Raw genomic sequence first — 115,343 nt, 5'->3', positions numbered from 1 at the left:
GGATAGCCGCGTCCACCGCTCCCTCTGCCGCCGCGCAGCCCCCGGCACAGCAGCTCGCTGCCGGACTCGCCGGGTTCTCCGGCTTCGGCGGGCGCGGCGTCGGTGACCTGGTCGCGGGTCTCGGCGCGCTGCTCAGTACGTCCGTGCCGGGCGCGCTGGTGCTCGCCGCCGCGCAGCCGGTGGACGTCCTGCCCGCGGCACAGGGCGTGGCCCTGCTCACCTCCGCCGTCATGGTCGGGTTCGGCCGACGCAGGCGCCCCGAGTACCGGGCGGCACACAAGCGGGTGCGCGACCTGAAACGGCGCTCCCGCGAGCTGGCCGACCCGGCGAGCGCCCATCAGCGTCTGGAGAAGGAGATCCGCGTCCTCGACGACGCCGTCGCCAAGGACAACACGGCCTCCGACCAGCGCATCCAGGCCCTGCAGCTCGAACTGCGCGACGCCCAGGCCCGTATCACCATGGAACTCAACCGGCGTACGGACCAGGCCCAGCAGCAGTTGGCGGGGCTGGCGGCGCAGGAGCAGCGCCGGGTCGCCAAGGCGCTGGAGCCCGCGATCAGGGCGCACATCCAGGACAAGCTGCGCAGGACGTCGATCCAGGAGGCGCGGTCGCTCAGCAACATGGGCAACAAGATGGTGCAGGCGCTCCAGGACGCGGGTATCCGCACCGCGGCGGACTTCATCGGCGTGGACTTCTCGCACAACCCGTCCGTCGTGTACCTGGTGCGTCCAGGCGGCCAGCGGGTACGCGTGCCCGGCATCGGTGAGGCCCGGGCCACTGTCCTCAGCGACTGGCGCCAGGGCCTGGAACGCCGGGCGAGGGCAGCCGCGCCCACCACGGTGCCGCCGGCGGCCAAGGCCCAGATCAAGGCGGACATCGCCATTCTCCGACGGACCCACAAGGCGGAGATCAAGCAGGCGGAGGCCGAGGCCATGCAGAAGAAGGCCGCCCTCCAGCAACGGATCACCGACGAACGCGCCCGCCTCACCACACAACGCCAGCAGCGAGCGATGGACACGCAGCGCAAGCGCGCGGAACTCCTCCACCGGCAGAAGCAGCTGGCGGGCGCCGAAGTGGAACGGGTGCGGGTGGAGGCGGAGTTGGGGGTCGCGCGGAGGGAGGCGCGGGGGACGCTGGGGGCGGGCAAGTACCTACGGTTCCTGCTGACGGGACGGTAGGAGGGCATTCCAGCTCGTCCGGGGTCTCCGTCCGGGGGTCCCCCTCCAGGGGAGGGGAGCTCGCGGACAGGGCCTGATCCGAGGAAGGGTCGGCAACGACCCCTTGCCTGACGGTGCGTCAGCCGCAACGATGGCCATCGCGACCTGAAGTGACGGACCGTCAGATGCGAGAAGCCAGGGAAAGGGATGCCCCCATGGCCTACGGCATGCAACTCCCCATCCAGTCCCAGTCCACCCTCTACACCGAACCCTGGGAAACCTCGGCCACCCCCGCCGACCTCGTCGACATCGCCCGCACGGCCGACCGCGCCGGCTTCGGCTACCTCGCGAGCTGCGACCACGTCGCCATCCCGCGCCGCCTCGCCCCCGCGATGAGCACCGTCTGGTACGACCCCGTGGCCACCCTCGCCCACCTCGCAGCCGTCACCGAACACGTCCGACTCCTCAGCCATGTGGCCGTCGTGGGCCTGCGCCACCCCCTCCTCACCGCCAAGCAGTACGCCACCCTCGACCACCTCTCCGGCGGGCGCCTGATCCTCGGGGTCGGCGCGGGCCACGTACAGGAGGAGTTCGAGGCACTGGGGGCCGACTTCGAGCGGCGGGGTGCCGTGCTCGACGAGACGATCGACGCGTTGCGCGCCGCGCTCGGCCCGGACGAGTTCCCGGAGCACCACGGCAAGCTGTACGACTTCGAGGGGCTCGGCCAGCGACCACGGCCCGCCCAGGAACGCGTGCCGCTCTGGGTCGGCGGGTCGTCCCCCGCCGCCGTACGCCGGGCCGCGCTCAAGAGCGACGGCTGGCTGCCGCAGGGTGACCCCCGTGACCGCCTCCCGGACCAGATCGCCCGTATCCGGCGACTGCGCGAAGAGGCCGCCGTGCAGGGGCCGTTCACCGTCGGGGCCATCACCGAGCCGCTGTACGTCGGTGAGCCCGGGTGGGACGTCGGGCGGCGGACGATCAGCGGGTCCCCGGAGGCGCTCGCCGAGTCGCTGCGGGCGTACGGCGCGATGGGGGTGGACCAGATCCAGGTGCGGTTCCGGAGCCGGAGTCTCACCGAACTCACCGACCAAATAGGCGCGTTCGGGGCGGAAGTGGGCCCGTTGCTGGGTGACCTGTCTGACAGCTTGCCTGGATCTCTTTGAACCTTTGAACATGTCCATGCTGGGGCGCGTACGTAGGGACGTACGGACGTCATCGTTCCGGCGGAAGGACATGCGCGGTGCACGCTTCCCGGCTCGTCGACCACCCCTCACCCAGGCTGTCCGTCGCCCTCGCCTGTGCCGAAGGTGAGTGGCCGCACCAGGACTGGCCGGACCCCGACGACCCGCACGTGGGGCGGGCGTTGCGCGTGACCCCGCCCTACCGTGAGCTGGGGGAGCAGGGCGCGGTGGACGTCGTCGTCCTGCGGTGCGACGAGCCGGCGGCCGATTTTCCGGTGCTGTTGAAGGCCATGGGTGCCGTGAGCGTTCCGGTGATCGTCATCAGTCCCCGGCGGGACACCGAGACCGTGGTCGAGGTGTTCCGGGGCGGGGCCGGCTATCTCGTCGAGGGCGACTACTGCACCTGCATGCTGGCCTCGGCGGTCATGGCGGCCACGGTCGGGCACACCTACCTCTCGCCGGTCGCGTGCGCCGCCCTCCGGGATGGGGCCCAGCGGGTCTCCGGGGAGGGGGCGAAGAGCGCGTCCGTCGCCGGGGCGGCGATGGAGCGGCTGCGGAGTCTGCTCTCGCCGCGAGAGCGGCAGATCATGGAGCTGCTGTCGACTGGCCTCGGCGCCCAGGAGATCGGGCTGCGGTTAAGGCTGAGCGAGAAGACCGTCCGCAACAACCTCAGCAACATCTACGCCAAGCTGGACGCCCGGGGGAGCACGGACGCGGTCCTGAGGTGGCTGGGGGCGACCCCGGCTGTTCGCACATGAGAAACATGTCCAGCATATGCAGCATGAGAACAACCGGTGCCGCCGTGTTCAGTCGTTTTCTGTTCGCTGAATTCCGCCCCGGATCCCGCTACGACGCGGGAATCTCCGCTACCGGGATTTCCACGTCCGTGACGCTGGCGCCGCCCTCGCCGAATCCGGGCTCCGCCCTACTGCTGTTCTCGGAGTTCTGGAGTCCGTTGGCCTGAGGAGTTTCGCACTCGACGTTGCGCAGCCAGAGGCGGCCGTCGGGCGTACCGTTCTTCAGGAGCTGCGGATAGAAGACGTGCACGCTCGTGGCGCCCTCGCTGGGCGAGAAGAACACCTTCTGACCGTCCTGCTCGTCCTTGTACGTGGCCCTGAGGAATCCGCTCACGTCGGTTCGCTTCTCCGACCACATGAAGAATCCGATGTGGTTGGCTTTCACGGTGTCGGTCCGGGAGAAGTCGAATCCGGTTCCCGTGTCGTCACGCTTGAGGTCGATCTCCGTGGTGTTGAACTTGGCGCCGATCTCGAAGAAAGAGTTTCCCAGCTTCGAGTCGGCGGAAGCGGTGAACCCGTCCTCCAGCGTGATGGACCTCGTCACCGACGCGGACACGCTGAAGCTCTTCGTCAGGGCGCTTGTGGAACCGCAGTTGTCGGTGATGGTGGAAACGCGCTTGTTCGGCCCGAGGTTGTCCCTCTTGAACTGGACGTCGACGAATTCACAGTTTTCCAGCTTGGGGGAGTTCTCCGCGCAGTCCTTGGTCACTTCGGAGGGCGTGGCGGCACCCGCCTGGTTCATCAGCGGAACGGCCACCGCGACGGCCACCACCGGGGCCATGGCCATGACGATGCGCTTCTTCTTGCTCCGGTGACTGCCCTTGCGGCTGGTGCGGGTCATCGTGCGTCTCCTTGCGGGAAGGGGGGGGAGCTGAGGGCATTCGGCCAGGTGGGGAGAGTGTGTGGGGGAGGGGACGGTGGGGGGAAGCATGGGACATGGGAGGGCGTCGTCAGCAGTCGGTCAGTACGGGCTTGGCGACCCCGTCCGCTATGCCTGCGGCTCCGGCGGCGCCCGGCAGGATGGCAGGTCCCTCGACGAGTTCCGACGCGACGAAGTTCTTCTCCGGTGAGGGGTTCACGGCGAAGCTTCCGGGGTTGGCGTCGATCCGTACCTGCCATTCGCCGGTCATGCGCTGCATTTTCGGCGTGAACTCCATGTGCAGGACCTTGCCGACCGGAACCTCGCGGTTCTCCGTGTCGCCGGCGGTCACCGACTTGACGGTCATGTCGGTCGTACCCTTGTGCTTGAGCCAGGAGCCGCTGAGAAAGCCGAAGAGCCCGCCGCCGGCGCCCTGTTGGGTCGCGGTGTACTTGCCCGATCCCTGGGCCACGGTCGCTTTCCAGGTGATCGAGACCTTCGCCGGTTCGGTGGCGTTCGGTTCGCAGTTCGGGAAGTCGATCGAGGCCTTCTCCGTGGGGCCGTCGAACAACTCGAAATTCGTCTCGACGTAGTTGCAGTTGTCGGACTCGAAGCTCGGGCCGGCGATGGGGTGTCCGCCGAAGTCGAAAATGTCCTGCTGTTTACCGTTGAGTACCTTGGCCCGCTCGCACAACGTGATGATCTGCTCGGGTGTCTTCTCCTCGGCCGCGTTCGCCGACGGAAGAAGCGCGATGATCGCGCCGCCGGTCGCGAGGGCCGATCCGATCGCCACGAACCGGACCTTCTTGTTCTTCAGACGCCTTTTGGCCATGTCGCTCCGTCCCTGCGGTTCCTTGGTGTTCGCTTTACCTGTTCATGGAGGATTATTGGCGTCATCTGTGGGTTCGCGACAGGGTCAAATATCCCTACTCGCCGGTCACTTAGTGTGTGCTCTCGCACACACAGCACACTCGTCTGCCGAGTCTGACGCATCGTCAGATGCGGCGGTACGATGCTGACCTCCACCGATGTGAACGCTGCGAAGGGGTTCCGCATGGGCAAGCTCGACGGACGGGTCGTCATCGTCACCGGCGCGGCACGCGGTCAGGGGGAGCAGGAGGCCCGGCTCTTCGTGGCGGAGGGTGCGCGGGTCGTCGTGGCAGATGTGCTCGACGACCAAGGGGAGGCCCTGGCAAAGGAGTTGGGTGCCCAGTACGTCCATCTCGACGTGCGCGAGGAAGCGGGCTGGCAGGCCGCCGTCGCCGCCACCGAGAAGGCGTACGGCCGGATAGACGGGCTGGTCAACAACGCCGGCATCCTCCGCTTCAACACCCTTCTCGACACACCCCTCGACGAGTTCATGCAGGTCGTGCAGGTCAACCAGGTCGGCTGCTTCCTCGGGATCAGGACGGTCGCGCCGCGCATCGCCGCCGCCGGGGGCGGGACGATCGTCAACACCGCCTCGTACACCGGGCTTACCGGGATGGCGGCGGTCGGGGCGTACGCGGCGAGCAAGCACGCCATCGTCGGGCTCACCCGGGTCGCCGCGCTGGAACTGGCGCGCCGGAAGATCCGGGTCAACGCCATGTGCCCGGGCGCGATCGACACCGCGATGTCCAACCCGGCCGTACTCGACCCGGACGCCGATGCCGAGGGTGCCTCGCAGGGGCTGGACAAGCTGTACCGCAAGCTCGTGCCGCTGGGACGGATCGGGCGGCCGGACGAGGTGGCGCGGCTCGCGCTGTTCCTCACCTCGGAGGACTCCTCGTACATCACCGGGCAGCCGTTCGTGATCGACGGGGGCTGGCTCGCGGGCGTCTCCGTCGTCTGACCGACTCGACTTCCGTACCTGACTGACCGTCAGCTATTGACGGTCCCAGGGGCCGGTGGAACAGTCGACTCATCAAATCTGACGCTGCGTCAGAAACGTCAGGATCGTCAGGAACGGTTACTGGGGACGGTGAACCTCCTTGGAATTCGGGCTCTTTGTACAGGGATACGTGGGCAAGCGGGCCGAGACCGATCCGCTCGCGGAGCACAAGGCGCTGATGGAGGAGACCGAGTACGTCATTCAGGCGGACAAGTCGAACTTCAAGTACGCCTGGGTGTCCGAGCACCACTTCCTGGAGGAGTACTCGCACATCTCGGCCAGTGACGTCTACCTCGGCTACCTCGCCCACGCCACCGAGCGCATCCACCTCGGCTCCGGCATCTTCAACCCGCTCGCCCCGGTCAACCACCCGGTGAAGGTGGCCGAGAAGGTCGCCATGCTCGACCATCTCACCGGCAACCGCTTCGAGTTCGGCTCCGGCCGGGGCGCCGGCTCGCACGAGATCCTCGGGTTCATGCCCGGCATCACCGACATGAACCACACGAAGGAGCTGTGGGAGGAGACGATCGCCGAGTTCCCGAAGATGTGGATGCAGGACGAGTACGTCGGCTTCCAGGGCAAGCACTGGTCGCTGCCGCCGCGCAAGATCCTGCCCAAGCCGTACGGCCCCTCGCATCCCGCGATGTGGTACGCCGCCGGCTCGCCGCCCTCGTACGCCATGGCCGCCCGCAAGGGGCTCGGAGTTCTCGGCTTCAGCGTGCAGAAGGTCTCCGACATGGAGTGGGTGCTGGAGCAGTACAAGACGGCGATCGTGGACGCCGAGCCGGTCGGGGACTACGTCAACGACAACGTGATGGTGACGTCGACGGCGATCTGCGCGCCGACGCACGCGGAGGCGGTGCGGATCGCTGCGGGCGGCGGGCTGCACTATCTGCAGTCGCTGCTCTTCCGGTACCACGACACGTTCCCTCGTCCCGAGGGGTTCCCGGTGTGGCCGGAGACGCTGCCCGAGTTCAACGAGGAGATCATCGAACTGCTCATCGCCGAGGAGCTGTTGATCTGCGGGGACCCGGACGAGGTGCTGACGCAGTGCAAGCGGTGGGAGCAGGCGGGCGCGGACCAGCTGAGCTTCGGGATGCCGATCGGGATCTCCAGGGAGGACACGCTGCAGACGATCCGACTGGTCGGTGAGCATGTGATTCCGAAGATCGACACGGATCCTGTGCATCGCACCTCGCGGTTCCGGGGGGCGGCCTGAGGTTCGTTGGCGGGTGCGGGGCCGTCGTGGTTGTTCGCGCAGTTCCCCGCGCCCCTTAGGTAGGAGTGAGGTGCCGTCTTGCTTGATCATCTGGTCAGAGGGGTTACCGTCGTCGACGGGACCGGTCGCCCTGCCTACGTCGCCGATGTGGGGATACGGGACGGTCGCATCGCGGCCATCGGGACCCGGATCACCGAGGAAGCCCGGACGACCGAGGACGCCTCCGGGCTGGTCCTCGCGCCCGGGTTCGTCGATCCGCACACGCACTACGACGCCCAGCTCTTCTGGGACCCGTATGCCACGCCGTCGCTCAATCACGGGGTCACGACGGTCGCCGCCGGCAACTGCGGCTTCACGCTTGCCCCGTTGAACCCGGACCGGCCCGGTGACGCCGACTACACGCGCCGGATGATGTCCAAGGTCGAGGGCATGTCCCTGGTCGCGCTGGAGGAGGGGGCGCCCTGGAGCTGGAGTGGCTTCGGGGAGTACCTGGACGCGCTGGAGGGGCGGATCGCGGTCAACGCCGGTTTCATGGTGGGACATTGCGCGCTGCGCCGCTACGTCATGGGCCCGGACGCGGTGGGCGGACAGCCGACGGAACAGCAACTCGACGACATGTTGCGGCTGTTGCACGAGGCCATGGATGCCGGAGCCTGGGGATTCTCCACCACGCAGTCGTCCTCGCACTCCGACGGGGACGGCCGACCGGTGGCGTCCCGGCACGCGCTGCCCGCCGAACTCCTCGCCCTCTCCCAGGCGGTCGGCGAGCACGAGGGCACCCAGATCGAGGCGATCGTCGCGGGCTGCCTCGACCAGTTCAGCGACGCCGAGATCGATCTGTTCGTCGAGATGAGCGCGGTCGCCGGACGCCCGCTGAACTGGAACGTGCTCACGATCGACGCGTCCGTGCCGGCCCGCGTACCCCGCCAACTCGAGGCAAGTGAGCGTGCCCGTAAGGCGGGTGGCCGGGTCGTGGCCCTCACCATGCCCATCCTCACGCCGATGAACATGTCCCTCGGCACCTTCTGCGCCCTGAACCTGATCCCCGGCTGGGGACCGGTGCTAGGCCTGCCGATCGCCGAGCGGATCGCCCGGCTCGGCGACCCGGCCGTACGGGCCGAGCTGGTCCGCCAGGGGCGGAGCGAGGAGGCCGGCGTCTTCAGGCGGCTGACGGACTTCGGGCGGTATGTCATCGGGGACACGTACAGCGCGGCGAACGAGGGCCTGACCGGGAGGGTGGTGGAGGACATCGCCGCCGAACGCGGCCTCGACGCCTTCAGCTGCCTCGTCGAGATCTGCGTGGCCGACGAACTGCGTACGGTCCTGTGGCCCATGCCCACCGACAACGACCCGGCGTCCTGGGCGCTGCGCGCCGAGACCTGGCGCCACGAGGACGTACTGCTCGGCGGCTCCGACGCCGGCGCGCACCTGGACCGGATGTGCGGGGCCCCGTACACGACCCGGTTCCTCGGCGACTGTCTGCGCGGCCGGAAACTGGTGCCGCTTGAGCGGGCGGTGCAGATGCTGACCGACGACCCGGCGCGACTGTTCGGCCTCCGGGAGAGGGGGCGTGTCCAGGAGGGCTTCCACGCCGACCTGGTCCTCTTCGACCCGGAGCGGATCGCCGCCGACAAGGCCACCCTGGTGCACGACCTGCCGGGTGACAGCCCGCGTCTCGACTCGAAGGCGATCGGCGTGACGGCCGTGTGGGTCAACGGTGTTGAGACGATCCGGGACGACACGGTGACGGGCGCGGTCCCGGGCAGGGTCCTCCGCTCCGGCCGGGACACGGCGACGGTGAGCACCAAGTGAGCGACGGGCAGCGGCTGTTCATCGGCGGTTCGTGGGTGGAACCGGCCGACGGGCACTACGAGGTGATCGACCCGGCGACGGAGGAGGTCGTCGGGCATGCGCCGGAGGCCTCGGGGGAGCAGGCATACGCCGCCGCCGTGGCGGCCCGCGAGGCCTTCGGACCGTGGTCGCGCACCTCACCGGAGGAACGGGCCGCCGTCCTGGCCCGCGCCGCGGACATCATCCAGAGCCGTCTGGTGTCGTACGCCGCCCTCGCCCAGGCGGAGACCGGCGCCACGACGGGCACGGCGCGCGGGATGCAGGTGGGCGTCGGCGCGGCCCGTTTCCGCCGGTACGCCAAGGTGGAGCCGGCCGAGTGGGCGATCGCGCCGCAGGTCAACGAGGGGGGCCCGTTCGGGAAGGCCGCGGTGATGGGCGCGCTGGCCATACGCCAGCCGGTGGGCGTGGTCGCCTGCATCACCTCGTACAACAACCCGTGGGCCAACCCGGCCGGCAAGATCGCGCCCGCCCTGGCGATGGGCAACACGGTGGTCGTGAAGCCCGCTCCGCAGGACCCGCTGTCGGTGTACCGGATGGCGGAGGCGCTGGAGGAGGCGGGCGCGCCGCCGGGGACCGTCAACGTGGTCAGCGGACTGGGCGTCGGGGTCGGTGAGGCGGTCGTGGGCTCCCCGGACGTCGACATGGTCAGCTTCACCGGCTCGACGGCGGTCGGGCAGCGCATCGCCGAGGTGTGCGGCCGGAGTATGAAACGCCAGTTGATGGAACTGGGCGGAAAGGGCGCGGCCCTCGTCTTCGACGACGCGGACATCCGCTCGGCGGTCTCGGGCATCGGCACGACGTTCTCGTTCTACAGCGGCCAGATCTGCACGGCACCGACCCGGGTGCTGGCCCAGCGGGGCGTGTACGGGCAACTCGTGGAGCAATTCGCCGCGTACGCCGGTCACTTGAAGGTGGGTGACCCGCGAGCGGAGGGCACGGTGGTCGGCCCGGTGATCTCGGCGGCACACCGCGACCGGGTCGAGGCGTACGTCGAACTGGGCCGGAAAGAGGGTGCGGTGGTCGTGGCGGGAGGCGAACGGCCGCCGTACGACCGGGGGTTCTATGTCGCCCCGACCCTGCTGGCCGACTGTACGAACGACATGCGGGTGGCCCGGGAGGAGATCTTCGGGCCGGTGGTGACCGTCATCCCCTTCGACGACGAGGAGGAGGGCGTCGCGCTGGCCAACGACAGCGACTACGGCCTCATCGACTACGTCTGGTCGGGGGATGTGGCCCGCGCCTTCCGGGTCGCGCGCCGACTGCGGGCGGGCGGGGTCGGCGTGAACACCGTCGGGCGGAACATGGAGGCACCGTTCGGCGGGTTCAAGCGGAGCGGGGTGGGGCGCGATGTGGGGTCGTACGCGCTGCACGCGTACGGGGAGGTGCAGGCGGTCGTCTGGGCGGGGTGAGCGCGGTGAGCGCGTACGGCTGCGGGTGGCAGTGCCGGAGCAAAGCGAGGTGTGGACGGCCGGGGTGGGCCCCCGCGACGACGCGGGGGCCTCGCTCCGCCGCGGGTGCAGGGGCCCAGCCTGAGAAACGCACCGTCAGGAGTCGAAGCACTCCCGACCCGTGGCGCCGGCCGGTGTGAAGCACAGCCGTAGGCCGGTCCGGTTCGAGCCGCCGATCATCGGCGTGAAGCGGTAGGCGCCTGTATCCGCGGTGCTTCTGATGACGACTCGACGCGGACGAGTGCCGGGGGCCGAGACCTCGATCATGTCCCCGACCTCCGAATGCCAGATCCGGCCCCACGAGGCGGCGCACACCTTGCTGTACCGGATCTCCACCTCCGTACCGGTGCTGGTGTGGTGCGGCGGACCGAGCGAGTCCACCCGGCCGGGCAGTCCGCAGGCCATCGGTTTGGGATCCTTCCCGTCACACGCCTTCCCCTGGCATCCGGGGACGGGATCCAGCGTGGGGGAAGCCAGGCCCGTCGGACTTCCGGTGGCGCCGGCGCTCCGCAGAGACAGCGCCGTCAGAATCGCCACCGCGACCACACCGGTACCGGCAAGGAACAGCCCCTGGCGCCGAGCCCGCCGGGGGACGCCCGTGGCGCCCACAGCATCTGCGGGGACCAGGGCCGGACCGGGCGGGGACGTGGGCGAGGGCTGGGCAGGGCGGAGGGTGTGCCGGGCGCGCCCGCTCCACTCGGTGTCCGCCAGTTCCCACAGCGCGAGCAGCCGCCCGGCCGGCTCCCCCGCCATCGTGCACAGCACCTCGACGGCCTGCCGGGGCACCGGCTTCTTCCCGTTGAGATAGCGCTCCCAGGACGACTTGCTGTACGCCGTGCGCTCGGCCAGCGCCGCCAGGCTCAGGCCCGTCCGCGACCTCATCTCGCGGAGCCCCTCGGCCAGTGTCACGCACTCCGGTGCGGGGCCGGTCATCCGCGCAGCGCCCGCCAGGTATGCGGGCCCACGATGCCGTCCGCCGGCAGCCCTGCCTTCTTCTGCATACGTACCACGGCCGCGATGGTCTGCTGTCCGTAGACCCCGTCGACGATGCCCGGATCCATGTGGTGATGGGCCAGCAGGCACTGGGCCTCCACCACCTCCCAGCCCGGTCCGGCAAGGACGGCGGTGCGCGTCGCGTCGTATCCGGCCACCAGCTCTCCGCCTGCCGCGCCGGCCCGACGGACCTTGCAGGAGTACGACTTGCCCGGCTCGAAGGCGTACCTGGCGCTGGTGGTTTTGGCGGTACTGCTGGGCTGGGGGCTATCCAGCGCCGTCTGCACCATGTCGCCCCCGCCGTCGTCATCGCCCCAGGGAGCGGCGATCAGCATTCCGGCGGCCACCCCCACGAGCGCGGCGACCACCACGGCAGCGAGGGCGACGGGCCTGCGCACCCCCGGCGGCTCCCCAGCCCCCGACACCGTGCGCCCAGCCCCCAGCAGCACGGGCTCCTCCGCCAAGTCCCCGGGCCCCTCAGCCGGCGCCGCGGAGCCCTCGGCCGCGCCGGAACGCTCGGCAACCGCCTCGCCCCGCGTTCCCTGCTCGCCGCCATCCTCCGCACCGGCCTGCGAGGACGGCGCGTTCCGCTGCGGCCACGCTTCCTCCGCCACCTCGTGCAGCACCAGCAGCCGGACCGGATCCGCCCCCGCCGCACGCGCCAGCTCCTCCACCGCGTGCTGTGGCGGCAGCGCCTTCCCATTGAGGTAGCGATCCCACGACGAGCGGCTGTATCCGGTCTTGAACGCGAGTGCGTCCAGGCTCAGCCCGCTGCGGTCCTTCAACCTCCGCAACTGCACCACGAGTTGCCGGACTCTCTGGTCCAGAGAGTCCGGCAGTTCCTTCCATCGAGACACGCCCCACCCCAATACCCGTCAGAAACCCCCCAGGGCTCCCGCCCCATGCCCTGTTAGTACACCTCGCGCGGGCTCTGTGGCCAGGCCGAAGCGCGCACCCGTGTGGGCAGCCATGTGCCCACGAGGGGGGCGGGCGTCCCAGCGATGCCGCATCACGCCGGACATCCCAGCAGGTCAATGTGTGGGACGTCCCACGGTGTCCCAACGGGGCGGCCTCACTGGCCCGGATCCGGATTGACCAGCACTCTCTGGGGGGAAGCCGACGGCGCGGTCAACCCCGCATCGTCCTCACAGGAAGGAGGCCGATTCATGAACGTACGAAAGCGCACCACCCTCGCGACGTCAGAACCTGGACAGCCCGCTGTACCGATGGCGGAGCAACTGGCCGAATCGGCCTCCTGAAGCTGGCGCGAATCCATCCACGCCCCGTCATCGAAGAGCGTGTTCTCGCTCCCAGCCGCGCTGTTCAGGCCTGGCGAGCGGCACCACGCATCGGCTCGGCTCGCCGGCGGCGTCCCAGGACGTCCGCTCAGGCCCTGCCTCTGCCCGAGTGAAATCCCCCGAGGCACCCGCGTGCCCACATCCACCCACTTTGTCTCGATCTCGATAAGGAGACCATCATGCGTATCAACATGCGCCGCACCACCCTCGGCGCCGGAGCCATCGCCGCCGCAGTCGTCCTCGCTCTGCCCGGCAACGCCTTCGCCGTCACCAAGCTGTCGCAGTCCGCCGCGGCATCCCAGCTCAGAGAGGCCGGCGTCACGCACTCCTCCAGCGGCAACTGCACCACCCGCTCGAACAGCACCTGCACCTCGTACAGCCAGATCAACCAGGCCACGGTAAACGGACTGAAGACCCTCAAGAGCGCCAGCGACTGCGCGATCAACGTCACCGGCGGCACCGAGGACGGCCACGCCGACGGCACCTACAGCCACTGGAACGGCTACAAGGCGGACATCAACCCGAACTCCTGCATCACCAACTACATCCACTCCAACTTCACGCGGATCTCCGACCGCGGCGACGGTGCGGCCCGCTGGCGCTCCTCGTCCGGCAACGTCTACGCCCGCGAGAGCAACCACTTCGACATCACCTACTGCGGCGGCTCCGATGCCTGCACCAGCTCGGCCAGCAACTAGAGCCACCCCGCTCCGGCTCCACCACCTGACCCGTTGGAACCCCTTCCGCCCTGCCGTCGAGGAGATCTCGTGAAGTCCAGTACGAAGTCGAAACTGTCCGTCGCCGTGACCGCGGCGGCCCTGGTCGCCGGCGGCCTGCTCGGCGCCCCGGCCGCCTCCGCCGCCACCAGCTGCCTCGGCTCCACCTGCAACGGCCTCAACCCGGCCAACACCGTCTGCCAGAACGACGCCCGCACTGTGAAGGACGGCCCATTCCGTGGCGTGGAACTGCGCTACAGCCCGTCCTGCCGGGCCGCGTGGGGTCGTTTCCCCGACGCCCCCAGGGACGCGAAGCTCGAGATCAAGAACAGCCAAGGCAAGAAGTACACGACCAACGCCCCCTCCGGCGGCGGCACCTTCTTCAGCGTGATGATCAACGACAAGGATGTGACGGCCTGGGCGTGCGCTCACTGGGACAACAACACCCAGACCGAGTGCACGGGCGGCTTCTGAGCAGCCGCCGACGCAGTCTGTACCGGCGGGTGCCCGGCATCAGTTCGGACTTCCGCGAGTGCCCGGGGTCCTGCTGATGGTCCGTCGCGCGCTGTCGGTCCTCGCCTCCGTCGCGCTGCCGGCGGGGCCCTCTCGGCCCTCGCCGGTCCGGTGGAGGCTGCTTCCGCCACCGACTCCTCCTCAGCCGGCTGCTTGTACCCCGTACGTCTGCTTCTACATTGGCAGCCCACCTCCACAGGAAGTCTCGCAATCATGCTGAAGTTCCACGGCACCAGGCGGAAGGTCCTCGTCACCGGAGCCGCCCTGGCAGGTGCGCTCGCCCTCGCCGCCGGGCCGGCCTACGCCTCCTCCACCAACGTCTCCGGCCAGGTCGGCGGGAGCTACACGTACTACGGGACCGGGCGGACGATCACGGCCAACGGTTCGAACGTCTACCTCCAGGTCACCAACACGCCCGGCGTGGCCATGAAGGTCATGTGGTACAAGTGCGACAACCGCTCCGTGCACGGCTCGGACGTGGAGGTGGGCGACGGACGGCGGCACCTGATCGGCTCCAACTTCAAGTCCGGCACGGTCTTCTGCCTGGCGGCCGCCGCGGACCTCAGTGAGACGAAGCTCAACTGGAGCGGCACCCTCAACTGGAACGTCACCTCCTGACGGGCTCACGGGCCTGAGACCCCCCGGTAGTCCGTAGTGTCCTCGTTCCGCGGTATCGGTGTCGGCCTTGGGGGGCAGGTCACGGTCGGCTGGTGTTTCCGGTGGCGTTTTGTCGCCGGCCAGTCGCAGGGCGCCGATGGCGAGGTTGCGTCGGGTCGCCATCACGCGCGGCGCGTTGCCGGTTCGCAGACGACCTCAGGTGTTGTCCGTGCCCCAGGCTGCGAGGCCGCGGGAGGCCAGGCCGGTCTCGTGTGCGAAAACGATGGCCTGAGCCCGGCTGTTCAGCGTGAGCTTGCGCATGCAGATGTCTTCAGCCATGTGCCACGAGGGCGGGCTCCCCGACAAGTGGGCAGTCGTCAACTCCGGGTGAGGCGGCACGTGACCGCAGGAGTTACCCCGATTCGCTCAGGAGTCGCAGCAGAACGTCGACTTTCGATCTTGCTGTGACGAAATGAATACCCGAATAGCCAAGCCTCGCTCAGAGAGGCTCAGGCAGGCCCCGATGCCCGGTCCCGGGCGAAAGCAGGTCAGATGAACATCAGGCGTTTCACAGCCATAGCCGTCGTTGCGGCTGTTTGCACCATGGCTGCACCGGCGGTGAGCCAAGCGGCCGCGCCCGACGTCGCAAAGGGTGCCGTAGTAGCGGCGGCCAGCGCGAATACGTTGGGCCACTTCACCGGAGACGGTGTCAATATCCGCTCCGGTCCCGGCACCGGATACTCCTCCTTGGGCCAGGGACAGAGCGGCCAAGGCGTCGAGATCACGTGCTACTACTACGCCAACTTCGGCGACAGCGGGCAGAAGTGGTATTACCTCAAAAATAAAGCGACCGGCGTGATCGGCTTCGTCAGCAGTGCGTACATCAAGGTGACCAGCGGCGGTGTCGGTTACTGCCCCTGAACTTTTCCGGGACCGCAGACAGACCGGAAAGTCGGACATCGCAGAGATACTAAGACCCGCAGTTACCCGGCCTTCTTAACCGTCTTCGCGGTCCCGCAACGGGTATACCGGCATGCGGAGTCGGGGTTATTTCATCCGTTTGTCGGGGGCATGGCCCGGAGATGGCGTCACCAGCTCCGGAGACACTTGCAGACGAATGAAAGGGAACAAATGCGACCGAAAGTTTTGACGCGGACGCTCGTCGGTATCACTGCCGTCGTCGGGATTGCGGGAGCCTGACGAGTGCGGGCGCCAGCTTCGCGGCGTCCGCGCCGACCTCGAAGCCGGCGACGAGTTCCAAGGCCGTCGCCCCGCTCGCGGTGGTCAACCTCGGCCTGAATACCACGGAGGCCAAGAACGTCCAAGGCTGGCTGAAGAAATTCTGGCAGTACAACGACGCAATCGACGGGCAGCTGGGCACCAACAGCTGGAAGGCATTCCAGCGCGCCTTCACGGTTTACTACAACTACACCGGCGACATCGACGGAGTCGTCGGGAGCGGCACGGTGAAGGCGTTGCAACGCATGCTGAGGGCCGGCTCGGGCTACACCGGCGCGATCGACGGAATCGCCGGATCGGGGACCCAGGCCGCGTTCAAGGTGTTCGCAAACTCCCTTTGAGTTGGGTGCCGCATCGTGAGCCGAGTCCTGCACGGTGTTCGGGCAGCTGGTAGCGCTGGGCCAGACAGCCACGCCTTCCCGAAGACACGGGCGGTACCGGACCGGAACCGCTCGACCGACCAGGTCCGTGGTGAACGGCAGACCAGCCCCTGGACCCCGGGCCTTCTCCCACGAGGTGCGAGGGCCCATCGCGGGACAGCCCTCAGCCGCGCGCGGGCACGCTGTTGCTCAGCGGGTGAGCTGCCGGGCGCGGGCGTACTCCCGGCGCAGCAGTCCGCCGGTGACCACGGCACTGGTGAGCGCCGTCGCCGCCGACCGGTCATAGACCGTCGGCCGACTCAGCCGGGCGGGCTCTGTGCGCGGCGGCGGGTCGGACCTCGACGTGCAGCCGGTCGGAACCGGCAGGCAGTTCGGCCGCCGAGCCTCCGTGAGCAGCCGGCGGCCGTCCGGGACGCGACGTCGAGTTGCCGGCTAGCAGCCGAGGTAGAACCGGATGGTCGTCCCGTCGGGGCCGGTGTGGACCCGGACCAGGTCCGCGATGGCGTGCACCAGGAGCAGGCCGCGTCCGCCGCGCTGGTCCCGGGTGGCCGGGCGGCGGCCGGCGAGCGGGTCGGTCAGCTGGCCGCGGTCGCGGACCTCGCACACCAGCTGCGAGTCCTCCGCCCAGATCCGCAGGCTGCCGGAGCCGCCGCCGTGCACCACGCTGTTGGTGGTCAGCTCGGCGACCGCCAGCGCGAGATCGTCCAGGCGTACGCCGGACAGGCCCAGCTGCGCGCCCCACGCGACGGCGAAACGCCTGACGACCGGCAGCTCGGCGGTGCCGAAGTGCTGGGGCTCGGCCGCCGCGGGGGCCGGAACGAGGGGCTGGTTGTAGTGCGCGACGACCTGCCCGGGCGCGTAGGACGGGCTGGGCCGCCGACTGCCGCCGGAGACGATCACCGGGTGGGTGGCGTACGCGTCGGTGAGCACCTCGTCGTCGAGGCGCTCGGCGTCGTACGGGCACAGGATGGTCACGTCACGGCCCTCGAAGGCCGGGTTGATCAGCGCCTCGTGCTGTACGCACGCCGGGTACTCGACGCTGCTGCGGCCGGCCCAGATCGGCTCCCCGATGATCCGCACATGCGTCTGAGGGTGGGCGTCGGCGAAGGCGCGCAGCACCCTGGGGATGATCCGGCCCGGGTTGCGGCCCGCGTCGGTCATGTCGAGGAAGCGCACGGACTCGGCATCCCCGCCCAGGCTGTCCCTGAGCAGGGTCAGGTTCGGGCCGGGCACGGCGACCGCCACCGGATGCCCGGCTCTCAGTCCCTGACGGATGAAGGGCACCGTGCCGTCCAGGTACTCCTCCTCGCCCCGGTAGAAGAGGGCGGGATGCACGAACGGCTCGGTGGTCGACTCGTCGGTCGGCTCGCCGGTCGACCCAGCCGTCTTCGTGGCCGTCATCGTGCCACCACCTCGATCGCGGACAAATCAGGCCAGAACATGTCAAGCAACCGTGGCAGGCTGGCAGGCGGCCGTTCGACCACGATACGCCGCTCCGCCGGAAGGCCCTGGGCGGCCACCGCCAGGGCCGAGGCACCGGCGACATCGACGAACGTGACGCCGGACATCTCCAGATGGCACACGATCTCCTTACCCAGGGTCATACGAAGGGGCAGTCGCTCCAGCGCCCGCTCCCAGTCCGGGCACGTGACCGAGGTGATCTCCCCGACCGCCCGCCACCCGGCCCGGTCCCGCAGCGGTCGCAGCCGCAACGCGCTTCCCGACGGAACCGGCTCCGAAGCCGCTACCGACGCCGAGACATTCGCCCGTCGCAGACTGTCCACGCCCCACCTCCGTGTGCCGGTCGCACCCCAGTTCTGTTCGCCGTGCGGTCGGCGGAGGGAAGACGCTGATGCGCACCTCCAGCACGCCCGGCACGATGTTGCCACTTCCCCCTGCCCCGCAACCTCGGAATCATGCGCGGCACTTTGCACAGCCCCTCACGCACTGCCGCCTACGTACCGTGCCTTGGAGGCCGCGCGGACAGGCGTAGTAAGGCATCCCGGTAGCAAGGCAGGCGCAGGACCTGACGATCATGGAGTTGCGACGCTCTGTGATCACCTGGGAGACCTGTGCCTGTACTGCCATGGTCCGCGGGATCGACGGGGCCGGCCTCATCGAGGAGATCGACGGCGTCGGCGTCGCGGTCACCGCCAGGACGATGCCCCTGGCCGACGTCGGGACCACGTGGACCGAGCCCGAGGTACCGGGCGTACGCACCGTATTGACGCCCTGAACCCCCCATGGTCAGCCGGGCAGTTGGAGCGTGAAGACCGTCTCCGTTCCGGGGCAGCTGGTGACGTTGAGGCTGCCGCCGTGGGCCTCGGTGAACCGGCGGGCGATGGAGAGGCCGAGGCCGCTGCCGCCGGTGTGCCGGTTGCGGGACTTCTCGGCGCGCCAGAACCGGTCGAAGACATGCGGCAGGTCCTCCGGGCCGATGCCGGAACCGGTGTCGCTGACCTGGATCAGGACGATGTTCCCGGTCCGGCGGGACCGCACGGTGACACTGCCGCCGGGGGGAGTGTGGCGTACGGCGTTGGACACCAGGTTGCCGACGGCCTGGCGCAGCCGCATGGGGTCCGCGTACAGCTCGGTGTCACCGTCGGTGCGGACGTCCAGGGTGATGCGCGCACTCTGGGCCTGGCCTCCGTGGGCGGTGGCGACGTGGTGCAGGAGGTCGCCCGCGTCCAGGAGCTCACGGTGCAGCTGGAGCGTGCCGGCCTCGGCCGCCGCCAGGTCCCGGAGGTCGTCGATGATGTGCTGGAGCAGCAGGGTCTCCTCCAGCAGCACCGAGGTCACGTCGTCGTCCGGGGTGAGCACACCGTCCTGGGTGGCTTCCAGCCAGCTGCGGATGGTGCTGAGCGGTGTCCGCAGTTCGTGGGCGATGTCGCTGACCATGGCCTTGCGCTGCGCTTCGGTGCGTTCCCGGTGCTCGGAGAGGTCGTTGAAGGCGGCGGTGAGGCGGCCGATCTCGTCGCCGGTGGTCACCGGGACGCGGAGTTGCGGGCGGCCCGGGTTCCGTACGGCGCTGGTGAGCGCGCGCAGCGGTCTGACCAGGCGGACGCCGATCACCACGGTCACGGTCATGGTGAGCACGAGGACGAGGGCGACGACCCCGATGATGCGGATGGTGTTGGCCTGCGACAGGTCGAAGCCCGGAACCGCCGATCCGGCCGGTTCACTGACGAACAGCTGTGCCGCCGGGGCGACGTAGGCGGCGAGCTGTTCCCGGCGGCTGGAGTTGACACAGTTCTGCGCGGCCGGGGTGTCGGCGTCGCCCGGCTTGGGGGAGAGCGTGAGGTCGAGTACCACGGCGGGCCGGCCCTGATGTGCCAGGCAGTTTCTGATCAGCTTGTTGAGGCTGTCGAGAGCCTTCAGCTCGCCCGGTGTCGCGAGTGCGAGCTGGAGCGTGGATTCGCAGTGGACCAGGGCGTAGGCCTCCTTGGCGTCGTCGCCGGTCTCGATGCTGGGGTGACCGCTGAGCGAGACGGAGACCTTGGCGGGCAAGCCGAGCTTGCGGAGGCAGTCCCTGAGCGTGTTCGCGTTCCTGAGGAGATCCCGGCGCTGTGCGGCGGAAAGCCGGAACGGGCCGAGGACACGGGGGTCGATACGGTCGGTGCCGGCGTCGGGGAACAGCGCGGGGTCGACCTGGAGCGGGTCGATGACCGCGAACGCACGGTCGGGCAGCGGCGATGTGCCGGGCGCGGAGTCCGCGATCGTCCGGCGGCCGTGGTCCTGGGCGGTGAGGGTGATACGCCGGTTGGTCCGGTCGGCGAGCCGGCTGATCGTCCGTGTGACTCCGTCCCAACTCGGGTGGACGGCGGCGTAGTCGGTGAGCACCTTGTAGATGTCCGTGTCGTCGGAGAGGACCTGCCCCTGCTCCTGGCGGATCGCGCTGGTGGTGGTCCGTACCGCGAGCCAGGCGGTGGCGGTGATCGCGCAGAGGGCGACGAGAAGCGAGGAAGCCAGCAGCCTGACCAGCAGACTCCTGCGCAGCGGCACCCTGGTCTCGGGGGTCTCGGGGGTCTCGGGGGTCTCGGGGGTCTCGGGGGTCTCGGCGTGCACCGCGGGCTCAGTGCGCACGGTGGCCCTCGGGGCCGTCAGCCATCTTGTAGCCGACCCCGAAGACGGTCAGCAGGAGGACCGGCTGCTTCGGGTCGGCTTCGAGCTTCTTGCGCAGGTTCAGGATGTGCACGTCGATGGAGCGCTCGGTGATGAAGCGGTCGGACCCGCGGGTCCGGGTCAGCAACTGCCGCCGGGTGAAGACCCGTTCGGGCTCGGCGGCCATGACCGCCAGGACCTCGAACTCCCCGGGGGTGCATTCCACCTGCCGCCCGCCGAGGTGGACGGTGTGCCGGACCGGATCCACCGAGAGGGCGCCGGCCCGCAGGACCGGGTCGGTCGGCCGACGGTCGTCCGGGATGGCGGCGCCGCCGCCGGTACGCCGGCTGCGCCTCAGCAGGGTGCGGATACGGGCCATCAGCTCACGGGGGCTGTAGGGCTTGGTCATGTAGTCGTCGGCGCCGAGGTCGAGGCCGAGCAGCAGGTCCTCCTCGGTGGTGCGGGCGGTCAGCATCAGCACCGGGAGGCCGGACGACTCCCCCCGCAGAATGCGGCAGACGTCCAGGCCGTCGACCACCGGCATCATCACGTCGAGGACGAGCAGATCGGGCGGTCGGCGGCGGGCCTCGTCGATCGCGGCACGTCCGTCGTGCACCACAAGGGCGGTGTGGCCCTCGCGTTCCAGATAGCGCCGGATCACCGTGGCCTGTCTGACGTCGTCCTCGGCCACCAGGACATGTGCGCACATGCTGCCGACCATAGGGCGGGGCGCTGCGATTCAGACAGGTTTTTGATTACAGCCTGACAGGATCCTCATATCGCTCGGCCATGGTGGCCGCCATGCCGAACATCAATGACCGGCCAGGCCTTGGTGCTGTGGCCGCAGACGTGTCCCGGGTCCGTCCGGTAGCCGGTTCGTCCTCAATCGCCGGACGGGCTGCGATCAGCCCGTCCGGCGATTGAGGACACAGCGCGGCCGAAGGCCGCGCAACCCGGCGAACCAATGCGGCAACAGCACCAGGTCCCGATCCGTCGCGTTGGCCGCCGTCGGGGTGGTGGCGATTTCCGCGCTCACCGCGTGCGGTGGCGGATCCTCCGGTGCGGGCAGGGCCGGTGACACCGACGTGGCCTCGATCTCCAGCCCGGCCGCGAGCGCCGGATCAGCCGGGCCGAGCGCCAACCCCGACTCGGGCCGCCCCCAACTGCGCCTGGACGGCAGCGAGGAGGAACACCGGAAGCTCAACAACGCCTGGGTGTCCTGCCTTCAGAACCACGGAGTGAAGACGTACACGAAAGGCTCGGCGGGCGCCGAACGGATCTTCCCGGGCGTGAACGCTTCGGACTTTCCCGCATCGGCGAAGGTCTGCGCCTTGAAGCAACCACTTCAGCCTGTGGAGACGGACCCGAAGAAGAACCCGCATTACGCCGATGACTTCCGCGAATGGATCAGGTGCATGAACTCCAAGGGGCTCAAGGTTGTCGGGCTGCCCGACAACGCGGGCTGGAACTACGCCTCCAACAACCAGCCGGCCAATTCGGATGAAATCGAGAGCAGTTGCCGGCTGGAGGCATTCAGTGCGAAGCAGTGAGCACGTTCGGGCCGACGAGCCGCCCGGCAGCGCGGTGCCGGGGAAAGCGCGGAAACGGGTCGTCATCGCGGTGACCGCACTGCTCACGGCAGGCGTGGTGGGGGTCAGCCTGGCCGGGGTGCGGAGTGGTGGGAAGCCGTCGGGCGCCGCGGCGAGCGGTGCGCCCCGGGTGAGCACCGTCGCGGTGGTCAGGACCGACCTGTCCAGCACCCTTTCGCTGCACGGAACCCTGGGCTACGGCAGGACCGTATCGGTGAAGGGCGGCAAGGACGGCCTGGTCACCCAGCTGCCGGCGGTCGGGGCCAAGGTGTCCAGGGGCAGGTCCCTGTACCGGCTGGACGATCGTCCGGTGCCGGTGTTCTACGGGACCACACCGCTGTTCCGCCCCCTGGACACCAGGGGTCTCATGGGCAGGGACGTCAAGGTGGTCGCGGACAACCTCAAGGCGCTCGGCTACGACATCGGCGCCCAGCCGGCGTCGGGCAGTTGGGTCGCGCAGCGGCCGGAGCCGACCGGCGCCGCGAGCGCCTCGCCGTCCCCGTCGCCCTCGGCATCCCCCTCCCACTCCCCGTCGCCGTCCTACGTCCGGGTCAAGCCCGGCGAGGGGGTGCTCACCGCCTCCCTGATCGCGGCGGTCGGGCGGTGGCAGACCCAGGTCGGTATGCCCTCCACCGGAGTCCTCGGCGCCGGCGACGTGGCGGTGCTGCCGGGCGAGGTACGGGTCGGTGCCGTACAGGCGCAGCCCGGCGACCCGGCCACCGGAACGCTGATGTCGGTCACCGGTACCGCCAAGTCGGTGTCGGTGGCGCTGGACGCGACCGACGTCGACTCGATCCAGCAGGGTGACAAAGCGACCGTGACGCTGCCCGACAACTCCGAGGCCCATGGCACCGTCTCTGCCATCAGCACGGATGCCCAGGCATCCGACCAGGCAGGCGGTGACTCCGGCGGCACACCGCAGCTGGTGGTGACCGTCTCGCTGGACAGCACGGCGGCGCTGCGCCGCCTCAACTCCGCACCCGTACAAGTGCAGTTCACCGGGCAGACCAAGAAGGGCGTACTGGCCGTGCCGGTCGGCGCGCTGCTCGCGCTGAGCGGCGGCGGTTACGCGCTCCAGCTCCCCGGCGGCCGTCTGCTGGCCGTCGAGACGGGGATGTTCGCCAAGGGACTGGTGGAAGTGAGCGGCACCGGCATCACCGCGGGCACCAAGGTGGCAACGGCCTCATGACCGACCGCACACGTCCGGTACTCACCGTCCGCAACGCGAGCATGGCGTATCCCGGTGGGGTCAACGCGCTGGACGATGTCTCGCTGGCCATCGAGACCGGTGAACTACTGGCCATCGTCGGACCTTCCGGGTCCGGCAAGTCCACTCTGCTGAACATCATGGGCACCCTGGACCGGCCGACGAGCGGCACCGTGGAGATCGGTGGCCGGGACGTTTCCTCGCTCTCCGACCGGCGGTTGTCCGCGCTGCGTGGCCGCTGGCTCGGCTTCGTCTTCCAGCAGTTCCATCTCACCGAGGGGCTGACCGCAGCCGAGAACGTCGCCACCGGTCTGCTCTACGCGGGTGTGCCGCGCGGCCGACGCCGTCCGCTGGCGCTGGAGGCGCTGGCCCGGGTCGGCCTGGGCCACCGGGCCGGACACCTCTCGCACCAGCTCTCCGGCGGTGAACGCCAGCGCGTCGCCATCGCCCGGGCTCTGGTCAACAACCCCGCGCTGGTGCTCGCCGACGAGCCCACCGGCGCGCTGGACACCGCCAACGGACGGGCCGTCCTTGAGCTGCTGACCGAGCTGAACGACGAGGGCACCACCATCGCGATCATCACCCACGACCGGGACATCGCCGAGCGGCTGCCCCGTCGGGTGGAGATCCTCGACGGACGCCTCGTCGCCGACACGTATGAGGGGTCATGAACACCACCGGGAACACCACCGTCACCGAGGCGAACAGCAGGCCGGTACGGCTGGCCCCGCTGGATCTTCTGGGGCTGGGTCTGCTCGGCATCCGTACCCGGAAGATGCGGGCCGCGCTGTCGGCCCTCGGCATCTCGATCGGCATCGCCACCATGATCGTCGTCACCGGGATCCCGGCCTCCAGCCAGAAGGCGCTGCTGAACGAGCTCTCGGCGATGGGCACCAACATGCTCCAGGCGCAGCCGGTCCCCAATCCGAACTCACCGGTGCTGCTCCCGCCGGAATCGGTGGACATGGTCCGCCGTATCGGTCCGGTCACCATGGCCAGTGCCGTCGCCAACACCCATGCCACCGTGCACCGTTCGGACCATGTCGACCCCGGCGACTACGCCGGACTCACCATCCTGGCCAGCGAGGTCAACCTGCTCCCGGCCATCAACGCCGAGGTGCGGTCGGGCCGCTTCCTCAACGCCGCCACCGAGAGGTTCCCCACCGCGGTGCTCGGTTCGGTCGCCGCCACCCGGCTCGGCTTCGCGAAGCTGAACGACCGGGGACCCGCCCCGCAGATCTACATCAACGACCGCTGGTTCACGGTCATCGGCATCCTTGCCCGAACCCCGCTCTCCCCCGACATCGACCGCTCGGTACTCGTCGGATGGGACGCCGCCCGCGCCCAGTTGAAGTTCGACGGACACCCCACGGTGATCTACATCAAGGCCAGGGAATCCGCCATGGAGGCGGTCCGGGGCGTGCTGCCCGCCACGGTCTACCCGCAACTGCCCGGCATGGTCCAGATCAGCCGCCCGTCCGACGCGCTGGCCGCGAAGCGCGCCACCCAGACCACCTTCTCCGCCCTCTTCCTGGGACTCGCCGGAGTCGCGCTGCTGGTCGGCGGTATCGGAGTGGCCAACACCATGGTCATCTCCGTCCTCGAACGCCGCCGTGAGATCGGCCTGCGGCGCGCGCTGGGCGCCAACCGGGGCCAGATCCGCGGCCAGTTCCTCACCGAGTCCGTCGCGCTGTCCGCGCTCGGCGGCGTGGCCGGTACGGTCCTCGGCGTCTTGGCCACCGTCGGCTACGCCACCTACCAGCACTGGCCGCCGGTCGTCCCGCTCACTTCGGTGGCGGAAGGGTTCGGCGGCGCCGTACTCGTCGGCATGATCGCCGGTGTCTACCCGTCCATCAGGGCCGCCCGCCTCACCCCCACCGAGGCCCTCGCGTCAGCATGAACGACATGGACGACATGGACGACATGGACGAAGGGCGTTGGGCCGTTGGACGGCCCAACGCCCTTGCTTATGCGCCTACTTCTGGAAGGCTTTCACCTGGCAGGCGGTGTCGATCTCCTCGAAGTTCGGAGGATTCGACTGGCTCGAGTCGAACGAGTAGTCGGAGCTGCCGACCATGGTGACCCTGACGCCGTGGGCGTTCAGACACTTCACCCAGACCCGCAGGTCGTCGGAGTAGTCCGGATTCGTGGCCGGGTCCATCTCCGGCGGCGTAATCGGCTCCTTCGACGCGCAGGCCTTCGCTCCGGCCTTCTCGGCCGGGGTGGTCGGCGCTCCCTTCAGGGGCCCGCCCTTCGCCCTCAGGCAGGCGTTCCAGCTGTCCCACATCCGGTTGGTCTCCTCGGCGGAGCTGTCCAGCCGGATAACGGGGCGGCCGGCGTCGGGGTCCGTTGTCCGCGTCGGTGTCCCAACTGCCTTGCCCGGGCTCGCGATCGAGGCGACATCGCTGTCACCGGCACTGCTTCTGTCACTCCCGCTGCCCGAGCCGCCGCCACCGCACGCGGTGAGGACGACAAAGCCCGTTGCGCCGATGACGGTGAACAGTGCTGCCCGCGCGGAGCGGCCGGAAACCGGCCACCTGAGATGAGAGGGGTTCGTCATGGCGGCCACTGTGGCCGAACGATATGAGGATCCTGTCAGGTTGCTGATAAGGGCCTGTCTGAACTGACAGCCCGGTCATGGCAGCGCAGGCACAGGTCTCTCCGATGATCACAGAGCGTTGCAACTCAATGATCGCCAAGACCTGTGCCTGTCTTGCGGCTGGGTGCCACCATCACGCCTATCCGCGCGCCCTCTTACGCGCAGTGACGGCCGAGCCGAGGCGGGGTCGCAGAACGGGCCCCAGGTCTCCACGCCATGCCTCCACTCCATCTCTCCGCGCCATATCTCCACGCCATATCTCCACGCCGGTTCCGGAATAGGCCGTCCCGGACGGGGAAGGCGCGACAGCACGACAGCCGCGGGCTACGTCAGATGTCGCGCGCGGCGTGGCACGGCGCGGCCCCCGGCGGCACATCCGGACCCCAGACCCGAGGTGAGTACATGTCTGCCGTCCCCACTTCTCCGACGTCGGCATCGGTCGCCGCCGGGCTGCTGACCATCCGCACCGAGATATGGGGCACCACGGTGGTCCTGACACCGAGCGGGGAGATAGTCCACGGCTGCACAACGTTGCTCGGCCCGGTCCTGGACAAGCTCCCCGGCGGGACGGACGGTCTGGTCCTGGACATGGCCGAGGTCACCTTCATGGACACGGCCGGACTCCAGTTCCTGGAGCGCCTGGAGGATTTCAGAGCCGCCGCCGACATCCCGTTATGGTCCGTCAACTGGAGCGGCCAGCCCCGCCGCATCCTGGAGATCACCGGCCTGTCGGCCCCTGCCGCCGGGTCCGGCCCCGCAGGTTCCACCTCCGCGTGGCTGCTCCCGGACACTCATCACCTGGTCGTCCTGCTGGGCTCTGATCAGGGACTCGCCGCGGTGGCCGCGGAACGCGCGGAACAGGTGGACAGACTCCAGGCCGAGGTCCAGCAGTTGCAGCAGGCCATCGAGTCCCGCCCGGTCATCGACCAGGCCCGCGGAATCCTCATGGCCGTCGAAGCGTGCACCGCCGACCAGGCCTGGAACGCCCTGCGCGACGCCTCCCAGCACACGAACACCAAACTCCGCGCCGTCGCCGAAGCACTCGTCGCGGCGAGCACCGGTGGCCCGCCTCCGTCCGAACCTGTGCGGACGGCGCTACGGGATGCGGTGCGGCGCCAGCACGCGCGTGATCAGGCGTCCTGACGGTTGTCGCGCAGTCGCATGGGTCCATGGAGACTCCGTACCGCCGCCGCCCCGTCAGGACAGGGGCGTCTCCCGGACCGTGAGCGGGCCGACGATCGCGTCCAACTCCGCGTCCGTGAGGGGGCCGCCGGTGCCCAGGCCCTCCCAGCTCTCCAGTTCCCGGAGGACCTGGACCTGCACGTGGAAGACGCTGAAGAAGCGGAACATGAGCTGGAAGACGGAAAAGTCGTCCCCCAGCTCCCCGATCACCCACCGCGCGGCCTCGGAGGCCGACCGACCCTCATCGCCGAACCTCCGGAGTCCGGCTTCGATCGCGGCCTTGTCGGTCATCAGCTGAACACCACCTCGACCTCGGTGTATTCGCCGGGCGAACCCACCAGTTTCTCGAATGTCAGTTGCCCCGTAGCCCTTGGGCATCCTTGGCCAGGGCGTTCATGGCGTTGGTGAACAACTCACCACCGGCCGGGGCATCGCGCCCCGGCCGGCCCTCCGAGTGTCAGATGCCGATCTCCCGGCCCGACGAGTCCCACACGTACACGGTGCCGATGACCCCCTGATGCAGGATGATCATCCCCGGCGCATACTCGACCTCGAACGAGATCTTGTCGGCGCCCGCTGCAAGCGGCAGTACGACGTCCAAATGGTCACCGGCGGCGAGCAGGCGCTGCTCGCCCCACGGCTCGAACACGACGATGGTGTCCGACTCCTGGTCGGCGTGGACTCTGAACTTCATTGTGGTCACCAGTTGTTGACGATGTACTGCATGAGTTCGGCCCGTGGGCCGGCATCCGGGTTGGTCGCGGAGAGCTCGCTCACCTTCGCATAGGCCTTGCGGACGTTCTCGATCTGCCGGCGCGTGCAACCGAGTTTCTTCACCTTGGCGACGTGCGCAGCGGTCTGCAGGGCCTCGTTGGCCTCCGCGCCGCGTCCCCACAGTTCGAGGCCCATCTTGGGCATCGTCAGGCCCCGAGCAGTGGCGAGAGCCTTGACCACCCTCATTTCCTGCCCTACGAGCGTCGAGATCTTGACTCCTGCGGTGACCCCCTCCACCGCGCCCTTGGTGGCGCCACCGGCCTCCAGCGCGGCCTGGAAGGCAGCCAGCGACTGGTTCGCCGCGAGCGCGGCCCGCATCGAGGCGACGACCTTCGCGACCGTCCCGCTCGGTCGCGGCGATGTCCCGCTGCGTCTTCGCCTTGTCGCGTTCGGCCTCGGCGGTGGCGCGCCTGGCCTTGGCGTCGGTTGCGGTGGCCTTCGCGGTTTCTGTGAAGCTCTCCCCGAGCCTCAGCCGAGGGTCAGCATGCCCGACCAGTCACCGCTGGGAACCGCTGTAAAGGCCCCGAGGGTTGAACGGCCGCCCGGGTAGAAGCGGACGGTGCCGGTCGGCGTGACCCCCCAGATGTCCGGGATGGTGTCACCGTTGGCGTCGGCCGTGCCGAAGAGCAGTTTGATGTCGGTGGAGGTCCAGCCGGACGTCGCGTAGTCGGAGTTGTCCGTGCCTCCGGCCGATTGCCCCGAGGTGGACAGCGAGTCGAGGCTGACACCGCCGCTCGCGCTGTCCTTGATTCCTGTACGCAGCACGAGGCGTCCACTGACGATCCGGTAGATCATGTCCGTGACCCCGTCCCCGGTGATGTCCTGGAGGCTGACCAGGTCACGGGTCGCCCATGCCGGGCCGGTGTTCAGCGCCCTGACCGCGTCGATGATGGCCCCGTTGTAACCGGTGAGGGCCCACAGGGTCTCCACGGTGTCGCTGTCCTTGACGGTGAGGAAGAAGTCGGGCTTGCCATCCCCCGTGGCGTCACCGGACGACACGATCTGGGTGACGGCCGCCAGGTCGGGCCCGCCTGCCGGGAGTAGGATCTCCTGCCGTTTGTCGATGTTGACCGCGCCGTAACCGTCGCCCGGGTAGACCCACAGTTTGCCCTCGCGTACGGCGACGAGGTCCTGGAGGCCGTCGCCCCCGTAGATGTCGCCGAGGTGCGCGACCAGCGTGTTCTTCCAGTATCCCGGGACCGGACCGACGTACAGCGGCTTGTTGTCGGCCACGTTCCCGTTCGGGTCCTTCTCCGGGTTCTCCCGATAGGCGCCGGACATCGCGGGCCCGAACGTAGCGGTCCCCTTGGTCAGGTCGAAATTGCCCCTGTTGGGATACATCCAGAGGTCGCCGCGGTAGTTCACCACCATCAGGTCCGCGAACTTGTCACCGGTGAAGTCGCCTTCCGTGTCGGCTTTGTCTCTGGGGGTGATGTAGAAGAAGTACTTCCGGGGATCCGACACATGCCCCGCGTCGTCAACGGCCCGTACGTACAGCACATTCGGCCCGGCCAGCGGTGGCTTGGCACCGGACCAGGTGGTCGTCGTCGAGGTGGCGGCGCCGTTCGTGCGAGGGAGGGATCCCGTGTAGTTGGTCGCGTTGAAGGAGAATTCGTACTCGACCACATCCGTCTGCGAGGCCCTGAAGACGAAGGACCCCGCTGTGCCGAACTTGACCGTGCTCCAGATGGCGTCCTCGGCCTCGTTGCGGAGACCGTTGTTCGACCTGTCCGCGTTGGGGAACTGGACCGACGTGACCACGGGTGGCGTCGGCCGTGAACTGTCGAAGACGAAGCGGCAGTACGGCGACTTCGCGGGCGCGAATGAGGAGCTGGCCCCTGCCTTGTCCACGGCCTTCACTCGCCAGGAGTACGTGGTGCCGTTCTTCAGCCCGCTGGTGGAGAACGGGTCGGTGTGTTCCCGGGTCGAACCGGTCTGGCCGTCTATCTTCGCAATGCCTTTGGATCCCAGCAGGTTGCCGCTGCCGTTCGTCGGCCAGAGTTCGAATTGGAGCGAGGCCAGGTTGTTGTCCTTGTCGGTCGCGTTCGCCCAGAAGGTGATCGAGGAGGCACCGACGTTGACGTACGGCGCGACGGTGTCGCACGACAGGTCGGGATCGAGGTCCAGGCTGGTGGGTGCGCCCGGCGGGCGGTTGTAGACCAGCTCGATGTACGGGCCGTTTCCGTCGTTGGCCTGGAACTTCTTCCAGGAGTACGCGGAGTTCTCATCACCCGCGCGCAGACCGAGGGTCAGAGAGTCCGCGCCGTCCGAAAGCGCCTTCTGTGCGGCGCGTTTGACGTCGAACTCCTCGTACTCGTCCGGGCAGGTCGCCGCCCTGTACCCGTGGGCGAAGCTCTTGGTCGCCAGCTTGTTGCCGGCCGTCATGCTGGGCGCGTTCCGCCAGGTCGTCTTGTTGCTGATCGGCCCGGTGACGTACACGTTCACGCTGCGCGGGCTGCATGACCAGGAGTACGTCTCCAGTATGTGCAGTTTCGCGGTCTTGACGGTGGAGCCCTTCAGGTCAGGGTTCCAGTCCATGGTGAAGAAGGACCGGGACGTCCCCCAGGTGTCCGACTCGAAGCCGACCCGCGCCTCGCTCGTCCCCTGGTTGAAGTTCCGCCCGTCGTAGAAGTTCGCGTTGGGGTGACGGCTGTAGGCCGTCGTCCAGTCGTTGTGGTGCTTGAGGATCGACGGGTCGACGAAGACCGGGTACACCGTGTCCGCGTCGGCGAGAAACTCCTGATCAGGCGTCAGTGTCCAGGTCGAGCCGTTCAGGTCGGTCTCGATGAGCGTGCCCTTCGAGTCCGGCTGTGGGCCGGCCAACGACGGCAGATCGAACGTCGCGCTCGCACCCGAATGCGTCGGATCCGGAGAAGCCTCCGCCGGTACGGAGGGACTGGCCCCCGCGCCTTCCGATGCGGACGGGTCCGGGGCCTCGTCGGTGGCGTCCGGGAGTACCTCGGCGGCTGTGTCCCCCGAGTCGACGTAGTCGGAGGTGTCGCTTGGCTCAGGCGAGTCCGACGGGGACTCGGAGTCGTCGGGCTCGCTCGACTCGTCCTCGGACAACGACTCCGAGTCGGTCGGTGAAACGCTGCTGCCGGCCTGGCCGTTGGTGAGCGCCGGGGTGCCCGAGCTGTCCCACATCAAGGGGGTGGGAGAGACCGCCACCTCCTCGCCGGCGTCGTCCTCGGCGCTGATGATGCCGGTGGTCGGGTCCAGGGAGAAGCTGAGGTCGGGGGAGGACAGGCCGTACGACAGCTGTGTCACCCGGGGGTCGGCCGCCGCCGCACGGGTCTTCAGGACGAGCAACTGTGCGAAGCCTCCGTCGTCCGCCGTCAGCACCAGGTCGGCGCCGGGCAGGATCTCCGGGTAGAGCGCTCGCGAACCGTCGATGATGGGTGTCGGAATGTCATACGGCCAGGTCAGGACGATGTCGTGGCCGCTGGTGGTGAGGGTCACCAGTGCGTTGCCGGTCGTCGTGGTGTCCGCCTGCGCCAGCAGGGGGACCCGGAGCGCGCCCGCGCCACGATCGGCCCGGTCGTCCTGTCCGCGGGCATCCGTACCCGCCGAGAAGGTCATCCGTACGTTCGTCGCCCTGGGGGACCAGCCGTCCTCGGTCTGCCCGAGTGAGGTGTCGATCGCTTGCCAAGTCCCGTCCACCTTGGCCCGGATGGGCGTTGAGTGGATCCGCCGCTGCGACAGGCCGTCCGGCCGTGCCCACGTGGTTTCGTACGCCGTGCGCAGCCCGGTGACCTCGACCGGCTTTCCGATTCGCGCTGCCTTCACCGCAGCCTCGGTCTGACTCAACGGCGCGCTGTGCCGGGGCTTTGTCTCCGGCTGTGACCGCTCCCCGCTGCCGCTCAACCCGGCGTACGTCAGGCCGGAGGCCGCGACGGCAGCCACGACGGCCGCCGCGATGATCCGGCGACCGGGTCTGCGGCGCCATGTGCTCGGCCGTGTGCTCGACATGCGCGAGGTTTCCTTCCCCCCTGGGACCCAACGGGACCAGAGCATGGCCCAATGCGCGGCTGTCGTCACGCGCTGTTTTTCAACGACAAGGGGGCTGCGGTCTCTTGAAGTGCCCTAAAGCGCCACTTTGGAAGTAATTGACCTGTACATGATGTGATCATTACCACTAACCCACAGGGAACTCTGGCTTTCCTTACAACTGAGACAAAGAATCTCCACGTTATTTGACGTGGTTTTACCTGCGTGCGGCCTTCCCGGGCGGCCGCTCCATGCCGTCCGGGGGGACCAGCAGTGTCACTCTTTTCGTCCGCGCGCTTCAGAGGCCGTCGGTCCGTCCTGCTCTCCACCGCGGTGCTGACACTGTCGATCGCCATGCTGCCGACGCAGGCCCTGGCCACGCCGCCGGATCCGGCGAGCGCGGAAGTGCCCCGCGACGACGTCCCGTTGGAGGAACTCCCCGACGAACAACTCGTCGTGGGGACGAACGTCGACGCCAAGCTCGGCAAGATCGGGCTGGCCGCTCCGGTCAACCGGGACGAAGCCCCGGCCGGTACCACCACCCCGGCCACCTCCGGCACGCAACCGGTCGACTTCGGGAGCGCCACGTCAACGGCCGCTCTGCGGACCGGCTCCGCTGTGCCCCAGGCCGCCTACAAACCCGCCGGCAACCTGCCGGTGAAGCTGGGCCAGGCCCCGGACGCCGCCGCGCCGACCGGCAGTTGGGCGGTCACTGTCTCCCCCCGTACGGCGTCCGTGTCGGCAGGCGTCGATGGCGCGGTGGTCTCGGTGACCGCGCCCGCCACCGGCTCGGTGCCGATCTCCGTCCAGCTCAGCTACAAGACGTTCGAGAATCTCTACGGGGCCGACTGGGCCTCCCGCCTGCACTTCGTCCAGTTCCCCGAGTGCTACCTCTCGACTCCCGACCTGGAGGAGTGCCAGGCGTACACCGAGCTGGACACGGACAACGACACCAGCGCCAAGACCATCACCGCCACTGTCGACACCGCCGCCGACGGCACCGTCTCCAGCTCCGCGGCCTCCGCTGCCCCCGCCGACTCCTCCGGTGTCATCCAGGCCTCGTACACCCGGGCCCGACCGGCAGCCGCCTCCGGCGACAAGGCGGTCATCGGCGCCGTGGACTCCGGTGGGAGCGCGGGCGGTTCGTTCAAGGCGACCCCGCTGGCCTCCAGCGGCAAATGGGCGGCCGGCACTTCGTCGGGGGCGTTCACCTGGTCCTACCCGATCACGGTCCCGCCCGCGCCCGCCGGTCCCGCCCCGCAGATCGCCTTCGGCTACAACTCGCAGACCGTGGACGGCAAGACCGCCACCTCCTCCCCGCAGGTGTCCTGGATCGGCGAGGGCTGGGACTACGACCCGGGCCACATCGAGCGCCGATACCGCAGCTGCAAGGACGACCGCGACGACGTCGCCGCCGGGGCGGCCAACAACAAGGAGAAGAAGTACAAGACCTCGGACCTGTGCTGGGTCTCGTACAACGCGGTCATGTCGCTCGGCGGCCGGACGGTCGAGCTGGTGCGGGTCAACTCCACCTCCGAGATCTACCGTCCCCAGAACGACGACGGAACCCGCGTCGAGTTGAGGACCGACGGCGACAACAAGGACGACAACGACGAGTACTGGCTCGTCACCACCCCCGACGGCACGAAGTACTACTTCGGCCAGAACAAGGTGGGCGGCTCGCACCCCGACACCGACTCCGTCTTCACCGTCCCGGTCTACGGCAACCACCCCGGTGAGCCCTGCCGCAAGGACGCCTTCGCCGACTCCCGTTGCAACCAGGCCTGGCACTGGGGCCTGGACAAGGTCGTCGACGTCAACGACAACGCGATGATCGTCAACTGGAAGCGGGACACGAACTACTACGCGGCCAACAAGAAGTTCAAGGCCCCGGTGTCGTACGACCGTGGTGGCTACCCGCTCTCCATCGAGTACGGCCTGCGCACCAACGACCTCAACTCGCCTTCCGCGAGGGTCCTCTTCAACGCCCAGGAGCGGTGCCTTCAGACCGACGGTTCCTGCGCCCCAGCGAAGTTCGACGTCACCGACGACCCGGCCTCGTACCGCCGCTGGTGGGACAGCCCCGGCAACCTCAACTGCAAGTCCACGTCGAAGCTCTGCCCAGCCTTCCCCTCCTTCTGGACCCGGATGCGCCTGGCGTCCGTGACCACCGAGGCCGCCCGCCCCGGCATTCCTGGGCTGACCAAGGTCGACACGTACACGCTCCGCCAGTCCTTCCCGCGCGACTGGTACAACACCTCGCCGGCCCTCTGGCTCAACTCCATCACCCGTACCGGCTTCGCCCCCGGCGACACCACCGGCACCGTGATGTCGGCGGACGGCGTCAGCTTCGCCCCCTACGTCGTCGCAGACAAGGGCGAGGCGCTGAGCGGCTATCTCGGCGACAAGCAGCTCCCCAATCTCGTCCCCCGCAGCAAGAACGACGCGCGTCCGGGCTTCACCCGCCCCCGCATCGGCAGTGTCCGCACCGAGCAGGGCGGCTCCATCGCGGTGACGTACACAGGTGGCTGCCGGACTCAGCCGACCGTCTCGCCCGAGGACAACCACGGCACCTGCTATCCGGTCCGGTGGTCCCCGGACGGTGAGGTGGAGACCCCGAAGATCGCGTGGTTCAACAAGTACGTCGTTGCCACGGTGACCGAGACCGACCGGATCTCCGGGGTCTCCGACCACATACTCACCAGCTACACCTACACAAACCCGGCCTGGGGCAAGGACGACGACGAGTTCTCCAAGCCGTCCCTGCGTACTTACGGTGTGTGGCGCGGCTACCAGCAGGTGGCCACGGCCGAGGGCAGCAAGAACGGCGGCGCGGCTGCGGGTGTCACCCAGACTCAGTCCTACTCGGTCGTCCGCTACTTCCGTGGCGCGGGTGGTGCCGTCAAGGACTCCAAGAGCGAAGTGACGCTCCTCGCCGACGACGTACCGCAATACGCGGGCATGGTCGCGGAGACCATCAGTTACACGGGTACCGGCGGCCCCGTCGCCAAGCGGACCCTCAACTACCCCTGGTCCAAGCAGACCGCCTCCCGCAACCGCGACAACGACACCTCGCCTCTGCTCGCCCACCAAGTCGGCATCCGGCGTACCGACGCCATCCAGACGCTCGGCACCGACAGCTGGCAGGCGGTACGCACCGAGACCGAGGTCGACCCCGACCACGGCCTTCCCGTCCAGGTGCAGACAGCCGTGGTCAAGCCCGGGTCCGGCGGCGCCGAGACCTTCAGCGAATACCGCTGCACCAAGACCGAGTACGCCAACAACGTGACGGCCGCCAACATCATCGGCCTGCCCAAGCAGGTCCGTACGACGGCGACCTCCTGTGCGGCCCACGACTCCGCCGACCCCGCGACCCAGCTGATCGGCGCCACCCGGACCAGCTACGACTCCCTCACCTATGGCGCCGTGCCGGTCAAGGGCCGGCCCACCAGCGTGGCGACCAACCCCGCCTCGGGCTCCGGCTACTCCGTCGTCACCACCTCGACCTACGACGACCTGGGCCGAATCCGCATCGTGACGGCCCCCAGCTCCGTCGGTGTGGTCAAGACCGAGACGCAGTACACCCCGGACAGCGGTGGCCCGGTGACCGCCGTCAAGACGATCAACCCGGCAGGCCACACCTCCCTCACCACCTTCGACCCGGGCCGTGGCCTTCCGCTCACCGTCACGGACACCAACAACCGCGTCACCCGCACCGAGTACGACGCGCTCGGCCGCCTGGTGAACGGCTGGTCGGCCTCCCGCTCGTCGGGCAGCCAGACCCCGAACGTCAAGATCACGTACCAGATGGCCAAGGCCACCACCAGCGTGACCAAGCCCAGCACGGTGACCGTCGAGACCCTCAAGGACGACGGCGCCTACGCCAAGCAGGTCACCATCTACGACGGACTCTCGCGCCCGTTCCAGACCCAGGCCGAAGCCCACGGCCGAGGCCGCGTCATCACCGACACCCGCTACGACGACCACGGCCTGGCCTGGGAGCAGACCGGCGGCTACCTGGTCCAGGGCGAGCCGCAGGCCACGCAGTTCAAGCGCAAGTCCGACTCGCTCGTGCCCACCATGAACCGGACCCAGTACGACGGTCTGGAGCGCGCGATCAAGACGACGACGCTCCACAGCGGCAAGGCGGTCTACTCCAGCTCGGCCGCCTACGGCGACGACTGGACGCTCACCCGCCCGGCCGGCGGCGCCACACCCCCCGTCAAAACCTGGACCGACGCCCTCGGCCGCGTCAGCCTCGTCCAGCACTACACCAACAGCGGCCTCAGCAAGTGGCGCGATACCCGGTATTCCTACGACTCCCGTGGCAACCGCCAGCAGGTCAAGGACCCGGCCGGCAGCCTGTGGACGTACAACTACGACTCCCGCGGCCGGCTGACCGACTCCACCGATCCCGATGTCGGCACGTCGTCCTTCGCCTACGACGACCTCGACCGCCGCACCAGCGCCACGGACTCCCGCAACCTCACCACCTTCACGGAGTACGACACGACCGGCCGGGTCAAGGCGGTCCGCGAAGGATCGGCGACCGCGTCCCCGATCATCGAGTACGCGTACGACCCGACGGGCGCGCTCGGTCTGCTCTCGTCCACGACCCGCCACGACCGGTACGGCGACTTCGTGGACCGGATCACCGGCTACGACACCGACTACCGCCCCACGGGTCGTGAGGTGACCATCCCGAACGGCACCGCCACTCCCGGCCTGGCGGGCAAGTACTCGTATGCCTACACATACACCCCCACCGGCAAGCCGCTGACGACCACACTCCCGGCGGTCGGCGGGCTGGCCCAGGAGAAGGTCGTCACCCGCTACGACAGCGACGGCCTGGCCGAGTCCACCTCCGGCCAAAGCTGGTACACGTCCGACGTCACCTACTCCCCGTACGGCGAGGTCCTGCGCACCGTCAGCGGCCCCCAGCCCTACCGGGTGTGGACCACCAACTTCGTCGACGAGCACACCGGCCGCGTCCAGCGCAGCGTCTGGGACCGGGAGACCGACGCCTCCCACCGCATCACCGACGCCTACTTCTCCTACGACCGGGCCGGCAACGTCACCTCCGCCGCCCGCCGACAGATGGACGGCACCGTCGGTACGACCGACAACCAGTGCTTCACCTACGACATGCTCGGCGAACTGGTCCACGCCTGGACCTCCAACCTCGCCACCGACGCGGAGGGTAGCGGAGGCACGGGCTGCAAGTCGGCCTCCGGCACCAACTGGGGCTACCGCACGGACGGTCAGATCTCCACCGGTCCGGTCGCCGAGGCCGCCGACTCCGCGACGGACACCACGGCCCCGGACAGCGACCTGACGGCTTCCCTTTCCAGGACGGCCCCCGCCTCGGGCACGGTCTCCACCGGCTCCACGGCCTACTGGGACGCCTACACGTTCGACGTCACCGGCAACCGCACCTCGCTGACCGAACACGCGCAGGGCGCGACGGCCGCGACGACGACCACCGCTTACACACACGGCACCACCAACACGACCACCCGCCCGCACCTCCTCACCTCTCGCACGGTCACCAAACCCAACACCACCCCCACCATCAGCAGTTACGTCTACGACGCCGCAGGCAACACCACCGCCCGCCCGGGCGCTGTCACCGGCCAGTCCCTTGTCTGGACCGCCCAGGGCAAGCTCGCCACGGCCTCCGACGGCAGCGAGAACCCCGCCGCCATCACCGGCCTGGGCGGCTTCTGCCTCGACGTCCGCAACGCGGCCACGGCCGACGGCACGGTGATCCAGCTCTCGACCTGCAACAGCGCCGACGCCCAGAAATGGACGCTGGCTCTCAACGGCCAGCTCAAGGCCCTCGGCAAATGCGCCACCGCCGTCGGAACCGTCAACAACGGCGCCGTCCAGCTCTCGACCTGCAACAGCTCCGACGCCCAGAAATGGACTCTCGGCGCGAACGGCAGCCTCAAGAACACGGCCTCCGCCCGCTGCCTGGACGTCCCCGGCTTCAACGCGGCATCGGGCACCGCCCTCGAGATCACCGCCTGCAACACCACCACCGCCCAACGCTGGACCCTCACCGACCGCACCGACTACGTCTACGACGCGAGCGGCAACCGCCTCCTGGAGCGCACGAAGTCCGGCGCCACGCTCTTCCTCGGCGAAACCGAGGTGACCGCCAACACCGCCGGCACCATCACCCGCGCGGTCCGCGCCTATTCCCACCCTGGCGCCCCGACGGTCGTCCGCACCACCGCAGGCACGGCTACCGGCCACAAACTCACGATCCTGCTCAACGACCCTCTCGGCACGGCCACCACCGCGGTCGAGGAATCCGCGGGCCAGCCTCTTACCCGCCGGTCCTTTAAGCCCTACGGCGAGTCGCGGGGGACCCCGGCCGCCGCTTGGCCCAACCGTCGTACCTACCTTGGCGTGGGCATCGACGATGCGGCTACTACTGGGCTTACACATATTGGGGCGCGCGAATACGACCAGTCGACGGGGCGCTTTGTCTCAGCCGACCCGATTGTGGATATAGCCGACCCGCTTCAGATGAACGGGTACACGTACGCGAACGGCAGCCCGATCACCAAGAGCGATCCAAGCGGCCTCCGGGTCTACGATCCGGAAGGGGAGGCGGCGCGGCGGGCTGCAGCTGATAAAGCCGCTGCCGATAAGCGGCGGGCTGCATTCATAAAAGAGAAGTACACGAAGGCCCACGATACGGTGATCATCATGTATATGCTCTGGCTGCGCGCTTTGCAGCCCAAGGGTGGTGGATCAGTAACGGTAGATCTTCAGCAGACGCGCGGCTACCGTGATTCCGAAAACTACATTCGAAATGTTCCCGGCAGGAAGAAAGGCGGCTGGGCAGACCTCCTTTATTGGACGGACGATACTGTTTACGTCTGGGATGTCAAACATTTCGGAGGTAAGGCTGAAGTTGGTGGCGATTCGGAGGTGAAGGATTATGTGAAGAGTCTGAAGGAGCAGTTGAAGGGGGATCCGGAAACTAGAAATATGAAGGTGCAGGCAGGTTTCAAAATGGCGCCGCTTAAAGGGCCGAACCTGTTCAAGCTTGGTGAGTGGGTCGACGCCTATCCATCGGTGAGGAGTGGAGGAGTGATCACGTATAAGACAAAGAACTACGACCGAGATAAGGGGAGGTATCCCAATAATCCAGCGCCAGCGCCAGCGCCGGAGAGCGTTCCCTGGTATGAGAAAGCCGCGACCAGTGTGAAGGAGTGGTGGCACGTGAACGTGGAGAATCATGACTGGTCCCAGAGTCCGTGGGGCTCTACGGATTCTCCCTTGATTCCTGGAATGGCCGGACCTCTGCTAGCCTATTGAATCGGTCTGGTCGGAAGGTAGTGAGTGATGAACGTTTCTCTGTTCCCTATTTCTGGGCGAGAGATTGAAGCTGGTTTCGGGCGGGTTATTTCCCGATTCTATCTTCTGGAGTCGGATGATTCCGCTGCGTTGTGTGACCTCGGTGACGATTCAGGTGTTATCGAGAAGCTTTTGCAGCAGGTTAACGCTGGCGACAATGTCATCTCCGCTGTTTCTGGTGGGAGTCTCCTTGGTGATGACGGTGCTGGAACATTTTGCACTTTCCTGTCGGCCGAAGAAGTAGCAGGGGTTAGTCAGTTTCTTTCTTCGCTCCCTGTTCTGGATGTGATGCGACAGGCGCCCGAGGTGCTTTCCGGGATTATCCGCGGCAGGATCCCTGTCGGCTATCTGGAGGACCTGGAGGGAACTTTGATCGATCTGTGGGAAGTCTATGATCTCGCAGCTAGGGAAGCGCTGTGTGTGGCCCAGGTCTACGAAGGGTAATCACGCCAAGGGCTTGCCCAGATCGATTGTAAAATCTACTGAACTTGGATCGATGTCGAGTGGCGAATCCCAGATGCCGGATCCGTGGGAAAGCGTCATCGGTCGAAGGTGAGGGGCTAGCCGTTATGGAACCGGATATAAAATCCTCATCTCCGAAGGCTGGAGATCTTTCGCGGATTACTCGAAGGTGTTGGAATGGTTGGCGCCGTTACTACTGGTAGTCGCTTTCGGGGGATATTGGCGAGAGTTTCACAATTCCAGCGTTGCGTCGCGTCTCGCGGGGAGTGGATGACGGATGAGCGTGATACTTGACCAACCGTGAAGTTGCTCCGAAAAATCATGGCTTCGGAGGATGCTGAACAGGAGGTCAATAGGATGATCGAAATCCTGGAAGATAATGTGCCTCATCCCGGGGTTCTTGGTCTGATTTACCATGCCGGACTAGGTGCGGGAGTTGATGTCGCCGGTCATCCGCACAGGCTCATTCGCCGATCCTGAGCATGCGGATGAGGTTGGTGAAGGCGTCGCGTCCGGCCGAGATGGCGGACGATGGGTCCGGCGTTGCCGAATCGGCGAGCAGAATCGTTTCGCCGTTGACGGATATATAGACACAGGCGTCGCCTTCCTGGCAGCGGGACGACTTCCGCCAGATGTGCTGGGACATGGGGCTCCTCTACAGGTCCTGGGCGATGGCAAGGATGAGGTCCCGGGACTTCTCCGGGGTGAGGGCCGTGGCCTCGACGGTGTCCAGGAGAAGTCGGTACTTCTCCAAGTGGGCCTCGGCGTCCAGGAGGACGGGGCCGTGGAACTGGTCCAGTTGGGCTGTGTCCAGCTGGGGCACCGGGCCGTGCAGGTAGTTGATGGACTGGCCCGATCCCGGGAAGGCACCCACGTCGAAGGGCAGTACGCGGACGGTGATGTGGTCCCGCTCGCTCATGTCCATCAGATGCCGGAGCTGGGTGCGAGCCACGTCACGGCCGCCGACGCGCATGCGCAGTGCTGCTTCGTGGACCACGGTCCGGTACGGGGTCGGGTTCGCTCCGTACAACACGCCCTGCCGTTTGACCCGGTGGGAGACGCGGTGCTCCACCTCGGGTGGGGTGGGCGCCGGAATCACATGGCGGAAGATCTCGCGGGCGTGGTCGGCGGTCTGTAGCAGGCCGGGCATGTGCGAGGTGTAGGCGGTGCGTACGGCCGTGGCGTGGTGCTCCAACTCGGCGAGGTCGAGGAGCCCGGACGGCAGCACTTCGCGGTACGACTCCCACCAGCCGAACGTCTTGTCGGTCGCCACGGCGACCAGGCACTGGACGAACGCCTGGTCGGAGCAGGAGTAGATGCCGGCCAGCGCCCTGACGCGCTCGGGGCTCACCCCGAACCGGGCAGACTCCACGTTGCTGAGCTGCCCCTGACTGGTGCTGAGCGCTCGTGCGGCATCGGTCGCCGTCATGCCCGCGCGCTCGCGCATCTTGCGCAGCTCCACGGCGAGCCGCAGTCGGCGGGCCGTCAGGCGGGGTCTTGCGGGCACGTGAACTCCTCCTGCACACATGTTCCGTCGGCGGGTCACTCACACGAGGGAATCTCGACCGTAAGTATCTCGATCACTGGCAAATGACATTTGTCGAGCCCTATCTTCATTCTCAGGCGCCTCGCCCAGAAGTACCCCGCTCGACGGAGCGGCCACGGTCACTGGGCACCGCAATGCAAGGCAACGTACCGGCACCACCCAACTCCCCTCCGTGATCGGAGACTTCCGATGGCCACCGTATCGCCGTCCGCCCTCTCTTGGAGCTACGCCCTCCAGCTCCCGCACGATCCCCGCGCACCGGGCATCGCCCGCGCCACCCTGCGCACCGTTCTGGCTGCCCACGACCTCGCCCACCTCACCCCCACCGCCGAACTCCTCGCCTCCGAGTTGCTCACCAACGCCCACCTCCACACCAGGGGCCCGTACATGCTCCGCCTCCTCTCCAACGAACCCGACCGGCTCCGCGTCGCCGTGTGGGACACCGATCCCCGGGTCCCGCCCGGTTTCTCGACATCGGAGAAGGGCACCCCCATCGCCGTACCCCCGGACGACGCCGAAGGCGGGCGCGGGCTGCACCTCGTACAGGCGTGTGCCGACTCATGGGGTGTGTCCGTGCTGCGGGAGCCAGGCGCGCCGAAGGGCGGGAAGCTGCTGTGGGCGGAGTGCGGGCGGACGTAGGTTCAGCCGTCCAGATCCACCCGTACCGTCAGCAGATTCGTCCCCAGGGTTCGTACGCCCGTGCTGTTGACCTTCGGCAGGGTCCGCAGTCGGGCGATTGGGTCGTCGTTCGGGAGAAGGTGGGCCGTGCCCTTGTGCCACCGTCCCCCGACCCGTACCCGTACACGCGGGTTCGACTTGATGTTCCGTACGTACTGAGACTTCTCGCCGAACTCCGAGACCAGCCAGAACTCGTTGCCGATGCGGCGTCCGCCGAGCGGGGTGACGCGGGGCAGGCCGGAGGTACGGCCGGTGGTCTCCAGAAGAGTGTGGAACGGGAGGCGGCGCGTGACCGGGTTGCCGATGTGGCGCTGGAAGGTGGTGGCGGCCTTGAATCTGAACTCCGTGAAGCGGGACATGTTGTTCTTGTGTCTCCTGTGTTCGTGCTGCTGCTGTGGTGTGCCCTTGAATGCTCTCCCAGAGGGACAAGGGCTGGGCCTGGGCGAAAGGAGTAGGCGGTGGCGAATATGCGCGTGGTGACCTGGAATCTGTGGTGGCGGTTCGGGCCCTGGGAGGCGCGGCGGCAGGCGATCCTCTCCGTGCTGCGGGATCTGCGGCCGGACGTGGTCGGGCTCCAGGAGGTCTGGGAGTGCGGCGGCGAGAACCTCGCCGCCTGGCTCGCCGACGAACTCGGCCTGCACTGGACCTGGGCCGCCTCCGAGGCCCCCGAGCGCTGGCAGCGGCGTATCGAGGGTGGGGGCGGGGGCGGCGCGAAGGTGAACGTCGGGAACGCGGTGCTGAGTCGCTGGCCCGTCGTCGAGAGCGAGGTGATGCGGCTGCCGGCGCCCGATGAGCTGGACGACGGACGCCTTGCCCTGTACGCCAGGCTCGCCGCCCCCGGCCACCATGTCCCCTTCTTCACCACTCACCTCACCTCCGCGCCCCACGCCTCGGCTGTCCGGTGCCAACAGGTCACCGCCCTCGCGGAGTTCGTGGCGAAACACCGTGACGGCGGCACCGCCTTCCCGCCCGTCATCACCGGCGACTTCAACGCCCGGCCGGACTCCGACGAGATCCGGCTGTTCGGCGGTCACATGACGGCCCCGCCCGTTCCCGGCCAAGTCTTCATGGACGCCTGGGAGTTGGCCGATCCGGCGGCTCCGTCCGCGACTTGGGACGCCGCCAACCCGTATGTCGCGGCAGGGTTCGGCCCGAGCTCGCGTATCGACTACATCCATGTGGGACTGCCGTGGCCGGGAGGTCTCGGGCATGTGCGTGCGGTATGGCGAGCGGGGGACGGGCCGGTCGGGGATGTCTGGGCGTCCGACCATGCCGCCGTCGTGGCCGAGTTGGCGTCCGCATGATCGGACGAAAGTTGACGAAAGCTGATGGGTGCGCCTGAACAGGATTGTCCCGTGGCTGGAGGAGAACGCCCCGGACATCGGTGTGGCCAGGTGATGATCCACCCTGCCCGTCCCGGCCACCCGTCCCAGTCACCCGTTCCAGACCGCCAACGTTTCTGCTGGTCAGCGCCCATTCCAGCGTTCCGGCGTCCCAACATGATCGCTTTTTGTGGCGGGCGGAACAGATCACGGAACAAGCTGTGGCCGTCCAAGCAGTCCGCTGGACGACCCACTTCCGCACCATGGAGATCTTCGATGCGTTCGCGACTTGCCGCCCGCTCCACCCGCCTCGCCCTGGCCGTGGCCGCCGCGGCTGCCCTCGCTGCTACCGCAACCCCGGCCGCCACCGCCGACAGCGGAAGCACCGCCGCGCGGGCCTGTGCCACCAACGACCTGACCTTCGAGATCACCTCGAAGACGCAGGCAGGTGGCTACCTCCTCGTCACCGCCAAGGCCAAGTCCGGCATCACCTGCTACCTGGAGGGCGTCTTCCCCTCCGCGTCCTTCGGCTCCGCCGCCGACACCGAGCTGCGGCCCGTCGAGCACAGCGTCAGCGACGACGTCGTCCTCTCCGGCTCCGCCGCCGCATACGCCGGCATCAACCCCAAGTCCACCAACAACGAGAACGGCAGGCTGTTCGAGAAGCTCCACCTCTCCGTCACAGGCGATGAGGACAACTTCGTCACCCTGGACCTCCCCCTCACCGTCCAGGTCGACCGCCCCCTCGCCACCAACTGGCACGCCGACCCCGCCGACGCCGTCCCCTACAGCTGACCCCCGCGACGGACGCCTCCACGGCGCCCGTCGACAACAGCGTCGCCCGCCTCCTGTCCTGGTGGCGGGCGACAGACGGCTGACCAAGGATTTTCCCGCCGGCGGAAGTCCTCTTGCCGGGGGGAGGCTCCTCTTCGTCTTGAACGGTGTGCGTCTCGGCTGGGCAGCCGCGTATGAGGTCCTGATCGGTATTACTTCACCAGCCAAGGCCGACCCACAATGGATGGCGTGGCGGTTGTCCCTGGCAGGTTGGGTCACAGTCCTCGCCTTCATCGGCGGCACCGTCGGCTACCTCATCACCGTTCAGATCCAAACGCACCAAGCCCGCGACTTCCTCCGCTACGACCAGGCGCTCGCCCGGGGCCGGCCGATCGGCAGCGGTGTGATCGAGGGCGCGGCCAGGCATCTGGTCGCCGACCGCCTCGCGATCACCGGCAGCCGCTGGAGCGTCCCCGGAGCCGAAGCCCGCCTCCAACTCCGCGCGATCATCAGCAACGGCGACTTCACCGCCTACTGGCGCTGTCACGTGCGTCAGGAACACACACGTCTCTATCCCCGCCTCGACCAGGCCGATTACCGCCTGACGGCCTGAACGATCTCACTGCAGGAGAGCTACACCCAAAGCTGATTGAGTCCTACTGGCCTGGCCTGGCCTGGCCCTGCGGAGACTCCTTCAGGGGGCGTGAGTTGACCCGGTATCCGTTTCCTACGCGCTCTCGGGTGTACGGGGTGCCCCGTACCAGCGCCACTTCGTGAGGCGCGGTCGGTCGGGGAGTTCTGCTCGGCCGGTGGCCCACAGGAGGGTGGGCCAGCGTTCGGTGTCGGTCGGGGCGTCGGGGAAGAGGCGGCGCAGTACGCGGTCGCACAGGCCTGGGTCGGGTGTCCATTCGATGCCCAGGCCCTCGGTGACGTCGTGCGTGTGCACCAGGGTCTCCAGGATGCCCATGGCGGCGAAGCCCTCGGGATCGGCGGCGCCGAAGATGTGGTGCGATCTGGCCGTCGGTTCCTTGGTCCGCACGATCGCCGTCAGCAGGGCGCCGCTCGCCTCCAGCACCTGGAGCAGGCCGGCCGGTCCCGCCTCGCGGTCCGCGAAGATGACGTTCGCCGGGCCACCCGGCTTCCTCCGGCTCCATACGAACGGGACGTGCGTGTCCAACGGTGGGTTCTCCGGGCCCAGTTGGGCGGCGTACGAGAACAGGTCGTCGGCCAGGTGCTCGACGGTCTCCCAGCAGTCCCACTCCAGTGAACCCGCGCCCACGCCCCAGTCGGCGTCCTGTGCCCCGCGCAGGGCACTGACCGCCGAGCGCACGGCGTGGTCGACGTCGTCCGCTGTGACGGTAGTGCCCTGCGCGCCTTGCGTGCCCCGTGAGTCCGGTGAGTCCTGTGTTTCAGCCATGGCCGGACCGTATCAACGGCAACATCAACGGCAACCGTTCGTGGTTCGGCACAGCCATCGGCCCAACCGTCGGGCCGTCACGGAGGGCACCCTGCTACCTCCCGAGGAAGATCGGGTTCGTGAACGCGGCCAGCGCCCCAGGCATCGGCGCGAGTACGGCCTCGTGCCGCACCTCCGCCCGGACGTACGCCGCGTACTGAGCCGTCGTACGCCACTCCACGACACCCGCGCCCGCCACCGGCAGGACCCCGCTTGTGAACAGCACGCCCTGGTCCGTGACGAAGCGGACCGTGCAGCGCGGGGCGCCCGACACCTCCAGGCGGATCGTCACCGGGGCGTCTTTCGACACCCTCAACCGGCCCCCGATGTCCGCGTGTTCGCCCTTCGGGCCGGACGCCGTGAAGGTGAGGGAGACCGACTTGGACTCGGCGACGTAGGAGCGGCCTGCCTTCAGGCCCGCCTGGATGGCCTCCCGGGTCAGGTCGTCGGCCAGGACGACCGTCTGCGGGACGCCCACCGGGTCGGGGTCGCGGTGGGCGTCGCTGTTGCCCATGGCCGGAATCCATCCGCGCCCGCCCGAGGCACCCTCCCGCACGGACGCCACCAGCATGCCGTCCCAGTCCGCGAGCGCCACCTCGTCCTCGGGCGAGTAGGCGCCGTTCCACACCTCCACCGCGTCCACGTCGTTGAAGCCGAACTTCCAGTTGCAGCCGACGCAGGTGGCGTGCGGGTGGGCCGGGACGACCAGGCCGCCGGCGCGGCGGATCTGGCGCGCGTACTTGCCGAAGCGGTTGTCACGGGCCCGGTAGCGCCAGTCGACGAACGTCCCCGGATCGGTCCCGAGCGCGACCACGTGACCGTTGCGGGTCGTCACCTCCTCGCCCACCATGATGAGGAGGTCGTCGCCTGCCTCCGAGGCCCAATGGGCGTGTGATGAGTGGGTGTTGTGGTCCGAGCTGTTGATGAAGTCCAGGCCCGCCGCCCGCGCGAGGGCCGCGATCTCGGCCGGGGTGCGGCGGCCGTCCGAGTACCAGGTGTGGAGGTGGCAGTCGCCCCGGTACCAGGCCCGGCCCCGCCCCTTCGCCCGCTCCGGCGGGTAGACCGGGTCGGCGACGTCGCCGGGGTCGCCGTAGGTCAGCGTGATGGTGATCTCGTAGGCGAGGCCCTGCGGGGAGACCGTGTAGGGGCCCAGCGCGATGTGCCAGGTGCCCGCCTTCACCGGGCCGGGGATGTAGCCGGGCGTGGCGTCGTCCGCGCGGACGAAGAACTCCGTGCGGGCCCCGCCCGACCAGCCCCGGAAGCCCTTCCCGCCCAGTTCGGTGCCGCGCTGGTCGAAGACCCCGATGTCGAGCGCGTTGCCCGCGGTGCCGGCCGGTACGGACGGGCGGTCGTAGCTGTACGAGACCCTCAACTCCCGTACACCGTGCGGGATTTCGACGGGCAGATAGACGAAGTCGGGGGAGCCGGTGGGCAGCGTGCCCCGTACCGTCCTCGTCTCTGCGCGGCCGGTATCGCCGGTACTGCCAGCACTGTTGTCGGCGGCCTCGGCCGGGGTGCCGTGGGAGAAGGTCACGCTTCCCAACGTAAGCGCGGCGGCGGCTCCCGTCGCGAACAGGGCGCGTCTGGCCAGGCTGCTTCCGGTGCCGGGTTCCGTGCCGGTTCCGTGGTCGTCTTCGCACATGCTGCCGCTCCCAGGGGGTCGGGGTGTGACGTGGGTGACGCAGTGACCGGTGCTGTGGTGGCGCGTACCACTTTCATAGCCACTCTCGTGCCCGGGAGTGAACTCCCGTACAAGACAGGGGGATCGCCGTGCCAAGACAGCGTGCCCCGAGTGATGTTCGACCAATGCCGACCGGTCGGTATGGACAGACGGGACACCGCCCGGTACAGATATGGGCATGCGCCTAGCCGTCACGATCTTCCTCACCGACGAGACGATCACCCCGACCCGACTCGCCCGTGAGCTGGAACAGCGCGGGTTCGCCGGGCTGTATCTGCCCGAGCACACACACATACCGGTCGAGCGGACCACCCCGTACCCGGCGGGCGGCGACCTGCCGCCCGAGTACGGCCGTACGCTCGACCCCTTCGTCGCGCTCGGCCAGGCCGCCGCCGTCACCGAGCGGCTCGCCCTCGGCACGGGCATCACGCTCGTCGCCCAGCACGACCCGATCGACCTCGCCAAGCAGATCGCGACCCTCGACCACCTCTCCGGCGGACGGTTCACCCTCGGCCTCGGCTACGGCTGGAACGTCGAGGAGGCCGCCGACCACGGTGTGGAATGGCGTACGCGGCGCGAGCTGACCCGGGACCGGGTGGCGCTGATGCGTGCCCTGTGGGCGGACGAACCGACCGCGTACGAGGGCGAGTTCGGGAGTGTTCGGGCGAGTACCGCGTACCCCAAGCCGGTCCAGAAGCCGCGCGGGCCGGTGACCGGCCCGCGCACCCTCATCGGTGGCTCGGCGGGGCCGAAACTGTTCGCCCACATCAGCGAGTACGCCGACGGCTGGCTGCCGATCGGCGGGCGCGGCCTGTCCGAGTCGCTGCCCGTCCTGCGGTCGGTGTGGGCGGACGCGGGCCGCGACCCGGCCGCCCTCCAGGTCGTCCCGTACGCCGTCCAGCCCACCCCGGGCAAGCTCGCCCACTACGCCGAGCTGGGCATCGAGGAGGCCGTGGTGCAGCTGCCGCCGGCCGGGGAGGCCGAGGTGCTGGGCCTGCTGGACGGGTACGCGGAGTACCTGTAGTCCGGCAAACCGCGCGGGTTCCGCGGATCGCCCAGGCTGGACGGGCTGCGCGCGAGAGCTGCGCGGGGGCTCCGCAGGTGATGGCCGCCAGTGCCGCCCTGTAACGTTCGGCTGCCCGAACGGACAGGGCGGTCCCTGCGGGACCTGATCGCATCGATCGTATGCTCGACGGATGACGACTCCCGAGACCTCCGGAACCGGCCCCACCGAGCGCCCCGGCGGCGCCACCGGCCCGACCGAGAACTCCATGCGTCGCGCCCTCAAACGCGCCCGGGACGGTGTCGCCCTCGACGCCGGCGAGGCCGCGGTGCTGCTCCAGGCCCGCGGCGAGGCTCTCGACGACCTCACCGCGTCCGCGGCCCGCGTCCGGGACGCCGGCCTGGAGGCCGCCGGCCGACCCGGCGTCATCACGTACTCGAAGAGCGTCTTCATCCCACTGACCCGGCTCTGTCGGGACAAATGTCACTACTGCACCTTCGTGACCGTCCCGGGCAAGCTCCGCCGGGCCGGGCACGGCATGTTCATGTCCCCGGACGAGGTTCTCGACATCGCCCGGCGCGGTGCCGCCCTGGGCTGCAAGGAAGCGCTGATCACCCTCGGCGACAAGCCCGAGGACCGCTGGCCGGAGGCGCGCGAGTGGCTCGACGCGCACGGCTACGACGACACGATCGCGTACGTCCGCGCCATCTCGATCCGCATCCTGGAGGAGACGGGCCTGCTGCCCCACCTCAACCCGGGCGTGATGTCGTGGACGGACTTCCAGCGTCTGAAGCCCGTCGCTCCCTCCATGGGCATGATGCTGGAGACGACCGCGACCCGCCTGTGGTCCGAGCCGGGCGGCCCGCACTACGGCTCCCCGGACAAGGAACCCGCCGTACGGCTGAGGGTGCTGGAGGACGCGGGCCGGTCGTCCGTCCCCTTCACCTCGGGCCTCCTGATCGGGATCGGCGAGACGTACGAGGAGCGGGCGGAGTCGCTCTTCGCACTCCGTCGCGTCTCCCGTGCCTACCACTCCATCCAGGAGTTGATCATCCAGAACTTCCGCGCCAAGCCGGACACCGCGATGCGCGGAATGCCGGATGCGGAACTGGACGAACTCGTCGCGACTGTGGCGGTGGCGCGCCACATCATGGGCCCGAGCGCCTGCCTCCAGGCCCCGCCCAACCTCGTCGACTCCGAGTACGAGCGGCTGATCGGCGCCGGTATCGACGACTGGGGCGGGGTCTCCCCGCTCACCATCGACCACGTCAACCCGGAACGCCCCTGGCCCCAGATCGACGAACTCGCCGCCAAATCAGCGGCAGTCGGCTTCACGATGCGCGAACGCCTCTGCGTCTACCCGGAGTTCGTGCAACGCGGCGAGCCTTGGCTCGACCCGCGGCTGCTCCCGCACGTACGGGCCCTGGCCGACCCCGAGACGGGCCTCGCGCGCGAGGACGCCGTCGTCGAGGGGCACCCCTGGCAGGAGCCGGAGGAGGCGTTCGTGTCGTCCGGCCGCACTGACCTGCACACCACGATCGACACCGACGGCCGTACGTCCGACCGGCGCGACGACTTCGACGAGGTGTACGGCGACTGGGGCGCCCTGCGGGAGGCGGCGGCTCCCGGAATGGTGCCGGAGCGCATCGACACGGACGTACGGCAGGCGCTGCGCACGGCGGCCGACGACCCGACGAAGCTCACCGACGACGAGGCGCTGGCCCTCTTCCACGCGGACGGCCCGGCACTGGACGCGCTGTGCCAAGTCGCCGACGACGTACGGAAGTCGGCGGTCGGGGACGACGTCACCTACATCGTCACCCGGAACATCAACTTCACCAACGTCTGCTACACCGGCTGCCGTTTCTGCGCCTTCGCGCAGCGCCGCACGGACGCCGACGCCTACACGCTGTCCCTGGACCAGGTGGCCGACCGCGCCCAACAGGCCTGGGACGTGGGGGCGGTCGAGGTCTGCATGCAGGGCGGCATCCACCCCGACCTGCCGGGCACCGCCTACTTCGACATCGCGCGCGCGGTGAAGGAGAAGGTCCCCGGCATGCACGTACACGCCTTCTCACCCATGGAGGTGGTGAACGGCGCGACCCGCACCGGGATGTCGATCCGCGAGTGGCTGACGGCCGCGAAGGAAGCCGGCCTCGACACGATCCCCGGCACGGCGGCGGAGATCCTCGACGACGAGGTCCGCTGGGTCCTGACCAAGGGCAAGCTGCCGACGGCAACGTGGATCGAGGTGGTGACGACGGCCCACGAGCTGGGCATCCGCTCGTCCTCGACGATGATGTACGGCCACGTGGACCAGCCCCGCCACTGGCTCGGCCACTTCCGCACGCTGGCCCGTATCCAGCAACAGACGGGCGGTTTCACGGAGTTCGTCACCCTCCCGTTCATCCACACCAACGCCCCGGTGTACCTGGCGGGCATCGCGCGCCCCGGCCCGACGATGCGCGACAACCGGGCGGTCATCGCCATGGCCCGCCTTCTGCTGCACACCCACATCCCCAACATCCAGACCAGCTGGGTCAAGCTGGGCACGGAGGGCGCGGCGGAGATGCTCCGCTCGGGCGCGAACGACCTGGGCGGCACGCTCATGGAGGAGACGATCTCGCGGATGGCGGGGTCGTCGTACGGCTCGTACAAGTCGGTGAAGGACCTGATCGGGGTGGCGGAGGCGGCGGGGCGCCCGGCCAGGCCCCGGACCACCCTCTACGGCGAGGTTACGGAGGAGCGGCAGCGGGCGGCGGCTCTGTCGGACGGGCATCTGCCGGAGTTGCTGCCTGTGTTGGAGTGACCTGGATCGATGGCGCCCACCCCGCCGCCTCCGCGTGGTCCGTCAGACGACGACCCGACCCCGCAGGATGATTCGGCTCGGGTGGGCCAGCGCGGAGGGGTCCCGCGTCGGGTCGGTGTCGTAGGCGACGAGGTCGGCGGGGGCTCCGTCGGTCAGGCCGGGCAGGCCGAGCCAGGAGCGGGCCGACCATGATGCCGAGCCGAGCGCGGCTTCGGTCGGCAGGCCGGCCCGGACGAGCCACTCGACCTCCGAGGCGACGGTGCCGCACGGGAAGCTGTCCGTGCCGGCCAGGACGGTGACACCGGCCTCGTACGCCGCCCGGACGCTGGGCAGCATGCCCTCCCATCCGGCCAGCCACCAGTCCCGGGCAGCGCTCGGCTCGGCGGCTCGCCGCCGCTCAACACCGGCGCCGAAGACGCTCAACGTCGGTACCAGCGCGGTCCCTTGGGCCGCCATCCGGTCGATGAGGTCGGGGTCGAGATGCATCCCGTGCTCCAGGCTGTCGACCCCGGCCAGCACGGCGTTGCGGCAGCCGTCGGCGGTCTGGCAGTGCGCGGCCACCCGGCCGCCGACGGCGTGCACCGCCTCCACGACGGCCGTGAGGATCTCCAGCGGCAGCGCAGGCTCGCTGTGCTTCCAGTCCCCGATGACCTTGCACCACCCCGAGGACGCCTCGGCCTCCTCGACGGCGGCGTCCACCAGGCCGGCCTCGCTCACGTCCCGTCCGAACCCGGGGAAGAACCGGCCGGGCGTGGCCAGCCAGCGCCCGGCCGAGCGAACTCGCGGCAGCTCCGGGTCGTCGTCCACCCAGGCCGGGATACGGGCGGCGGACCCCGGCGTGCGCACGAGCAGCACGCCGGCGTCCCGGTGATCGGCGAGGTGCCGACGTAGCGTCTCGTCACTGAACGCGTCCTCGACGCCCTCCGCACCCGGATGGGTGTGGGCATCGACGAGGCCGGGCAGCAACCAGCCCCCGTCGACGACCAGTTCCGCATCCCCGTCCGAACTCGCCCCCGGGACCGGCTCGGTCCACAGCCGGCCCCGGTCGATCCAGAAGGTCCGCTGCTCCCGCTCGGGCAGTACGACACCTCGTACCTTGAGCACCATGGTCAACTGCCCTTTCCTGGTTGGTGGGCCACGGGTCAGCAGCCCATCCGGAATGTAGCGTCCCGCTGTTCACCGACCGGTCGAGACCGAGTCGCCTCTGCTGGAGGGGCCGAAGCGAGGGAACGCGGGTGCCTGTCCTCGCCCGCCGACCGCTTGCCTGACGCTGTGATTCGATGTGTCGATGAACGGTCAGGCAAGCGTGGCCCAGGAAGCGCTCTACCGCGCACTCGACGAGACGGTGTCACGGCTGTACGCCGAAGGCCGATTGGCCGATGCCCTGAAAGCGGTGGAGGACGCGGCTCCCCGGATCCCCTCGCGTCGTGCGGACACCGCCCACCTGGCCGCCTGCCTGCTGACGCTCACCGGGCGGCCCGAGGACGCGCTGGCGGAGCTGCGCACAGCACTCGCCGACGGCGGCGCCTGGTGGAGTCCCACGATTCTCGTCGATGACGACGACCTGGCCGCCGTTCGTGACCTTGAGGGGTTCACGGCTCTGCTCCGCGAGTCCACGGCCCGGCACGCGACGGCCACTGGAGTCCCTCTTCCCCCGGTCGTACGACGGCCACAAGGCGCTGCCCCTCGAGGTGTCCTGGTCGTCCTGCACGGCGCCGATCAGGACGCGGCCCTGGCTGCGGAACAGTGGGCGGCGGCAGTTGACGCGGGGCTCGTCCTCGTCGCCGTCGACTCCTCCCAGCGGTCGACCCCGCTCTACCGCAGCTGGCCCGACATCGGCGTCGGCATCCGGGACATCACCGCGGCTCTCGCCGAACTGGACGAGGCCGACGCCTCCCTGCCACTCCTCGCGGCGGGCTTCTCGGCGGGCGCCCGCGTGGCTGTGCTGTGGGCCCTGTCCGACGCGGCAGTACGCCCCTCCGGATTCCTGGCGGTGGGTCCTGCCCTCACACCGGCGCACCTAGACGAGGAACAGCGCGCGAGGGCCGCGCAGGGTGCGGTGCGCGGCCGGATTCTGGTGGGGGACCAGGACGACGACGTCACCCCCGAGGTTTACGACGCTCACGCGGTGCTTGCCGAGGCGGGCGCGGACGTCACGCTGGAGACGATCCCCGGGCTGGGTCACGATTTCCCCTCGGGCTTCGGCCGGAGCCTCCCGGGTCTGCTGGAGCAGTTGTTGGTGGCTTGAGCTCGTCGCGAGGGGCGCCTGTCAGGCGCACCGTCGAATGGCCGGCCACCGGCGAGAAAAACTCAGGTCAACAGGCCGAACTCGACAGCGAAGCCGTCGCTCACGGACTTGCCTACTCCGGATAGAGAACCGCCAAGCGTGGCAGGCGGCGAGTCATTTCGCCTCGGTCGTCGAATTCGAAGTTCCAGGTGGGGTCCAGCTCCGGGTATCGGATGCTGAACGCGTCGTCAGGGAGTTGCCTGCCGGTCGCCGTGATGTGGGCGGTCCAGGCGATACCGAGCACGTCCTCACAATCGAGAACGCTTCCCGCGGCAGCTGACGCTCGCACGACGGGCAGTTCTGCGAGGGCGTCGGGATCAGCGATCATGCGCTCGAAGGTCTCGCGCCCTTGCACGATCAACCAGCCCCGGAAGTAGTCGAAGGCGTCGTCGGAGCATCCGCCGTTGATGACGTAGGCAGCGGCCCACAGAGGGTTCGTGTAGGAGTCGGCCATCAGGTCCCACAACACCTGCTGAGCGGCGATGATCTCCTCGGCCGGTTGAGTGGCCAGCAGCGAGGCTGCCTGGCGGGCGACCGCTTCTCCGTCGTCCGGGTTGGGGGCCTGGCTACGGGCCGACTCGATGAGCTGCCAGAACTGCTGTCTGTTCATGCCGGCAGAGCCTGCCACTTGGTACTGACACCGGGCCGGCACCGGAAGGGCGACCACAGCGTTCGACTCGGCGACGGACGACCGAATGCTGCCGGTGCAAGGGCAGAGCCAGTGCACCGGCAGTCAGACGGAGACCCCGAAATCCCGCTCAGTTCAAGGCAGTTGGGGCGAACCCCGACTCAGAACCCCACCCGGAACGTAGCGTCCTGCTTCTCCGCAGTCGTCGAGATCGGGTCGATCCGCAGCACGTAGTTCGAGTGGCGGATGTACCGCGTCGGGTTGTTGTACGACCGGAACGACGCCCACGAACTGTCCGCCAGGCCCGCCGTGCGGTAGAACGTCGCGTCGCCCGCGAATGTCGACGTGCCGTCGTTGACGTCGAGTTGGAGGGCGTAGTTGTAGTGCCGGAGGTAGCGGGTCGGGTAGTTGACCGACTGGAAGGAGACGCCGGTGCTGTCGGCCAGGCCCGGGACGAGCTTCCACTCCGAGTCGGTGTAGAGGTCGAAGGGATACTCGTCGATGCGTGCCTTGTAGTCGGCGTGGCGGACGTAACGGGCCGGGTAGTTGTACGACTTGAGGCGGTTCCAGGCCGGGGAGCCCCACTTGGTGAGCAGGTTGTTGTACTCGGCTGTCGTGATCGTCGCGATGCCGCAGTGCTTGGAGTTGACCGGCTGGGTGTAGGTCTTCTGGTCGAGAGCGGTCCAGGTGCCGGAGGCCAGGTCGGAGGTCTGCCAGGCGTAGAAGACGCCGTTCGGGGTGTACGTGTCGCCCCAGAGGTACCAGGAGTTCGACGTCAGCGACTTGAAGACCGTCGGGGCTTCCGTGCCGCCGTGCGCCACGCCCGCGCTGTACTCGGTGAAGCTGCCCGGGTTGAGGGACGTCGAGCGTGCCGACACCAGGGTCTGGTTCTTCTTGAAGAACAGGTAGTTGTAGCCGTTGACCCCGACCGCCATGTCCCCGTCGATCACCTCGTACCCGGGGTCGAAGAAGACCTGCGGGCTCGACGCCGTGACGAAGTCGCTGGTGTAGTTCACCATGATCACGTTGTGGCCGGTGGAGTTCACGGAGGAGTAGATCACCGCGTACTGGCCCCGGCTCGCGTCCCAGAACGCCTCGGGTGCCCAGCTGTGCGTGGTCATGTCGTGGAGTTTCAGGCGCCGGTAGCCGGTGAAGGTGCGCAGGTCGGCGGAGTCCCAGACGTGGATGTACTGGCTGTTGTACGACCAGTCCGTGCCCTTGAGGTCGGTGGCGAGGACGACGAACGTGCCGTCCTGCTTGCGCATGAGGAATGGGTCGCGCAGCCCGAGGGCGCCTGCGGTCGGGGTGACCACGGGGTTGTTCTGGTTCAGCGGCGTCCAGTTGAGCGAGTCGGTGCTGACGGCCAGGTGGAGGCCGTAGTCGGTGCCCAGCCCCAGGCTCGTCGACTCGGTGAAGTAGCACATCACGTATGCCGAGTCGGCCGCGTGGGCGGTGCCGGCGCCGAGGGTCATGACGCCGGACATGGCGAGGGGAGTGGTGGCGGCCATGCCGAGGAAGAGACGGCGGGAGGGCTGGGGTCTTGCGCTCATCTTTGTCTCCAAGCGGGTGCTGGCGAGGGGGTGGATGCGGGTCCAGGAATGGAGTGAGCGGCTGCGCGACTCGTGCGTGGGGGAGGAGGGAGGGGAGGGACAGGAGAGGGGGAACGGGGGACGTGGAGAACGCAACCAGGCAGGCGAATTGGCCGAAATTTCGAACTAGGTTCGGAAAGTCGATCAGAAGGTAGATCGCCCCACCCTGCTCGTCAATCACTCTGGCGAGGCTGTGGGGATTCTTTGCGGCGCACCCCTCAGAACATGCCTGGGGCGCAACCCTCTGTACGTGCCGCGAGTCACCTGGGGGTGTCGAAACCGCTTGCCCCTTATGGAGGTTGTGCAATGTCCTCTCACTTCGTCGGACGCAGGACACTCCGTGTGGCCTCGGCCCTGACCCTGGCCGTCACCACCGGACTGACCGCCCTCGTAGCCCTGCCCGCCACCGCCGGCGCCGCGGTACCGGCGGCCAGACTGACGAGCGCGGATCGTGGGCGGGCGTTCGACTACACGGCGGCGCCGGGCCAGACCAACAGGGTCGCCGTCACCGCGACGTTCTCGTCCACGCCCACCGACGGCCCGACCATCACCTACGTCATCGACGACGTGGTCCCGATCGACATCGACGTGAGCGAAGGAGGCTGCACGCACCCCGACAACACGGACCGCACCAAGGTCTCCTGCACGAAGACCGGCATGGACCCCGACCTCGCGTACGCCACGCTGTACATGAAACTCGGCGACGGCAACGACACCGTCGCGTTCGGCAACGCCACCGGTCAGGTCAGATTCACGGCCTCGATCGACCTGGGCGCCGGAAAGGACAGGCTGACCCGAACCGGTGGCGTCGACGGCAACGACAGCGAGGGTGGACCCGGTGACGACATCATCGACGTGGGCGTCCGCGGGCTGACCAACGCCGGGGACGGCAACGACACGATCCACGGCGCCGCCGGGTCCGTCCTGAGCGGCCAGAACGGCGTCGACACGATCGATGTCGCCGGTGACTACGGCTGGGCGGACGGGGGCCCGGGCAACGATGTAGTCCAGGGCGGCGCAGGCCACCAGACACTGATCGGCGGAGACGGCAACGACTCGCTGCGCGGCGGCGCCGGAGACGACTCGTTCTTCGCCGGCAAGGGCGCCGACAGTCTGTACGGCAACAGCGGCAACGACACGCTCTACGGGAACAGCGGCAACGACAAGCTGTACGGCGGCCCGGGCAGGGACACCCTCTCGGGCGGCCCCGGCAGGGACGTGGTCCGCCAGGACTGAGGCCCGAGGCGGACTGCGCGTCGGAGTACGATGATCCGACCCCCGGCGGAGGACCCGGCGGCGGGTTCTGTTGCTGAGGAGATGCGTGACCGTGGCTGCCCGACGGCTTCCCTCATCGGTCTGGGTCACCGGTCTCACCTTGGGCGCGGTCGCCGCGGTCACCGTGCTGGCGGTGAAGGCCGAGCGGGGTCCGCAGCCCCACGCCACCGCCGCCGCCAGGCCCAGCGCGTCCGCCTCGGTGAAACCCTCCGCCAAGCCCAGTCAGGCCGCCGAGGCGGCCGTGCCGGACGGGTCGGGGACCGGGCGGCGGGTCGTCTACTCACTCGGGCAGAAACGGGTGTGGCTGGTCGACGCGAGCGACCAGTCCCGCCGTACGTTCGTGGTGTGGCCGGGCTCGGTGAGCCCGGACCCGGGGAAGTACGCGGTGGGGCAGCGGGACGAGGCCCGTACCGGCTCGGACGGCGTCGCGATCGAGCACGTCATGTTCTTCGCCACCGGTTCCGGGCTCTCGATCGCCTTCTCCAACGCCGTCGACGGCGCCTCACCGCAGCCCGCGTCCGGTGTGCAGACGGGCGGCATCCGTATGTCCAAGGCGGACGGCACCGCCCTGTGGGCCTTCGGGGACACGGGGACCGCGGTGACGGTCGTCAAGTAGCGCCGCAGCCCGCGCTTACTCCGCCGAGGGCCGGTCCTCGGCCGACGACGCGGTACGCGCCGGCAGGTGGATCACCAGCAGCACCACCCCACTCAGCGTGAACACGCGTGTCGCCGCGTCCAGTCCGTTCCAGTCGTCCGACTGCCACATGGCGAACCACTCGCCGCCGATCGCGATGAAACCGGCGCCGAACAGCAGCATCAGCATCAGCAGGCCGTACGTCGAGATGCGCCGTGCCTGTTCGAGGTCGCGGCGCACCCACAGCCAGGTGGCGGCGATGAGGACGAACGCGGCGAGCGTCTCCCACACGATGATCGCCACGTACGCGGTGTCCTGGAGGCCCTTGGACGTGATGGCCCTCCACATCAGGTCTTCGTCCTTGAACGTGGTGTCCATCGCGAGGACATGGCGCACGAACTGCTGGTTCGAGTCGAAGTCGGTGATGTTGCCGAGCGCCACGAGGGCGATGTAGAGCGCGACCGTCGCCGTCAGCAGGGTCGCGGCGAGGGTGAGCGCGGTGTGTGGGGAGCGGGAGGTACGGGTGGGGTGGGGGGTACCTGTTGTGGTCATGGCGTAACTCTATGGAACGGTTCGGGCGCCGTCTCCCCGTCCCTGTCCATGAGTTGGGCCAGACTGGTGGATGACCCAGGACACCTGCCAGGACAACTGCCAGGGCACTTGCCAGGACACGAGGAGACGTACGGATGGCTCAGGCCCCGCGCCCGTCGATGCGGCAGCTGATCCAGCAGCGCAGACGCGCCGGATTTGTCGGCCGGGGCGCCGAACGGGCCGCGTTCCGGGCCAACTTCGACCTGCCGCCGGACGACGAACGCCACCGCTTCCGCTTCCATGTGCACGGCAACGCCGGCGTCGGAAAGACCTTCCTGGTAAGGGAGTTGGAGCAGCAGGCCAAGGAGCGCGGCGCGCTCACCGCGTACGTCGACGAGGGCGTCGGCAGTGTGCCGGAGGCGTTGGCGGTGATGTGTCGTCAGTTCGCGGCCCAGGGACGGCGGTTCAAGGAGCTGGAGCGGCTGCTCGCGGCCCATCGGGAGCGGCGGCACGAGGCCGAGTCCGCCGTCGCGAGCCTCGAACCGCAGCCCGAGGGTCCCTCGGCCGGCAGTCCCTCGGCAGGCAGTCTGACGGCCGCCCGGATCGGGCTCGTCGGCGCCGGACTCATCCCGGTCGTCGGGCCGTTCGCCGGTGCCCTCGACGCCGACCGGATCGCCCAGGGCGCCGACCGGGTACGGGCCGGGATCGCCGCCCGGCTGCGCAACCAGGACGACGTACAGCTCGTCCTCGCGCCCGAGCGCGTCCTCACGCCGGTGCTGCTCGCCGAGCTGGACGACATCTGCGCCGCCGTCCCCTGGATCGTCCTCTTCCTTGACACGTACGAGCGCACCGGCCCGTTCCTCGACGGCTGGCTGCACGACATCATGACCACCGACCGCTACGGCGACCTCTCCTTTCCCGCCAACCTCGTCCTCGTCACCGCAGGTCAGCGCCCCTTCGACACCGGCCGCTGGGGCGGCTTCGCCGACTTCGTCACCGAGGTGCCGCTCGGACCCTTCACGGAGGCGGAGGCGCGTGGACTGCTCGCCGACAAGGGCGTGACGGACGAGCCCGTCGTCGAGGAGGTGCTGCGGCTCACCGGCGGGCTGCCGGTGCTGGTGTCGACCCTCGCCGAGGCCCGCCCCACCGACCCGGACGACATCGGCGACCCGAGCGCCACCGCCGTAGGCCGGTTCCTGAAGTGGGAGACCGACCCCGTACGCCAGGCCGCCGCCCTCGCCTGCGCCCTGCCCCGGCGTCTGGACGCGGACGTCTTCCGGGCCGCCCTCCCGGCTGTCGCTTCCGAGCAGGCGCGGGACGATGCCGAACTCGACCTGCTGTTCGGGTGGTTGAGGTCGCTGCCGTTCGTGAGCGATCGCGGCGACCGCGTCCAGTACCACGACGTCGTACGCGCCCCCATGCTCCGTCTCCAGCGCCACCGCTCCCCGCGCCGCTGGGCCGAGCAGCACACCGGCCTCGCCGACACCTTCGCCGACTGGCGCGCCGAGGCCGAAGTTCCCCTCGCCGCAGACGAGTTGTGGGCGACGGAGGAGTGGCGGGAGCTGCGGCTCGCCGAGTCGTACCACCTGTTGTGCGCTTCCCCTCGTACCGCGCTGCCCGTCGTCCTGCGGGACCTCGTCGACGCCTGCGACCAGGGGGAGGTGGTCGCCCGGCGGTGGGCGCGCGTCCTGGTGGAGGCGGGCGACGACAACGAGGCACCGGCGGTGCGGAGTTGGGGACGCGACCTCCTCGACGCGCTCGCCGACGACGGCCACGGAGGAGAAAGCGGTGAGAGCCGGGAGAGCCGGGAAGGCGGGGTGCTCGGTGCGCTCGCGCTGCTGCTGGGCCGTGCCGGGCTCGACGCGCGCGGGCAGGCCGTCGCACGCATGCTGCGCGGGCGCGAGCTGCGCATGGGCAGGGAGCACGACAAGGCTCTCGGGGAGTACGAGCAGGCCGTCGCCCTCGATCCCGGGCTGGAGCGCGCCTACTACGGCCGGGGCGTCACCCGCGCCGAACAGCGCGACTACGCCGCCGCCATCGCCGCCCTCGACCGCGCCGACGAACTGGCCCCCGACACCGCCCGCGTCCTCTTCGTACGCGGCGACTACCACCGCATCCTCGGCCACCACGAGGAAGCCGTCCGTGACCTGGACCGGGCCGTCGCCCTCGGCCCCGACCTGGCCGGCGCCTGGGCCTCCCGGGGCGTGACCCGGCACGGCACCGGCGACACGGAGAACGCCCTCGCCGACCTCGACCGGGCCCTCGAACTGGACCCCGAGCACGTGTGGGCGCTGGTCCGGAGGGCCCGGGTGCACCGCTCGCGCGGGGAGCGGGCCGGTCAACTCGCCGACCTGGACCGGGCGGTGGCCCTCGGCCCCGAGCTGGCCTGGGTCGCGTGCGAGCGTGGCGACGCGCTGCGGGCCGCCGAGCGAGACGCCGACGCCCTCGACGACTACGACCGCGCCCTCGAACTCGACCCCGCCTACGCGTCGGCGTACGCGAGCCGGGGCGTCTCCCGCAGCCGACTCGGCCGCCACGACGAGGCGTTGGCCGACCTGGACAAGGCGCTGGAGCTGTATCCGGCGTACGCCTGGGCGCTGGTGCAGCGCTCGGTCGTGCACCGGCGGGCCGACGGATACGAGGCGTCGTCCGAAGACGCCCACCGGGCGGTCGAGTTGGAGCCGGAGAGCGCGTGGGCGCTGTGGAACCGGGGTGAGGCGCTCCGCTGCCTGGGCCGGTTCGAGGAGGCACGCGCGGACCTCGACCGGGCGCTGGCGCTGGCACCGGACAGTGTGTGGGCGATCGGCTGCCGGGGCGCCGTACTGCACGAACTGCGGCTGTACGGCGACGCGTTGACGGACCTTGACCTGGCGGTCGCGCTCGACCCGGACGGGGCCTGGCATCTGATGCGCCGGATCATGACCCTGCTGGCGGTGGGCCGCCCCGAGGACGCCCGCACCGACCTCCACCGCTATCTGTTGATCGGCGACGACCGGGCCTGGGCGCACCACACCCTCGCGCAGATCCACCTTCTGGACGGGCGTCCCGAGGACGCGGCGACGGCGCTCGCTCAGGCCGCGCGGCACGGACTCGCCGAGCCCGCCGGACTGGAGGAGCTGGCCCGCGTGCAGCGCAAGGCGGGGGAGTGGAGGGCCGCCCGGGAGACGGCGGACCGGATGCGCGCCCTGCACGAGGCCGGCGGCGCCTTCTGTCTCGCCCTCGCGGTCGCCGGGGAGCGGGGCCAGGAGGCCGCCCGCCCGGTCTGGCGCGAGGCGGACCGGCTGGCCTCCGGCTGGGACCTGGCCGAGGGCGCCGCCGGCTTCCTGCACGCGGTGATCGCGGCGGGCCTCGGCGACTGGGCGGACCTGGACGAACGCCTCGCCGACCTGCTCACGGGGACGAGGGAGTGGGTGGACGTGGCATGGCTGGCCGACCTGCTGAGCGAGCTGGCGGCGGCGCCGGGCGGCCCGGCGGAGGAGCGGGAGCGGATCGCCGTACGGCTGGACCGGGTGCGGGAGGCCCGGGAGGCGATCAGCGGGCGGTACGCGGACTGAGGAAGCGGAACGACAAAGGGGAGGGAGGGCCCGAGGCTCTCGATTGGTGACCAGCCGGGATCACTCATGCCTAGTCATGCCCTCTCATGTCACTTTCCGCATACCAATACGGGCCCTGAACGGACCGTTCCCGGTCGATTACAGTGCTGAGCTGTCAATCGTTCGAACGATGCTGTGAGGGAGGTCCGAGGTGGGTGTGATGACATCCGGTGGCGTGACCGGTGCCGCGTCCGGCGCCATCTGGGGCCGCCCCGAACAGCAGGACTTCCGCAGCAGGGTCCGCGGCACCCTGCTCGGCGCGGCTCTCGGCGACGCACTGGGCGCCCCGCTCGACGGACTCACCCTCGCCTCCATCCAAGAGGCCTACGGTGCGGACGGACTCACCGATCTGGCCTTCGCGTACGGCAGACGCGGCGCGATCACCGACCTCACCCAACTCACCCTCTTCACCCTGGACGGCCTGATCCGCGCCCAGGTGCGCCGCGACACCGGCGCCTGGCACCCGCCGACCGACCTGCACCGCGCCTACCGCCGCTGGCGGGCCACCCAGAGCGACTGGGGGCCCGACGAGCGCCGCAAGGAGGACGGCTGGCTGGCCCACGAGGAGTGGCTGTACGCCCGCCGCGACCCGGCCCTCGCCTGCCTGCTAGGCCTGGGAGACGAGACGATGGGCACCCTGGACGCGCCCAAGAACCCCGGTGAGGCGGGGGTGGAGGCGGCGGCCCGCTCGGGCCCGTTCGGGCTCCTGGTCGGCTGGGAGCCGCAGCTCGTGATGCAGCTGGCGGTGGAGTGCGCCGCGCAGACCCACGGCCACCCGACGGGCTATCTGGCGGCGGGCGCGTACGCCGTGATCGTGCACGGCCTGGCGCGCGGCGAGAGCCTCGACACGGCGGTACAGCGGGCGCTGGCCCTGCTGGCGGCCAGACCTGGCCACCAGCAGGTGGCGGACGCCCTCCAGCGGGCCCTGGGCGCCGTACGCCAGGGCATCCCGTCCCCCGCACGGGTCGCGGAGCTGGCCGGCGTCGGCACGGCGGAGGGCCTCCTGGCGGTGGCTGTCTACTGCGCGCTGGTCGGTGAGGACGTCCGCCACGGTCTGTCCCTGGCGGTCAACCACGGCGGCCCGTCCGCCGCGACGGGCGCACTGACCGGCGGCCTGCTGGGCGCCCTGCACGGCGAGACGGCCCTCCCGCCCGCCTGGCTGGCGGAACTGGAAGGCCGACCGACGATGCTGGTCCTGGCGGACGACTTCGCGATGGAGATGACCCAGGGCCCGGCCCTGCACGGCCCGGCAGGATCCTCCCCCGGCTGGCTCACCAGATACCCACGGGCGTGAAGGTCCGTTTCAGCCCGTCCGGCGTTTGAGGACGAGCGCCTTCAGCGCGAAGGGGGGTCTGGGGGCGCAGCCCCCAGGAACAGGATGGGACGGGTAGGGGCGGCGGGGGCGAAAAAACATCCACAGCCACCCTCACCCACCCGCACCCTCAGTCCTTGCCCGGCGCCACATCCGCAGGCTGCGGAACAGGCACCCGCACAGCCGCGCTCCCGCTCCCGCTGTCGTCCCCGTCCGTGTTCACGGTCTCGATGATCGCCAACCGCTCCGGCGTGTCCTCGGGCCGCAGGAAGCCGATCAGGACGTACAGCACCAGCGAGACAGCCAGCGGGATCGACACCTGGTACTGGAGCGGTACCCCGCCCTCCACGCTCCAGTTGATCGGATAGTTCACCAGCCAGAAGGCGAACAGCCCCATCGACCAGCTGCCCAGCGCCGCCGTCGGCCCCGACCGCCGGAACGGCCGCAGCAGACCCAGCATCATCGGGATCGCCATCGGACCCATCAGACCGGCCACCCACTTGATGACGACGGTGATGATGTCCTTGAAGGCGGGGGAGTTGATCTGCGTGGCCGCCGCCATGGACAGCCCGAGGAACACCACGGTCGTCACCCGCGCGGCGACGAGCCCCGACGAGTCCGTCCACGTCCGTGCCCGCTTCCAGACCACCGGCGCGACGTCCCGGGTGAAGACGGCGGCGATGGCGTTCGCGTCGGACGAGCACATGGCCATGGTGTGGGAGAAGAAGCCGACGATCACGAGCCCCAACAGGCCGTGCGGCAGCAGCTGTTCGGTCATCAGGGCGTAGGAGTCGGAACCGTCCGGCTTCTGCGCCTGGACCAGCAGCGGAGACATCCACATCGGGAAGAACAGCACCAGCGGCCAGACCAGCCACAGCACCGCCGACAGCCGTGCCGACCGCTCGGCGTCCCGGGGGCTGGCCGTGGCCATGTACCGCTGCGCCTGGTTGAGCATGCCGCCGTTGTACTCGAACAGCTTGATGAAGAGGAACGCGAGCAGGAACACCGTGCCGTACGGGCCCACCAGCGGCTTCCCGTGTCCCTGCAACGCGGGCTCGTCCCAGACCCCGAAGAACCCTCCGTGGTCGTCGAGTTTGCCGACGACGGCGATGAACATCGCGATGCCTGCAAGGAGTTGGATGACGAACTGCCCCAACTCCGTGAGCGCGTCGGCCCACAGGCCGCCGATCGTGCAGTACACGGCGGTGATCGCACCGGTGATGAGGATGCCCTGGTTGAGGGACATGCCGGTGAAGACGGACAACAGGGTCGCGATCGCGGCCCACTTGGCGCCCACGTCCACGATCTTCAACAGCATCCCGGACCACGCCAGCGCCTGCTGTGTCTTCAGGTCGTACCGGTTCTTCAGGTACTCCAGCGGTGACGCCACATGGAGCCGCGACCGTAGGCGGTTGATGCGTGGCGCGAACAGCTTGGAGCCGATGGCGATGCCCAGCGCGATCGGGAAGGACCAGGTGATGAACGACGTGACGCCGTACGTGTAGGCGATACCGGCGTAGCCGGTGAACATCACCGCGCTGTAGCCGGACATGTGGTGGGAGATGCCGGACAGCCACCACGGCATCTTCCCGCCCGCGGTGAAGAAGTCGCTGACGTTGTCGACCCGTTTGTGGGACCAGACACCGATCGCGACCATCACACCGAAGTACGCGATGAGCACGGTCCAGTCGAGGCCGTTCATGTGCTCCCTCCCAGGGGCGTCGAGCAAGTCGAGCGGGGGTGTCGAGCGCCCGCTCATCGTCGATTCGATGGCATGGCAACGACAACAGCTCGAACAGTCAAGAGGGAGTAAAGAAGTTCGCCGCACTGACCTTCGTTCATGTCCATGAACTCAGCGCGACCATCAAGAGATTGGCGGAATATCAGCTACCGCATCAGCTCACCCGCGTTCACCAGCAAGGACTGTCCGGTGATGGCCCTCGCCCGCTCCGACGCCAGAAACACCGCAGCGTCCGCGACATCCCCGTCCGTGGCCAGCTCGGGCAACGCCATCCGCTCCGCGAGCCGCCGCCGCACCTCGGCCTCCGGCACCCCCTCCCCCTGCGCCGTGAACCGCACGTACGCCTCCACCGGCGGCCCCCACATCCACCCCGGCAGCACCGTGTTGACCCGGATCCGATGGGGCCCGAGTTCCCGCGCCAGTGAGTACATCGCGCTCGTCAACGCACCCTTGGAGGCGGCGTACGCGGCCTGCCGCACCTGCGAGGGCGCGGCCACGGCGGACTGCGTACCGATGAACACCACACTCCCGCCCCGCTCCTTCAGTGCCGGCAGGCAGGCCCGCGTCATCCGCAGCGTGCCCAGCAGGTTCACGTCGACGACCCCCGCCCAGCTCTCGAAGTCAGCGTCCTCGATCCCCCCGAAGTAGCTGTCCCAGGCGGCGACATGGACGACCCCGTCGATCCGCCCGAACCGCTCGCAGGCCAGCGCGGCCAGCTCCCGGCACTGCCCCTCGTCGGTGATGTCGGTCGCGCGGTACGCCGTACGCGCCCCGTCCGGATCGAGCTCGCCGGCGGTCTTCGCCAGGTGCGCCTCGGTACGCGCCCCTAGTACGGCGTTCCCCCCGTCCCGCACGACAGCCGCCGCGACCTGACGCCCTAGACCGGCGCCGACACCCGAGACCACCACGGTCTTCCCTGTGAGCAGCGACATCGAAGCCCTCCCCGGCTCTGGCGGATTGTCTGACGGAGCGTCAGAGTATGGGCGTCCGAAGGAGGAAGGAAGAGGAGCGAAAGAGAAGGGGAGGCGAAGGGAATGACCGAACGGGAAACGACTGAACGGGAAACGGGCGCACGGGAGGCGGTCGAGGAGACCCGCAGTGAGGTGTACGCCGAACTGGCGGCCCTCGGCCCGTACGGCGTCCGCCCGGGCCACGCACTCATCACCATGGTCGAACCGCACCCGGGTCACGAGTACGCGTACAACCGCTGGTACGAAGATGATCATTTCATCGCTGGCGCGATGGCCATGCCGTGGATGTTCTCCGGCCGCCGCTGGGTCGCGACCCGGGACCTCCAACTCCTGCGCTACCCCGAGAAGTCGGCGGTTGCGCAGCCGGTCACCGCCGGCTGCTATCTCTCCACGTACTGGATCACAGAGGGCCGCTACGCCGACCACATGCGCTGGACCGTGGGCATCAACAAACGCCTCAACCGCGACGCGCGTGTCCACCACGACCGTACCCACGTCTTCACCGCGTTCCAGGACCACGAGACGACGGTCTACCGGGACGGCGCCACCGGCCCCCGTGACTTCCACGCCCTCGACCACCCGTACTCGGGCCTGGTGTTGCAGGTCATCGACGCCGAAAGCCCGGAAGCGCGGGCGGAGTTGCTGGAGTGGCTGCGCACCCGGCATCTGCCCGAGCGGCTCGCCGGGTCGCCCGCCGCGATGGTCACCGTCTTCCACCCGACCCCGCTGCCCGGCGACCGTATGACGTACGTGAAGCAGGTCGAGGGTGTGGACGTACGGCTGACGCTGCTGTGGTTCCTGGAGGCGGACCCACGGGACTGCTGGGAGCCGCACTTCACGGGCCTGGAGGAGGCGGTCAACGAAGTCGGCCTGGGGCGGGTGGAGTTGGTGGCGCCGTTCATTCCGACGGTGCCGGGGACGGACCTGTACGTCGACCGGCTCAGGTGACCGACCGGAGCCGGGCATGGCCGAGCCCCCTCGGCAAGGACGGCGGGCCAGTCGAGAGGGCTCTTCCTGCGGTGCTTATGAAGTTGTGGGACGTGGCGATGAAGTAAGTGAAGCTTCAGACGAGGTCGGATGCTCCCCGGCTGACCTCTGCCACGAACGAGTTCCATGAGTCGGCCGGGAAAGCCAGCGTCGGACCGGCCGGGACCTTGGAGTCCCGGACCGCCATCGCCGCGTGAGTCGGGGACTTGACCTCGACACACGCGCCGTTGCCAGTGGAGTACGAGGACTTCGTCCAGGTGCTCGTGGCGCCTTGCTGAATTGCCATGTTCGCTCCGCTTTGACCAGGGGTGAGTTGCTGTCGCCGACCGGAGGACACCCTGCGGAGCCCGCGGCACGGTTTGCGCCAACGTTGTTCTTCGATGGCCTGATCGACGCTACTCGCCAACATCGCTCTGCGGAGCGGCCGTTCACTCGACCGGGTGGCATATACCAGCGGGCTCTTCCACTGGCGTGATGCAGAGGTGTACTGTTCGGCCCTTGCTTCGCAAGAACGTCAACGTGCGTACTCTTTCGCCAAGTCCGCGATGAATTGCCGGGATTGCTCCACATTCAGAGCCTGTGCCCGCAAGTGTTCGTACATGACGCTGTACTTCTGAACGTCCTGCGCTTTCTCCAGATAGAGGTCGCTGGTGACGCCCTCGATGTAGACCACGCTGGAATCGGCGGCGTCGGGGAACTCCAGGATCGCGTACTGGCCGTTGAGGCCCGGGTGCGCCCCCATCTCGAAGGGGATCACCTGCACCGTGACATGCGGCAGCTGGGACTGCTCGACCAGGGACTCCAGTTGCTCCCGCATCAGCAGCTTGTTGCCCACGACACGGCGCAGCGCCGCCTCGTCGAGCACCGTCCACAGGCGCAGCGGGTTCTCCACGGCGGTGATTCGCTCCTGGCGGCGCAGCCGGACCTGGACGCGGTTGTCGATGTCACCTGAGGGCGTCTCGGGCAACGCGCCGGTGATGAGCGCCTCCGCGTAGGGGCGGGTCTGCAACAGGCCGGGGATGACCTGGGGGTCGTACACGCGCAGCGACGCCGCGTCCGTCTCCAGGCCGATGTACACGCTGTACGGGACGTCCCCGAACGCGTGCCACCAGCCCTGCTGGCGGGAGTCCTTGGCCATCTCCATCAGGGAGTCGACCATCCGCTGGTCCTCGACCTCGTACACCCCGCACAGGTCGCGGACGTCGCGCTGGCTGATGCTGCGACGGCCGTTCTCCAGCCGGCTGATCTTCGACTGGGAGACCAGCAGCCGCTCCGCGACCTCTTCGGCCGTCATGCCCTTCTGTTCGCGGAGCCTGCGCAACTCCTGGCCCAACCGGCGTCGCCTGACGGTGGGATTCACATTGGACGCCATGGGACGTGCACCTCCGGCTGCGTACCTGTACTTGCCACTTTCCGTATCTGCTGTTGAGCAGACTGCCACCAAGGTGCGCGCTACCGCTGGGAAACTGCGGATATGCGGTGCCGAGGCGGGAGATATGCGCCCGGTACACGCCAGTTCGGCGGATTCCGCTTACCGTCCGGGTTCGCTCCCGGCGGGCTCCGTACGCGCATGTGCCGGACGCCGTCTGGCGGAGGACATGTGCCGAAGGGTGAGCGGCGGGCGCCCGGTCCCGGACATGCGACCGCGCGAGGCGGCGAGGGCCGGGCCGGAGTCCTTGCGGACGTCCTTACGGTCCCTCACCGCCCCGCGCGGGCCAGCGGCTCCCGAACCGGTCTTGGGGACTGCGGTGCGGCGCTGTTGAGGTCCTGCGTGGTGCGTGTGCGCGTCGAACGGGGTCGTGCGGGTGCCTCGCGGATACGGGCGTTCGCCGTGGGACTGCGGCTCAGTGAGCCACGGCGCGCGCCATGGATCCGTGGTGCGGCTGCATCGGAACGCCGCGTGCGGGCTCCGATGCGGACCTGGCTCCGGGGGCGGCCTGACGGCCGACCGGTGCCGGGCTGCGACGCGGTTGGACCGCGACGCCGTTCTGCACGTCCATGACAGCGTGAGCCACCAGGCCACCCATGGGGTCGTGCCGGATCAGGTCCCGTAGCCGGGAGCGGGACGAACGTCCCTCGTTACCCGGATACAGGTGCTTGCCGAGACCGACCGCATGGGCCAGCGCGGCGAGCGCTGCCGTCCGCGGGTCCGGCGGGACGCCGGTGCGGATGGCGGTGTCCAGTCGGGCTCTGATCTCCCGGCTGATCTCCGTGTCCGTCGCTTGATAGCGAGTCGTCGGAAGCACCCCGCACATCTGTCCCGCCACGGCATGCACCATGCCGCACCGCTCGAGATGCGAGAGGTAGGTCTGACGCAGCCCCAGGCGGGGCCCGCCAATCCAGTTCACTGCGCGTACGGGTGCTCCGCGTCGGCGAAGCAGTTCCAACGCACAGTCAAGTGTTGGATCTCCAGTCGGCCGTGGTACGACCACGGCGATACGATCCCCATCTGGGGCTATCCGTCCGGCCATCGCCAGCTCCACTAGCTGTGCTCCGGCCAGACCGAGGTCGAGCGACTGCGGCTGTGCGGTGGTACCCGTGGCCGGGTCCAGCGCCAGCAGTAGAAGCTCTTCCGGAATTGATCTGCGGCTCCTGCCCATCCATGCCTCCCCGCGTGGATGAATGACAGGGTGACCCCTCTCACATTCATCTGTCGAGAGGGCGTGACCGCTTCGTTGTGGAACCAGTAGGTATGTCGTTCTCGTCTACCGCTGGAGTCAAGTCTGCGCACAGGACACTGGTAGCCAGTTCGGACAGTGTCGTTCGGGCGGCGCATGACGGTTCACGGGTCACGGTTCGGTAGACGCACGGTGAGCGTGCGGCGCGAGAAGGAGGCATCGGTGGCGGGCGAGTCCCCCGACAGGTCGAAGCAGCGCGAGTCGTCGGAAGAACCGACGTCGGGGAGCGCGGGGCCGGTTCCCGGAGCCAGGGGTGAATCCGGCGCCGGGGTACGCGACCCACGGCTCGCGGTGGCCCGGGAACGGGACCGGGAGCCCACGGGACGCGGTGGCGTAGACACGGCGACGCGGGTGTTCCAGCGCCCGCAGCCTCCGGCGGATGCGGATGCGGATGCGGATGCGGATGCGGATACGGATGCCGCGGACGCGGACGCGGAGGTTGACTCCGACACGAGTGCGTCGGACACGGCCGCGGAGGCTCCCAGCGGGCCCGGGGCTCCCGCTGACGGCACCGACGGGACGGGCAGCACCCGGTTGCGTGCGGCTGTGGCCGCCTGGGTCGCCAGCGCGGACGAGGGCGAGGGTGAGGGCGAGTCCGAGGGCGTCGAGGGCGCCGCCGAGGAACGCAGCTCCGACGCGGCCCAGGGTGCGGACACCCCGGCCGAAGCGACTGAGGGTGCCGAGGAGCCCCCGGCGGACGCCGTCGACGACGCCGGACCCAATGGGCCCGCCGAGGCCGCTGACGGGGCCCCTGGGGGCGCCGGCGGGGCATCTGGCGATTCCGGCGAGGACTCCTCTGATCCGGAGAGCGCCGCGGAGGGCGAACCGGAGCGGGAGCCGAAGTCCGGCACCGAGGCTGAGAGCGCGGCCGAGCCGAAGTCCGGCACCAGCACCAAATCCGGCACCGAGGCCGAGTCGGGCATCGACTCCGGCACCGACGCCGAGTCCGAGGCTCGAGCCCAGTCCGGCACCGCGCCGAAGCCCGGTGCCGAGGCCGTGAGCGCGGCCGGGCCGAAGTCCGCCACGGAGTCCAGGGCCGAGCCGAAGGCCGACGCCGAGTCGGGGTCCGAGTCGGCGTCCGGGTCCGGGGCCAAGTCCGGCACCGCGCCGAAGTCTGACGCTGACTCCGGCGCCGAGGCCGTGAGCGCCGCCGGGGCGGAATCCGGCATCAACGCCGGGTCCGAGGCCGAGGCCAGGCCGGACATCGACTCCCGCACCGATGCTGAGCTCGAAGCCGAGACCGAGAGCACGGCGGGGTCAAAGTCCGGCACCGGCACCGGCACCGACGCTGGCGCCGAGTCCGGAGCTGAGGCCAAGTCAGGCATCCACTCAGGTACCGAGGTTGAGTCCGGCGCAGGGGCCGAGGAGGCGACTGGGTCGAAATCCGGCACCGGCATGGGCACGGGCACCGAGTCCGGGACTGTGACCGGCAGCAAGTCCGGCACCGAGTCCGATGCCAAGGCCGAGTCCGAGGGCACGACCGATTCGCGGCCCGAGTCGGACGCGAAGGCCGAAGACGGCGCTGCCCCCGCCTCCGCCTCCACCTCCGCCCCGGCCCCCGGTGCGGACGTCGATGAGCCGGCTCCCAAGCCCTTCGTCGACCAGCCCACCGCCATCTTCAAGGCCGTACGCCCGCCCGCAGCACCCCCTGTCGACCATCCGACGACGATGCTCAAGCTGGGCGACCTCGCAGCCGCGAAGCCCAAGAACGACAAGAGCGACAAGAGCGACGCGGACATCAAAGCGGGCGCCAAGGCAGACGCCGTCGCGGACGCCAAGACGGACGCCGACGCAGACGCGAAGGCAGACGCCGTCGCGGACGCCGCCGGCGAGTCTGTTTCCGAGCGAACCAGCAAATTCGTAGCCCTGAGGCAGCTGGACGATCCCTCCACCCGCAAGCCGCCGCCCGCCGCCGGATCCCCCAAGGCGCCCGCGGCCCAGCCGTCGGGGACGCCCGTCGTCCAGTCGCCGAAGGCACCCGCCGCCGATGCCACGGCCGTGGTTCCGCAGGTCGGTCCGGAGCTGACGACGCAGCAGCCGTTGCCGCCCATGCCTCCGCTGGATCTGCTGGCCGAGCTGACGAACACGCCGCCGCCCCGGGACACCGCCGTGCGGACGATCGCGCGGCGCGTCAAGATCTGGACGCCGGTAGCAATCCTGTTGGTGATCGTATTTGCGATCGTACAGGCACTGCGTCCGCTGCCGAGCCCCGAGCTGACACTGACCGCCGAGGACTCCTACACCTTCGACGGGAAGGCCGCCGCGCTGCCGTGGCCGTCCGAGGGACAGGGCTGGATGGACGTCAACGGCGTCGGAACCATGGGGAACTTCGGCGAGCAGAAGCCGGTCGCCATCGGGTCGGTCGCCAAGGCCATGACCGCCTACATCGTCCTCAAGGACCACCCGCTGAAGTCCGGCCAGGCGGGCCCGAAGATCACCGTGGACGCGCTGGCGGAGAAGGAGGCCGGCTACTGGAAGGACGGCGAGTCCACCCTCACCACGGTCAAGAACGGTGACGTCCTCACCGAGCAGCAGGCGATCTCGGCCATCATGATCCCGTCGGCGAACAACATCGCGCGGCTGCTGGCGCGTTGGGACTCGGGGACCGAGGCGGCGTTCATCAAGAAGATGAACGCCACGGCCAAGGAACTCGGGATGAAGAACACCACCTACACCGACGCCTCCGGGCTGAAGGAGACCACCGTCTCCACCGCCGAGGACCAGGTGAAGCTGGGCAACGCGCTGGTGAGGATCCCTGCCCTGATGGACATCACCAAGCTGCCGGTCTGGTACGACCCCACGGGCAAGAAGTGGGACAACTACAACCGGCTCGTCCCGTACAACGGCGCGATCGGCATCAAGACCGGCACCACCACCGCGGCCGGCGGCAACCTGCTCTTCGCCGCCACCAAGGAGGTCGGCGGTGAGACGGCCATCGTCGTCGGTGCGATCCTCGGCCAGCACACGGCGCCGATCATCGACACCGTCAACGCGGTCAGCAAGACGGCGATGATCGCCGCCCGGGACGCACTGCTCTCGTCGAAGATCCTGAAGAAGGGCGACGTCGTCGGGTACGTCGACGACGGGCTCGGCGGGCACACGCCGGTCGTGCTGTCGAAGGACGTCACGGCGGTCGGCTGGGCCGGGCGGAAGGTCGAGCTGTCGTTCGCCGCAGCCGCCGATCTGCCGCACTCCGCCAAGGCGGGCACCGCGGTGGGCTCCCTCACCGTGGGCGACGGCAAGGGCGGCGCGGTGAAGGTCCCCGTACAGCTCCAGCGGGACCTGGTCGAGCCCGGCTTCGACAAGAAGCTCACGCGGGTCGGCTGACGGGTACCCGTATCCGGCTGGATGTGCGGAAGCGCCCGCCCCGATCGGGGCGGGCGCTTCCGCACATCCAGCCGTCGTACTGCCGTCTCCGTCTCCGTTACTTGTTCTTCTCCGCTTCCTTCTCGCACTGCAGGGCCGTCTCCTGGGACGGGCCGCCGTACGCGGAGCTGATCCGGATGTCGCCGGGCTCCTCGACGGTCAGCCTGGTGAACTCGCCCTCGTCCGTCAGGCAGCCGTTCTCCGCCCACAGCCAGGGCGAGTACGCGATCCGTACGGTCACCTCGCCCGCCTTCGGCATCCGGACGACGAGGTTGGCGCCGTCCGCGCTGACCACTGTGGCGGGTTTGTCGACCAGCGGGGTCGCGTTCTTGACCCGGTAGATCTTCCAGTTGGCGTCCTCCCAGACGGGCTGGAGATAGCTGGGCCCGCTGGTCACCAGGGCGTGTTCCAGCTTCGCCGGGCCGTCCGGTTCGCCGTTGACGAGGACGACGAAGCCCACCGCCCACTGGGAGAGCCAGGCCTTGTAGGCCGTGGGGGAGAAGCCGCCCTCGGGCTCAGCGGTGCCGCCGTGGCCCTCGTAGAAGAGTCGGCCCCGCTCGACGTCGGCCTGCCGGTTCCAGCCGCGGGCCATGTTGATGTACGGGGCGAGGATGGCGGCCTCGCGGTGGTCGCGGGCCGGTACGACCTCGACGCGTGTCTGCTCGGCGCCCAGCCGCTTCAGCTCGTTCACGACGCCGTCCGTCTTGACGGCCCACTCGGGCACCGTGGTGTTGGTGACGATGTCGGCGATCGTCTTGCCGGACAGCCAGCTCACCGAGATGGCCATCGCGAGCCCGAGGGCCACGATGCGCCGCCGGGGCGTGAACCAGGGCAGGGGGAGGGGAAAGGGGAGGCTCAGCCGGGAAGGGCTCACCTGGGCGGCGTCCCCGTCCTGCACCCCGTCCCGGTCCCCGGTCCGCTGTTCGGCGGTCCCCCACCCGGTCCGGTACATCATGATCGCGAGTAGCGTCGCCGGGGCCGCCAGCTCCGAGAGCCGCTCGACGTTCGTACCGATCGGGGTCGGGATCAGGTAGCAGAGGACCACGCCGGCCGCGTACACCGCGGAGCCCAGACGCAGTGTGCGCCAGGCGCTCGGGGCCGTCAGGACGACGATCACGCAAAGAATGACGGGCGGCCAGATACGGGCGAACGGCATCGGCTGCTCGCCCTCGAACGGGAAGAGCAGCGTCGTGACGCCCACGACGGCCACCGGGGGCACCAGCAGGGCCGCGGCCCGGCCCCAGTCGCGCGACAGCAGGTAGGCGGCGCCGACGACGAGTACGAAGAGACCCGCGACCGGGCTGCCGGTGGTGGCCAGGGTCGCGCACAGGGCGGCGATGCCCAGGTGCCGTGCGCTGCGCCCGCTCACCACGGCCAGTACGGCCGCCATCGCGAAGGCGGTGCCCAGCACGAACGTCGAGCGACCCGAGATCACCTGGCACCACAGCGAGAACCCCACCGCCAGGGCCGGCCACAGCGGCTTTCGCACACCTGTGCGGGCGACGAGTTCCGCGCCGAGGACCGTGGCCGCGACCCCCGAGAGCATGGTGGTCGCGACGACGCCGATGGCGGCCATCAGGTACGGGGACATCAGGCTGTAGTTGGCCGCGTGCAGACCGCCGTACCAGAACAGGTTGTATGCGGAGCCTGGATACATCTTCGCGAACTCGGCCCACGCCACCTGGGCGGCCAGGTCGCCGCCGCCGGTCGCGAACACCGCCCACCACACGAAGTACAGCGGCACCGCGCAGGCGGTCACTGTCAGGGCCACCCGGTGGCGCTCGTGCCACACCTCACGTGCCTGCGTGGGCTTGTCGGCGCGCATGACAGGTCTGCGTGGGGTCAGCTCGGCAAAGGCCACTGCAACTTCCGTTTCGCTTCGGCTCGGGCGCGCACGGACGACTGGCGGGTGTCTGTCCTGTGGAGGTGTCTCCGGGGTAGACGCTAATCGCACCCCGGGCGTTGGTTTACCCGGCCCCATATGACCAGGCGGTGACAGGGGCGTGACGGAAAAGAGCCCCATCAGCTTGAGATGGTTCCCGGAAGGGCGCGACCGGATAATTCCGGCCGGCGCCCTTCCGGACACCTCTCAGACGCACATCAGGCACTCATCCCGGCACTCTTCAAGCACCCCCCCAGGATCCCCTACGGGTTCCCCCAGGGCATTTCACGAACCGGCGGGGAACGACGCGACGGGAAGCGTGACAGGCAACGCGACGGGGAACGCGATGTCGCACACCGCGTCGTCCGGCCCCGCCGTCTCCCAGTCCGCGAAGTACACCTCGCGGCACGGGCCTGCCGGCTCGATGCCCTGCCCGGCCAGCCACCGTTCCACCGCCTCGAAAGCGGCGATGATCTGCGGATGGGCCACCTGCGCCTTGGTGATCCGCGTGTACGCGAGCCGCCGGGCCGGTTCCACTCGTACCGCCGTCTCCCAGGCCCGTCCGTGCGCCTTCGCCCAGGCCCGTGCGGCGGCTTCGTCGGCGACCGGGACGCACGACTCGGCCGGACCGTCGCTCTCCACGGACACCTCGGCGTGGTAGACGACGAACGGCGCCGCCGTCACACCACCGCACTCCCGGGCGCCCGCTTCCAGGCGCCCCAGCGACGCCCCGATCCACGCGGGCAACTCATCCGCGAGAGTGTGCCGCGTCTCCGTCAGCACCACCCGCTCGGGTACGTACACGGTCTCGACCACGAACTTCCCGTACAGCTCTTCCATCTCGGAGCTCCTCCCTGACAGTCGTCCACGGAGGTATCGGGCGAGTGTCCGCTGGCCCGCGATCCGCGCCTCGACGTCCGCCCAGTAGGCGGCGAGCCGCTCGGCGGCGGCCGTCCCGTCCAGCTCGACCAGGGCCACCAGCTCGCCGATGAGGGCGAGTGGCATGTCGAGCTGGCGCAGCAGGGCCACCAGGCGGGCGCGTTCGGCCTGCTCGGCGCGGTAGTAGCGGTAGCCGCTCGTCCCGTCGACGTGCGCCGGGGCGAGCAGCCCGAGCCGGTCGTACAGCCGCAGGGCCTTGGGCGAGAGCCGGGCCCGCGCGGCGAACGCGCCGATGGTGAGCAGGCCGTCGTTCCCGTTGCCGTTCCCGTAGCCGTTCACCCCGACATCCTCCGTCACCGGGCACGGTCGGCCCGGTGACAAGGACGCTCGTCCTTGCCCCTGGGGCAAGGTCAACCGACGGAACTACGCAAACACGGAATCGACGGGGTCAGCCGATGGCCTTCTCCACCGCGCCCACCAGCTCGTCCGTCTCCGGCTCGGTCTGCGGGGAGAAGCGGGCGACGACCTGGCCGTCGCGGCCGATGAGGAACTTCTCGAAGTTCCAGCGGATGTCCCCGGTGTGGCCCTCGCTGTCGGCGAAGCCCACGAGGCGGTCGTACAGGGTGTGCCGGGCGTCCCCGTTGACCTCGACCTTCTCGGTCATCGGGAAGGTCACGCCGTACGTCGCCGAGCAGAACTCGGCGATCTCCTCGGAGCTGCCGGGCTCCTGGCCGAGGAACTGGTTGCAGGGCACCCCGAGGACGGTGAAGCCCTTCTCGGCGTACCGCGCCTGGAGCTTCTCCAGCCCCGCGTACTGCGGGGTCAGCCCGCACTTGGAGGCGACGTTGACGATGAGGACGGCCTTGCCGGCGTACTGGGCGAGGTCCGCGGAACCGCCCGTGAGGGCACCGATCTCCACGTTGAGGGGGGAGCCGACGGGGGAGGAAGTGGCATCTGTGGTCATAACCGGATGCTAACTCCGGTAGGTGTCGGGCCCGGCTCCCGCCCCCGAAGCCGTGACCAAGACCTCACCGGCCGCCGAACGCGAGTACAGCACCGACCGCCCCGCCCGCCGCCGCTCCACCAGCCCCGCGTCCAGCAGCACCCGCAGATGCCGCCCGACCGAGCCGAGCGTCTGCCCGGTCACGGCGGTCAGCTGGGTGGTGCTGTGCGGCGAGTCGAGGAGTACGAGCACTGCGGCCCGGGCCGGTCCGAGGAGCGCCCCGAGAGCGGCGGACGCCCCCCGCCCACCGCGGTGCTCGGCCAGCACACCCGCGCACGGGTAGATGACGGCGTACCGCTCCGGCTCCTCCCAGGACACCCACCCGACCTTCGGCGTCACGGGTACGAAGATCAGCTCGGCTCCGGAGATCTCGCGGGGCGGATACTCGTGCAGGTTGACCTGGAGCCGGTTGTCGCCGAGCCAGCGCGTGCCAGGCCGCAGCGCGTCCAGCACAGCGGCCCAGCCGCCCTGACTGACCTGAGAGCTCCGCGCGACCACATCGGCTTCGAGGACGCGCCGGCGCCCGTCCCAGTACGGCAGCACGGCCTCCTCCCACACGTGGGTGAGGAGGCCGGCGGCGAGGTCCGGGAGGTCGTCCCGGTCGGCGAGGGCGGCGGGGAGAGGGCCGGGGCGGGAGCGGACGAGGTGGCTGCGGGCGAGATCGGGGGCGACCGTACGGACGCGCGAGACGCCCTCCTCGAACGTCTCGCCGTACCGGGGGGTGGGGGCCAGGAAATCGGCGATCCAGGCGCGGCCGAGGCCGACACGGAGGAGGAGGGCGGTGGTGGGATCGTGCGCGAGACGGCGGCGGTACGCGGGCAGGTGGGCGGTCAGCCAGGCGCGCTCGCCGGGGTGCGAGGCAGCCCCGGTGTGCAGCAGCCGGAGGCTCGCGAAGGTCTCGGCGAGGGGCGAGATGACGAACCGGCTGCGGGCGAGGGTGTCGGCGTTCACCTGCCACCAGCCCATGCCCGTACCTCCGTGCCCCTGTTGATGGTCGTGCGAGTGATGTTTCGCGTGTGCGCGAAACAATAACCACGGCCCGGTGTCCCTCGCAGACTCCCCGCATGCGCAGCTACTCCGCCCTCTTCCGCACCCCCGAGTTCACACCGCTCTTCCTCTCCACGGCGCTGAGATCGGCCGCCTCGACGATCGGCGGTCTGGCCCTCGCCACCCTCACCTACCGTGCCACCGGCTCGCCCCTGCTCTCCGCCCTGAGCATGTTCGGCCCCCAGCTCGCCCAGGTGGTGGGCGCGACCACCCTCCTCTCGGCCTCGGACCGCCTGCCCCCGCGCGCGACCCTGACGGGCATCGCACTTGCCTTCGCGCTCGGTACGGCGGTGATGGCGACCCCCGGTCTGCCGATCGGGGCGGTCTTCGCCGTGCTGTTCGTGCTGGGGCTGATCGCGTCGCTGGGGGCGGGGGTCGGCTGGGGCCTGCTCAACGAGATCCTGGTCAAGGAGGGCTATCTGCTGGGGCGTTCGGTCTTCAACATGTCGAACGGGCTGATGCAGATCGCCGGTTTCGCGACGGGCGGGGTCATGGTGGCGACCCTCTCCCCGCGCACCACACTCCTCACCTCGGCGGCCCTCTACCTGGCGGGCGCGCTAATGACCCGCCTGGGCCTGACCCGTCGCCCGCCCCGCCTCTCCGGCCGCCCGTCCATCGCCCAGACCTGGCGTACGAATGCCGAGTTGTGGTCGGCCCGCCCCCGCCGCCTCACCTACCTGGGCCTCTGGATCCCCAACGGCCTGGTCGTCGGAATCGAGTCCCTGTACGTGTCCTACGATCCCGGGTCCGCGGGCACCCTCTTCGCCTGCGCGGCCCTGGGCATGCTGATCGGGGACGTGACGATCGGCCGGTTCGTGTCACCCCGGCTGCGCCGCCGACTGGCCGTACCGCTGCTCCTGTTGCTGGCCGCGCCCAATCTGGTGTTCGCCCTGGGCCCCGGGGTGTGGGCGGCGGCCGTGACGGTCTGCGTGGCCTCGGTCGGCTACGGCGCGAGCCTGGTCCAGCAGGAACGCCTGATGTCCCTCACTCCGCCCGAACTCTCCGGCCACGCCCTCGGGTTGCACTCCGCCGGGATGCTCACGATGCAGGGCGTGAGCGCGGCCCTGGCGGGCACGATCGCCCAACTCACCTCCCCCGGCGCGGCGATGACGGTGATGGCGGCGGGGTCGGTGTGCGTGACGGTGGGGCTGGTGGCGGCGGGGCGTCGCGAGGGGCGCGGCCGGGGTGAAAGCGAGGGCGCGCTTTCGAGCCCGGCGGAGCGGTCGCGCTCCGGTACGTGACTCCTGGCGGTCCCCGGACCGGGTGAGGAATTCCGCGCGCGGGAAGAACTGGGCAGGACATGCGCGGCTCGACCGGCTTGCCAAGGGGGACCCACTCACATGACGACGCGTGACGAACGTACGGAGAAAGCGGAGCGGGCGGAGAAGACGGAGCAGGCGGAGAAGGCGGCTGAAGGGAAGGCCGCTGAAGGGAAGGCCGCGAGGAAGGCCGCGGGGGAGGAGGGCGACGGCGACGGTGTCTCGGAGTCCGAACGGCTGTTGTTCGGGGGGCCGTTGCGGTACGACATGGGGTGGAACCAGCATCAGGGGTCGTTTCTGGAGCTGGGGCTGCGGACCATGGTCGCGCGGATGCCCCGGCTGATCGGCGCCACCATCAGGCTCGCCCACCGGGCCGACCCGCGGGCCCTGCGCCGGGTGGCGGTCGCCGAGTTGGGTGGGGGAGTGGCGCAGGCGGTCGGGCTCGTGGCCGTCAACCGGGTGCTCACCCAGTTGCTCGGCGGCGGGCACACGACCGACCGGCTGCGGGACGCCGTACCGGCGCTGGTCGTCGTCGCGGTCACCGCGCTCGTCGGCGCGCTGTTACGGTCCGCGTCGACCGCCGGTACCGGGCGGCTGGAGCCGAAGGTGTTCCGGGTGGCGACCGAGGAGTACCTGGAGCGGGTGGCCCGGGTCGAGTTGGCGGCCGTGGAGGACGAGGAGTTCCACAAGCTGCTCGACTCCGCGCAGTACGGCGCCGAGTCCGCGCGGCGCATGATCCGGTTCTGTACCTCCGTCATGACGGCGAGCATCGCGCTGGCCGCAGCCGCAGGTGTGCTCACCGTGCTGCATCCGGCCCTCCTTCCGCTCCTCGCCCTGATGACGCTGCCCAGCGCCTGGAGCGCGCTGACCATCGCCCGCCGTCGGTACGTCTCCTTCCACACCTGGGTCCAACACGCCCGCGCGGGGCAGCTGTTGGGGCGGCTGCTGATCGACACGCAGGCCGCGTCCGAGGTGCGGGTGCACAACATCGGGCCGTTTCTGCTGCGGCACTTCCGGACCATGGCCGAGACGGGAGAGCGGGAACAGACCCGGCTCGCCTCGCTGGCCGCCCGTACCGGGCTGATCGCCTCCGGGTGGACGGGCATCGCGACGGCCGGCGCGTACGGCGTGCTCGGGCTGCTGCTGTGGACGGGGGCCATGGATCTGGCCGTCGCCGGGACGGCGGTCATCGCCATCCGGACCGGGTCCGCCAACCTGGAGGCACTGGTCGTCCAGCTCAACTACCTATACGAAGAGAGCCTGTTCGTCGCCGACCTGGAGCGGCTGTGCCAGGAGGCGGACCGCCGGCTCATCCCGGAATCCGGCCTCCCGCTGCCCGACCACGTGGACGCCGTCCGCTTCGAGAACGTCTCCTTCACCTACCCGGGCACGGACACCGAACCCGCCCTCGACGCGGTGAACGTCACCATCCCCACCGGCCGGATCGTCGCGCTGGTCGGCAACAACGGCAGCGGAAAGAGCACGCTCGCCAAGCTGCTGTGCGGGCTGTACGCGCCCGACGCGGGCCGCATCCTCTGGGACGGAGTCGACTCCACCGAACTGGACCGAGGCGACCTCTTCGACCGGATCGCGGTCGTCGCCCAGGACTTCTACCGCTGGCCCTTCACCGCCCGCGTGAACATCGCCATCGGCCGGCCCGACGCCCCGCACGAGGACGAACTCCTGCACGCCGCCGCCGAGTACGCGGGCGCCGACGAGACCATCGCCGCCCTTCCCCGGGGGTGGGACACCCTCCTCGCCCGCGGTTACAAGGGCGGTCACCAGATCTCCGGCGGCCAGTGGCAGCGCCTCGGCATCGCCCGCGCCCGGCACCGCGACGCCCGCATCCTCGTCGTCGACGAACCGACCAGTGCTCTGGACGCGGAGACCGAGCAGCGCGTCTTCGACCAGATCCGCAGCCTCGCCGAGGCCGGTCAGACGATCATCCTGATCACCCATCGCCTGCACAGCGTCCGGCACGCGGACGAGATCTACGTCCTGGAGCGGGGCCGGGTGGCCGAACACGGCACGTTCGAGGACCTGTTGAGGCCCGACGGTGACGGACCGGGGCTTTTCCGGCGGATGTACCTCGTGCAGTCGGAGCAGTACCGGCTCGACACCGAGCAGTGAGCCGGGCCGCATACCGCACAGTGATCCACATCACAAGATCAGGATGTAAAGAAAGTAAAGGAAGTGTGCCTCGGAGGCGTGTGGGGCTGGCATGCTCATGCGTGGCTACTGAGGGGTAACCGTTCGCGCTCGATCCCCAGCTCAAACCCCGGCCCAACCCCCGTGCCCCGTCCCGTCATTCGATCAACTCGATCCCGAGGACCCCCACGCGTGCACAAGCTCACCAGACATGCCCTGCTGGCATCGGTCACTGTCGCGGCCCTGCTCACCACAGGCTGCTCCGCAAGCTCACCGACGGAGGCGGACAGCGCGGGTGCGGCTGCGGCCGAGATACCCGCCGCTGCCAACGCGCCGGACCAACTCGCCGTCGTAGAAGCCCCGTTGGGTAACGCGACCCCCACGGCCGTGGCACCCAAGGGCGCGGCCGAGGGTGGCGCCGGGGCGCGGAAGTCGTCGCTCAAGGTCGCCTCGTACGACAAGAAGAGCGGCCGGGCGGTCATCACCGCGAAGTCGGTGACCGCGCCCGCCGACGGCACGAAGACCCCGTCCGCCTCCCCCGCGTCCTCCACTCCCTCCTCCTCCACTCCCTCCTCCGCCTCGCCCTCCACGGGCTCACCCTCCTCCGCCTCGCCGTCCTCTGCCTCGCCCTCCGCGTCGGAGACAACTGCCGCCCCCGCCGCGCCCGTTGCCGTCGGTGACGTCATCGCCAGCGCGCCCGCTCCCGGTGCCCCCGACGGTCTGCTGGCCGAGGTGACCGAGGTCGTCGGTGACGCCGCGGACGGCGGTACGGAGGTGGTCACCAAGTCCGCCGAACTCAGCTCCGTACTCGGTGAGAGCAAGGCCGAGGGCGATGTTCCCGTCGACCCGTCGACCATCGAGGTCGATCCGCTCGTCGAGGGCGTGAAGGTCTCCTGGGCGAAGACCGGCGACCTGACCTTCGGCCCCCAGGGCGCCAAGCTTCCCCTGGGCAGCCTGCGTATCGACGTGGGCGCCGCCATCGCCACGGCCGAGGGCGCTCCCGCCTCGGCGTCGGCCTCGGTGCAGGGCTTCGTCCAGCTCGCACCCGAGGTCGCCTTCTCGTACAACGGTTCCGGCAGCGGGACGGGCTCCGCACCCGGCGGCGCCTTCCTCGGCCTGACCGGTGACTGGGCCTCGAAGTGGTCGCTGAAGGGCCGCGCGGCCGGTACCACCACGACCAACGGCAAGCCCCTGCGCATCCCCTTCGCGGAACTCCACTCCGACCCGGTCATCTACGCGGGCCCGGTTCCTATCGTCGTCAACCTCGACCTGGTCTGCTACTTCCAGGTCGACGCCGACGGCAAGGTGACCGTCGACGTCGAGCAGAACCTCAAGGGCAACTTCCGCGTCGGCGGCACCTTCTCCTGGAGCAAGGGCTGGCGGGGGGTCAGCGAGTCCGAGATGACCGGCACGCCGCTGGACGTCAACGTCGCGGCGACGGGCGACGTCAAGGCGTCCCTGGGCGCCGAGGCCTCGATCGGCCTGTACGGCACCGTCGGCGTCAGCGCCGACCTCGCCCCGTTCCTCCGCGTGGAGGCAGACGCCTCGGCGGGGGGATCGAGCAACGGCACGGGCTCGGCGAGCGGCAAGTGGGCCCTGTACGGGGGCCTCGACCTCTCCGGCGCCCTCCAGATCCAGCTGACCATCTTCGGCACCCCGATCTTCCAGCACCGCATCCCGCTGGGAGAACTCCACAAGGAGTGGCCGCTGGCGAAGGGCGAGGCATCGGCGACGACACCCCCGGCGACTGCGAAACCGGCCGCCTGACGTACGGCGGCCTGACCTAAGCCGCCCTGACCTAAGCCGTCCTGACCTACGACGAGGGGTGTTTCCGTCCAGCACTGGGCGGAAGCGCCCCTCGGTCGTGTTCCGGCCGTGTGCTCCTGAAGCCGGCCCAGTTGCTCCTCGCCCCATCGCGGGCGAGGCACAGCCCCAGGTCTCAGACTCGCTGAGGTACGCGCATCCCTGCTCGCACCTCTGCGGCCAAAGCTCGCACGTTCGGTTCGAGACGGCGTACCGACGGCCCGGCAACCCCCGGCCCGCTCCCCTCTCGATCTCGGCAACCCCGACAGAGCCCGCCGGGCAGCGCTTCCGGCCGCCCGGGCACCCCGCAGTCGGTGCACTCCATCAGCAGCCTGCGCCGGGGACCGGGAGTCGGCGTTACGGCGGTCCGCTCGGGCGGCATCTTGTCGAGCAGCCGCCTGTGGATGAAGCCTCGGGGTGAGTGGACGGGATCCGGAAGTCCGGACACGAGGGCGTGGGTGATGTGCTCGGGCGTCGCGCCCCGGGTCATCCAGTCGGCGGCCAGTTGTTCCAGGGCCGCGCAGTCGGCGGCGGACAGCGCGAGGCGGGGCTCCCGGAGGCCGAGTTGGGCGAGGGTGTCGTACGCGACGGAGGGAGCTGAATCCCGTTCGGGGCGTGGTGAGTTGGCGGGCGAGGGCGGTACGGCGCGGGAGGATTCCGGGTCTTCCTCGGCGTCCGGAGGTTCCTGGACGTCAGTCTCCTGGGCGTCGGGCGTGCCTGATGTTGCCCTGGGCGTCTCGGTGTTCACGTCACCCTTGAGGTGGGTGGCCCACCATTCGTTGTCACGTGCGGTACGGGACCAGTGGGTGTGGAAGACCCAGCGGGTGCCACTCTCGCCCTCACCGGAGGGGACCTGGCGGCGCACCCGGCGCAGATGTCCGGCCACCCCGAGTTCGTTGAGGGTGGTGCGCACTGCTGCCTGGCCGTACAGGGGCTGCATCTTGGCGATGGTCTTGGCGTCCATGGCCGAGTTCTCGCAGAGCCGGTCGAGGAGGCTCGCCAGGTATGCGGCGCGGGCCGGGAGATGATCGAAGTCGCCCTTGCGGGGCGGTGACTGGTCCGGCGCGGAGCGCTTGCCATAGCCGGGTTTGGCCATGGGATGGGCTTGGGCTGCGGGGGCGGGCAGGGCAGCGATAAAGTCGTCGTAAGCCACGAGATCTCCTAGGATCTTGTCGGTCAGACCCCGGCGGGTGTTGGTAGCACCCGACCGGGGTTGTTTGTTGCCGCGAACGCTAGACGGTCACCACGGCGCGTCGCAAGCCGGTCACGAAAAGTCATATCCGCTGGTATAGGTGCCAGTTGAGGCGCCAGCTGAGGCGCGGGCGGGACCGGGGAGGGTGGGAGGGTGGGTTCAACTTCCCGCCCATTCAATACAAAAGGGGCTCGGATCTCGCCGCCCGGAGCTTGGGGCTCAGGGTTCGCTGGGTTGCGGGTGCGAGGGCGCGATGAAGGCGGTTCGGATGTCGACCGCAACGCTGAACCTCGGGTCCTGCACTCCGAGCCCCGAGCCCGACGGCTCCTTCCGACAGACCGAACTCAGCTCTGCTTCTCTCCGAGCGCCGCCCGCAGCCAGTCCAGAGACCCGGTCGCCAGCACCGCGTCGGCGAGTTCATTGGCCGACTTCGTGACGAGCCGACCCCGGCTGTTGTCGATCCAGCGTTGTGCGTTCTCGTAGCCCTGGGACTTGTACTCGATGCCCTGGATCATGCATTCCAGTTTGTCGGCGTCCCGGGCGCAGATCGCTTCGGCGGACTCCTTCTCCTCGTACTCGGCGACGAGTTCGCGTACGGCGGAGGCCAGGATCTCGGGCATGCCGGCGACCTGGTCGGCGGTGACGGCCTGTGGGTCGGCGCCTGTGGCGTACTTCTTGCCGAGGTGGTTCACGTCGCCGGTCCGGGTCTCCTGGGAGTCGTGCCACACCGCCAGGTAGGCGGCCCTTGCGGGGTCGGCGCCTTCGAGCTTCGCGATGATCGACGCGAGGAGGGGCCGCCTTGAGGAGCCGTTTCTGAGCAGGATCACGGGCAAGATGGTATCGATGGCGATAGTATCGCTACCGATACTATTGCCTACAGGAGTCTCCTCATGCGCCGCTTCATCGGCAGGGATCGCGAGCTGACCGTCCTCCACACCGCCCTCCAGGCCGTTCAGGATGCCGCCGGGTCGGTCAGACCGGGCCAGTGCATCCTCATGCGCGGGAGGCGCCGGGTCGGCAAGTCCAGCCTTGTCGAGGAGTTCCTCCGGCGTACCGAGACGCCGTACCTCTTCTTCACGGCGGCGGGCGGCACGGCGGAGGACGAGCTGACGGAGCTGCTCGACGCCGCCGCCCGGTCCAGCCTCCCGGGGCGCGAGTACTTCGCGGAAGAGACCCCGACGCAGTGGAACGCGGCGTTCCGGCTGCTTGCCGAAGTCTTGCCCGATGACCGCCCGAGCGTGGTCGTCATTGATGAGGTGCCGTATCTCATGGACCGCATCGACGCCTTCGAGGGCATGCTGCAGCGGGCGTGGGACCGCCTGCTCAGCCGCAAGCCGGTGCTTCTCCTCCTCGTCGGATCCGACCTGTCGATGATGGAGGCGCTGAACAGCTACGACCGACCCTTCCATCAGCGGGGGAAGGAGATGGTCGTGGGGCCGCTGAACCCGGCCGACATCGGCGAGATGCTCGACCTGGCACCGGCAGCCGCCTTCGACGCCACCCTGATCACCGGCGGCCTCCCGCTGATCTGCGCGGAGTGGCGGCCCGGGGCGGACGTGTGGGAGTTCCTCCGTGACTCGCTCGACAACCCCATCTCGGCACTGCTGGTCTCCGCCGAGCGCTCACTGGCCGCGGAGTTTCCGCCGCAGGCGATGAGCGGGGAAGTCCTACGGGCGATCGGGAGCGGCGAACGCACCTTCACCAACATCGCGCGCGCCGCCGGCGGCATCAGCCACACCACCCTCACCCGTGCCACGGACGTCCTGACCGAGAAACGGGTCGTGGCAGCCGAACTGCCCCTCTCCCTGCGGCCGTCGAAGGAACGCCGCTACCGAGTGGCCGACCCTTACCTGCGCTTCTGGCTCGCGTTCCTCGATCCGCACATGGCGGAGATCGAGCGGTTGCGGGGAGATCTCACGCTGAGCCGCATCAAAGAGCGGTGGACGAGCTGGCGGGGCCGGGCGATCGAACCCGTGGTCCGCGAATCCCTCGCCCGCCTCCTCCCGGACGGGCCTCTGCCCGCCGCCCCGGCGATCGGCGGGTACTGGACCCGCAGCAACGACGTCGAGATCGACCTCGTGGGCGCCGACCGGCAACCGGTGGCCAAGCGGTTGCTCTTCCTCGGCTCGGTCAAGTGGCTGGAGAACTCGGCCTTCGACAACCACGACCTGGCCGCGCTGCAGCAGCACCGGGCGGCGATCACCGACGAACCCGTACCGCTCGTGGCTATCTCCCGCAACGGGGTCAGCTGTTCCGGGCTCCAAGCGGCATACGGGCCGGAGGAGCTGCTCGGCGCCTGGCGCCGGACCTGACGCGGGCTCGTGCCGCTTACTGGAACAGTTCGAGCGAGATGTGCTTGAGCTCGGACAGAGCGTCCAGGAAGTCGGTCGCGTCGAAGGCCGCCCCGGCGGACGCGACACCGACCGTCCGGGTACGTCCCGTCAGCACCCGCTCCACCGCCTCCACCGCCAGCGGCGCGCTGACCGCGTAGATGTCCCGCCCGCGCGCCACCGCGCGCCGTTCCGCGCCTCCGGCCCGTACGACGACGTCCACGACGAACGTCTGCGCGGAGCGCCCGTCCTCGTCGACCGCGACCGGTGCCGGGGTGTCCGGCGCCGACAGTTCCCTGGCCGCGTCCGCCGCCATGTAGCCGCGTACCTCGGGGATGGTCAGGTGGCTGGGGACGGTGACGACGTCGGCCATGGAGAACTCGCCGATCACCTCCCGGCGCCCCGTCGGGTCCGGGAAGGACCACTTCAGGGTCGGCAGCGCGTCGTCGTGGTACTGCAGCCGCCCTCCGCTGTAGCGGACCCGGCGGCCGTTCCTGCGGTCCCGGGACACCGCGCCCGCGGTGCGCGTCCCGGCGGTGGGGTGCCAGCTGCTCAGCCCGTACGCGATGTGCGCCTCGTCGGCCGACGGCCAGTCGCCCATCGCCGCGGTGACCAGCAGGTCGCTGAGGCCCCCGAAGAAGGCCATCGCGGGGATCACCAGGGCGTTCGCGGCGAGGGCCCGCTCCGCGAAGTGCGTGAACGTGTCGAGGTTGGCCTCGATCTCCGCCGCCACGTCCACATACGGGATCCCGGCCCGCAGCGCCGCCTCGATCACCGGCGCCGCCGTCACCGCGAAGGGCCCGGCGCAGTTGATCACGGCCGCAGCTCCGGCCAGCGCCCGGTCCAGCGCCGCCGGGTCGTCGACCGACGCCGGTCGCACATCGAGCCCCGGGCGCAACGCCGCCAACTCCCGCGCCATATCGCCGAGTTGATCCGGGTCCCGCCCGGCGAGGATCGGGACGTACCCACGCTCCAGCAGCTCCGCGACCACGAAACGCCCGGTGTGCCCGTACGCGCCGAACACCACAACTGCCTGCCCTGATACCGATCCCATGTCTTCTCCCCGTCGCGTTTCAACTGTTGCCATCCTGACCGCGGAGCCCGATCCACACGAGTGTCCGGAACGACATGTCTCGTACAGTTCCGGACATGGAAACGGGTAGGGGCAAGGGCACGGGGATCGGCGCGAGGTCAGTCGCGATCGCCGTCACCGACGGCATGCTTCACTTCGAACTCGGCATCGCCTACGAGGTCTTCGGCTCCGATCTCACCCACCTGGTCGACCCCTGGTACGACGTCGCCCTCTGCGGTCCGGGCCCGATCCGCGCCGGCAGATTTCTGCTGGAGCCCGACTCCGGGCTCGACCGACTCCCGTACGCCGACACGGTGATCGTCCCCGGCTGGGCCGACGTCGACCAGGCGCCGTCCGCAGAACTGGTCGACGCGGTGCGCGCGGCCCATGAGGCGGGAGCGCGCGTCGCCTCCCTGTGTACGGGCGCGTTCGTGCTGGCCGCTGCCGGACTGCTGGACGGGCGGCGCGCGACCACGCACTGGGCGCACACCGATGTCCTGGCCGCCCGCCATCCCGGGGTGGAGGTCGATCCGGACGTGCTCTACGTCGACAACGGCAGCGACAACGGCCGCGTCCTCACCTCCGCCGGCAAGGCGGCCTCGATGGACCTGTGCCTGCACCTCGTACGCCTCGACCACGGCTCGGCGATCGCCAGCACCGTCGCCCGCCGCCTCGTCGTACCCCCGCACCGGGCAGGCGGGCAGGCGCAGTTCGTCACCGCTCCGGTGCCCGCCCAGGACGACCATCCGCTCGCCGACCTGTTTCCCTGGGCGATCGAACGGCTCGACCGCCCGCTGACCGTGGAGGACCTGGCCCGGCGGGCGAACATGAGCTCGCGCCACCTGGGCCGCCACTTCCGTGCGGTCACCGGCACCACCCCGCTGCAGTGGCTGCTCACCCAGCGGATCCGGCGTGCCCAGGAGCTGCTGGAAGCCACCGGCGACAGTGTCGACGCCATCGCGGAGGCCGTCGGCATGGGCACCGCCACGACGCTGCGCCGCCACTTCAACCGCACGATCGGCGTGCCCCCGGACGCGTACCGCCGTACCTTCCGCAACTCACGCTCCAGCGCGGGATGATGCGCGACACCTTGACGTGTCCCTGCCCTGGTGGGTTCATGGGAGCGCTCCCACATTTCCCCTCCCCGGTTCCTTCTGATGCTGAAGTTTTCTTCGCGCTCACTTCCTGGAGTCGCAGTGAGAATCGCAGTGAGAACAACGAAAAGTACGACGCGAAAGAACCCTGTAACCGTCCTGCTGACCGCCCTGGTCACCGTCCTCGGTCTCCTGGCCCTGGCTCCGACCACTGCCCAGGCACAGGCCGAACCGTCCCGCGCCTTAGCCACCGGTCTGCACATCTCGGGCGGCCGTCTTCTCGAAGGCAACGGCAACGACTTCGTGATGCGGGGCGTCAACCATGCCCACACCTGGTACCCGACCCAGACCCAATCCCTCAGGGACGTCAAGGCGTTGGGCGCCAACACCATCCGTGTCGTCCTCGCCGACGGGCATCGCTGGACCAAGAACACCGCCGACGACGTGGCCGCGGTCGTCGCGCAGTGCAAGGCCAACCGCCTGATCTGCGTACTGGAGGTGCACGACACCACCGGTTACGGCGAGGACGCCGCCGCCGGGACGCTCGACCAGGCGGCCGACTACTGGATCGGCCTCAAGAGCGTGCTCGCCGGCCAAGAGAACTACGTGATCATCAACATCGGCAACGAGCCCTGGGGCAACACCGATCCGGCCGGCTGGACCGCCCCCACCATCGCCGCCGTACAGAAACTGCGTACCGCAGGCTTCCAGCACACGATCATGGTGGACGCGCCCAACTGGGGCCAGGACTGGCAGGGCGTCATGCGCGCCAACGCCCAGTCCGTGTACAACGCGGACACCACCGGCAACCTGATCTTCTCGATCCACATGTACAGCGTCTTCGACACGGCGGCGGAGATCACGGACTACCTGAACGCCTTCGTCACGGCCAAACTGCCCATCCTGATAGGCGAGTTCGGCGGTCCGGCCGACCAGTGGGGCGATCCGGACGAGGACACGATGATGGCGACCGCCCAGCAGCTGAAGCTGGGCTATCTGGCCTGGTCGTGGAGCGGCAACACGGATCCGATCCTCGACCTGTCGATCGGCTTCGACCCGAAGCAGCTCAGCACCTGGGGCCAGCGCATCTTCAACGGCGCCAACGGCATCGCCCAGACCTCCAAGGAGGCCACGGTCTACGGTGGCGGCACGGGCACCGACACCCAGGCCCCGACCGCCCCCGGCACGCCGGCAGCGTCCGCGACCACCGCCACGTCGACCACCCTGACCTGGACCGCGGCGACCGACAACGTTGCCGTCACCGGCTACGACGTCGTCCGCGTCAACGGCACCACGGAGACGGCAGCCGCCGCCTCCACCACCAACACGGTCACGGTGACCGGCCTCACCGCGGCCACGGCATACACCTTCGCCGTGTACGCACGGGACGCGGCCGGCAACCGTTCGCCCCGCTCGGCCACGGTGAGCGTCACCACGTCCCCGGGCGGTGGCACCCCGGGCGTCAGCTGCTCGGTCGCCTACCGGGTCGTCGGCGAATGGCAGGGCGGTTTCCAGGGCGACATCACCCTGCGCAACACGGGCACCGCCGCCCTCACCAACTGGACCCTGGCCTTCAGCTTCGCGGGCGGCCAGACCATCAGCAACATGTGGGGCGGTACGCCCACCCAGAGCGGCGCCGACGTGAGCGTCGTACCCGCCTCCTACACGGCCACGATCCCGGCCGCCGGCTCGGTCTCGGTCGGCTTCATCGGGGCGAAGGGGGCGACGAACGCGGCGCCGACGTCGTTCACGCTCAACGGCACGACCTGCGCGACCACTTGATACCTGCCGAATACCTGCCAATGGTCAGAGGGCGGCGTCCCGTATCCGGAACGCCGCCCTCTGACCTGCTGGTTACCGGGTCTGTCAGCCCTGGTGGGGTGTGCCGTGGACGAGGAGCTCGGTCATGTCCAGGTAACGGCAGCCCGACGGGCCGGAGTTCTGCGCGCAGTCCACGCCGTTGTCGGCAGCCTGGTTGCCCAGCATCGTCACGCGGACGTACCGGACGTTCTGCTCGGTGCCCGTGTTGAGCGGCACGGCGTTCTCCCGGCCGGTGTCGGCGGGACCGAAGTGGCCCTCCGCGGCGGTGGCCCAGGTGGTGCCGTCCGTCGACGTCTCGATCCGGTAGTCACCGAGGGACGCCGTCACGTCGTCCCCACAGCCGGCCGTCGGGTCGACGCGCAGGTCGCTGACGTCCACGGCCGCGGGCAGCCGTACGGTGCTGTGGACCGGGTCGACTCCGGTGCCGTTGGTGCCGCCGTTGGCCTCCGAGCCCCAGACGGCGCCCGACATGTCGATCAGACTGGCGGGTCCGCAACCGAAGTCGCTGTAGTCGACGCCGCTGAACTCGGTGATCTCGGCGCCGCCGGAGGAAGCCGACCAGTTCCGGCGCAACGCCCAGTCGGCGGCACCGGAGTTGACGGTGATCGTGCGGATCACCGGTTCGTAACCGTTGCCGCTGGCGTACACCTTCCGGTAGGTGCCCTCGGGGACGTTCCGGATCGTGTACGTGCCGTCCGCGGCGCTCACCGCGGAGAGGTCGGCGCCGGGGAAGCCGGAGGAGTGGCCGCTGATGCTGACCGTGACGCCGCTCACCGCGGTGCCGGTCCCGTTGTCGGTCACCTTGCCGGTGAGCGTGACGAGCGGGGTGTTCGGGCCGGGCGGCAGCGAGAAGTCCTCGTCGGGCCGGATGTCGTCGGCCGTGAGCGCGGCGGCGAAGTAGCCCATGCCCCGGTGGGCGAAGGCCTGCCAGAGCGCATTGTGGGCACGTCCGCCGTTGACCACGGTGTCGGCTTGCAGGATGGCGTTGCGCTGGTCGAGGAACGTCGGGTTCGCGGGGGACAGCTCCATCGCCCGGGTCAGCAGTGACTCGGTGAGCTTGCTGCCGAGTTCGGTGCGCAGGTCCCAGAGCGTCTCGCCCCAGATCTCGCCGTCGGCGTGCACCTCGGGGCCGCCGGAGTAGATCTTCCCGTAGTCGCCGTACGTGTACCCGCCGGCGCCCGCCTCCTTCGTGCCGGGGCACTTGGCCGACGTGGAGCCGACCCGGCAGTCCAGCGGCTGGGAGCGCAGACTCAGGTCGCCCCGCCAGCCCGGCGGGTCCATCGACACCTCGCCGTCGACGCGCGGGTCGTCTTTCATGAACCTCTTGGTGGCCAGGAAGTCGGCGGCGAACCAGTCGCTCCAGGCCTCGCCCATGGCCCCGCCCTGCTGGCCGGTGAGCGTGGAGACCCCGTCTGCGTCGACCACGAGGCGGTTGGACAGGCCGTGGGTGAACTCGTGGTACACGACCGGTGCGACGTCGCCGAAGTTCCCGGACGGCACCTTGTAGTCCGGGGAGTCCGAGTAGCCGCCGGTCAGGTACATCTGCATCGTGGGCGCCTGACCGTCCGGCGGCGTCCCCATGTTGGCGTTGTTCACGTGGTTGTCGTCGGGCAGTCCGTCCTGCATGGCCGCGCCGTCGTCGGTCTGCGCCTGTACGGCGTCGCCGTCCCGCCCGTCGAAGTTGCCCGCGGCCCGGGTGAAGCCGATCGGGGCGGCTTGGAGGTGGTCGTGGAACTTGCCCAGGTAGTAGAGGACCTGCGCGGCGTTCTGCTCGCGGTTGGCCTGCCAGGAGTACGGCGTCTTCTGGTCCCAGGAACAGGGCGCGGGACCGCAGTTGTCACCGGTGAAGGGCTTGAAGGGGAAGGAGAACGTCCCGTCGGCGGCCGGGGTGATCTCCTCGCCGTCGTCCGTCTCGTTGTTGTCGTTCGTGTCGCTGTACACGTGCGCGATCGGCCCGTCGAGCGTCTTGGCGCCCGCCGGGAGCCAGCCCCTCGTGTCCAGGTGCCGGGTGTGCTGCTTGCCGCCGGTCGCGGCGCCCGGGGAGTAGTCCCAGACGAGCACCTTCCCGGTGCGCAGGGGCGTGGCCGGCGAGGAGGACAGTGGCTGCCCGCTGCCCGGCGCCGCAGCGGTCGTGTCGGTGGCCTCCAGGTCGGAGGAGAGGTTCTGCCGGTACAGGACCCGGCCGGTGGCGGCGTCGACGACATGCAGCCACATGCCATGCCCGTCCGGCGAGGTGACGGTCTGCCAGGCGCGGCGGGCGGTGCCGCCGGAGGCCGGGTAGACGACCTGCTTGGCGGTGTCCGAGCCGGCGGTGCCGTCGGCCTTGCCGCCCGCGATATCGCGTACGGCGGTCTTCCGGGCCTGCGTGCCGGTGACCTTGGCGGGCGGCAGCTGCGACGGCAGCTTCCGCACCGGTGAGCCGAGCACGCTGATCAGCCGTCCGTCGCGGGCGACGTTGGCCTTGACACCGTTGCCGAACACCGGGACACCGTCGACCGACTGGACGAACGACAGGTGACGTATCCCGGCGACATCGGTGTACTGCTTGCGCAGGGTCAGGCCCTGGACCTGACCGGCGGTGAGCCCGAACACATCGGGATGCGCCCGCAGATACTCCCGGGCGATGTCCTCCGGGTCGGCGCCACTGGCCGACGTCAAGTACCCGTCGAGCTTGGCGACTTGACGCGCGGTACCGGTGGTCGGGTCGAGTTCGAGCACGCCCTGCGTCCCGAGCTGCTTACGCAACTGCCGTACTCCGGGCCGCTGTTCGGCCGGCGTCAGCCGGGCGTCGCGTCGCGCCAGCGACTGCTGCGAGGGTAGGGGCAGCCCATCGGCCGCCGGGGATCCCGCCGGGGTGGTGTCTGTCGGGGAGCCGGCCGCGGGGCGGCCCACCGGATCGCCCTGGGCCGCGTTCGCGCCGCCGGGCAGCAGAGCGACGGCCAGCGAGAGGCCGGCCGTCGCGGTGAATATGGTCGCGCGTGTTCTGCGCGCGAAGGGGGCTTTCGCCATGGTGCGCCTCGTGGGGGGTGAGGTCCAACGACCACATGGAGCAGTCGAGTTGTGCACCCCAAACCTCTCAGGATGCCCAGCACAACAGGAAGCCTGAAAGTTCAATATTCACAGGAGCCTCACAGATCACATTTCTCCGTGCTCAGCACCGGGGCATCGGTCACAGCCCCCGGCCTGCGGTGTGAGGGCGACGCAACCCAAGCTCCCACGGGCTCTAACAGTCCGGAAACCGGCCGCTGCGGCGGGCGCACTAGCTTCGTCGCATGAGGGTGTGGACGCCATTACGGCCGCTGTTCGACAGACTCGACAGACTCGGCGAAGCCGGCAAGCGGGGTGACGGCAACAGCGGTGTCGGCAACGACTCTGTCGGCAGCGACGCTGTCGGCAACGGCGTTGCGCGCAAGGGCAGTTCAGTGCGCCGTCAGGGTGACCGGACGACTCCGGCCCGCCGTCCGCTGCCCGGCTGGCGCAGCATCAGGGGCCGGGTGGCTGTCGTCATCACGGTCCCCATCTGTCTGTTGCTGACGGTGGCCGGTCTGGCCGTGTACGGCCGGGCCGAGGCGCTCGGCGACGCCCGGACGACCCGTGCCGAGGTCGGCCTCAGCCTGCGCGTCCAGGCGCTGGTGCACCAGCTGCAACGTGAACGCGGGCTGACGAACGGCCTGTTGGGCGGCGAGAAGAGCTACCGGACACCACTCGCCGCCACTCGACGCCGCGTCGACACGGCGCTGGAGGCCATGCGCCCCGAACGTGCCGTCGAGCAGGTCATCCAGAAGCACCTGCGCCGCCTCACCGCCATCCGCACCGCGGCCGACAGGGACACCGCCTCTGGTTCCGGCGGGGGAACTGTCGACCGCACCGCCACCCTCAGCTTCTACACGACCGCCGTCGACGCCCTCAACGCCGTCGACCCGGTGGCGGACACCGCGACACGCGACGACCGCCAACTGCGCGATGGGCTTGCCGCGTTGAGGGAACTGGCCGCCGCCAAGGAGTCCGTCGCCCTCGAACGAGGCTTCCTCAACGGCGTGTTCGCCGAGGGCGCCTTCCAGGACCGCGAGTACCTCACCTTCACCGAGGTGCGCGCCACCCGCGTCGCTGCCCTCGCCCGCTTCGGTCAGGTCGCCACCGCGCCCCAACTCGCCGCCCTGAAGCAAGCGTTCGGCACCAAGGACGCCGAGAGCGCCACCACCTACGAGGCCCGGGCGGAGGGCGCCCCCGACGGCTCCGCGCTGCGCGTCGACGCCGGCACCTGGTGGGACGCGATGACCGTACTCGTGGACGACCTCTACGCAGTCCAGCAGTCGGTCGGTGACGACGTACGCGACCGGGCCGACCAACTCAGCCACGACGCCGAACTGGCCCTCGCCGTCTACCTCCTCGGGGGAACGCTGATGGCCGCTCTCGTCGCGGCCCTCGCCGCCTTCGCGTCGCGTTCCCTCACCCGCCCCCTCGGGGCACTCGCCGAGGCCGCCCATGACGTGGCCCGGCACCGGCTGCCCGCCACCGTCGCACGTATCCAGCAGTCCCCGCAGGACGAGGTGGAGTTCCCCGAGGCACAGGCACAGGCACTGGGCGGCACGGACGAGATCGCCGAAGTCGCGGAGTCCCTGCGCCAGGTGGAACACACCGCCCTCCAACTGGCCGCCCAGCAGGCCGGCCTGCGCCGCAACACCACCGAGTCGCTCGCCAACCTCGGTCGCCGCAACCAGAATCTCGTACGCCGTCAGCTCGGCCTCATCACCCGCCTGGAACGGCAGGAACTCGACCCGGACGCCCTCGCCGAGCTCTTCGAACTCGACCACCTCGCCACCCGTATGCGGCGCAACGCCGAGAGTCTGCTGGTCCTGGCCGGACAAAATCCGCCCCGGCCCACGGCCGCACCCGCCGGTGGCCTGGAGGTCGTCCAGTCGGCCGTCGCCGAGGTGGAGCAGTACCGCAGGGTCCTGATCGCGGCCGTGGAACCGGTGCGCGTACGCGGGCACGCCGTCGCCGATGTCGCCCACCTCCTCGCCGAACTCATCGAGAACGGGCTGACGTTCTCCCCGCCGAACGAACCGGTCGAGGTGCACGGCTGGTACGACACCGAGGACGGCACGTACAGCTTCGCCGTCGTCGACCACGGGGTCGGCATGTCCGCCGCCGAGAAGGAACGCGCGAGCGCGCGCTTCTCCGGCTCGGACGAGGACGCCTTCCTCGCCGCGCCCACCCGTTTCCTCGGCCACCTCGTCGTCGGCCGGCTCGCCCACCGCCTCGGCGAAGGCGCGAAGGTCCACCTCTTCGACACCCCGGGCGGCGGCCTGTCCGCCCTCCTCGTCCTGCCCGACCGCCTGCTGGCCCCCGCGACCCAGCCCTTCCCCGCCGCACCGCTCACACCCCCACCCACCACGGCACCCACCACCCCACCCGCTGTCTCCTCCCTGCTCAACGGCTTCCGAGCAGGTGTCGCCCGAGCCGAGGCCCGAAGCACCCAAGGAGCGTCATCGTGACCACTGCCGTCCAGAGTTTCGGCTGGCTCATCTCGGAGTTCGTGCGCACCGCCGACGGCGTCACCGACGCGGTCGCCGTCTCCTCGGACGGCCTGCTCATGGCGGCCTCGGACAACCTCGGCCGCGACCGCGCCGACCATCTCGCCGCCGTCGTCTCCGGCATCACCAGCCTCGCCCAGAACGCGGCGACGACACACGGCTTCCGCGGCATGAAGCTCGTCATGATCGAAATGCTGGGCGGCTTCCTCATGGTCGGCCGCATCCGCGACGGCAGCTGCCTCGGCGTCCTCGCCGCCGAGGGCTGCGACGTAGGCCTGGTCGGCTACGAGATGTCCGTCCTCGCCGACCGCGCCGGCGAACTCCTCACCCCACAACTCGTACGCCAACTCCACTCGGCACCACTGGCGGCGGGATAGCCGCGACACGCTCCGGCCCCCGTGTCCCGGGAGCGGATATCCGTGGCGGCCCCCCTGCTCGGGGCCCCTTCGGCGCCGATCAGGTATCAGTAGTTCGGCACGCGCGGCGACGCGTCTGCGGAGCCTGCCCGGGGCTCTGGTCCCAGGCGCACCAGGCCCAGGGGACAGAGGTCAATCCGCTCGCCCCCGGCCCGCGCGCCGCGACCTCGACGCCGGGGCCGCAGCCGTTGGCGAGGATCGGGCCGACGCCGCCCAGGGGGCGTACGACCTGCGCGCCGCCGCGCCTACGGAGCTTGCCGGGGACTCTCGACCCAGGCACCCCAGGCCCACTTTCAGAGATCAATCCGCTCGCCCCCGGCCCGCGCGCCACGACCTCGACCCCCGGGCCGCAGCAGACGGCGAGGATCCGGCTGACGCCGCCGCAGGAGCCGTACGACTGTCCCTTTCCGCCGGACAGGACCCCTCCGGAGCATCCCCCTCCTGGGACGGAACGCTGGTGCCGCGTAGTCCATCGCAGATGCCTGACGGTCAGCCAAGACGTACGCGGCCGAACACCGGCAAGTGGTCGCTCCCGGTCGCGTCCAGAGCCGACACCTCCGTCACCACGACCCCCCTGCCGAGCACCTGGTCGATCCGCGCCACCGGCAGGGAAGCCGGCCAGCTGAACGCGAACCCTGAGTCCGGGGCGCCGAGTTGTGAGGTGAGCGGGTCCAGCCCCCGGTCCTGCACGGTGCCGTTGAGGTCACCCACGACCAGGAGCCGGACCGACGGGTCGTCCGCGATCCGTGCCCCGAGCAGTGCCGCGCTCTCGTCACGGGCCGTCGATGCGAAGCCGTTCGCGCCGAGACGGATCGACGGCAGGTGGACCACGTACACCGCGACCGCACCCTCGGGCGCGGCGACCGTGGCCCGCAGCCCGCGCTGCCAGCTGTCCGGGAAACCCGCGGGCCGAATGTCCACGGACCGCACGTCCGTGAGGGGGTACGAGGACCAGAGCCCGACCGTGCCATGGACCGTCCGATGGGGGTGGGACGCGCCCAGGACGTCCTCGTACACGGGCCGTGCCGCGGGTGTCAGCTCCTGCACGGCCACGAGATCGGCGCCCGTGGCGAGCAGCGCCTGTGCGGTGCCGGACGGGTCGGAGTTGTCGTCGGCGATGTTGTGCTGGACGACAGTCAGGTCGTACGAGTCGGAGGACGAGGAGAACCAGAGCCCGCCGAACAGCCAGAGCCAGGCGAGGATGGGCAGCAGACACGCGATCAGCCCTGCCGCCGACCGCTTGACCAGGGCGAGACACGCGAGGAGCGGCACGGCCACGCCCAGCCACGGCAGAAACGTCTCCAGCGCGCTCCCGAGCCGCCCGACCCGGTTCGGCACGGCGGAGTGCAGAACCAGCAGCCCGGTGACACCGACGGCACACGCGGAGAGCCCGTACTCCCACCGCCTCCGGCTTCGCCGATCTTCGCGTACGTTCACACGCCTCCCTCGTCCCGACGGACGACGCGCCTTCCCGCCGGACGGTTCCCCACGACGAAACGGAGACTCGCCGGACACGGCCCGGTCGGTGCTTGGCCGCGCGGGGTTCGGGATCAGACTGCTCGAAGGTGTGGCCAGAGTGCGCACGACGAAGACCCAGGCGCGGGAACCCTCCCCGTGACCTGGGCCTATGGCCTTGTCCAGCTTGTGCCCTCGGCAGGATTCGAACCTGCGACACCGGCCTCAGGAGGGGGGAACGAATCCTTGTCGGGGGGTGATTGGTGCTGCCGTACGGTAGCGACCTGTTTCCTCTGGTCGGAACGGCACGGCGAGCCACTTGATCCGGCTCATGCTGCCCTGTGTCGGACCGTCCGCTCAGGCATCGCTCACGCGCTGTTGGCTGCCGAGCAGCGCTGGTCAGACCTGCCCGAGGTCGATCTCCACCGGGAACGGGGCCACTACCTTGAGGACGCCGGTGAACACGTCTCCGTCCCGGTAGGTCTTCGTCGCGGGGTCGAGAACGTAGGTGTACACGAGAGGAACGCCTGTCACGGCCTGCTCGATCCGCCAGTAGAAGCCGATGCCCGCCTTGGCGTACTGGTCGACCTTCACGATCCGGTCGGTGGTCTCCGAGCCTGGCGACACCACCTCCGAGACCAGCAGCACGTGCTCAGGGCGAGTGGGGGCGATGTCGATCGTGTCTGCGTGGTACACGACGACGTCCGGGCGGCGATTGGTGAGCGGGACGTCCTGAAGCCGGACGTCGAAGTCCGTGTCGGCGTTCCACTCCGGGCCCGCCGCGGCATCCAGGGCGTTCGCCAGAATCCGGGCCAGCCGGTTGTGCCGCTTGGACGCAGTCGGACTCACGACGGCCATCCCGTCCACGATCTCGATGCCGGCGCACTGTTCCTCGGACCAGGACTCGTACTCCTCCGCCGTGATCTGCTCATGCATCCACGCCGGGGCAACCATTTCGGCCGTCATGAAGCACCTCCCGGACACTGTGGTGCGGGCCCGATCCCGCTGGATTCAGCGTACTGTCTGCCGTCCGTCCGGCACGCGTGTCCCGCTCACACGTCCTCCCCGTCGGCTGCCGTCCGACCAGTGCGCCCACGGCCAGAGTGAGGAACCGGCGCGGTGGCCTCGTCACCAGGGGACCGGAACAGGCCGACGGCACCACTGACCCCGTGCGGCAGCCGCCGCGGTACGGCCGGCGAGGAGAAGCCAAGATCGCGTTGGGGGGGTGCCCCTATGGGTTTCGTCAAGGAAATCGGGCTGCGTTGAGGATCGGTGCCGGGCAGCATGGCGGGGTGTCTGATCTGTTGTGGGATGACGTCGAGTACTTCTTCGACCCTGATGAAATGGGGTCGCTGCCGGACGTGCGTGTCCCTGACGCCTCGGTGGAGGACTGGCAGACGGTCCTCGACCTGATCAGCGCGAGCGGCTGGCGGTGCCAGTACTCCGAGGGCGAGGTCGTGATGCCGATGCCCCGGGCAGAAGCAGTGTTGTCCCGCCCGGCTGATGCCGAGTGCCCGGACCTGCGAGTTTGGCTGACAGCCGATGTGCTGGCGATCTTCCGCTTCCATGCGGCGGAGGAGATCGACTTCGACGTTGATCTGCGGGAGCTGCAGGGCCAGGAGCGACTCGATGTGTTCTGCGGCTTCCTGCGGGCGATCGGGCGACGGCTGGCCAAGCCGGTGCTGATGCATCCGGAGGGCGACTGCGTGCCTCCGGTGCTCGGGTTCGATGTGGAAGCCGATCGGGTCGTTCTCTTGGCTGAATCGCCCGGTCAAGCCACTCCCGCCTCGTCGCCCCCCATTACCGTCTTCCTCGGCCCCGCAAACTGACCGGGGGTGCCGACGAGACGGACGATTCGTGAGCAACGGCCGAAGGGCGGCCCGGACGTGACTCCGGGCTGCCCTCGCGGTCTCGCGGTCCCGTGTCTTCTTGGATGAAGCATGATGTCAGCTGACCGGCAGGCCCGATTTACGACGCCCTCGCAGCCCGTCGCCGACACCACGGTTCCGCATGGTTTCTGATCATGCGGAAGGGCAGAGCTGTTCGCGCATCCATCCGGGATCGGGGTTGGTGTGTGGCCGGCCCGCCACGACGACGGTCGGAGAACATCGCTCCCGAAGTGGAGTCAGAGCCCGCTGACTCGGAGGAGCCCGAGACGGAATCCGTGCCGAACGCTGCTGATCTGTTGGGTGAAGTTCGGGAGATCAACTCCCCGTCCGCTCACGCACCGCTCACGCAAACGGCCTCGGACGAGGAGTCCGAGGCCGAGAAGGAGCCCTTGCTGGGGGATAAATCCCAGGTCGGAGCGGCAATGTGTTGTGCCCTCGGCAGGATTCGAACCTGCGACACCGGCTTTAGGAGAGCCGTGCTCTATCCCCTGAGCTACGAAGGCGGGGCTAGTAGGAAACCTTAGCGGATGTGCGCCGACGAGTGTCCGCCGTATAGGGGCTGCGGAGCGGACCGGCGACTCCTCGACCGGTACAGCGCGCGTCTCTACGTGACCGGCGAGGGGCTGGTCGACGTGGTCGGCCTCGACGTGTCACTTCGCGACGAGGCAGGAGCCGTGGCCGTGGGCGTCACGGGCCTGGCCGCGGCCCTGCCCTCCCTCATCGCCGACGACCAGTTGCGGTACAACCCTTCGGACGCCGTGGACCCGTACTGCTCAAAGGTGTTCGACCTGGCCCACTGGTAGAGCACTGTCGATCACGTGCAAGTCCTCTGTGACTGCATCACCGCTCGCGGCGACGGTGGTACCGAGCATCCTGACGGCGAACACTCCGACCGGGGCGGAGCCCAACCACGCCCGCGCGCGGACAGCCGTACCCGAAGGCCCAGTCCCAGTCCCGGTCCCAGGACCGCATCAAAACCAGTGGAGTGGCGCCGCTGTGCGCAGTTACCGTGCTGCCGGACCAAGTCGTCTGGGTTAGGACGTGCCGTTGTACACCGTGTGAGACCTCCCGAGTGCTGATTCGTCGCGCGTCGCGTATTTGCGCCGCGCTGCTTTTTGCTGCGGACTTCTCACTGGAACCGGTGTACTTCTGTGCTCGAAAACTGGGTGGTCACGCCCACCTGCCTGCCTCTCGTCCTCCGCCGTTGTCACGCATGCGCGTCGGAGAGCTTCCGGGCAAGCGGCAAATTCCGCGTCAACGCCAACCACAAGCTCATCGACGCCTGGCTCCTCGTGCTCTGTACGGCGTGCGGGGACACGGCGAAGCTCACGGTCCTGGAGCGGATGAACGTGCGCTCCGTACGACCTGAGCTGCTGGACCGGCTGCATGACAACGACCCCGGCCTAGCAGCTGAGTTGCTCCAGGATCCGGTCGTAAGGCGCCGTAATCGCATAGCCCTCGACTGGGACGGCGCCTGGCGCCTCGACACCGGTGGGCCGGGCCACCCGGACCGGCTGGACGGCTCGGACGGCTCGGACCTCTCGGACCGCGAGGTACTCGACGTCTCGGTCCGCTTCGCGGTCCGGATCCCTGTCCGGCCGGTGCGGCTGATCGCTGAAGGGTGCGGTCTTTCGCGGGCCGAGGTCGAGAGACTGATCGCGGAGGGGAGTCTCGTCTCGGCGGTCCGGCTGGGCGGCAGGCTCTCCGGCGACTTCACCTTCACGCTCAAGCGCTGAGCCCTCCTCGGGCCGGGGCCTGTCCGGCAGGAACCGCCGGACAGGCCCCGGCTGGGCAGGAGCCGCCGGCCATGGCTGTGCCCCTACCGCACCAGGCACGGCCGCTTCCCGTCGAACTCCCACCCCGGCACCAGATACCGCATCCCGATCGCGTCGTCCCGTGCCCCCAACGCCCGCTCCCGGTACAGCTCATGTGCCGCGAGCACCCGTTCCATGTCCACCTGGACCCCCAGCCCCGGCGCGTCCGGCACCGCGATCTCGCCGCCGACGATCTGCGGCGGTGCGACCGTGAGGCGTTCCAGGCCCTCCTGCCAGATCCAGTGGGTGTCGAGGGCGTTGTACTCGCCCGGGGCCGCCGCGCCGCAGTGGGTGACCATGGCCAGGGAGATGTCGAAGTGGTTGTTGGAGTGACAGCCCCAGGTCAGACCCATCGCGTTGCACAGCTGGGCCACGCGTACCGAGCCCTGCATGGTCCAGAAGTGCGGGTCGGCCAGCGGGATGGAGACCGACTGGAGGGCCAGGGCGTGGGTCAGCTGCCGCCAGTCCGTGGCGATCATGTTGGTCGCCGTGGGCAGGCCCGTCGCCCGGCGGAACTCGGCGAGGATCTCGCGCCCCGAGTAGCCGTCCTCCGCGCCGCAGGGGTCCTCGGCGTAGGCCAGCGTGCCGTTCAGAGGTGTGCACAGCTCGATCGCCTCGCGCAGCGACCACGCGCCGTTCGGGTCCAGGGTGATCCGGGCCTTCGGGAAGCGGTCCTTCAGCGCCCGTACGGCCCTGACCTCCTCCGCGCCCTCCAGGACACCGCCCTTGAGCTTGAAGTCGCGGAAGCCGTAGAGGGCGTGGGTGGCCTCGGCCTGGCGGATGATCGCCTCCGGGGTCAGGGCCTCCTCGTGCCGGACGCGGTACCAGTCGACGTCCGAGTCCGGCTCACGGACGTAGTCCAGCTCGGTCCGGTCCGGGTCGCCGACGTAGAAGAGGTAGCCCAACACCCGTACGGAATCACGCTGTTGGCCGTCGCCGAGCAGAGCGGCGACCGGTACGTCCAGGTGCTGGCCGAGGAGGTCGAGGAGGGCCGACTCGACGGCTGTCACCGCGTGCACGGTGGTGCGCAGGTCGAAGGTCTGGGCGCCGCGTCCACCCGAGTCGCGGTCGGCGAACCGGGCCCCGATCTCCGCCAGGACGCGCTTGTAGTCGCCCACCTTCGCCCCGACGACCAGGGACTCGGCGTCGCGCAGCGTCCGCGTGATCTTCTCGCCGCCCGGGACCTCACCGAGTCCCGTACGGCCCTCCGAGTCGGTGAGGATCACGATGTTGCGCGTGAACCAGGGGCCGTGGGCGCCGGAGAGATTCAGCGCCATGCTGTCTCGCCCCGCGACCGGATAGACGGAGAGGGAGGTGACGGTCGGCGTGCTGGTGCTGGTGCTGGTGTTCGTACGCGTACTCATGGTCATCGAGATCCTTGCGATCCTTGCACGCAGACTGCGTATGTGGATGTCGTCCATGTATGTGGATGTATGCAGGTCGAGACTAGGTGAGTGACCGCGCGTGGGCAATGGCAGCGGCGGCTACGCCAGCGGCACCCGGGTGAACCTTCCCGCCGTCCGCAGTTCCCCCTCGATCCGTGAAGCGGTCCCGTACAGCTCCGGCAGGACCTCCGTCACACACTGCTCCGCCGTAAGCCGGGTCGTGTGCATCGCGACGTTCACCGCCGCGACGACCCGTCCCGTACGGTCCCGCACCGGGACCGCGATCGACCGCAGCCCCTCCTCCAGCTCCTCGCTGACCAGGGCGTATCCCTGTTCCCGCACCTCCGCCAGCACCCGTGCGAAGGCCACCGGGTCCGTCACCGTGTGCGGAGTCAGCGGGGCCAGGTCACGAGGCTGCCGTCGCGCCTCCGGTATGTCGGCCAGCAGTACCCGGCCCATCGAGGTCGGGTACGCCGGAAGCCGCGTCCCGACGGTGATGTTGGCGCTCACGATGCGCCTCGTCGCCACCCGTGCCGTGTACTGGATCTCCGCTCCCGAAGCCGCCCCCGAGTCCGCCGTCAGGACCGCCAGTGACGCCGACTCCTCGACGCGCGCCGCGAGTTCGGCCAGGTAAGGGGAGGCGATCTCGGGCAGGGAGGTGTGGGAGAGGGGCGGGAAGCCGAGGGACAGGACCCGGGGGGTGAGGGTGAAGGTGCGGCCGTGGGCCTCGACGTACCCCAGGTGCTCGTAGGTGATCAGGGCCCGGCGGGCGGTCGCCCTCGCCAGGCCCGTGGCCCGCGCGACCTCCGTCAGGGTCAGCTCGGCGCGGGACTCGCCGAAGGCCGTCAGGACGGTGAGGCCTCTGGCCAGGGACTCGACGAACTCCCGGCCCAGTTCCTGCTTCGAGGCACCGGTCCAGGCGGCCAGGCCGGAAGGGGGCGCCGGTGTCCCGGCCGGCGGGCGCACCCGCAGGTCGGCCCGTAGCTCGGCCTCCATCGCGGCCACCGTCGCGCGCAGGCGCGGCAAAAGGTCGTCGCGCAGGTCGGTCGCCGTACGGCGGCTCGTGTGGCTGACGACGCTCGCGACACAGGCCACCCGGCCCGTACGGGGGTCCCGTACGGGTACGGAGACGGCGACCAGCCCCGGTTCGATCAGCTGGTCGTCCAGTGCCCAGCCGTCGGCGCGGGCCCGCTCGACGTACGCCTCGAAGTCGGCGCCCGAGACGGCACCCGAGACGGCACCCGAGACGGCGGGTCGGGGCGGAACGGCGGGGAAGCCGTGGTCGGTCGGGTCCGCCGAGCGGCGTTCGCGCCAGCGGTGCCAGTCGGCGGCCGTCCACTCGGTGGCGAACAGCGGTCCGGGGGCGGTGCGTTCGGCGGGGAGGAGGTCGCCGATGCGGAAGCTGAGGGACATCGCGCGGCGGCGGGTGGCCTGGTGGATGAACCGGATGCCGTCCCGGTCACCGACCGCGAGCGACACCGACTCGTCCAACTCGTCGGCGAGGGCGTCCGCGTGCGCGTCGAGCAGGGCGGGCAGCCGGAGGGCGGCCAGATAGGCGTTGCCGAGCTCCATCAGCCGAGGGGTGAGAACCGCGTCCCGGCCGTCGAGACGGACGTACCCCATGCGGGCGAGCGTCGCCGTGATCCGGTCCACCGTGGAACGGGCCAGGCCGGTCGCGCGCTCGAGCCCGCTCAGGCTCAGCGTCCCGCCCGCCTCGGTCAGTTGCCGCAGTACGGCGATCCCGCGCATCAGCGGTGCGACGGCCTCGGTGGGCACGGGACCGTCCAGGACCGGCGGGACATTCGTGGCGGGGGCGACCATGGGCACACCGTAATGCCCGTAAGGAACCCCTGGCCGTACGGCCGTCGGCCCTGGCAGGCTCACCGCCGGGTGATCGCCACCCGGTAGTTCCCGTCGAGGTCCGCGCTCGCCACGGCGATCTGGATGCCCCGCTTCGGGTCCTTGAAGGTCTCCCCGGGTGCGAAGGGCGCGTCGGACAGCTCCGCGTGGACGTTCGGGCTGCGGGTGCAGCCGCCGCTGCCCCGGTGGGAGTCGTACACCGTGACCGGGCCGCGGCCGGTGTCGACGTTCGCGTCGACCCGGTAGACCAGCACGCCCGGCCGGCACACCGTCTCGTCGTTGCCCTCGCGCGTACGCAGCTCGAGGGCGTACCCCGTACGGGAGTTGACGGGTACGAAAATGAGTTTCGCGCCGCCGGGGCGGGCCAGCGGGGTGAGGATGTACTCCGCCGTCCCGGCCGTCGCCGCGCAGCCGACCTGTGAGGGGTCCAGCCAGCCGAGCTTCCACTTGTGCCAGCCGAGGAGGTCGTTGTTGGCCCCCCAGTCCTCGCTCATGATGTCCCAGTGGCCGACCGAGCCCCCGCCGTGCTGCGTGTACAGGTCGGGCAGCCCGAACACATGGCCGTTCTCGTGGGGGAGTACGCGGTAGCCCGTGGTGTCGTACGAACCGGAGCCGTCGTCCTGCCGGGAGTAGACGAAGGACGCGTTGGCGACGGGCACCCCGTCCGCGACCGGCGCCTCGCGATTGCCGGCGAAGGTGACGGACAGGACGGTGTCCAGGGCGGAGGGGCCCGCGTTCGGGGTGACCAGCACGTTCAGCAGGTCGTACGAGCGGAAGTCGACCGTCGGGTCGGCGGCGGCCACGATGTCGTGGACGAGCTTGCGGTAGCCGGGGTCGAAGGGGGCGCCGCGCTCTATGCCGTACGAGCGGAACGACCGGGGCATCCGCAGCCAGCCCGGAATGGGGGCCTCGGGGCGGTAGTCGAGGCGGCCGTACGAGCTGGTGGTGAACCAGTCCCGGGTCTGCGGGAAGAACTCCGCGAGCCGGTCGAGGGCGCTGCCCTGGCCGGGGGCGTCGGAGAAGTCGACCATCAGGTTCAGCGCGCGGACGGTGCCGGTGGAGCGGGAGTAGCCGGCCGGGGTGGGCAGTCCCTCGGACATCTGGACGCCGAGACCGCCCCGGATCGCACAGGGGCCGAGCGCGGAGGCGCGGGCCAGCGGGACGGAGCCCGCGGCCGTCGTGGAACCCCTGGTGAGGTGCCCGGTGCCGGCCGAGGTGCTGACCGCGAGGGTCAGCGCGGCCACGGACACCAGGGCCGCCGCCCGGCGGGGGCGCAGGGGGCCCGGCGGGCGTATCCGACGACGGCTGGACGGCTGCTGCATGCACGGACCCCTCGCGCCACGGCAGCCGCCGGTCTCGGACTGCACCCTTTCGATCACCCTGTGTCGAGGTCGGCGCGGGCGCGCGCTGGAGGAGACCGATCGTGGGTTCTCAGCCGAGCGCATGTGATCCAGGTCACATGCAATCTCTTCCGGTCCGGGAAATAACCGGGGATCGATTCCCCGTTTAGCCAAGTGTCCGAGCGAAACGGGGACTGCTTCCCCGGATCGCAATACCAGGTTCATGAAGGAGTACGCCGTGCAGACCGCGATCCCCGTGCAGAAGGTGACCCGGCCCCGCGCCGACGCCCTGCGCAACCGGGAGCGGATCGTCGCCGCCGCCCGCGAGATGTTCGTCGAGTTCGGTGCCGAGGTGCCGATCGACGAGATCGCCCGCCGGGCCGGCGTCGGCAATGCCACGGTGTACCGCAACTTCCCGGACCGGGAGGCCCTCGTTCGGGAGGTCGTCTGCTCGGTCATGGACCGTACGTCCGAGGCGGTGGAACTGGCGCTCGCCGAGACCGGCGACGCCTTCGCGGCGCTGGAGCGCTTCGTGCATGTCACCGCCGACGAGCGGATCGGCGCGCTCTGCCCGATGATGTCCAGCACCTTCGACCAGCACCACCCGGACCTGGAGGCCGCGCGGGAGCGGGTCGAACGGCTCACCGGGGAGATCATGGACCGCGCCAAGGCGGCCGGGCAGCTCCGTACCGACGTGGGGGTGGGCGACGTGTTGGTCGCCGTGTCCCAGCTCAGCCGCCCTCCGGCGGGTACGGCGTGCACGAGCATCGACCGTTTCGTCCATCGGCACCTGCAGCTGTTCCTGGACGGACTGCGGGCCCCGGCCCGCTCCGAACTGCCTGGCAAGGCCGTGACGATGGAGGACCTGCGCCGATCCTGACCGATTAGTTCAGAGCACCACCCGAGTCACCACCCGAGTCACCACTCGCAACAACTGGCCACAACCGGCAACACACACCGAGCTTCCAGTCGTCAGCGCCGACGAACTGATCCTTTTCGCTTCCTTTTCTCCCGAAGTCCCGAAGTGGGTATCTCCATGTCCGAATCAGCCCAGGCTGTCGCCGCCAAGGCGCCGACTCCCGACTCCAACCGCTGGAAAGCGCTCACGTTCATCGCGCTCGCCCAGCTGATGGTCGTGCTCGACGCGACCATCGTGAACATCGCACTGCCCTCCGCCCAGCAGGACCTGGGAATATCGGACGGCAACCGCCAGTGGGTCATCACGGCCTATGCCCTGGCCTTCGGCGGACTGCTGCTCTTCGGTGGCCGGATCGCCGACATCTGGGGCCGCAAGAACACCTTCGTCACCGGTCTGATCGGCTTCGCCGCCGCCTCCGCCCTGGGCGGCGCCGCGACGAACGAGGCGATGCTCCTCGGCTCCCGCGCCCTGCAGGGTGCCTTCGGCGCACTGCTGGCGCCCGCCGCGCTCTCCCTGCTCGCGGTGATGTTCACCGACGCCAAGGAGCGCGCCAAGGCGTTCGGCATCTACGGTGCGATCGCCGGTGGCGGCGGCGCCGTGGGTCTCATCCTCGGCGGCTTCCTCACCGAGTACCTGAACTGGCGCTGGACGTTCTTCGTGAACATCCCGTTCGCGATCGTCGCCGCCCTCGGCGCGTACTTCGTCATCCGTGAGCCGTCCGGCAGCCGCAACCGCTCGCCGCTCGACATCCCGGGTGTCGTCCTGTCCACCCTCGGTCTGGTCTCCCTCGTCTACGGCTTCACGCGGGCCGAGTCCGAGGGCTGGAGCGACTCCCTGACGATCGGCCTCTTCATCGCCTCGGCGGTGCTCCTGGCGTCCTTCGTGTTCGTCGAGTCCAAGGTCAAGGCCCCGCTGCTGCCCCTGCGTGTCATCACCGAGCGCAACCGCGGCGGTGTCTACCTCTCGCTCGGCCTCGCGATCATCGCGATGTTCGGCCTGTTCCTCTTCCTGACCTACTACCTGCAGATCGTGAAGGGCTACACGCCGGTCAAGACCGGCTTCGCCTTCCTGCCGATGATCGTGGGCATGATCACGGGCTCCACGCAGATCGGTGCCCGGCTGATGACCCGCGTCCCGGCGCGGCTGCTGATGGGCCCCGGCTTCCTGGTCGCCGCGCTCGGCATGCTGCTGCTGACCCAGATGGAGATCGGCTCCTCGTACGCGGCCCTGCTCCTGCCGGCCATGCTCCTGCTCGGCCTCGGCATGGGTACGGCGTTCATGCCGGCCATGTCCCTGGCCACGCTGGGCGTCGAGCCGCGTGACTCCGGTGTCGCCTCCGCGATGGTCAACACCTCGCAGCAGGTGGGCGGCGCGATCGGTACGGCCCTGCTGAACACGATCGCCGCCTCGGCCACCACCTCGTACGTCGCCGACCACATCGGCAGCGCGACCTCCCGCTCCCAGCAGCAGCTGGTCCAGCTGGAGGCCATGGTCGAGGGTTACACCAGCGCCATCTGGTTCGCCGTCGGCATCCTGGTCGCCGCGGCGGGCATCGCCTTCACCTTCATCACCGCCGGTGCCCCGGACATGAGTTCGGTCAGCGGCGAGGGCGCCGAGGAGGAGCTGAAGGTTCCGGTGGTCGCCCACTGACCCCGGCTGTCGTCCCCTCGTACCCCTTCGGGCCACTCCGTACGTCACGTGGGGTGGGGACGCCTCGTGACGTACGACTCCAGGATCTGCCCTGGTTCCGCTCAGCGGAGCCAGGGCAGATCCGCGTTCGCGTCCTTCGGCTGGAGGCCCTGGGCCACGATGTCCATGACGTCGTGGAGCGTCTTGCGCTGCTCGTCGCTGATCCGGTCGAACAGGGCCTGCCGTACGGCGCTCACATGGCCGGGCGCGGTGCGCCGGAGCACCTCCCGGCCCTGGTCGGTCAGGACCGCGAACTGGCCGCGCTTGTCCGAGGGGCAGTCCTCGCGGCGCACCCAGCCGTTCTTCTCCAGCCGGGCGATGGCGTGCGAGAGACGGGAGCGGGTGATCTTGGCCTTCATCGCCAGTTCGGTCATGCGCAGCCGTCCCTCCTCCTGCTCTCCCAGCTTGACCAGCAGGCCGTAGTAGACGTGCGGCATGCCGGCGTCACGCTGGAGCTGGCGGTCGAGATGGTCCTCGAGAAGGGTGACGGCGTGCATGTAGGCGCGCCAGGTTCGCTGCTCCTCGTCGGTGAGCCAGCGGGGCTCCTCGTCAGATGTAGATGCCGTGTTCATGTACTCCACTCTACGTTCCCCGTCCTTGAATTTTAAACCAAAACGATGTATGTTCAGTATGCGAGAAGCTTGAGACTTCAAGATGCAGACTTGAGGCAGAAGCGGTAAAGGTCCTGGGAAGGGAGCAGTCGACATGTCCGCCGACATCCAGGAGCGCATGCCCGCGCTCTACCTCAGCCATGGCGCACCTCCGCTGGCGGACGACCCGATCTGGCCCGGCGAACTCGCCGCCTGGTCCGCCGACCTGCCCCGCCCCAAGTCGATCCTGATGGTCTCCGCCCACTGGGAAGAGGCCCCGCTCGCCCTCGGTGCCATCGAAACGATCCCCCTCGTCTACGACTTCTGGGGCTTCCCCGAGCACTACTACCAGGTCGAGTACGCCGCCCCGGGCGCCCCCGAACTCGCCGAGTCCGTACGCAAGCTGCTGCGGGCCCCCGGCATGCCCGTCCAGGACGTCCCTGACCGCGGTCTCGACCACGGCGCGTATGTCCCCCTGGTGGAGATGTTCCCCGAGGCGGACATCCCTGTCCTCCAGATCTCGATGCCGACCCTCGACCCGGTGAAACTGATGGACATCGGGCGCAAACTCGCCCCGCTGCGTGACGAGGGCGTGCTGATCGTCGGCTCCGGCTTCTTCACCCACAACCTGGCCGCCCTCAGGCACACCGGCCCCGGTGTCCCGACCTGGTCGAGCGAGTTCGACGACTGGGGTCGCCGGGCGCTGGAGAACCGGGACGTCGACGGCCTGCTGGACTTCCTGAACAAGGCTCCCGCGGGCCGGTACGCCCACCCGCGCACCGAGCACTTCGCGCCGCTCTTCGTGACGATGGGCGCCGCCGACCTGGCCGGTGAGCTGGATTCCCAGAAGTCGGTCATCGACGGCTTCTGGCTGGGGATGGCCAAGCGGTCGGTCCAGTTCGGCTGACCCCCGAGGGCCGGTGATCGGCCCCTTCGGGCAGGTGCCCGATGGCCGGAAGTGCCACCGGTGCAGGCGCGGGAAGGGGCATCAGAGCTCCTTCTCGTACCAGGCCACATCCCAGTAGCGGCCGAACTTGCGGCCCACCTCGCGGTACGTGCCGACGTACCGGAACCCGAAGCGTTCGTGCAGCCGCACGGACGCTTCGTTCGGTGGTACGACCCCCGCCAGGGCGCGGTGCACGTCCTCGCGGGCCAGCGCCTCGAAGAGGGCCTCGTAGAGCAGGGTGCCGATGCCGCGCCCGCCCGCGTCCGGGGCGAGATAGACGGTGACCTCGACGGTGGTGCCGTAGGCCGGCTTCGCGCGGAAGGGGCCGGATGTGGCATACCCCAGAATCCGCTGTGAGTCCATGTCCGTGGCAACCATCAGGCGGTGCGGGCCGTCTTCAGGGTAGGAGAGCAGCCAGGAGCGACGCTCCTGAGGTGTGAAGGTTTTGATGTCGAAAGTAGTGGGTGTCTCCCGCACGTAGTGGTTGTAGAGATCGGTGAGGGCTGCGAGATCATCCTCGACACCCGGCCTGACCTGCACCTTTGTACGATCCGACGGCATCGGGCCTCCTCTGTGGCGGTGCAGGATACTGCAAGATCAGAAAAACAGGGGGAGGGGTTGGGAATTCTGTCCTGATTCCAGTCGTTGTTTCCTTCGGAAGCTGGGCACGCGAGGAGTGTGCTGAGCGTTCAGTAATCAACAGGGACACCCAGGACCACACGCTGGCCCACCATCGCAAGGGAGCAAGCATGGCAACCCGTGCCGTCGCCCGTCGTACGTCGTCCGCCACTGGCGGGACCGTCGGCGGCGCACGCAGTGTTCGCGCCCATGGCGGCGAGATCGCCGACCGCGACCTGGTCGGCATGTACTTGGACGAGATAGCCCGAACCCCGCTGCTCGACGCCGCGAAGGAGGTCGAGCTGTCGCAGGCCATCGAAGCCGGTGTGTTCGCGCGCCAGATCCTCGACGGCGAGACAGAGGCCGAAGCCGAAGCCACCGCCCCGGAGTTGGAGGCGCTCGTCGCCGAGAGCGAGCGGGCCAAGGACGTCTTCATCCGCTCCAACCTCAGGCTGGTCGTCGCCGTGGCGCGCCGCTACCCCCGCAGCGGCCTGCCCCTCCTCGACCTGATCCAGGAGGGCAACGCCGGCCTGGTGCGCGCGGTCGAGAAGTTCGACTACCGCAAGGGCTTCAAGTTCTCGACGTACGCCACCTGGTGGATCCGGCAGGCCATCACCCGTTCCATAGCCGACCAGTCGCGCACGATCCGTCTCCCCGTCCACCTGGTGGAGGAGCTGGGCCGGATCCGGCGCGTGCAGCGCGAGTTCAACCGCAAGCACGGGCGGGACCCGGAGCCCGCGGAGATCGCCGCCGAGCTGGACACGAACGCGGCGCGCGTGGTCGACGTCCTGGACTGGGCCCGCGACCCGGTCTCGCTGAACATGCCGGTGGACGACGAGGGTGAGACCCAGTTCGGTGACCTCCTGGAGGACACGTCGGCGGTGTCGCCCGAGCAGTCCGTGCTGACCCTGCTGCGCAGTGAGGAACTGGACGACCTGATCGGCCGCCTCGACCAGCGCACGGCCTCCATCATCAAGATGCGGTACGGCATCGTCGACGGCCGGGAGCGGACGCTGACGGAGGTCGGCAAGGAACACGGGCTGACCCGTGAGCGGATCCGCCAGATCGAGAAGCACGCGCTGCTGGAACTGAAGAAGCTGGCCCGGGACACCGGGTTCGACGCGGCGGCGTAGTTCCCGTGCCCCTCAGGGGGCGCATTCGGGGGCTTCGCGCGCCGGGAGGCGTACGACTGTTGGTGGTCGCGTGCGCGGGGTGGCGGAAGGCCGCGCAAAGATAGCGGTGCGAGGCTGCTTCAAACCACCGGGTCCGGGGCACAAGACCTCAGGGCCCAGGACTTCGGGTCCGGGCGGTGACGCCTCGGACCCCCTGAGCCGAGTCCCGACGCAACCCCCCCCAGCGTCGGGGCTCTCCCCGAGCCGGGCTTCGGCACCTACCCCCCCAGGTGCCGGGGCCCGGCTCTCTTTTGCGCTCTCTTCTGCCTGGTGGATCGCTTGAGGTGCCCAGCGGTTCGTCCAAGGGCGGGGCACCCCGTACCTGAACCCCGGGGTGGCCCGCCGAATGGCAGATTGTGCCACAGCGGCATAACGTGGCGTCCGTGTCCCACCCCAGTTCCCTCACCGAACGGCGAAAGCGCGAGACCCGGATGGAGATCGCCCTGGTGGCGGGGCGGCTCTTCGTGACGCACGGGCTCAGGGCCACCCGCGCCGAGGACATCGCCCAGGCCGCCGGGGTCGCGCCGCGCACCTTCTACCGCTACTTCGCCACCAAGGAAGAGGCCATCGGCCCCCTGTTCGGCGCGGGCACGGAGCGCTGGGCCCAGGCGGTGCGCGAGGCCCCGGCCGCACTGTCCGTGCCGCAGGCCCTGGAGCACGGGGCACGGGATGTGCTGACCCCCGGCGCCGGAGTGTCGCAGAGCGACCTGGACTGGGCCCGCACCCTGCTCCGGCTGGCCGAGGAGAGCCCCGGTCTGCTGCGCGTGTGGGCGGAGCGGTGCCGGTCGGCGGAACGTGCGCTGGCCCAGGCGCTGGCCTCCCGTGGCGTTGGTCCGGCCGGCTCACCCGAGACGCGCTTCACCGCCGCCGTCGCCAGTGCCGCCGTACGCGTCGCCTTCGAGACCTGGTCGGCCGGGGACGCCCCGGCGGACGGTCCGACCGGGCCGGCGGCACTGGCGGTGCGCAACCTGGGAGCGCTGCGGGACTTCCCGTGGAGCGGCGCGAGCTCCTGAGGCGCGAGTTCCCGCGGGCCGCCGGTCAGCTGCCCGCCGCCGCTCGGGTCATCCGGGCCCCCAACTCCCGTACACGATCCACCAGTTCGGCCGGTTCCCGGATCGTGAACTCGCAGTCGACCGACGCCAGCCGCACTGCCAGGTGCTCCACCGGGTCGCCGACCGAGGAACGGATGCGGCAGCTGTGCTCGTCCAGGGGCTCGGGGGTGCCGAGCCAGGCCGGGACACGGGCGGCGACAAACGTGGCCGGGGCGGCGAACGTCGCCTCGAACACGTAGGTCTCCTGCCGTACGTGCATCGAGCGGCGCAGATACTCCGCGGCGTCGCCGGTCGGCAGCTCGCGCCGGGTGAAGCGGGCGCCCGTCGCGAAGGGGTTGCCGAGCCGGTCGACGCGGAAGGTGCGCCAGTCGGCGCGGTCGAGGTCGTAGGCGACGAGATACCAGCGGTGGCCGGTCGACACGAGCCGGTAGGGCTCGGTCAGGCGCTTGGTGGGGGTGCCGTCCTTGGCGCGGTAGGCGAACCGTAGCCGCTCCTGGCCGGCCACCGCCGAGGCGATCACGGTCAGTGTCTCGGGCGCGATGACCGCGCCGTCTCCGCTGGTCAGCGGGGTGGTCGCGGCCTGGAGGGTGGAGACGCGGCGGCGCAGCCGGGACGGCAGGACCTGCTCCAGCTTGGCCAGCGCCCGTACGGAGGCCTCGTCCAGCCCCGCGACCGCGTGCCCGGCGCCCGCCCGCAGCCCGACCGCGATGGCCACCGCCTCCTCGTCGTCGAGCACCAGCGGGGGCATCGCCTTGCCCGCGACGAGCCGGTACCCGCCGTCGGAACCCTTGGTCGCCTGCACGGGATAACCGAGTTCACGCAGCCGGTCGATGTCCCGCCGCACGGTGCGCCGGGACACCCCGAGCCGGTCGGAGAGCTCGCCGCCGGGCCACTCGCGGGGCGTCTGGAGGAGGGAGAGGAGCTGAAGGAGCCGGGCCGGTGTGTCCGTCGTCATGAGTTCGAGGATGCCGCACCACTAGGACACGATCTGACCTAATGGGGTTCTAGCTTGAGCACATGACCTCCACCGACACACCGACCAGCATCCCTGTCGTGCCGGACCGGCGACGCTGGTTCGCCCTCGCCATCGTGATGACCGCGGCCTTCATGGACCTCGTCGACGTCACGATCGTCAACGTCGCGATCCCGTCCATCCAGCGCGAGGCCGGTGCCTCCTTCAGCCAGATCCAGTGGATCACCGCCGGCTACGCGCTTGCCTTCGCCGCCGGTCTCATCACCGGCGGACGGCTCGGCGACATCCACGGCCGCAAGCGGCTGTTCCTCGTCGGCATCGGCGGCTTCACCCTCGCCTCCGCCCTCTGCGGCTTCGCCGCGAACCCGGAGATGCTGGTCGCCTCCCGCATCCTCCAGGGCGGCATGGCGGCGATGATGGTGCCGCAGGTCCTGTCGATCGTCCACGCGACCTTCCCGGCGCACGAGCGCGGCAAGGTGTTCGGGCTCTTCGGCGCGGTCGTCGGCCTGGGCGCGGTGACCGGTCCGCTGCTGGGCGCGCTGCTGACGGAGTGGGACCTGTTCGGCCTCGGCTGGCGGCCGATCTTCCTGATCAACCTGCCGGTCGGCATCGCGGGACTGATCCTGGGCCACCGCTTCATCACGGAGTCGAAGGCCCCGCGGGCCATGAAGCTGGACCTCGTCGGCGTCGCCCTGGTGACGCTGGGCCTGTTGATGCTGCTCTACCCGCTGATCCGCGGGAGCGAGCTGGACTGGCCGCTGTGGGGGTACCTGTCGATGGCGGGCTCGCTCGGTGTCTTCGGCGCGCTGGTGGCGTACGAGAAGCGCAAGACGCGGATCGACGGTTCGCCGCTGGTCGAGCTGTCGCTGTTCCGGGTGAAGAGCTTCGCCGCGGGCATCGCCGTGCAGACCGTCTTCGGGGTCGGCCTCGGCATCTTCTTCCTGGTCTGGACGCTGTACATGCAGATGGGGCTCGGCTGGAGCGCCCTGCGGGCCGGGCTGACCGGCGTGCCCTTCTCGATCGCGGTGTCAGTGGCGGCCGGGATGTCCGTCCAGAAGCTGGTCCCGCGCTTCGGCCGCAAGGTGCTCCAGGCGGGCGCCCTGGTGATGGGCGCGGGTGTGCTGATCTACATCTGGGAGTCCGGCCGCTACGGCCTGGCCATCGCCTCCTGGCAGATGGCGCTCCCGCTGGTCGTCATGGGCGTCGGCATGGGCCTGATCGTCGCCCCGCTGACCGACGCGGTGCTCTCGGAGGTGCCGAAGGAGCACGCCGGGTCGGCCTCCGGTCTGATCAACACCGTGCAGCAGATGGGCAACGCGCTGGGGTTCGGGCTGGTGTCGGTGGTGTTCTTCGGCACGATGGGGGACAAGCTCGCGCCGGGCGAGGTGGGGCCGGCGTTCGTGGACGCCTTCCAGAACGCGCTGGGGTGGGTGGCCGGGCTGATGGGCGTGATCTTCCTGGTGATGTTCGCGCTTCCGGCACGGGGCGCGGTGGCGGACGCGGCGGAGGCCGGGGCTGAGGAGGAGCGGGGGAAGGTGCTCGTCGGCTGAGCGAGCACAACTGAGCAGAACTGGCCAAGAGCGGTGGAGCGGGGCCCGGCACCTCAGGGACGCTGTTGGTTAATCCCGGCTCTCGCGTGACGTCGGCTCCCAAGACCTTGTTGTGGTCTTGGGAGCCGACGTTGTCGTATGGGGAGGATGCCGATGTCGATGCAGCCGAGGGAGCCGGGGGAGATCCCGGTGGAGACGGTGCGGGTGGCACGGGCGGCCTTCCCGAAGGGCAGTCTGGCGATCCGGGTCCGGGATGAGCTGGGCGTTCTGTTCGCCGATGAGCAGTTCGTCGGTCTGTTCCCGGTGCGGGGGAAGCCTGCTTGGTCACCGGGGCGGCTGGCGATGGTGCTGGTGTTG

At 69.5% G+C, this 115,343-nt stretch carries 93 protein-coding genes, 1 tRNA gene and 3 pseudogenes (1 of these 97 running past the window's edge); 52 read left to right on the top strand and 45 right to left on the bottom strand.

What is annotated here, in order from left to right:
• The 3 genes from G3I56_RS19120 to G3I56_RS19110 all read left to right on the top strand — a co-directional run.
• Nucleotides 1-1,178, top strand: partial view of a hypothetical protein gene (locus G3I56_RS19120; RefSeq protein WP_164410453.1) — the 3' portion only. It extends 1,069 nt beyond the left edge of the window; only the last 1,178 of its 2,247 coding nucleotides appear in the window; its start codon lies beyond the left edge, outside the window; the stop codon is at nucleotides 1,176-1,178.
• Between the two features lie 194 nt (nucleotides 1,179-1,372).
• Nucleotides 1,373-2,320 carry an LLM class F420-dependent oxidoreductase gene (locus G3I56_RS19115; protein ID WP_164410451.1) on the top strand — a complete coding sequence of 316 codons (948 nt, stop codon included), beginning with the start codon at nucleotides 1,373-1,375 and terminating at the stop codon, nucleotides 2,318-2,320.
• Between the two features lie 77 nt (nucleotides 2,321-2,397).
• Nucleotides 2,398-3,096, top strand: coding sequence for a response regulator transcription factor (locus G3I56_RS19110; protein ID WP_164410448.1), 699 nt, complete (start codon nucleotides 2,398-2,400; stop codon nucleotides 3,094-3,096).
• An 88-nt stretch (nucleotides 3,097-3,184) separates the two neighbouring features.
• Here the strand turns inward: G3I56_RS19110 and G3I56_RS19105 are convergent, their stop codons facing one another.
• Nucleotides 3,185-3,976, bottom strand: a complete 792-nt coding sequence (locus G3I56_RS19105) for a hypothetical protein (protein ID WP_164410446.1) — start codon at nucleotides 3,974-3,976, stop codon at nucleotides 3,185-3,187.
• 109 nt (nucleotides 3,977-4,085) lie between these two features.
• On the bottom strand, nucleotides 4,086-4,826 hold the full coding sequence (locus G3I56_RS19100; protein WP_203690196.1) for a hypothetical protein: 741 nt from the start codon (nucleotides 4,824-4,826) through the stop codon (nucleotides 4,086-4,088).
• Between the two features lie 222 nt (nucleotides 4,827-5,048).
• Here G3I56_RS19100 and G3I56_RS19095 point away from each other — a divergent pair, with 222 nt between their 5' ends.
• The 4 genes from G3I56_RS19095 to G3I56_RS19080 all read left to right on the top strand — a co-directional run bounded on the left by G3I56_RS19095 (nucleotide 5,049) and on the right by G3I56_RS19080 (nucleotide 10,343).
• Nucleotides 5,049-5,825 (top strand): glucose 1-dehydrogenase, encoded by a 777-nt coding sequence (locus G3I56_RS19095; RefSeq protein WP_164410444.1) that lies wholly within the window; start codon nucleotides 5,049-5,051, stop codon nucleotides 5,823-5,825.
• Between the two features lie 139 nt (nucleotides 5,826-5,964).
• On the top strand, nucleotides 5,965-7,083 hold the full coding sequence (locus G3I56_RS19090) for an LLM class flavin-dependent oxidoreductase (RefSeq protein ID WP_164410442.1): 1,119 nt from the start codon (nucleotides 5,965-5,967) through the stop codon (nucleotides 7,081-7,083).
• A gap of 78 nt (nucleotides 7,084-7,161) precedes the next feature.
• On the top strand, nucleotides 7,162-8,895 hold the full coding sequence (locus tag G3I56_RS19085; RefSeq protein WP_164410440.1) for a D-aminoacylase: 1,734 nt from the start codon (nucleotides 7,162-7,164) through the stop codon (nucleotides 8,893-8,895).
• Entirely contained in the window at nucleotides 8,892-10,343 is a 1,452-nt protein-coding gene (locus G3I56_RS19080; RefSeq protein ID WP_164410438.1) for an aldehyde dehydrogenase family protein, read from the top strand. The genes G3I56_RS19085 and G3I56_RS19080 overlap by 4 nt, the downstream gene beginning before the upstream one ends.
• A 135-nt stretch (nucleotides 10,344-10,478) precedes the next feature.
• Here the strand turns inward: G3I56_RS19080 and G3I56_RS19075 are convergent, their stop codons facing one another.
• Both G3I56_RS19075 and G3I56_RS19070 read right to left on the bottom strand, forming a co-directional pair.
• Nucleotides 10,479-11,315 carry an XRE family transcriptional regulator gene (locus tag G3I56_RS19075; RefSeq protein WP_164410436.1) on the bottom strand — a complete coding sequence of 279 codons (837 nt, stop codon included), beginning with the start codon at nucleotides 11,313-11,315 and terminating at the stop codon, nucleotides 10,479-10,481.
• On the bottom strand, nucleotides 11,312-12,232 hold the full coding sequence (locus tag G3I56_RS19070) for a peptidoglycan-binding protein (RefSeq protein ID WP_164410434.1): 921 nt from the start codon (nucleotides 12,230-12,232) through the stop codon (nucleotides 11,312-11,314). Before G3I56_RS19070 ends, G3I56_RS19075 begins: the two co-directional genes overlap by 4 nt.
• Nucleotides 12,233-12,852: 620 nt before the next feature.
• Here G3I56_RS19070 and G3I56_RS19065 point away from each other — a divergent pair.
• The 3 genes from G3I56_RS19065 (at nucleotide 12,853) to G3I56_RS19055 (ending at nucleotide 14,520) form a co-directional block, all read left to right on the top strand.
• Entirely contained in the window at nucleotides 12,853-13,371 is a 519-nt protein-coding gene (locus tag G3I56_RS19065; protein WP_164410432.1) for a hypothetical protein, read from the top strand.
• 69 nt (nucleotides 13,372-13,440) lie between these two features.
• Nucleotides 13,441-13,863 carry a DUF2690 domain-containing protein gene (locus G3I56_RS19060; protein WP_343239996.1) on the top strand — a complete coding sequence of 141 codons (423 nt, stop codon included), beginning with the start codon at nucleotides 13,441-13,443 and terminating at the stop codon, nucleotides 13,861-13,863.
• Between the two features lie 252 nt (nucleotides 13,864-14,115).
• Nucleotides 14,116-14,520: a hypothetical protein gene (locus G3I56_RS19055; RefSeq protein WP_164410430.1), complete on the top strand. Its 405-nt coding sequence runs from the start codon at nucleotides 14,116-14,118 to the stop codon at nucleotides 14,518-14,520.
• 195 nt (nucleotides 14,521-14,715) lie between these two features.
• On the opposite strand, the gene G3I56_RS44755 is transcribed toward G3I56_RS19055, so the two are convergent.
• Complete coding sequence (locus G3I56_RS44755) at nucleotides 14,716-14,838, bottom strand: hypothetical protein (RefSeq protein WP_275406757.1); 123 nt, start codon at nucleotides 14,836-14,838, stop codon at nucleotides 14,716-14,718.
• Nucleotides 14,839-15,051: 213 nt separating this feature from the next.
• Between G3I56_RS44755 and G3I56_RS19050 the strand changes: the two genes are divergently transcribed.
• The gene (locus G3I56_RS19050; RefSeq protein ID WP_164410428.1) at nucleotides 15,052-15,420 is read left to right on the top strand and encodes an SH3 domain-containing protein; all 369 of its coding nucleotides are present in this window, start codon (nucleotides 15,052-15,054) and stop codon (nucleotides 15,418-15,420) included.
• Nucleotides 15,421-15,779: 359 nt separating this feature from the next.
• Nucleotides 15,780-16,079 (top strand): peptidoglycan-binding protein, encoded by a 300-nt coding sequence (locus G3I56_RS19045; protein ID WP_343239995.1) that lies wholly within the window; start codon nucleotides 15,780-15,782, stop codon nucleotides 16,077-16,079.
• 471 nt (nucleotides 16,080-16,550) lie between these two features.
• On the opposite strand, the gene G3I56_RS19040 is transcribed toward G3I56_RS19045, so the two are convergent.
• Entirely contained in the window at nucleotides 16,551-17,519 is a 969-nt protein-coding gene (locus G3I56_RS19040; protein ID WP_203690192.1) for a sensor histidine kinase, read from the bottom strand.
• Nucleotides 17,516-17,902, bottom strand: coding sequence for an STAS domain-containing protein (locus G3I56_RS19035; protein WP_343239994.1), 387 nt, complete (start codon nucleotides 17,900-17,902; stop codon nucleotides 17,516-17,518). Before G3I56_RS19035 ends, G3I56_RS19040 begins: the two co-directional genes overlap by 4 nt.
• A gap of 257 nt (nucleotides 17,903-18,159) precedes the next feature.
• Here G3I56_RS19035 and G3I56_RS19030 point away from each other — a divergent pair, with 257 nt between their 5' ends.
• A complete protein-coding gene (locus tag G3I56_RS19030) occupies nucleotides 18,160-18,354 on the top strand; it encodes a hypothetical protein (protein WP_164410426.1) in 195 nt (64 codons plus the stop codon).
• An 11-nt stretch (nucleotides 18,355-18,365) separates the two neighbouring features.
• Here G3I56_RS19030 and G3I56_RS19025 read toward each other — a convergent pair whose 3' ends face one another.
• Together G3I56_RS19025 and G3I56_RS19020 are read right to left on the bottom strand one after the other, a co-directional pair.
• The gene (locus G3I56_RS19025) at nucleotides 18,366-20,201 is read right to left on the bottom strand and encodes a HAMP domain-containing sensor histidine kinase (protein WP_343239993.1); all 1,836 of its coding nucleotides are present in this window, start codon (nucleotides 20,199-20,201) and stop codon (nucleotides 18,366-18,368) included.
• Nucleotides 20,191-20,928 (bottom strand): response regulator transcription factor, encoded by a 738-nt coding sequence (locus tag G3I56_RS19020; RefSeq protein ID WP_164410425.1) that lies wholly within the window; start codon nucleotides 20,926-20,928, stop codon nucleotides 20,191-20,193. The genes G3I56_RS19025 and G3I56_RS19020 overlap by 11 nt, the downstream gene beginning before the upstream one ends.
• A 376-nt stretch (nucleotides 20,929-21,304) precedes the next feature.
• Between G3I56_RS19020 and G3I56_RS19015 the strand changes: the two genes are divergently transcribed.
• The 4 genes from G3I56_RS19015 to G3I56_RS19000 are packed head-to-tail and all read left to right on the top strand — an operon-like array spanning nucleotide 21,305 to nucleotide 24,915.
• Complete coding sequence (locus tag G3I56_RS19015; RefSeq protein ID WP_164410423.1) at nucleotides 21,305-21,769, top strand: hypothetical protein; 465 nt, start codon at nucleotides 21,305-21,307, stop codon at nucleotides 21,767-21,769.
• Nucleotides 21,756-22,997 carry a hypothetical protein gene (locus G3I56_RS19010; protein ID WP_343239992.1) on the top strand — a complete coding sequence of 414 codons (1,242 nt, stop codon included), beginning with the start codon at nucleotides 21,756-21,758 and terminating at the stop codon, nucleotides 22,995-22,997. Before G3I56_RS19015 ends, G3I56_RS19010 begins: the two co-directional genes overlap by 14 nt.
• Nucleotides 22,994-23,686, top strand: a complete 693-nt coding sequence (locus G3I56_RS19005; protein ID WP_164410421.1) for an ABC transporter ATP-binding protein — start codon at nucleotides 22,994-22,996, stop codon at nucleotides 23,684-23,686. Before G3I56_RS19010 ends, G3I56_RS19005 begins: the two co-directional genes overlap by 4 nt.
• A complete protein-coding gene (locus tag G3I56_RS19000; RefSeq protein WP_164410419.1) occupies nucleotides 23,683-24,915 on the top strand; it encodes an ABC transporter permease in 1,233 nt (410 codons plus the stop codon). The genes G3I56_RS19005 and G3I56_RS19000 overlap by 4 nt, the downstream gene beginning before the upstream one ends.
• 75 nt (nucleotides 24,916-24,990) lie before the next feature.
• Here G3I56_RS19000 and G3I56_RS18995 read toward each other — a convergent pair whose 3' ends face one another.
• Entirely contained in the window at nucleotides 24,991-25,575 is a 585-nt protein-coding gene (locus G3I56_RS18995; RefSeq protein ID WP_164410417.1) for a hypothetical protein, read from the bottom strand.
• A gap of 441 nt (nucleotides 25,576-26,016) precedes the next feature.
• Here G3I56_RS18995 and G3I56_RS18990 point away from each other — a divergent pair, with 441 nt between their 5' ends.
• On the top strand, nucleotides 26,017-26,757 hold the full coding sequence (locus tag G3I56_RS18990; RefSeq protein WP_164410415.1) for an ANTAR domain-containing protein: 741 nt from the start codon (nucleotides 26,017-26,019) through the stop codon (nucleotides 26,755-26,757).
• A gap of 54 nt (nucleotides 26,758-26,811) precedes the next feature.
• On the opposite strand, the gene G3I56_RS18985 is transcribed toward G3I56_RS18990, so the two are convergent.
• The 4 genes from G3I56_RS18985 to G3I56_RS18970 form a co-directional block, all read right to left on the bottom strand.
• Nucleotides 26,812-27,087, bottom strand: a complete 276-nt coding sequence (locus G3I56_RS18985; protein WP_164410413.1) for a hypothetical protein — start codon at nucleotides 27,085-27,087, stop codon at nucleotides 26,812-26,814.
• 166 nt (nucleotides 27,088-27,253) lie between these two features.
• Nucleotides 27,254-27,490 carry a hypothetical protein gene (locus tag G3I56_RS18980; protein ID WP_164410411.1) on the bottom strand — a complete coding sequence of 79 codons (237 nt, stop codon included), beginning with the start codon at nucleotides 27,488-27,490 and terminating at the stop codon, nucleotides 27,254-27,256.
• 5 nt (nucleotides 27,491-27,495) lie between these two features.
• Nucleotides 27,496-27,888 carry a DUF4951 domain-containing protein gene (locus G3I56_RS18975; protein WP_164410409.1) on the bottom strand — a complete coding sequence of 131 codons (393 nt, stop codon included), beginning with the start codon at nucleotides 27,886-27,888 and terminating at the stop codon, nucleotides 27,496-27,498.
• Nucleotides 27,889-28,038: 150 nt separating this feature from the next.
• Nucleotides 28,039-31,539, bottom strand: a complete 3,501-nt coding sequence (locus G3I56_RS18970; RefSeq protein ID WP_164410407.1) for a DNRLRE domain-containing protein — start codon at nucleotides 31,537-31,539, stop codon at nucleotides 28,039-28,041.
• Nucleotides 31,540-31,830: 291 nt separating this feature from the next.
• On the opposite strand from G3I56_RS18970, the gene G3I56_RS18965 reads away from it, so the two are divergent.
• Together G3I56_RS18965 and G3I56_RS18960 are read left to right on the top strand one after the other, a co-directional pair.
• A complete protein-coding gene (locus G3I56_RS18965; protein ID WP_164410405.1) occupies nucleotides 31,831-38,889 on the top strand; it encodes a ricin-type beta-trefoil lectin domain protein in 7,059 nt (2,352 codons plus the stop codon).
• 27 nt (nucleotides 38,890-38,916) lie between these two features.
• Complete coding sequence (locus G3I56_RS18960; protein ID WP_164410403.1) at nucleotides 38,917-39,372, top strand: DUF1877 family protein; 456 nt, start codon at nucleotides 38,917-38,919, stop codon at nucleotides 39,370-39,372.
• Between the two features lie 481 nt (nucleotides 39,373-39,853).
• Here the strand turns inward: G3I56_RS18960 and G3I56_RS18955 are convergent, their stop codons facing one another.
• Both G3I56_RS18955 and G3I56_RS18950 read right to left on the bottom strand, forming a co-directional pair.
• Entirely contained in the window at nucleotides 39,854-40,036 is a 183-nt protein-coding gene (locus G3I56_RS18955; RefSeq protein WP_164410401.1) for a DUF397 domain-containing protein, read from the bottom strand.
• 9 nt (nucleotides 40,037-40,045) lie between these two features.
• A complete protein-coding gene (locus G3I56_RS18950; RefSeq protein WP_164410655.1) occupies nucleotides 40,046-40,918 on the bottom strand; it encodes a helix-turn-helix transcriptional regulator in 873 nt (290 codons plus the stop codon).
• A gap of 207 nt (nucleotides 40,919-41,125) precedes the next feature.
• Here G3I56_RS18950 and G3I56_RS18945 point away from each other — a divergent pair, with 207 nt between their 5' ends.
• Nucleotides 41,126-41,575 carry an ATP-binding protein gene (locus G3I56_RS18945; protein WP_164410399.1) on the top strand — a complete coding sequence of 150 codons (450 nt, stop codon included), beginning with the start codon at nucleotides 41,126-41,128 and terminating at the stop codon, nucleotides 41,573-41,575.
• A 2-nt stretch (nucleotides 41,576-41,577) separates the two neighbouring features.
• Here the strand turns inward: G3I56_RS18945 and G3I56_RS18940 are convergent, their stop codons facing one another.
• Entirely contained in the window at nucleotides 41,578-41,973 is a 396-nt protein-coding gene (locus G3I56_RS18940) for a nitroreductase/quinone reductase family protein (RefSeq protein ID WP_164410397.1), read from the bottom strand.
• A 108-nt stretch (nucleotides 41,974-42,081) separates the two neighbouring features.
• Here G3I56_RS18940 and G3I56_RS18935 point away from each other — a divergent pair, with 108 nt between their 5' ends.
• The 4 genes and pseudogenes from G3I56_RS18935 to G3I56_RS43940 all read left to right on the top strand — a co-directional run.
• Entirely contained in the window at nucleotides 42,082-42,918 is an 837-nt protein-coding gene (locus G3I56_RS18935; RefSeq protein WP_203690223.1) for an endonuclease/exonuclease/phosphatase family protein, read from the top strand.
• A gap of 294 nt (nucleotides 42,919-43,212) precedes the next feature.
• Entirely contained in the window at nucleotides 43,213-43,731 is a 519-nt protein-coding gene (locus G3I56_RS18930; protein WP_164410393.1) for a DUF4232 domain-containing protein, read from the top strand.
• Nucleotides 43,625-44,035, top strand: a pseudogene (locus G3I56_RS45080) (hypothetical protein); the annotation flags it as partial. The gene G3I56_RS18930 and the pseudogene G3I56_RS45080, both read left to right, overlap by 107 nt.
• A gap of 24 nt (nucleotides 44,036-44,059) precedes the next feature.
• Nucleotides 44,060-44,323, top strand: a pseudogene (locus G3I56_RS43940) (ISKra4 family transposase); the annotation flags it as partial.
• A gap of 114 nt (nucleotides 44,324-44,437) precedes the next feature.
• Here G3I56_RS43940 and G3I56_RS18920 read toward each other — a convergent pair.
• On the bottom strand, nucleotides 44,438-45,127 hold the full coding sequence (locus tag G3I56_RS18920) for a hypothetical protein (RefSeq protein WP_164410389.1): 690 nt from the start codon (nucleotides 45,125-45,127) through the stop codon (nucleotides 44,438-44,440).
• A 94-nt stretch (nucleotides 45,128-45,221) separates the two neighbouring features.
• Nucleotides 45,222-46,808 carry a CehA/McbA family metallohydrolase gene (locus tag G3I56_RS18915; RefSeq protein WP_164410387.1) on the bottom strand — a complete coding sequence of 529 codons (1,587 nt, stop codon included), beginning with the start codon at nucleotides 46,806-46,808 and terminating at the stop codon, nucleotides 45,222-45,224.
• 217 nt (nucleotides 46,809-47,025) lie between these two features.
• Here G3I56_RS18915 and G3I56_RS18910 point away from each other — a divergent pair, with 217 nt between their 5' ends.
• Complete coding sequence (locus tag G3I56_RS18910) at nucleotides 47,026-47,871, top strand: LLM class F420-dependent oxidoreductase (protein ID WP_164410385.1); 846 nt, start codon at nucleotides 47,026-47,028, stop codon at nucleotides 47,869-47,871.
• Nucleotides 47,872-48,043: 172 nt separating this feature from the next.
• Nucleotides 48,044-50,659, top strand: coding sequence for a bifunctional FO biosynthesis protein CofGH (locus tag G3I56_RS18905; RefSeq protein WP_164410383.1), 2,616 nt, complete (start codon nucleotides 48,044-48,046; stop codon nucleotides 50,657-50,659).
• Between the two features lie 42 nt (nucleotides 50,660-50,701).
• On the opposite strand, the gene G3I56_RS18900 is transcribed toward G3I56_RS18905, so the two are convergent.
• The gene (locus G3I56_RS18900; RefSeq protein WP_164410653.1) at nucleotides 50,702-51,766 is read right to left on the bottom strand and encodes an amidohydrolase family protein; all 1,065 of its coding nucleotides are present in this window, start codon (nucleotides 51,764-51,766) and stop codon (nucleotides 50,702-50,704) included.
• 181 nt (nucleotides 51,767-51,947) lie between these two features.
• On the opposite strand from G3I56_RS18900, the gene G3I56_RS18895 reads away from it, so the two are divergent.
• The gene (locus G3I56_RS18895) at nucleotides 51,948-52,907 is read left to right on the top strand and encodes a phospholipase (RefSeq protein ID WP_164410381.1); all 960 of its coding nucleotides are present in this window, start codon (nucleotides 51,948-51,950) and stop codon (nucleotides 52,905-52,907) included.
• Between the two features lie 112 nt (nucleotides 52,908-53,019).
• Here the strand turns inward: G3I56_RS18895 and G3I56_RS18890 are convergent, their stop codons facing one another.
• Together G3I56_RS18890 and G3I56_RS18885 are read right to left on the bottom strand one after the other, a co-directional pair.
• Nucleotides 53,020-53,556 (bottom strand): DUF4240 domain-containing protein, encoded by a 537-nt coding sequence (locus tag G3I56_RS18890; RefSeq protein ID WP_164410379.1) that lies wholly within the window; start codon nucleotides 53,554-53,556, stop codon nucleotides 53,020-53,022.
• Nucleotides 53,557-53,735: 179 nt separating this feature from the next.
• On the bottom strand, nucleotides 53,736-55,124 hold the full coding sequence (locus G3I56_RS18885; RefSeq protein ID WP_164410377.1) for a glycoside hydrolase family 43 protein: 1,389 nt from the start codon (nucleotides 55,122-55,124) through the stop codon (nucleotides 53,736-53,738).
• 345 nt (nucleotides 55,125-55,469) lie between these two features.
• On the opposite strand from G3I56_RS18885, the gene G3I56_RS18880 reads away from it, so the two are divergent.
• Both G3I56_RS18880 and G3I56_RS18875 read left to right on the top strand, forming a co-directional pair.
• Nucleotides 55,470-56,399, top strand: a complete 930-nt coding sequence (locus tag G3I56_RS18880) for a calcium-binding protein (RefSeq protein WP_164410375.1) — start codon at nucleotides 55,470-55,472, stop codon at nucleotides 56,397-56,399.
• A gap of 85 nt (nucleotides 56,400-56,484) precedes the next feature.
• Nucleotides 56,485-57,054: a hypothetical protein gene (locus G3I56_RS18875; RefSeq protein WP_164410373.1), complete on the top strand. Its 570-nt coding sequence runs from the start codon at nucleotides 56,485-56,487 to the stop codon at nucleotides 57,052-57,054.
• Nucleotides 57,055-57,069: 15 nt separating this feature from the next.
• Here G3I56_RS18875 and G3I56_RS18870 read toward each other — a convergent pair whose 3' ends face one another.
• Entirely contained in the window at nucleotides 57,070-57,624 is a 555-nt protein-coding gene (locus tag G3I56_RS18870; RefSeq protein WP_164410371.1) for a DUF2165 domain-containing protein, read from the bottom strand.
• 134 nt (nucleotides 57,625-57,758) lie between these two features.
• Between G3I56_RS18870 and G3I56_RS18865 the strand changes: the two genes are divergently transcribed.
• Both G3I56_RS18865 and G3I56_RS18860 read left to right on the top strand, forming a co-directional pair.
• A complete protein-coding gene (locus G3I56_RS18865) occupies nucleotides 57,759-61,157 on the top strand; it encodes an ATP-binding protein (RefSeq protein ID WP_164410369.1) in 3,399 nt (1,132 codons plus the stop codon).
• 199 nt (nucleotides 61,158-61,356) lie between these two features.
• Nucleotides 61,357-62,490 (top strand): ADP-ribosylglycohydrolase family protein, encoded by a 1,134-nt coding sequence (locus G3I56_RS18860; RefSeq protein ID WP_164410367.1) that lies wholly within the window; start codon nucleotides 61,357-61,359, stop codon nucleotides 62,488-62,490.
• A 148-nt stretch (nucleotides 62,491-62,638) separates the two neighbouring features.
• Here the strand turns inward: G3I56_RS18860 and G3I56_RS18855 are convergent, their stop codons facing one another.
• Nucleotides 62,639-64,210: a sodium:solute symporter family protein gene (locus G3I56_RS18855; protein WP_164410365.1), complete on the bottom strand. Its 1,572-nt coding sequence runs from the start codon at nucleotides 64,208-64,210 to the stop codon at nucleotides 62,639-62,641.
• Nucleotides 64,211-64,395: 185 nt separating this feature from the next.
• A complete protein-coding gene (locus G3I56_RS18850; RefSeq protein WP_164410363.1) occupies nucleotides 64,396-65,181 on the bottom strand; it encodes an SDR family oxidoreductase in 786 nt (261 codons plus the stop codon).
• 102 nt (nucleotides 65,182-65,283) lie between these two features.
• On the opposite strand from G3I56_RS18850, the gene G3I56_RS18845 reads away from it, so the two are divergent.
• Entirely contained in the window at nucleotides 65,284-66,168 is an 885-nt protein-coding gene (locus G3I56_RS18845; RefSeq protein WP_203690190.1) for a hypothetical protein, read from the top strand.
• Between the two features lie 115 nt (nucleotides 66,169-66,283).
• Here the strand turns inward: G3I56_RS18845 and G3I56_RS18840 are convergent, their stop codons facing one another.
• From G3I56_RS18840 to G3I56_RS18830, 3 genes are all read right to left on the bottom strand, one after another.
• Complete coding sequence (locus G3I56_RS18840; protein WP_164410361.1) at nucleotides 66,284-66,493, bottom strand: DUF397 domain-containing protein; 210 nt, start codon at nucleotides 66,491-66,493, stop codon at nucleotides 66,284-66,286.
• 228 nt (nucleotides 66,494-66,721) lie between these two features.
• Complete coding sequence (locus G3I56_RS18835) at nucleotides 66,722-67,579, bottom strand: helix-turn-helix transcriptional regulator (protein ID WP_164410359.1); 858 nt, start codon at nucleotides 67,577-67,579, stop codon at nucleotides 66,722-66,724.
• A 472-nt stretch (nucleotides 67,580-68,051) separates the two neighbouring features.
• A complete protein-coding gene (locus G3I56_RS18830; protein WP_164410358.1) occupies nucleotides 68,052-68,807 on the bottom strand; it encodes a GPP34 family phosphoprotein in 756 nt (251 codons plus the stop codon).
• A gap of 240 nt (nucleotides 68,808-69,047) precedes the next feature.
• Between G3I56_RS18830 and G3I56_RS18825 the strand changes: the two genes are divergently transcribed.
• The gene (locus tag G3I56_RS18825; RefSeq protein ID WP_343239991.1) at nucleotides 69,048-72,212 is read left to right on the top strand and encodes a D-alanyl-D-alanine carboxypeptidase; all 3,165 of its coding nucleotides are present in this window, start codon (nucleotides 69,048-69,050) and stop codon (nucleotides 72,210-72,212) included.
• A 97-nt stretch (nucleotides 72,213-72,309) separates the two neighbouring features.
• Here the strand turns inward: G3I56_RS18825 and G3I56_RS18820 are convergent, their stop codons facing one another.
• From G3I56_RS18820 to G3I56_RS18805, 4 genes are all read right to left on the bottom strand, one after another.
• Nucleotides 72,310-74,076 (bottom strand): hypothetical protein, encoded by a 1,767-nt coding sequence (locus tag G3I56_RS18820; protein ID WP_239134975.1) that lies wholly within the window; start codon nucleotides 74,074-74,076, stop codon nucleotides 72,310-72,312.
• Nucleotides 74,077-74,418: 342 nt separating this feature from the next.
• Complete coding sequence (locus G3I56_RS18815) at nucleotides 74,419-75,351, bottom strand: MerR family transcriptional regulator (protein ID WP_164410354.1); 933 nt, start codon at nucleotides 75,349-75,351, stop codon at nucleotides 74,419-74,421.
• 109 nt (nucleotides 75,352-75,460) lie between these two features.
• On the bottom strand, nucleotides 75,461-75,976 hold the full coding sequence (locus G3I56_RS18810) for a glutathione peroxidase (protein WP_164410352.1): 516 nt from the start codon (nucleotides 75,974-75,976) through the stop codon (nucleotides 75,461-75,463).
• Between the two features lie 9 nt (nucleotides 75,977-75,985).
• Nucleotides 75,986-76,981 carry a helix-turn-helix domain-containing protein gene (locus G3I56_RS18805; RefSeq protein ID WP_164410350.1) on the bottom strand — a complete coding sequence of 332 codons (996 nt, stop codon included), beginning with the start codon at nucleotides 76,979-76,981 and terminating at the stop codon, nucleotides 75,986-75,988.
• Nucleotides 76,982-77,079: 98 nt separating this feature from the next.
• Here G3I56_RS18805 and G3I56_RS18800 point away from each other — a divergent pair, with 98 nt between their 5' ends.
• From G3I56_RS18800 to G3I56_RS18790, 3 genes are all read left to right on the top strand, one after another.
• Nucleotides 77,080-78,303 (top strand): MFS transporter, encoded by a 1,224-nt coding sequence (locus G3I56_RS18800; protein ID WP_164410348.1) that lies wholly within the window; start codon nucleotides 77,080-77,082, stop codon nucleotides 78,301-78,303.
• A gap of 285 nt (nucleotides 78,304-78,588) precedes the next feature.
• On the top strand, nucleotides 78,589-80,451 hold the full coding sequence (locus G3I56_RS18795; protein WP_203690216.1) for an ABC transporter ATP-binding protein: 1,863 nt from the start codon (nucleotides 78,589-78,591) through the stop codon (nucleotides 80,449-80,451).
• Between the two features lie 210 nt (nucleotides 80,452-80,661).
• Nucleotides 80,662-82,236 carry a hypothetical protein gene (locus G3I56_RS18790; protein WP_164410346.1) on the top strand — a complete coding sequence of 525 codons (1,575 nt, stop codon included), beginning with the start codon at nucleotides 80,662-80,664 and terminating at the stop codon, nucleotides 82,234-82,236.
• A 172-nt stretch (nucleotides 82,237-82,408) separates the two neighbouring features.
• Here the strand turns inward: G3I56_RS18790 and G3I56_RS18785 are convergent, their stop codons facing one another.
• Nucleotides 82,409-83,425 (bottom strand): hypothetical protein, encoded by a 1,017-nt coding sequence (locus G3I56_RS18785; protein WP_343239990.1) that lies wholly within the window; start codon nucleotides 83,423-83,425, stop codon nucleotides 82,409-82,411.
• Nucleotides 83,426-83,808: 383 nt separating this feature from the next.
• The gene (locus G3I56_RS18780; protein WP_343239989.1) at nucleotides 83,809-84,291 is read right to left on the bottom strand and encodes an HD domain-containing protein; all 483 of its coding nucleotides are present in this window, start codon (nucleotides 84,289-84,291) and stop codon (nucleotides 83,809-83,811) included.
• Between the two features lie 63 nt (nucleotides 84,292-84,354).
• Here G3I56_RS18780 and G3I56_RS18775 point away from each other — a divergent pair, with 63 nt between their 5' ends.
• Nucleotides 84,355-85,776 carry an ATP-binding protein gene (locus G3I56_RS18775; protein ID WP_164410343.1) on the top strand — a complete coding sequence of 474 codons (1,422 nt, stop codon included), beginning with the start codon at nucleotides 84,355-84,357 and terminating at the stop codon, nucleotides 85,774-85,776.
• 16 nt (nucleotides 85,777-85,792) lie between these two features.
• Here G3I56_RS18775 and G3I56_RS18770 read toward each other — a convergent pair whose 3' ends face one another.
• Nucleotides 85,793-86,848 (bottom strand): saccharopine dehydrogenase NADP-binding domain-containing protein, encoded by a 1,056-nt coding sequence (locus G3I56_RS18770; RefSeq protein WP_164410341.1) that lies wholly within the window; start codon nucleotides 86,846-86,848, stop codon nucleotides 85,793-85,795.
• A gap of 95 nt (nucleotides 86,849-86,943) precedes the next feature.
• Here G3I56_RS18770 and G3I56_RS18765 point away from each other — a divergent pair, with 95 nt between their 5' ends.
• Nucleotides 86,944-87,945 (top strand): helix-turn-helix domain-containing protein, encoded by a 1,002-nt coding sequence (locus G3I56_RS18765; RefSeq protein ID WP_164410339.1) that lies wholly within the window; start codon nucleotides 86,944-86,946, stop codon nucleotides 87,943-87,945.
• Between the two features lie 129 nt (nucleotides 87,946-88,074).
• Nucleotides 88,075-89,742 carry a cellulase family glycosylhydrolase gene (locus G3I56_RS18760; RefSeq protein WP_164410337.1) on the top strand — a complete coding sequence of 556 codons (1,668 nt, stop codon included), beginning with the start codon at nucleotides 88,075-88,077 and terminating at the stop codon, nucleotides 89,740-89,742.
• 84 nt (nucleotides 89,743-89,826) lie between these two features.
• Here the strand turns inward: G3I56_RS18760 and G3I56_RS18755 are convergent, their stop codons facing one another.
• Entirely contained in the window at nucleotides 89,827-92,790 is a 2,964-nt protein-coding gene (locus G3I56_RS18755; RefSeq protein ID WP_164410335.1) for a M36 family metallopeptidase, read from the bottom strand.
• Nucleotides 92,791-93,053: 263 nt separating this feature from the next.
• Here G3I56_RS18755 and G3I56_RS18750 point away from each other — a divergent pair, with 263 nt between their 5' ends.
• Both G3I56_RS18750 and G3I56_RS18745 read left to right on the top strand, forming a co-directional pair.
• Nucleotides 93,054-95,279, top strand: a complete 2,226-nt coding sequence (locus G3I56_RS18750; protein ID WP_164410333.1) for a nitrate- and nitrite sensing domain-containing protein — start codon at nucleotides 93,054-93,056, stop codon at nucleotides 95,277-95,279.
• A complete protein-coding gene (locus G3I56_RS18745) occupies nucleotides 95,276-95,695 on the top strand; it encodes a roadblock/LC7 domain-containing protein (RefSeq protein ID WP_164410331.1) in 420 nt (139 codons plus the stop codon). Before G3I56_RS18750 ends, G3I56_RS18745 begins: the two co-directional genes overlap by 4 nt.
• A gap of 528 nt (nucleotides 95,696-96,223) precedes the next feature.
• Here G3I56_RS18745 and G3I56_RS18740 read toward each other — a convergent pair.
• Together G3I56_RS18740 and G3I56_RS18735 are read right to left on the bottom strand one after the other, a co-directional pair.
• The gene (locus tag G3I56_RS18740) at nucleotides 96,224-97,171 is read right to left on the bottom strand and encodes an endonuclease/exonuclease/phosphatase family protein (protein WP_164410329.1); all 948 of its coding nucleotides are present in this window, start codon (nucleotides 97,169-97,171) and stop codon (nucleotides 96,224-96,226) included.
• A gap of 417 nt (nucleotides 97,172-97,588) precedes the next feature.
• Complete coding sequence (locus tag G3I56_RS18735) at nucleotides 97,589-98,155, bottom strand: Uma2 family endonuclease (protein ID WP_164410327.1); 567 nt, start codon at nucleotides 98,153-98,155, stop codon at nucleotides 97,589-97,591.
• Between the two features lie 326 nt (nucleotides 98,156-98,481).
• On the opposite strand from G3I56_RS18735, the gene G3I56_RS18730 reads away from it, so the two are divergent.
• Nucleotides 98,482-99,018, top strand: coding sequence for a hypothetical protein (locus G3I56_RS18730; RefSeq protein WP_164410325.1), 537 nt, complete (start codon nucleotides 98,482-98,484; stop codon nucleotides 99,016-99,018).
• A 490-nt stretch (nucleotides 99,019-99,508) separates the two neighbouring features.
• On the opposite strand, the gene G3I56_RS18725 is transcribed toward G3I56_RS18730, so the two are convergent.
• Nucleotides 99,509-99,581, bottom strand: a tRNA-Arg gene (locus G3I56_RS18725).
• Between the two features lie 105 nt (nucleotides 99,582-99,686).
• On the opposite strand from G3I56_RS18725, the gene G3I56_RS18720 reads away from it, so the two are divergent.
• Together G3I56_RS18720 and G3I56_RS18715 are read left to right on the top strand one after the other, a co-directional pair.
• Nucleotides 99,687-99,881 (top strand): hypothetical protein, encoded by a 195-nt coding sequence (locus G3I56_RS18720; protein WP_164410323.1) that lies wholly within the window; start codon nucleotides 99,687-99,689, stop codon nucleotides 99,879-99,881.
• Nucleotides 99,882-100,229: 348 nt separating this feature from the next.
• Entirely contained in the window at nucleotides 100,230-100,814 is a 585-nt protein-coding gene (locus G3I56_RS18715) for a DUF1062 domain-containing protein (RefSeq protein ID WP_164410322.1), read from the top strand.
• An 83-nt stretch (nucleotides 100,815-100,897) separates the two neighbouring features.
• Here G3I56_RS18715 and G3I56_RS18710 read toward each other — a convergent pair whose 3' ends face one another.
• From G3I56_RS18710 to G3I56_RS18700, 3 genes are all read right to left on the bottom strand, one after another.
• Nucleotides 100,898-102,256 carry an enolase C-terminal domain-like protein gene (locus tag G3I56_RS18710; RefSeq protein WP_164410320.1) on the bottom strand — a complete coding sequence of 453 codons (1,359 nt, stop codon included), beginning with the start codon at nucleotides 102,254-102,256 and terminating at the stop codon, nucleotides 100,898-100,900.
• 120 nt (nucleotides 102,257-102,376) lie between these two features.
• Nucleotides 102,377-104,098, bottom strand: coding sequence for an IclR family transcriptional regulator C-terminal domain-containing protein (locus tag G3I56_RS18705; protein ID WP_164410318.1), 1,722 nt, complete (start codon nucleotides 104,096-104,098; stop codon nucleotides 102,377-102,379).
• A gap of 59 nt (nucleotides 104,099-104,157) precedes the next feature.
• Entirely contained in the window at nucleotides 104,158-105,459 is a 1,302-nt protein-coding gene (locus tag G3I56_RS18700; RefSeq protein WP_164410316.1) for a M6 family metalloprotease domain-containing protein, read from the bottom strand.
• A 256-nt stretch (nucleotides 105,460-105,715) separates the two neighbouring features.
• Here G3I56_RS18700 and G3I56_RS18695 point away from each other — a divergent pair, with 256 nt between their 5' ends.
• Both G3I56_RS18695 and G3I56_RS18690 read left to right on the top strand, forming a co-directional pair.
• Nucleotides 105,716-106,357: a TetR/AcrR family transcriptional regulator gene (locus G3I56_RS18695; RefSeq protein ID WP_343239988.1), complete on the top strand. Its 642-nt coding sequence runs from the start codon at nucleotides 105,716-105,718 to the stop codon at nucleotides 106,355-106,357.
• A gap of 156 nt (nucleotides 106,358-106,513) precedes the next feature.
• Nucleotides 106,514-108,046, top strand: a complete 1,533-nt coding sequence (locus G3I56_RS18690) for an MFS transporter (protein WP_164410312.1) — start codon at nucleotides 106,514-106,516, stop codon at nucleotides 108,044-108,046.
• Nucleotides 108,047-108,147: 101 nt separating this feature from the next.
• On the opposite strand, the gene G3I56_RS18685 is transcribed toward G3I56_RS18690, so the two are convergent.
• The gene (locus G3I56_RS18685) at nucleotides 108,148-108,657 is read right to left on the bottom strand and encodes a MarR family transcriptional regulator (protein WP_164410310.1); all 510 of its coding nucleotides are present in this window, start codon (nucleotides 108,655-108,657) and stop codon (nucleotides 108,148-108,150) included.
• 133 nt (nucleotides 108,658-108,790) lie between these two features.
• Between G3I56_RS18685 and G3I56_RS18680 the strand changes: the two genes are divergently transcribed.
• Nucleotides 108,791-109,582 (top strand): class III extradiol ring-cleavage dioxygenase, encoded by a 792-nt coding sequence (locus G3I56_RS18680; RefSeq protein ID WP_164410308.1) that lies wholly within the window; start codon nucleotides 108,791-108,793, stop codon nucleotides 109,580-109,582.
• 81 nt (nucleotides 109,583-109,663) lie between these two features.
• On the opposite strand, the gene G3I56_RS18675 is transcribed toward G3I56_RS18680, so the two are convergent.
• Complete coding sequence (locus G3I56_RS18675; RefSeq protein ID WP_164410306.1) at nucleotides 109,664-110,182, bottom strand: GNAT family N-acetyltransferase; 519 nt, start codon at nucleotides 110,180-110,182, stop codon at nucleotides 109,664-109,666.
• A gap of 188 nt (nucleotides 110,183-110,370) precedes the next feature.
• On the opposite strand from G3I56_RS18675, the gene G3I56_RS18670 reads away from it, so the two are divergent.
• On the top strand, nucleotides 110,371-111,372 hold the full coding sequence (locus G3I56_RS18670) for a sigma-70 family RNA polymerase sigma factor (RefSeq protein WP_164410304.1): 1,002 nt from the start codon (nucleotides 110,371-110,373) through the stop codon (nucleotides 111,370-111,372).
• A 470-nt stretch (nucleotides 111,373-111,842) separates the two neighbouring features.
• Nucleotides 111,843-112,424, top strand: a complete 582-nt coding sequence (locus G3I56_RS18665) for a TetR family transcriptional regulator (RefSeq protein WP_164410644.1) — start codon at nucleotides 111,843-111,845, stop codon at nucleotides 112,422-112,424.
• A gap of 25 nt (nucleotides 112,425-112,449) precedes the next feature.
• On the opposite strand, the gene G3I56_RS18660 is transcribed toward G3I56_RS18665, so the two are convergent.
• Nucleotides 112,450-113,418 carry a YafY family protein gene (locus G3I56_RS18660; protein ID WP_164410301.1) on the bottom strand — a complete coding sequence of 323 codons (969 nt, stop codon included), beginning with the start codon at nucleotides 113,416-113,418 and terminating at the stop codon, nucleotides 112,450-112,452.
• Between the two features lie 62 nt (nucleotides 113,419-113,480).
• On the opposite strand from G3I56_RS18660, the gene G3I56_RS18655 reads away from it, so the two are divergent.
• Both G3I56_RS18655 and G3I56_RS18650 read left to right on the top strand, forming a co-directional pair.
• Nucleotides 113,481-114,986, top strand: coding sequence for an MFS transporter (locus G3I56_RS18655; protein ID WP_164410299.1), 1,506 nt, complete (start codon nucleotides 113,481-113,483; stop codon nucleotides 114,984-114,986).
• A gap of 153 nt (nucleotides 114,987-115,139) precedes the next feature.
• Nucleotides 115,140-115,343 (top strand): annotated as a pseudogene (locus G3I56_RS18650) (IS5/IS1182 family transposase); the annotation flags it as partial.

Origin of the sequence: Streptomyces sp. SID12488 (genome assembly GCF_010548275.1) — a bacterium.
Classification (GTDB): domain Bacteria; phylum Actinomycetota; class Actinomycetes; order Streptomycetales; family Streptomycetaceae; genus Streptomyces.
Note: the sequence above shows the minus strand (reverse complement) of the source record. Positions and strands in the feature narration are given on the sequence as shown.

Coding starts and splice junctions, on each gene's coding strand:
- G3I56_RS19115 (WP_164410451.1), top strand. CDS start 1,373: ATGGCCTACGGCATGCAACTCCCCATCCAGTCCCAGTCCACCCTCTAC.
- G3I56_RS19105 (WP_164410446.1), bottom strand. CDS start 3,976: ATGACCCGCACCAGCCGCAAGGGCAGTCACCGGAGCAAGAAGAAGCGC.
- G3I56_RS19100 (WP_203690196.1), bottom strand. CDS start 4,826: ATGGCCAAAAGGCGTCTGAAGAACAAGAAGGTCCGGTTCGTGGCGATC.
- G3I56_RS19095 (WP_164410444.1), top strand. CDS start 5,049: ATGGGCAAGCTCGACGGACGGGTCGTCATCGTCACCGGCGCGGCACGC.
- G3I56_RS19075 (WP_164410436.1), bottom strand. CDS start 11,315: ATGACCGGCCCCGCACCGGAGTGCGTGACACTGGCCGAGGGGCTCCGC.
- G3I56_RS19065 (WP_164410432.1), top strand. CDS start 12,853: ATGCGTATCAACATGCGCCGCACCACCCTCGGCGCCGGAGCCATCGCC.
- G3I56_RS19055 (WP_164410430.1), top strand. CDS start 14,116: ATGCTGAAGTTCCACGGCACCAGGCGGAAGGTCCTCGTCACCGGAGCC.
- G3I56_RS44755 (WP_275406757.1), bottom strand. CDS start 14,838: ATGGCTGAAGACATCTGCATGCGCAAGCTCACGCTGAACAGCCGGGCT.
- G3I56_RS19050 (WP_164410428.1), top strand. CDS start 15,052: ATGAACATCAGGCGTTTCACAGCCATAGCCGTCGTTGCGGCTGTTTGC.
- G3I56_RS19040 (WP_203690192.1), bottom strand. CDS start 17,519: ATGACGGCCACGAAGACGGCTGGGTCGACCGGCGAGCCGACCGACGAG.
- G3I56_RS19020 (WP_164410425.1), bottom strand. CDS start 20,928: ATGTGCGCACATGTCCTGGTGGCCGAGGACGACGTCAGACAGGCCACG.
- G3I56_RS19005 (WP_164410421.1), top strand. CDS start 22,994: ATGACCGACCGCACACGTCCGGTACTCACCGTCCGCAACGCGAGCATG.
- G3I56_RS19000 (WP_164410419.1), top strand. CDS start 23,683: ATGAACACCACCGGGAACACCACCGTCACCGAGGCGAACAGCAGGCCG.
- G3I56_RS18995 (WP_164410417.1), bottom strand. CDS start 25,575: ATGACGAACCCCTCTCATCTCAGGTGGCCGGTTTCCGGCCGCTCCGCG.
- G3I56_RS18990 (WP_164410415.1), top strand. CDS start 26,017: ATGTCTGCCGTCCCCACTTCTCCGACGTCGGCATCGGTCGCCGCCGGG.
- G3I56_RS18985 (WP_164410413.1), bottom strand. CDS start 27,087: ATGACCGACAAGGCCGCGATCGAAGCCGGACTCCGGAGGTTCGGCGAT.
- G3I56_RS18980 (WP_164410411.1), bottom strand. CDS start 27,490: ATGAAGTTCAGAGTCCACGCCGACCAGGAGTCGGACACCATCGTCGTG.
- G3I56_RS18975 (WP_164410409.1), bottom strand. CDS start 27,888: ATGCGGGCCGCGCTCGCGGCGAACCAGTCGCTGGCTGCCTTCCAGGCC.
- G3I56_RS18970 (WP_164410407.1), bottom strand. CDS start 31,539: ATGTCGAGCACACGGCCGAGCACATGGCGCCGCAGACCCGGTCGCCGG.
- G3I56_RS18960 (WP_164410403.1), top strand. CDS start 38,917: ATGAACGTTTCTCTGTTCCCTATTTCTGGGCGAGAGATTGAAGCTGGT.
- G3I56_RS18955 (WP_164410401.1), bottom strand. CDS start 40,036: ATGTCCCAGCACATCTGGCGGAAGTCGTCCCGCTGCCAGGAAGGCGAC.
- G3I56_RS18950 (WP_164410655.1), bottom strand. CDS start 40,918: ATGTGTGCAGGAGGAGTTCACGTGCCCGCAAGACCCCGCCTGACGGCC.
- G3I56_RS18945 (WP_164410399.1), top strand. CDS start 41,126: ATGGCCACCGTATCGCCGTCCGCCCTCTCTTGGAGCTACGCCCTCCAG.
- G3I56_RS18940 (WP_164410397.1), bottom strand. CDS start 41,973: ATGTCCCGCTTCACGGAGTTCAGATTCAAGGCCGCCACCACCTTCCAG.
- G3I56_RS18935 (WP_203690223.1), top strand. CDS start 42,082: ATGCGCGTGGTGACCTGGAATCTGTGGTGGCGGTTCGGGCCCTGGGAG.
- G3I56_RS18930 (WP_164410393.1), top strand. CDS start 43,213: ATGCGTTCGCGACTTGCCGCCCGCTCCACCCGCCTCGCCCTGGCCGTG.
- G3I56_RS18920 (WP_164410389.1), bottom strand. CDS start 45,127: ATGGCTGAAACACAGGACTCACCGGACTCACGGGGCACGCAAGGCGCG.
- G3I56_RS18915 (WP_164410387.1), bottom strand. CDS start 46,808: ATGTGCGAAGACGACCACGGAACCGGCACGGAACCCGGCACCGGAAGC.
- G3I56_RS18910 (WP_164410385.1), top strand. CDS start 47,026: ATGCGCCTAGCCGTCACGATCTTCCTCACCGACGAGACGATCACCCCG.
- G3I56_RS18905 (WP_164410383.1), top strand. CDS start 48,044: ATGACGACTCCCGAGACCTCCGGAACCGGCCCCACCGAGCGCCCCGGC.
- G3I56_RS18900 (WP_164410653.1), bottom strand. CDS start 51,766: ATGGTGCTCAAGGTACGAGGTGTCGTACTGCCCGAGCGGGAGCAGCGG.
- G3I56_RS18895 (WP_164410381.1), top strand. CDS start 51,948: ATGAACGGTCAGGCAAGCGTGGCCCAGGAAGCGCTCTACCGCGCACTC.
- G3I56_RS18890 (WP_164410379.1), bottom strand. CDS start 53,556: ATGAACAGACAGCAGTTCTGGCAGCTCATCGAGTCGGCCCGTAGCCAG.
- G3I56_RS18885 (WP_164410377.1), bottom strand. CDS start 55,124: ATGAGCGCAAGACCCCAGCCCTCCCGCCGTCTCTTCCTCGGCATGGCC.
- G3I56_RS18880 (WP_164410375.1), top strand. CDS start 55,470: ATGTCCTCTCACTTCGTCGGACGCAGGACACTCCGTGTGGCCTCGGCC.
- G3I56_RS18870 (WP_164410371.1), bottom strand. CDS start 57,624: ATGACCACAACAGGTACCCCCCACCCCACCCGTACCTCCCGCTCCCCA.
- G3I56_RS18865 (WP_164410369.1), top strand. CDS start 57,759: ATGGCTCAGGCCCCGCGCCCGTCGATGCGGCAGCTGATCCAGCAGCGC.
- G3I56_RS18860 (WP_164410367.1), top strand. CDS start 61,357: ATGACATCCGGTGGCGTGACCGGTGCCGCGTCCGGCGCCATCTGGGGC.
- G3I56_RS18855 (WP_164410365.1), bottom strand. CDS start 64,210: ATGAACGGCCTCGACTGGACCGTGCTCATCGCGTACTTCGGTGTGATG.
- G3I56_RS18850 (WP_164410363.1), bottom strand. CDS start 65,181: ATGTCGCTGCTCACAGGGAAGACCGTGGTGGTCTCGGGTGTCGGCGCC.
- G3I56_RS18845 (WP_203690190.1), top strand. CDS start 65,284: ATGACCGAACGGGAAACGACTGAACGGGAAACGGGCGCACGGGAGGCG.
- G3I56_RS18840 (WP_164410361.1), bottom strand. CDS start 66,493: ATGGCAATTCAGCAAGGCGCCACGAGCACCTGGACGAAGTCCTCGTAC.
- G3I56_RS18835 (WP_164410359.1), bottom strand. CDS start 67,579: ATGGCGTCCAATGTGAATCCCACCGTCAGGCGACGCCGGTTGGGCCAG.
- G3I56_RS18830 (WP_164410358.1), bottom strand. CDS start 68,807: ATGGGCAGGAGCCGCAGATCAATTCCGGAAGAGCTTCTACTGCTGGCG.
- G3I56_RS18820 (WP_239134975.1), bottom strand. CDS start 74,076: ATGCGCGCCGACAAGCCCACGCAGGCACGTGAGGTGTGGCACGAGCGC.
- G3I56_RS18810 (WP_164410352.1), bottom strand. CDS start 75,976: ATGACCACAGATGCCACTTCCTCCCCCGTCGGCTCCCCCCTCAACGTG.
- G3I56_RS18805 (WP_164410350.1), bottom strand. CDS start 76,981: ATGGGCTGGTGGCAGGTGAACGCCGACACCCTCGCCCGCAGCCGGTTC.
- G3I56_RS18800 (WP_164410348.1), top strand. CDS start 77,080: ATGCGCAGCTACTCCGCCCTCTTCCGCACCCCCGAGTTCACACCGCTC.
- G3I56_RS18795 (WP_203690216.1), top strand. CDS start 78,589: ATGGGGTGGAACCAGCATCAGGGGTCGTTTCTGGAGCTGGGGCTGCGG.
- G3I56_RS18775 (WP_164410343.1), top strand. CDS start 84,355: ATGCGCCGCTTCATCGGCAGGGATCGCGAGCTGACCGTCCTCCACACC.
- G3I56_RS18770 (WP_164410341.1), bottom strand. CDS start 86,848: ATGGGATCGGTATCAGGGCAGGCAGTTGTGGTGTTCGGCGCGTACGGG.
- G3I56_RS18765 (WP_164410339.1), top strand. CDS start 86,944: ATGGAAACGGGTAGGGGCAAGGGCACGGGGATCGGCGCGAGGTCAGTC.
- G3I56_RS18755 (WP_164410335.1), bottom strand. CDS start 92,790: ATGGCGAAAGCCCCCTTCGCGCGCAGAACACGCGCGACCATATTCACC.
- G3I56_RS18750 (WP_164410333.1), top strand. CDS start 93,054: ATGAGGGTGTGGACGCCATTACGGCCGCTGTTCGACAGACTCGACAGA.
- G3I56_RS18735 (WP_164410327.1), bottom strand. CDS start 98,155: ATGACGGCCGAAATGGTTGCCCCGGCGTGGATGCATGAGCAGATCACG.
- G3I56_RS18710 (WP_164410320.1), bottom strand. CDS start 102,256: ATGAGTACGCGTACGAACACCAGCACCAGCACCAGCACGCCGACCGTC.
- G3I56_RS18705 (WP_164410318.1), bottom strand. CDS start 104,098: ATGGTCGCCCCCGCCACGAATGTCCCGCCGGTCCTGGACGGTCCCGTG.
- G3I56_RS18700 (WP_164410316.1), bottom strand. CDS start 105,459: ATGCAGCAGCCGTCCAGCCGTCGTCGGATACGCCCGCCGGGCCCCCTG.
- G3I56_RS18690 (WP_164410312.1), top strand. CDS start 106,514: ATGTCCGAATCAGCCCAGGCTGTCGCCGCCAAGGCGCCGACTCCCGAC.
- G3I56_RS18685 (WP_164410310.1), bottom strand. CDS start 108,657: ATGAACACGGCATCTACATCTGACGAGGAGCCCCGCTGGCTCACCGAC.
- G3I56_RS18680 (WP_164410308.1), top strand. CDS start 108,791: ATGTCCGCCGACATCCAGGAGCGCATGCCCGCGCTCTACCTCAGCCAT.
- G3I56_RS18675 (WP_164410306.1), bottom strand. CDS start 110,182: ATGCCGTCGGATCGTACAAAGGTGCAGGTCAGGCCGGGTGTCGAGGAT.
- G3I56_RS18670 (WP_164410304.1), top strand. CDS start 110,371: ATGGCAACCCGTGCCGTCGCCCGTCGTACGTCGTCCGCCACTGGCGGG.
- G3I56_RS18665 (WP_164410644.1), top strand. CDS start 111,843: ATGGAGATCGCCCTGGTGGCGGGGCGGCTCTTCGTGACGCACGGGCTC.
- G3I56_RS18660 (WP_164410301.1), bottom strand. CDS start 113,418: ATGACGACGGACACACCGGCCCGGCTCCTTCAGCTCCTCTCCCTCCTC.
- G3I56_RS18655 (WP_164410299.1), top strand. CDS start 113,481: ATGACCTCCACCGACACACCGACCAGCATCCCTGTCGTGCCGGACCGG.